The following is a 115,343-nucleotide window of genomic DNA, read 5'->3' on the forward strand; positions in this document are numbered from 1 at the left end:
GCGAGAGTAGGGAACTGCCAGGCATCAAATTTAGTGTGCTGATATGGCTCAGTTGGTAGAGCGCACCCTTGGTAAGGGTGAGGTCCCCAGTTCGACTCTGGGTATCAGCACCAGTTTTTCGGTTAAAGTTCGGCGCTTAGAAAAGAATTTGTCTGGCGGCTGTAGCGCGGTGGTCCCACCTGACCCCATGCCGAACTCAGAAGTGAAACGCCGTAGCGCCGATGGTAGTGTGGGGTCTCCCCATGCGAGAGTAGGGAACTGCCAGACATCAAACAAGTGAAAAGGCCATCCGAAAGGATGGCCTTTTTGCGTTATGCTTCTTGCTAACCTGTAAGCCCGGTATGCGCAACGCCACCGGGCAAAACAGAAGATTAATGAATCACCTGCGACAGGAATGCCCGCGTACGTTCTGACCTGGGATTGGCAAAAAACTCATCTGGCGGCGCCTGCTCCACAATCTCGCCAAGATCCATGAAGATCACGCGGTCGGCCACCGTGCGGGCAAATCCCATTTCATGGGTAACGCACAGCATAGTCATACCCGATTGCGCCAGACCGATCATGGTATCAAGCACCTCTTTCACCATTTCTGGATCCAGCGCTGATGTGGGTTCATCAAACAACATTATTTTGGGTTTCATGCACAGCGAGCGTGCAATGGCCACGCGCTGTTGTTGTCCACCAGAGATTTGCCCAGGATATTTATGCGCATGTTCAGCAATGCGAACTCGCTCAAGGTAGTGCATTGCCAACACTTCAGCCTCTTTTTTCGGCATCTTTTGCACCCAGACTGGTGCCAGCGTACAGTTTTGCAGGACCGTCAAATGAGGAAAGAGATTGAAGTGTTGAAAGACCATGCCAACTTCTTGCCTGACGCGCTCAATATTGCGAATGTCTTCATTGAGTTCAATCCCATCCACCACAATACGTCCTTGCTGATGCTCTTCCAGATGGTTAATACAACGGATAGTTGTCGATTTACCCGAGCCGGAAGGACCGCATAAGACGATACGCTCTCCTTGTTTTACCTGCAGATTGATGTTTTTCAAAACGTGGAACTGTCCGTACCATTTGTTGACGTTTTCCAGCGTAATCATCGCGTCAGTAGACGGCATTAATAATTGGTTCATAAATTCCTCAGTGCGGTGTACGCCCGGTATTAAAACGTTTTTCCAGATGTTGGCTGTAACGCGACATACTGAAACAAAAGATCCAGTAAATCAGTGCGGCAAAAACATATCCTTCAGTCGACATACCCAGCCATGCAGGATCCACGGTTGCTTGCTGCACGCTGCTGAAGAGATCAAACAGGCCGATGATGATGACCAAACTGGTATCCTTGAACAGGGCAATAATCGTATTAACCAAACCAGGAATAACCAGCTTGAGAGCTTGTGGAAGAATGACCAACCCTTGGGTTTTCCAGTACCCAAGGGCCAGTGATTCAGCCGCTTCATACTGACCTTTTGGCAAGGCCTGTAATCCCCCACGAACTACCTCTGCAACATAGGCTGACTGGAAAAGAATGACACCGACCAGGGCCCGGATAAGCTTGTCGATACTGGTCCCCTCCGACATAAACAGAGGGAGCATGACAGAGGACATAAACAGGACGGTGATCAACGGTACGCCGCGCCAGAACTCAATAAAAATGACGGATAAAATCCGAACGATTGGCATATGAGAACGACGTCCCAATGCCAGTAGAATCCCCCACGGGAGCGCACCCGCAATACCGACGGATGCGATGATAAGCGTCAGCGTTAACCCGCCCCACTGCCGGGTTTCTACCCGCTCAAGTCCGAGAAAACCACCGTACATCAACCACCAGACCACCAAAGGATAAAGAACTGCCCAAACGGCGATATAACGACCACGGTGGGGAATGATTTTCCAGAACATGGGAACGATTGAGACCAGGCCAATCAGCAGGGCCAGATTTATGCGCCAGCGCTGATCGTGTGGGTAAAGTCCATACATGAATTGTCCGAAGCGTTCATGAATGAACACCCAGCAGGCCCCCGCTTTGGTACAGTCAGCTCGGGTAGAGCCTATCCAGTTGGCCTGAAAAAATACCCAGTTCAACAGCGGTGGAAGGAAGGACCAAATTAACCACACACATAGCAGCGTGAGCAGGCTATTTGACCAAGTGGAGAACAGGTTTTTGCGAACCCAGAACAGACAGCGGCTTGCCGGGTTACTGCTCTGGCGCGAGGGGTGAGACAGTAGTGCTTTTGTCATCATGGCTCCTTAGCGCTCGATCAGTGCGATACGACGGTTATAAATATTCATCAGTAGAGAAATGCTCAGGCTGATGATCAGGTATACCGACATGGTGATGGCAATAGTTTCAATGGCTTGTCCCGTTTGATTGAGTACCGTGCCAGCAAACAGGGAAACCATATCCGGGTAGCCAATGGCGGCAGCGAGCGATGAATTTTTAACGATATTCAGGTACTGACTGGTTAGTGGAGGAATGATGACGCGCAGCGCCTGTGGGATGATGACCTGGCGGAGCGTCACCGGATTTGGCAAACCCAGAGAGCGTGCTGCCTCATGTTGGCCATAAGGAACAGCCTGAATTCCTGCCCGAATAATTTCTGCAATAAACGCTGAGGTATACACTGAAAGCGCCAGCGTCAGAGCCGCTAGTTCAGGTATAAGCACCATACCGCCACGGAAGTTAAAACCGCGTAGCTCGGGGATATCCCAGTGAAGGGCCGCGCCAAAAAACCATTGTGAAATCATCGGTAAAAATACGAATAATGCCAGAGCTGTGGGCCAGGTACGGCGTAACTGACCGGTTTTGATCTGGTGCATTCTGTTGAAGCGAAATAGCCCGAAGGTGACAGCGATGGCAATAAGGACCGCAGTACAAAAGGCAAAAAGACCTTCTCCCATTTGCGGCGCCGGAATATACAGCCCCCGGTTGCTCAGAAACATCAAATCCAGCGCGTTTACGGCCTGACGTGGGCCGGGTAGGTTACGTAATACGGCAAAATACCAAAAGAAGATCTGCAATAGCGGCGGGATATTGCGGAACGTTTCGATATAGACCGTGGAGAGCTTTCGCAATAACCAGTTATCTGACAGGCGTGCCAGCCCGAGAAAGAAACCGAGAAATGAAGCGAAGACGATACATAGTGCGGAAACTAACAGCGTATTAAGCAGGCCGACCAGGAACACGCGGCCATAGGTATCGCCTTGCTCGTAATCAATCAGATGCTGGACGATACCAAATCCGGCGCTGCGGTCGAGAAAAGAAAATCCCGAGGTAATACCGCGACTGCTCAGGTTATTAATCGTGTTATGAATGAGATAGACCGCAATGCTAATGACCGCAATGACGGCGAGTATTTGGAATAACCAGGCGCGGACCGCAGGGTTAGAAAAGGATAGCGATCCTTTTACGGTTGAGCGGCGATGAAGCATAAGAAAACCTCGGTAACAATGGCTCTGGGCTGAGCGCCGCAGCTGCGGCGCCCGTTACATCACTTTGCATTAGCGCACCGGTGGCGCATATTGAATGCCACCGTTGTTCCAGAGGTTGTTCTGTCCACGTTTGATCTTCAACGGACTTTCCGATCCAACGTTACGTTCAAAGATCTCCGAGTAGTTACCTACCTGCTTAATAATGTTATAAGCCCATTTGTTATCAAGCTTCAGATCCTTGCCATAATCCCCTTCTTTACCTAGCAGATGCGCCATATCCGGCGTTGCAGGATTAGCCGCTTTTTCATCAACGTTTTTCGAGTTAACCCCCATCTCTTCCGCGTTCAGCATGGCGAACAGCGTCCAGCGAACAATGGAGAACCATTCATCGTCGCCACGACGTACAACCGGACCTAACGGTTCTTTAGAAATAACTTCTGGCAGGACAATCCATTCTGCAGGATTGCTCAGCTTGATGCGCAGGGCATACAGCTGAGACTGGTCGGAGGCCAGCGTATCACAACGTCCTGATTCCAGAGCCTTGGCTGATTCATCCGAGCGGTCAAACGTGACAGGGGTGTACTTCATATTATTGGCTTTAAAGTAGTCAGCCACGTTCAGTTCGGTATCGGTTCCTGCCTGAATACATACCGTTGCGCCATCCAGTTCTTTCGCGCTCTTCAGGCCGGCTTTATTGTGGGTAAGAAAACCAATGCCATCGTAATAGGTTACGCCAGTGAAAGACATGCCCATACCTGCATCACGAGAGGAGGTCCATGTGGTATTACGCGAGAGCATGTCGACTTCGCCAGACTGTAACGCGGTAAAACGTTCCTTGGCGGTGAGTGGGGTATATTTTACTTTGGTATCATCACCAAATACGGCGGAGGCAACGCCTCGGCATACGTCGACATCAATACCTGAAAACTTACCGCTCGCATCGGCGTAAGAGAAGCCAGGCAACCCGTCACTGATCCCGCATTGCACAAACCCTTTTTTCTTTACGGCATCAAGTGTTGCGCCGGCATGCGCCTGATTTGCTATCGCAAGGAGCACGCCGGCCGCAGCCAGGCTGGCTATTATCATCTTTTTCATAGAGCATCCTGTGTGGAGGAATTATTGTTATGAAAACGTTCTGAAAACGTCTTTTACCGGTCTGTGGCTTTGGCCATACTCTTTTAAGCAAAGGTAGTGCCAGGTTTTTGCGCACGATTATTCGACGCAATATGCAGAGTGTAGACAGGAAAAAATAAATGCAGCGCCCTGAAGTGGTGCAAAATTGAAACGTAAGCCACATTTCAGCGCAAAAATTTTAAAATTAGACAGGACGCGTGATAACGATTTCGGACGTTAATATTGATCGCGTGAGAATAATGAAAAGAAAACGTGGTGTAACCAAGAACAGGAAAAATGCTAATTTCAAATCGTGGATATGTGAGGGATATCTATAACAATTTTATTATTTAGAAAGGGCGATAAACCAACGTTTTGTCTTATATGTGAATTTCATTTTTATTGCTAAAAGCGCGGTAGCTACCGCGCTTTTAAGAAGAGTTATTTGGTCAGGGCAACTATCCCAAGCGTCAATCCGGCAACGGCGGCTGCGCCACCGGCGATGGCACCGGCTGTTTCCCAGTTATCCTGCGTGGTGCCTTTCATACAGGTATTGGTATGGACCAGGCGTCCCTGATCGTCGTATACAGGTACGCAAGGAGAATCGTGTGCACAACCGGCAAGAAACGCGGTAAGCAATGCAACGGATATTAATCTTTTCATGGTGTTACCTCAAAAATAAGCGTTTCGCTAATTGAGCAAAGACAAGCGCTAAGCCATCTGCGAACTCGGTCATTATTTTACCACCTCTTAAAAAAAGACTGACAGAAGGAATAATCTCAATTCATGTGGATTGTAAAAATAATGGATAAAAAGAAAGGTTGCGGGCGGGTTTTAATGACCGACTTAAATGAAATAAATGGCTATCTTATTAATAAACAAAGAGAGAGTGTACCGATGAAAAAGGCGTCCGTAGACGCCTTTATTTTACAAATTAATCAGTGTGCCGACTAAAACGCCGTCTGACGACAACGAAGAAGACGGGAACGAAGAAGATCGCCAACAATGTTGCGGTTAGCATTCCCCCCATTACGCCTGTGCCGACCGCATTCTGTGCACCGCTACCCGCTCCGTGGCTGATAACCAGAGGCATAACCCCCAGAATAAATGCCAGGGATGTCATCAGGATAGGGCGAAGACGCATGCGGGATGCCTCCAACGTCGCTTCGATCAGCCCTTTGCCTTCTTTATCCATCAGGTCTTTGGCAAACTCGACGATCAGAATGGCGTTTTTAGCCGAGAGGCCGATAGTGGTTAGCAACCCAACCTGGAAGTACACGTCGTTATTCATCCCACGTAGCGATGCTGCTAGCAGTGCGCCAACCACGCCAAGCGGTACAACCAGCATCACCGAGAACGGGATCGACCAGCTCTCATACAATGCGGCAAGGCAAAGGAAGACAACGATGAGCGAGATGGCATACAGCGCAGGCGCTTGGTTCCCTGAGAGTCTTTCCTGATAGGACATACCAGTCCAGTCATGACCGATACCGTTAGGCAGTTTCTCTGCCAGGCTTTCCATCAGCGCCATCGCTTCACCGGTGCTTCGGCTTGGCGCCGCTTCTCCTAACAGTTCCATAGAAGGCATACCGTTGTAACGTTCCAGACGTGGTGAACCGTAGATCCAATGTGCGGAACTGAACGTGGAGAACGGTACCATTTCGCCATTGGCGCTACGAACATACAGATTATTGATGTCTTCCGGCAACATACGGAATTTGGCATCGGCCTGTACGTACACTTTTTTCACGCGGCCACGGTCAATGAAGTCATTGACGTAATAGCCACCCAGCGCAGCGGAGATGGTTTCATTAATATCGGACAGCGAGACACCAAGGGCCTGAGCTTTTTCCTGATCGACATCCAGCTTGAACTGGGCGGTATCCTCGAGACCGTTTGGACGCACGCGAACCAGCAGGTCAGGGTGTTTAGCAACCATACCCAGCAGTTGGTTACGCGCTTGTGTTAACGCGGTATGCCCCAGCCCGCCCTGGTCAATCAGCTCGAAGTCGAAGCCGGTTGCGGTACCCAGTTCAACAATGGCTGGCATGTTGAAAGGGAACACTAAGCCGTCACGAATCTGGCTAAACGCACGGGTTGCTCTGGCGATAATCGATTCAACGTTATTCTCGTCGCCACTGCGTTCTTCCCAGGGCTTGAGGCTGACAAACGCCATCCCTGAGTTTTGCCCTTGCCCGCTGAAGCTAAAGCCGTTAACCGTAAAGACGCTTTCGACGTTGGCTTTCTCGTTGTTCAGGTAGTAATGCGTAACCTGATCCAGCACTTTCTGGGTTCGCTCTTGCGTTGCACCGGCCGGAAGCTGAATCATTGTCAGGAATACGCCCTGATCTTCTTCTGGCAAGAAGGAGGTTGGAAGGCGCATAAACAACACCGCCATCCCAATCACGATAATCAGGTAGACGACCAGGTAACGCCCGGTTTTACGCACAATACCGCTGACGCTATTGGTGTAATGATTGACGCTGTGATCGAATTTGGCATTAAACCAGCCAAAGAAACCGCTTTTATTCTCGTGATGTTCAGCCGATACCGGCTTCAACAGCGTTGCACAAAGCGCGGGAGTCAGGATCAGCGCTACCAGCACTGAAAGCGCCATTGCAGAAACGATGGTGATAGAGAACTGCCGATAGATAGCCCCGGTTGAGCCGCCGAAGAAGGCCATCGGGATAAATACCGCAGACAGCACCATGGCGATACCGACCAGCGCGCCCTGAATTTGTGACATGGATTTTTCTGTCGCCTCTTTGGGCGGCAGATTATCTTCCATCATCACACGTTCCACGTTTTCCACCACCACTATCGCATCATCAACCAATAGGCCGATGGCGAGTACCATGCCGAACATCGTCAGGGTGTTTATTGAGTAGCCAAACGCGGCAAGTACGGCAAATGTGCCCAACAATACAACAGGTACGGCAATGGTTGGAATGAGCGTAGCCCGGATGTTTTGCAGGAACAAATACATGACCAGGAACACCAGTACGATCGCTTCAAACAGCGTTTTTACCACTTCATGAATGGAGATGGTTACAAACGGGGTGGTGTCGTACGGATAGACCACCTTCATTCCCTGCGGGAAGAACGGTTGCAGTTCAACCAGCTTGGCTTTGATAGCGTTTGCGGTATCCAGCGCGTTTGCCCCGGTTGCCAGTTTGATCCCGAGACCGGATGCTGGTTTCCCGTTAATACGCGCGACTACGTTGTAGTTCTCACCACCCAACTCGATGCGTGCAACGTCTTTCAGGTGAACGACCGAACCATCGCTATTCACGCGTAAAGTTACTTTGCCGAACTCTTCAGGGTCTTTCAGTCGCGTTTGCGCAATGATAGAGGCATTAAGCTGCTGATTAGGCAACGCAGGCGTACCGCCTAACTGACCGGCAGCAATCTGATCGTTCTGCACCTTCAACTGATTGATCACATCAACCGGCGTGAGCTGGTACTTATTCAACAAGTTTGCATCCAGCCAGATACGCATAGCGTACTGCGCACCAAACAGCTGCACGTCACCCACGCCATTCAGACGGCTGATCGAGTCTTTAACGTTCGAGGCGACGTAGTCGGAAATGTCATCCTGAGTGGTTTGTGGGTTGTCAGAAACAAAACCCGCGACCATCAAAAAGCTGCTACTGGATTTCTCGACGCTGATCCCCTGCTGCTGAACTTCTTGCGGCAGTAAGGGAGTGGCGAGCTGCAGCTTGTTTTGTACCTGAACCTGCGCGATATCGGGGTCGGTACCGGACTGGAAGGTCAGCGTGATGGTCACACTCCCGGCTGAATCGCTGGTGGAGGACATATACATCAGGTTATCGATACCGTTCATATTCTGTTCGATAACCTGCGTGACGGTATCCTGTACCGTTTGCGCATCCGCACCTGGGTAGGTGGCGGAAACCGATACGGCAGGAGGCGCGATGGTCGGGTACTGCGCCACGGGCAGTTGCATAATTGCCAGAGCACCCGCCATCATCAGAATGATGGCCAGTACCCAGGCAAAGATAGGACGCCTGATAAAAAAGTTAGCCATGTCCGGTTACCTTATTGGGCTTTCGTCGCAGGGGGTTCGTTATCGGCGGTTGCTTTAACCTGAACGCCAGGGCGTGCTTTTTGTAAGCCGCTCACGATAACTTTGTCACCGGGTTGCAGACCTTCGCTGATGAGCCATTTGTCGCCAATCGCTTGAGCGGCGACAACTGCCCGCGCTTCAACCTGGCTCTTGTCGTTAACGACCATCACGGTGGCATCGCCACGAGGTGTACGTGTCACCCCCTGCTGCGGAACGAGAATGGCATTCGGCTGGACGCCTTCATCAATGCGAGCACGCACAAACATGCCTGGCAGCAGCGTGTGCTGTGGGTTAGGGAATACGGCTCTGAGAGTGATTGATCCGGTGCTTTCATCAACCGTCACATCAGAAAATTGCAATGAACCCTTGAGTGGGTATGCCTGACCATTTTCCATCACCAGCTCGACGGTACTGCTGGCGCTGTCTTTATGCAGACTGCCTTGTTCAATAGACTGCTTGAGGCGCATAAAGTCGTTACTGGACTGCGTCACGTCAACATAGATGGGATCGAGCTGTTGCACAGTAGCAAGCTCAGTTGCCTGACCATTCGTGACTAATGCGCCTTCGGTGACGTTAGATTTACCGATACGTCCGCTAATGGGCGATGTCACTTTGGTGTAGGCCAGGTTGATACGTGCGCTTTCGACTGCCGCTTTGGCCGCGATTACGGAGGCATCGGCCTGGCGGGCATCAGCAATTGCCTGATCGTACTCTTGCTGGCTGATGTACTTGGTGCCAACCAGCGGCACATAACGTTTTACCGTTAAATGCGCGATAGCGGCCGCCGCTTCACTCTTTGCCAGTTCGCCTTTGGCGCTGTCATAGTCAGCCTGGTAAGTCGCTGGATCGATCTGATAAAGCGATTGACCGGCTTCAACATCGCTACCCTCGGTGAAATTTCGTTTAAGTACAATTCCACTAACCTGAGGACGGACTTCTGCAATACGAAATGCTGTAGTGCGTCCGGGTAATTCGGTCGTCACGGCTAAAGGGGCCTTTTCGACGACATGGACAGTCACCTGCGGCTCTGCGGGATGTGCTTGTGTTTCTCCCTGATCGTTACAACCGGCGAGTAATGCAGCGGAGATGATGATGAATGAGGGCAGGAGTGAAAACCTGGCATTTTTCGTCATTTCTATTCCTTAAAAAACCGAACGCTCGTTATTAACCGAGTAACAATAGGGGTGATAACGCGCACAAGAAAAAATAATAGTTGGCTATCCTACAAATTATTAGCTTGCGATGTAAGCAATACTTATTTATGGGCGGGGTTCACGGCACATAAAAGCAAAAAAAGATTAATCAGCTACCGTTTCATTGTGATATTTATAGCAACACCATGATGCTGATAAATACATTTTGAAATGATCATCTGAATGGTGAATATATTTGTTTTTGTTATTTGTTTTATCTATTCGTGTGTAATGTCCGCAATTAAATACTTTAGACCTCGTCTAAATAAACGCTAAGTGATACATTTGTTCCAGATCGAAAATATTAGATAAGAAAGTTAATCATTCTCTACTCCAATCCAGATAGTCGGAATCATGGCCAGAAAAACGAAAGCGGATGCCCTCAAAACGCGACAGCACCTGATGGAAACGGCGATTGTACAGTTTGCCGCACGTGGCGTAGGTAATACGACGCTAAACGACATAGCGGATGCCGCCAATGTGACACGGGGTGCACTTTATTGGCATTTCGAAAATAAAACTCAATTGTTTAATGAGTTATGGTTACAACAACCTCCTTTACGCGATCTTATTCAGGACAAGCTTATTGGTCGTTGGGGTGATAACCCTTTACAGCGACTGCGTGAAAAATTTGTGGTGGGATTACAATATATTGCGGAGAACCCTCGTCAGCAGGCATTAATGCAGATTTTATATCATAAATGCGAATTCCATAAAGATATGATATCAGAGCAGGCCATTCGCGATAAAATAGGTCTCAGCCACCAAAGTATTCGCGATTCTCTCCAACGATGCATAGATGAAAATTTGATTGCCACCAGCTTGGATTTAGACGTTATCATCATTATTTTGCATGGTAGCTTTAGCGGAATAATAAAAAACTGGTTAATGAATCCAGAGAGTTATGATCTGTATGGGCAAGCGCCAGCATTAGTTGATAATGTATTAAAAATGTTAAGCCCGGACGGCTGCGTAATGCAATTAATGCAGAGTGAAAACCAGGTTGGGTAGTCTAGCCGCCAGGGCCTGACGGCTGTCGACGGTGCTAGTCGAGATCGGCGCAGTTGACCAGTTTTAGGGGATTCACTGAGTTCATATTCCGACATTTGTCGTGCTCTGTTGTCATCAGTTCTATCCACTGGATGAGCAGCGCATCAAAAAGAAAAACGAAGACCGCAAAAACAACCAGCCACCAATACTTGCGAATCATTGCTAAATCCTGTGTATTCATGCCCAAGCTTGCAGGGAATATACACGAAATCAGTAAGCTGAAAAGCAGACTTACAATGCCTTTACTTTGCCGAAAGAGCGCCACTGTTTGCCGTTAATCGGCTCTTTTTGGACAGGTTTTTTGTCTTACGTTTTTTCACTTTTGCAAGTTCAGTCTCTGAAAAATGAGAACCGATACTCAGTCTTCTGAGCCCCATTTTTACGTACTCAGCATTGATTTCAATACCGACAAATTTGCGACCTAATTCCACTGCGGTAGCGCCGGTTGTAAAGCTGCCGGCAAACGGATCCAGCACTTTGTCATCCGGGTTGGAGGAAGCCAGAATGATGCGTTCCAGGAGGGCTTTGGGTTTTTGAGTGGGGTGATTTTCGTATTCGTCCATCAGATAGCGAACGCGGGGAAAATCCCAGACATTGCCAGGTACTTTTTTCTGATTGTAAGGTTGGGGCGGATTCTTTCTGTAGTCTATTAGCGCACGTTTAGCGCCCGTTTTAGCTTCAACCAGAACATCATTACGATTAAACGTGTAGTTTTTCTGATCTTTGACCATCATCAGGATCGGTTCATACATCGAACCAAAGTAGTTTTTAGCCTGTACCCCTGAGCTATCATATGACCACACGATACGGCTTTTGATGGTAAAAAGCTGGCGACATTTGAGGTCGATGTACGGCATGTTCTCCGTACTGTTCATGATGTACATGCTACCGTGTGGTTTGAGAATGCGATGGCACTCGTCAATGCATTCAAACAGCCACGCCAGAAAGGTCTCTTCGTCCCAGGATTCCACCATCCCGTCAAAGTCTTTGCCGATGTTATAAGGTGGGTCGGCAAAAATGAGATCGATGCTTTCAGCGGGTAGCTTTTTTAGCTCGGTTAGCGCATCACCCAGGATTATCTTTTTAGATTCATCGCCAAAATAGACAGGTTCACATCTTGCGTTCATCGCCAAAGCCTCCCATGTGACGTTAATAAAAAAGGCGCTTCCCCATGCCGAGTAGCGCCTTTTAAAACAAACATTTAACTGATTAGTATCAGTTCATGCCGTATTTTTTCAGTTTTTTACGCAGCGTACCACGGTTGATGCCCATCATCAGGGCAGCACGGGTCTGGTTACCGCGGGTGTATTGCATCACCATGTCCAACAGGGGCTGTTCTACTTCAGCCAGTACCAGCTCATAGAGATCATTAACGTCTTGACCATTCAATTGAGCAAAATAGTTCTTCAGTGCCTGTTTAACCGAGTCACGCAGGGGCTTTTGAGTTACCTGGTCCTGAGAGTTAACGGTAGAAACGGTCAGTACGTCAGAATTTACGCGTTGTTCGAACATAGTTCTGTCAGCTCTTTATTTCTGTTTACGCAAAATTTTCGAAGTATGCCTCCAACGCCGCCAGCTGTTCGCTGGAATCTTCAATGGCGTTGAATGTGCGCCGAAACTGGTCATCCGGAGCGTGTTCCTGGAGATACCAGGATACGTGTTTACGCGCAATTCGGTACCCTTTTGCCTGACCATAAAAGTCATGCAGTTCCCGAACATGCGCACAAAGCAAGCGCTTCACCTCTGCCAGTGGCAGTGGGGGCAGCAGCTCCCCAGTGTCCAGATAATGCTGGATTTCCCGAAAGATCCAGGGTCTTCCCTGAGCTGCACGGCCTATCATCAGGGCATCCGCCCCCGTATAGTCGAGTACAGCTCTGGCTTTAAGCGGGTCAGTAATGTCGCCATTCGCGATAATCGGAATGGAAACTTTCTGCTTAACTGCCTGAATACTGTCGTACTCAGCATCTCCATTGAACAAACAGGCGCGGGTGCGTCCATGAATGGTCAGAGCCTGAATGCCACAGTCTTCAGCCAGTTGGGCAATCTCTACGCAGTTACGGTGTTCCGGAGCCCAGCCGGTGCGAATCTTGAGTGTGACAGGAACGTCCACTGCATTGACGACCTCGGTTAGTATTGATTTCACTAAATCCGGGTACTGCAAGAGGGCTGAACCTGCGAGCTTGCGATTCACTTTTTTAGCCGGACACCCCATATTGATATCAATAATCTGGGCGCCGCTTTCCACGTTAATACGTGCGGCATCGGCCATCTCAACAGGATCGCTACCGGCAATTTGCACCGTGCGAATTCCTGGCTCATCAACGTGCACCATCCGTAAACGAGACTTGTCGCTTTCCCAAACCTGCGGGTTAGAAGACATCATCTCGGATACCGTCAATCCGGCTCCCATCTCATAGCACAGCGTCCTGAATGGTCTGTCAGTGATGCCAGCCATAGGTGCTGCGATCAGGCGATTTCTGAGCTGGTATTGTCCGATGCGCATGAGTTAAGAAATGACCATACTGTGACTGCAAGGCGGCGTATATTACGCATTTTTCGCACGAGATGAAAGGCCAAACTTTGACCAATCCACTGAGGTGGATCAATGAATTGCTGGTTAAGTACACAGTTTCAAATTAAAATCTTTAATAATCATTTGGATACGTGGTTGTGTTAATTTGTCATCCGTTTATAAATTCCGAAAACTTCTCTTTTTTTATTATGGCCAGCCTTAGGTTATCAGGATAAAAAGCTGTTTTTGTGAGCAAATAGTGACTTTGTAATGCGATCTCGCTCTCATTTCCGCAAATCCTTTTGCGAAAAAAAGAGCGATTTTTGCGTTACCAACGGTAACGAGAAGGGATTATTTTTTCTGTCCGGTAATGCGACACCACTCTTCTTTCTCGATAACCGGATCGAGCGTAAAGAGATCGGCATAGGCTTCACAGACGCTTTCCGCCTGGCTGGCAAGAATACCAGAAAGCCCCAGTAAACCGCCCTCAACGGGCAGCACGCTGATTAACGGCGCCAGTTCACGTAATGGGCCTGCAAGGATGTTGGCGACCACCACATCGGCTTTCATCGCCTCTGGCTGGTCTTTAGGCAGATAAAGTTCCAGACGCTCAGAAACGCCATTACGCTGGGCGTTATCACGGCTGGCCTGAATCGCTTGCGGATCGATATCCACACCAATCGCTTTCGCCGCACCCAGCTTCAGTGCCGCAATGGCAAGAATGCCGGAGCCGCAGCCAAAGTCGATAACCGTTTTACCGTTAAGATCGAGACCATCCAGCCATTGCAGGCACAGAGAGGTGGTTGGGTGAGTGCCAGTACCAAACGCCAGTCCCGGGTCGAGCATCACGTTGACGGCGTTCTCATCCGGGACATCGCGCCAGCTTGGGCAAATCCACAGACGTTCACCAAAGCGCATTGGGTGGAAGTTATCCATCCATTCGCGTTCCCAGTCTTTGTCTTCAAGCTGTTCGATTTTATGCGCGAAGCCAGCACCCAGCAGCGGATGCTGCTCCAGAATAGCAACGACCTCTTTCATGTCGGTTTCTGCATCGAACAAGCCGATAACGTCGGTATCGCCCCACAGGCGAGTCTCGCCCGGCAGTGGTTCAAATACCGGCGTATCATGCGTATCCTGGAAGGTAATGGAAACGGAGCCCGCTTCCATCAGTGCGTCGCTCAACTCTTCAGCGTTTGCACCGGTCGTGTTCAGTTTCAGTTGAATCCATGGCATGGCAAAACTCTTTATTTATCAGTAGTCAATATGGCGGCTTGCGGAACGGCAGAACCGAAACGGTTGCCGATCAGGAAAGCCAGCAAACTTATCAGTAACGAGGGCACAATCGGATGAAAGCCCAGGTACTGAATGTTAAAGGTAGCGAGTACGGCATAAAGTACGCCGCCGACAATCATTGCGCTCAGTGCGCCAGCCGCGTTTGCCCGCTCCCAGTAAAGGCCCAGCACCAACGGCCACAGGAAGACGGCTTCCAACCCGCCAAACGCCAGCAGGTTAAGCCAGATAATCATTTCTGGCGGCTTCCACGCGGCCAGCAACAGTAACGCGCCCAGCAGCAGAGTGATCACTGCCGACATGCGTTTCAACCGTGTTTCATTTTGCAGTTGTTCCGGGCGAAGGTTCAGATAGAGATCTTTAATGATCGTAGCGGAACTTTGCAGCAATTGGGCATTGATCGTCGACATGATCGCGGCCATGGGCGCGGCGAGGAAGATCCCGGCAGCTACCGGTGGCAAGACTTTTACCATTAGCGTGGGAATAACCAGATCCGGTACCGTCAGGTTAGGGATCACCGCCCGGCCCAACGCGCCGGCCAGATGCATACCAAACATCAGGACAGCCACTACGATAGTGCCAATGATAATTCCACGGTGTACCGCTTTGCTGTCCTTATAGGAGATGCAGCGCACCGCCGTATGCGGCAGGCCAATCACGCCAAAGCATACCAGTACCCAGAACGAGGTCATAAACGTGGGGGACAGAATGTCATCAGCGCCCTGCGGCGAGACCAGTTTAGGATCGATGGTTTGCAGGGTGACCACCGCATTGTTGAGACCACCGGCGGCATGGACGACACCGACCAGCAGTACGATAGTCCCAATCAGCATCACCATGCCCTGCATCGTGTCGTTCAACACGCTGGCGCGAAATCCGCCAAACGCCGTGTATAACGCGATACTGACGCCAAAAATCAGCAGGCCGGTTTCGTAAGGTATACCCGCTGCCGTTTCCAGCAAACGCGCGCCGCCAATAAACTGTACGGTCATTGCACCGACAAACGCGACCAGCAGGCTGAGGCTCGCCAGCCATACCAGCAGGCGGCTTTGGTAGCGGGCAAACAGCATATCGTTGAGGGTAACCGCATTATAACGGCGTGCAAGAATGGCGAATTTTTTGCCGAGAATACCCAACGACAACCAGACGGCGGGCAGTTGGATCATCGCTAACAAAACCCATCCCAGTCCGTATTTGTAAGCGGCACCTGGGCCGCCGATAAACGAGCTGGCGCTAATGTAAGTTGCCGTTAGCGTCATGGCTAACACGACCCCACCCATAGAGCGGCTGCCGAGGAAATATTCATTCAGGAAGGTGCCAGTCGACCTTTTGCGCATGGCGTAAACAGAGAGGCCGAAAACCACCAGAAGATAGGCGACCAGCGGCAAAATAACTTCAAGCTGCATCATCATCCTCCAGAGGAATGTCGCGATAAATAAACTTCACCATCGCCCAGCACAGTACGATGAAAACCAATGGCGTCAGCAGACAGGCCATTTCAAACCAGTGCGGCAGGCCAGTAAAACCCAGAGTGGAGTCTGGTAAGTAAGCGGCCACTAACCATGCGGCAAGATATAAAAGGGTCAGCCACAGCGCCCAGCGCGCCTCTTTATGGGCCTGAACAAAACGAGCGTCCATTTTTTGTCCCTTGTGGATAAAGAAAGCGGGGATTGTACCTTATGGCACGTATGGGAGGGGAGAAAAACAAAAGGCCGGAATTTCCGGCCTTTTCGGTTAACGCTTGCTTACTTTTCCTGAAGTCCGAGTTTTTTCTCCAGGTAGTGGATATTGGTTCCACCATGCTGGAAGTGCTCGTCATTCATGATACGGATCTGCAGATCAACGTTGGTTTTGATGCCGTCGATGATCAGTTCCTGCAAGGCGTTTTTCATGCGTGCGATAGCGACGTCGCGGTTTTCGCCATAGCAAATCAGCTTACCGATCATTGAGTCATAGTACGGAGGTACTGTGTAACCTGCGTAAATATGAGACTCCCAGCGCACACCAAAGCCACCCGGCGCGTGGAAACGCGTGATTTTACCCGGGCTCGGCAGGAAGGTGTTCGGGTCTTCGGCGTTGATACGGCACTCTACCGCATGACCTTTAACCACAACTTCGTCCTGCTTGATGGACAGCGGTTGACCCGCAGCGATGCGTAGCTGTTCTTTGATCAGGTCAACACCGGTGATCATTTCGGTTACCGGGTGTTCAACCTGAATACGAGTGTTCATTTCAATGAAGTAGAACTCACCGTTTTCGAACAGGAACTCGAAAGTACCCGCGCCGCGATAGCCGATATCCACGCACGCTTTGGCGCAACGTTCGCCGATGTAGCGACGCAGTTCCGGAGTAATGCCCGGCGCTGGTGCTTCTTCGACAACTTTCTGGTGACGACGCTGCATGGAGCAGTCACGCTCTGCCAGATAAATCGCATTACCCTGACCGTCTGCCAGCACCTGAATTTCGATGTGGCGTGGGTTTTCCAGGTATTTCTCCATGTAGACCATGTCGTTATTGAAAGCCGCTTTTGCTTCCGCTTTGGTCATGGAGATGGATTGCGCCAGTTCGGCATCGCTGCGCACGACGCGCATACCGCGACCGCCGCCGCCGCCGGAGGCTTTGATGATAACCGGGTAGCCGATGCGTTTAGCATGAGCGCGGTTAGCGTCCATGTCATCGCCCAACGGACCGTCAGAGCCAGGAACAGTCGGTACGCCAGCTTTCTTCATCGCGGTAATCGCGGACACTTTGTCGCCCATCAGGCGGATGGTGTCGGCTTTCGGGCCGATGAAGATAAAGCCAGAACGTTCTACCTGCTCAGCAAAGTTGGCGTTCTCAGAGAGGAAGCCATAACCCGGGTGGATTGCCACCGCGCCGGTGATTTCAGCGGCGCTAATAATAGCCGGGATGTTCAGATAGCTTTTTACGGACGGAGCCGGGCCAATACAGACCGTCTCATCCGCCAGCAATACGTGTTTTAAATCGCGATCCGCGCTTGAATGCACAGCGACAGTCTTGATGCCCAGTTCTTTACAGGCACGAAGAATACGCAAGGCAATCTCGCCGCGGTTAGCGATGACAATTTTATCCAACATGTTCGCCTCGTTATTCGATGACGACCAGCGGCTCGTCAAATTCTACCGGTTGACCACTTTCTACCAGAATCGCTTTAACGACGCCGGATTTGTCGGCTTCGATCTGGTTCATCATTTTCATGGCTTCAACGATGCACAGGGTATCGCCCGCATTCACTTTCTGGCCGATTTCGATGAACGCTTTCGCATCCGGGCTCGGGGTGCGGTAGAACGTACCAACCATTGGGGAGCGTACGATGTGACCACTGATTTCCGCTGCTGCCGGAGCTTCCATACTTGGAGAGGCAGTTTGTGCGACAGCGTTAGACAGAGCTGGTTGCTGCATCACTGGTGCAGCATAAGCCTGTTGCATCATTGGAAAACTTGCAGCTGGCGCCGCACGGCTGATGCGTACAGACTCTTCGCCTTCAGAAATTTCCAGTTCGGAGATGCCTGATTCTTCAACCAGCTCGATCAGTTTTTTAATCTTACGAATATCCATGAGTGGGTTCCGTACTCTTTGTTTAGTGAGATTGTGACAGGCGTTTTACCGCCGTCTGTATAGCATTTTTATAACAATGAGTGACAAGATGCCACGCATCTCAGGCGTTGCACTGGGTGCTGATGCCATTACATGAGATTGCCAGACTTGTTAGTCATTGTGCGGCTATCTTCTGTCATTTTCGGGTAAAAGACAAAATATACCTTCAATATGCGATTGTCACCCTTTCCGCGCCGTAAAAACGCTACCGGGGATAGCAAAGGCGCACATTATAACTATTTCGTAGCAATTGGCAGCTAAATACTGGTCTTATCAGGGAAGATAATCAACCGTTAACATGTAAAGAAAATCGGATCGTCCGTGTTTTGCAACGCACTGCACATATCGTGAAACTACCGCCACCACTGGCGAAACTTCTTGTAACGGCAGGCTAACAGCAGCGCAGCGAGTGCGGCATAAATAATCGGTTGAGGGGAGATAATTTTAACCGACCACAGATAATGTATGGGTGCCAGGATCGCCACAAGATAGACGAAGTTGTGCAGAAATTGCCAATTCTTACCCAGCTTTCGCTGTGCAGATTGCGTGGACGTTAAGGTGAGAGCAAATAATATGACCCAACTGACAATGCCCAACATCAAATACGGTCGCGAGATTAATTCCCGCCCCAACAACGCCAGATTATGAATACCCAATTCCAGTAACGCGTAGCTGGTTAAATGCAGCGTCGCCCAGGCGAAACACCATAGCCCTAACAGGCGACGAATGCGTATCAATAATGGCTGTTTAGCGTAGCGCGCGAGGGGAGAGACCAGCAAGGTCGCCAGTAAGAATTTCAGAGCTGTCCTACCGGTAAAGTGCTGGATATCTTTGACCGGATCGGCGCTCAAACCGCCATGATTTACCGCCCAAAAGAGCCAGATGAACGGCAAAAAGCCGGCAAGATGCAGGCAAACTTTCAGCCCGGTAATGTGCTTTGCAGTCAGACGCACTTAAAAATTCTCCTGCAGATTAAGGCCACGATACAGGGAAGCTACCTCTTCGGCGTAACCGTTAAACAGCTGTGTGGGTTGACGCTGTACATCCAGAATACCGCCAGCGCCAATAAAGCGTTCGGTGGCCTGGGACCAGCGGGGGTGATCGACATGCGGATTCACGTTGGCATAAAACCCATATTCATTGGGCGCGGCCAGGTTCCAGGTTGTCGGCGGGCGTTCGCGGGTTAATTTGATACTCACGATCGACTTTATGCCCTTAAATCCGTATTTCCACGGCACAATTAAGCGGATGGGGGCGCCATTTTGCGGCGGAAGGGCCTTACCATAAACCCCTACGGTAAGCAGAGTGAGTGGATGCATCGCTTCATCCAGGCGTAACCCTTCAACATAGGGATACTTCAGCCCGCCGCCAATAAAACGATCTTTCTGTCCTGGCATTTCATCCGGCGCGTAGCGCGTTTCGAAAGCGACATATTTTGCGTTGCTGGTGGGTTCAACCTGCGCCAGCAGTTTATGTAATGGAAAGCCAATCCACGGCACCACCATTGACCAGGCTTCCACGCAGCGCATCCGATAAATCCGCTCCTCCAATGGGAAACGGGTGGTCAGCGCATCATGATCGAGAGTGAGTGGTTTTGCGACTTCGCCAGTGATTTTCAAGGTCCACGGATCGGTTTTCAGACTGCCGGCGTTGGCCGCTGGATCCGCTTTGTCGAGACCAAACTCATAGAAGTTGTTGTAGCCAGAAACCTTATCCGCTGGCGTTAAAGGAAGCGAATTTTGCCAGGCGGTGGGCTTGCTGAAATTAAGCGGCTTACCCGCAGGTGCCGGAGGGCGGTCATTACCCTTAAACCAGCTAAGAAGGTCGGCCTGCGCAGAGAGGGGCAAAGATAACGCGGCTGCGCTGATCCCTAATGCTTGCAGTACCTGACGGCGCTGCATAAAAAAAGCCGACTCGGCGGTGACGTCGGCTTCTGTAAATGGACGTAATTTCTTCATAACAGACTCCCGGCTTACGCATCATGACAGACAGGGGATGCGTAGTTAATATGGCAGGGAGTCTCTATATATGCCGCGAAATTTCGTTAGTTAAGTGTAAATTTCTGCGCTGGTGCCTGTTATTTCACCTTCACCAGGGTACGGCCTTGCACCTGGTTATTGATGATGGCATCGGCGAACTTCGGCGCATCCGCCAGCGTAATCTCCGTGGCGGCCTGAGCATAGAACGATTCCGGCAGATCTTTAACTAAACGCGCCCAGGCTTCCGCGCGGCGTGCCGGCGGGGTCATCACCGAGTCCACCCCTTGCAGACGAACGTTACGCAGAATGAATGGCATAACGGTGGTCGGCAGCGCGAAACCGCCTGCCAGGCCGCAGGCAGCTACGCAGCCACCGTAGTTCATCTGTGCCAGGACTTTCGCCAGCACTTTATCGCCAACGGTATCAATTGCACCGGCCCACAGTTGTTTTTCCAACGGGCGAGATTCAGCAAACTCATCGCGGCCAAGAATACGGTTAGCGCCCAGGCTCTTCAGGTAGTCGTGGGTGCTTTCGCGGCCTGATACTGCCGCAACCTGATAGCCCAGCTTATGCAGTAATGCAACGGCAGTGCTGCCCACGCCGCCGCTGGCGCCAGTGACGACAATCTCACCGTCTTGTGGGCGAATACCTGCATCTTCAAGCGCCATGACGCACAGCATAGCGGTAAAGCCGGCGGTGCCGATGACCATCGCTTTACGCCCGTCCAGCCCTTGCGGCAGCGCTACCAGCCAGTCGCCTTTGACGCGCGCACGTTCCGCCAGCCCGCCCCAATGGTTTTCACCTACACCCCAGCCGGTCAGTAAAACTTCCTGACCTGTATGAAAACGGGGATCTTCGCTGGCGCGAACGGTTCCGGCGAAATCAATGCCAGGAATCATCGGAAAGTTGCGAATGATTTTACCCTTGCCGGTGATAGCAAGGGCGTCTTTATAGTTCAGGCTCGACCAGTGGACATCCACCGTTACATCGCCTTCCGGGAGCTGGTTTTCGTCGAGGGGTTGAACGGATGCGAGGGTTTTTCCGTCCTGCTGTTCTAAGATCAAAGCCTGCATAACCTGTCCTCAATTCATATAGTGGATTGGAAAATTGTTAATGAAGACTATACTCGCTAATCAAAACATGATGCCGATTCTGCGCAATAAATTGCCAGATATACCTGATTTGGTAGTATGCCCCCACAGTTTGCATAAATTGGCGGATTTTGCGTTCAGTTTTGCATTTTCGAGTCGCTTTATCTCTTTTACACCTGTTTCATAACTGTCGGAGTTAACACAAGGATGCGATTAACGACGAAATTCTCAGCTTTTGTCACGCTGCTTACTGGGTTAACGATCTTTGTGACTCTGATTGGCTGCTCGCTGAGTTTCTACAACGCTATTCAATATAAGTTCACTACGCGAGTGCAGGCGGTGGCGACGGCGATTGATACACATCTTGTCTCCCACGATTTCGTTTCGCTGACACCGCAAATCGATGAACTGATGGTTTCTGTTGATATCGTGCGTATCGAGTTGCTGCAAGGGGAGCATACAGTGTATGACCACTCCCGAACCAGCAGCTACCGCCCGGCAGGAACGAACAACCTCTACCGCGACATCACCGTACCGTTGGTCAAGCATCCGGGAATGTCAGTGCGACTGGTTTATCAGGATCCGATGGGCAACTATTTCCACTCGCTCCTGACTACCGCGCCGCTCACGCTGGCCATTGCATTTATTATTCTGATGCTCTTTTTGTCGGTACGCTGGCTTCAGCGTCAGCTTTCAGGCCAGGAGCTACTGGAGATTCGTTCCACGCGTATTCTGAACGGTGAACGCGGGCCGAATGTTCGAGGAACGGTCTATGAATGGCCAGCGCGCACCAGCAGTGCGCTCGATATGTTGCTGACTGAAATTCAAAATGCCCGCGAGCAACGCAGTCGACTGGACACCCTGATTCGTTCCTATGTTGCGCAGGATACAAAAACCGGGCTGAGTAACCGTCTGTTTTTTGATAACCAATTGGCCACGCTGCTGGAAGATCAGGAAAAGGTAGGATCGCATGGCGTCGTGATGATGGTGCGTCTGCCGGACTTTACTCTGCTGCGAGATAGCTGGGGAATCACCCAGGCGGAAGAGCAAATTTCAACGCTAATCAATTTGTTGTCGACGTTTATGACGCGTTATCCGGGGGCATTGCTGGCGCGCTACCACCGTAGCGATTTTGCCATCCTGCTGCCACATCGCACGCTGAAAGAAGCCGAAAGTATCGCCGGGCAATTATTAAAAGCGGTCGATGCGCTTCCGACTAATAAAATGATCGATCGTGCCGATATGGTTCATATTGGCATTTGCGTTTGCCGCAGTGGGCAGTCGACGGAACAGGTGATGGATCATGCTGAGGCCGCCACCCGGAATTCGGTCCTGCAGGGTGGGAACAGCTGGTCGGTCTATGATGACTCCCTGCCGGAAAAAGGCCGGGGCAACGTGCGTTGGCGAACACTGATTGAACAGATGCTCAGCCGGGGCGGGCCGAGAATATATCAAAAACCTGCGGTAACGCGTGAAGGACGGGTACACCACCGAGAACTGATGTGTCGTATTTTTGATGGCAGCGAAGAGGTTATCTCAGCGGAATATATGCCGATGGTGCTGCAATTTGGCCTGGCTGAAGAGTATGACCGTTTGCAGTTAAGCCGTCTGATCCTGCTTTTGGGCTACTGGCCGCAGGAAAGCCTGGCGATGCAGATAACGGTTGAATCGCTAATTCGCCCACGTTTTCAGCGCTGGTTGCGTGATACGTTGATGCAGTGCGAAAAATCACTACGCAAACGCATAATTATTGAACTTGCTGAGGCAGATGTCTGTCAACATATCAGCCGATTACAGCCCGTCATCCGATTGATGGATGCGCTAGGGGTACGAATCGCCGTTACGCAGGCCGGTTTAACGCTGGTGAGCACCAGTTGGATTAAAGAGCTTAACGTTGAGTTATTGAAGCTGCATCCAAGCCTGGTGAGGAATATTGATAAGCGAACCGAAAACCAACTGTTGGTTCAAAGCCTGGCGGAGGCCTGTTCAGGCACGCCAACGCAGGTTTACGCCACGGGCGTTCGTTCGCGTAGCGAGTGGCATACGCTCACGGAACGCGGAGTTGCTGGTGGGCAAGGGGATTTTTTTGCCGCATCACAGCCACTTGACACTAACGTGAAAAAATATTCGCAAAGATATTCGGTTTAACCTGCCGTTTAATTCGTTTTCACGTAGAATAACGCGCGCTGTGCCTTCTGGGGGTGTGCTTGTCTGCTCGCCAGGTTGTAACAGCAAACATGCAGGTGAATGACCTTTGACAGGTTGCAAACAAAAGCGAGGAATGCTGCTGATTTTTTCAGCCCTGATGGACTCAGGCCGGTTTTGTAACAAAGGAAACGAACTGCACTAATTTTCACCGTAGCAGATGATTTTTGCGCCTTGTCGCTGCTGCGTGTGGTTGGTAAAGTAAGCGGATTTTGTTTTCCGCCCCAGCTTTCAGGATTATCCCTTAGTATGTTGAAAAAATTTCGTGGCATGTTTTCCAATGACCTGTCCATTGACCTGGGTACCGCGAATACCCTTATTTATGTAAAAGGACAAGGCATCGTATTGAATGAGCCTTCTGTTGTGGCCATTCGTCAGGATCGTGCCGGTTCGCCGAAAAGCGTGGCTGCAGTAGGTCATGATGCGAAGCAGATGCTGGGTCGTACACCGGGCAATATCGCTGCAATTCGCCCAATGAAAGACGGCGTTATCGCTGACTTCTTCGTGACTGAAAAAATGCTCCAGCACTTTATCAAACAAGTGCACAGCAATAGCTTCATGCGCCCAAGCCCGCGCGTACTGGTGTGTGTACCGGTTGGCGCAACCCAGGTTGAACGCCGTGCGATCCGTGAATCCGCCCAGGGTGCAGGTGCCCGTGAAGTCTTTTTGATCGAAGAGCCGATGGCGGCCGCGATCGGTGCGGGTTTGCCAGTTTCTGAAGCAACCGGTTCAATGGTTGTGGATATCGGTGGTGGTACCACTGAAGTTGCCGTTATCTCCCTGAACGGTGTGGTTTACTCTTCTTCCGTACGTATTGGTGGTGACCGTTTCGACGAAGCCATCATTAATTACGTTCGTCGTAACTACGGTTCTCTGATCGGTGAAGCCACCGCAGAACGTATTAAACACGAAATCGGTTCCGCTTATCCGGGCGACGAAGTCCGCGAGATCGAAGTTCGCGGCCGTAACCTGGCTGAGGGTGTTCCACGCGGCTTTACCCTGAACTCCAACGAGATTCTGGAAGCGCTGCAGGAACCGCTGACCGGTATCGTGAGCGCGGTAATGGTTGCACTGGAACAGTGCCCGCCAGAGCTGGCTTCAGACATCTCCGAGCGCGGTATGGTGCTGACCGGTGGCGGTGCGCTGCTGCGTAACCTTGACCGTCTGTTAATGGAAGAAACCGGTATTCCAGTTGTTGTTGCTGAAGATCCGCTGACCTGCGTGGCGCGCGGTGGTGGCAAAGCACTGGAAATGATCGATATGCACGGCGGCGACCTGTTCAGCGAAGAGTAATCGGACGCAGGTAGGGTGACCCGCGGGTTGCCCTTCCGCTCTGATACGAGAATACGCATAGACTATGAAGCCAATTTTTAGCCGTGGCCCGTCGCTACAGATTCGCCTTATTCTGGCGGTGCTGGTGGCGCTCGGCGTTATTATTGCCGACAGCCGCCTGGGTACGTTTAGTCAAATCCGAACGTACATGGATACCGCCGTCAGTCCTTTCTACTTTATCTCTAATGGTCCTCGTGAATTACTCGACGGCGTGTCGCAAACGCTGGCTTCGCGTGACCAACTCGAACTTGAAAACCGGGCGCTGCGTCAGGAACTGCTGCTGAAAAATAGCGAGCTGCTGATGCTGGGGCAATATAAACAGGAGAACGCGCGTTTGCGCGAGCTGCTGGGATCGCCATTGCGTCAGGACGAACAAAAGATGGTGACGCAGGTCATCTCAACGGTTAATGACCCTTACAGCGATCAGGTCGTGATCGACAAAGGGAGCGTTAACGGCGTCTACGAAGGTCAGCCAGTTATTAGCGACAAAGGTGTAGTGGGTCAGGTCGTTGCGGTAGCAAAACTGACCAGCCGCGTGCTGCTGATTTGCGATGCGACACATGCTCTGCCAATCCAGGTTCTGCGTAACGATATTCGCGTCATTGCTGCGGGCAACGGTTGTACGGACGATCTTCAGCTCGAACATCTGCCGGCGAACACCGATATTCGCGTTGGCGATGTGCTGGTGACTTCCGGTTTGGGTGGACGCTTCCCGGAAGGTTATCCGGTTGCTGTTGTTTCTTCCGTTAAGCTGGACACTCAGCGTGCTTATACCGTCATTCAGGCACGTCCGACCGCGGGTTTGCAGCGTTTGCGCTATCTGCTGCTGTTGTGGGGAGCCGATCGTAACGGCGCCAATCCGATGACGCCGGAAGAAGTACACCGTGTTGCCAATGAACGTTTGATGCAAATGATGCCGCAAGTTCTGCCTGCGCCAGATGCTATGGGGCCGCCAGCGCCAGTACCGGCACCTGCGACAGGCGTCACTACAGCGCCTACGGACACCACGCCGCCACAACCTGCTCCGCGTAAGCCGGGAGGACAGTAAGTGGCAAGCTATCGTAGCCAGGGGCGTTGGGTTATTTGGCTTTCGTTCCTTATTGCACTGTTGCTGCAAGTTATGCCCTGGCCGGATGACATTCTTGTTTTCCGGCCAAACTGGGTGCTGCTCATCTTGTTGTATTGGATTCTGGCGCTGCCGCATCGCGTCAATGTGGGCACAGGGTTCGTGGTGGGTGCCATACTGGATCTCATTAGCGGTTCCACGCTTGGCGTGCGGGCCTTGTCGATGAGTATCATTGCCTATCTGGTTGCACTGAAATTCCAGCTATTCCGCAACCTCGCGCTCTGGCAACAGGCGCTGGTGGTCGTGTTGTTATCACTGGTCGTGGATATTATTGTTTTCTGGGCCGAGTTTTTAGTGATCAATGTCTCTTTCAGACCCGAAGTGTTCTGGAGTAGTGTAGTGAATGGTGTGCTCTGGCCATGGCTATTCTTACTGATGCGTAAAATCCGTCAGCAGTTTGCGGTGCAATAAGGTTGATATGAATACTCTGTATCTTGCTTCAGGTTCTCCACGTCGTCAGGAACTGCTCGCTCAACTTGGTGTTACGTTTGAACGGCTGATTCCTGGGATTGAAGAACAGCGGCACCCGCAGGAAAGCGCGCAGCAGTACGTTTCTCGTCTGGCGCGCGAAAAAGCGCAGGCTGGCGTTGCGCTGGCGCAGCGCGATTTGCCGGTATTGGGTGCGGATACCATTGTTATTCTTAACGGCGAAGTGTTGGAAAAACCGCACGACGCCGCCCATGCCGCCGCAATGCTGCGTAAACTGTCGGGCAACACGCATCAGGTCATGACCGCCGTGGCATTAGCCGATCGCCAGCACAGTCTGGACTGTCTGGTAGTGACGGAAGTGACGTTCAGAGCACTCACCGATGAGGACATCGCGGGTTATGTTGCCAGCGGTGAACCAATGGATAAAGCAGGTGCATACGGTATTCAAGGGTTGGGTGGCTGTTTTGTCAGGAAGATAAATGGCAGCTATCACGCCGTAGTCGGCTTACCGCTGGTAGAAACGTATGAGTTGCTGACCAATTTTAACGCACTGCGTGAGCAAAGGGATAAACATGACGGCTGAATTGTTGGTAAACGTAACGCCATCGGAAACACGGGTGGCTTACATTGATGGCGGTATTCTGCAGGAAATTCATATTGAACGTGAGGCGCGACGTGGAATCGTAGGCAATATCTACAAAGGTCGTGTAAGTCGTGTGCTTCCGGGTATGCAGGCGGCTTTTGTAGATATTGGACTGGATAAAGCCGCATTTCTTCACGCTTCAGACATCATGCCGCATACCGAATGCGTGGCCGGTGAAGAACAAAAACAGTTCACCGTACGCGACATTTCTGAACTGGTTCGCCAGGGCCAGGATTTGATGGTGCAGGTGGTAAAAGATCCACTGGGAACTAAGGGCGCCCGCCTGACGACGGACATTACGCTGCCTTCCCGTTATCTTGTATTTATGCCGGGTGCATCGCACGTTGGCGTTTCCCAACGTATCGAAAGCGAAACCGAACGCGAACGCCTGAAAAAAGTGGTTGCCGATTACTGTGATGAGCAGGGCGGATTTATCATTCGTACGGCGGCGGAAGGCGTATGCGAAGAGGATCTGGCCTCGGATGCTGCCTACCTGAAGCGCGTCTGGACGAAAGTCATGGAGCGCAAAAAACGCCCGCAAACGCGCTATCAGATGTATGGCGAACTGGCGCTGGCGCAGCGCGTTTTGCGTGATTTTGCCGATGCCCAGCTTGATCGGATCCGCGTCGACTCTCGCCTGACCTATGAGGCGTTGCTGGAATTTACGGCGGAGTACATTCCCGAGATGACCAGCAAGCTGGAGCATTACAGCGGACGTCAGCCCATTTTCGATCTCTTTGATGTTGAGAATGAAATCCAGCGCGCGCTTGAACGCAAAGTTGAGCTGAAATCCGGCGGCTATTTGATCATCGATCAAACCGAAGCGATGACCACCGTGGATATCAATACCGGCGCGTTTGTTGGACATCGTAATCTCGACGACACTATTTTTAATACTAATATTGAAGCAACGCAGGCCATTGCGCGTCAGCTGCGTTTGCGTAATCTGGGCGGCATTATCATTATCGATTTTATCGACATGAATAATGAAGACCATCGGCGCCGGGTGTTGCACTCTCTGGAGCAGGCTCTGAGCAAGGACCGCGTAAAAACCAGTATTAACGGTTTTTCACAGCTGGGCCTGGTAGAGATGACGCGCAAGCGTACGCGTGAAAGCGTGGAGCATGTGCTGTGCAATGAGTGCCCTACCTGCCATGGACGCGGTACCGTGAAAACGGTGGAAACAGTATGCTATGAAATCATGCGCGAAATTGTCCGCGTACACCATGCATACGACTCCGATCGCTTCCTGGTTTATGCATCTCCGGCAGTGGCGGAAACCCTGAAAGGCGAAGAGTCGCATGCGCTGGCAGAAGTCGAAATCTTTGTGGGTAAACAGGTCAAAGTCCAGGTTGAACCGCTCTATAACCAGGAGCAGTTCGACGTCGTAATGATGTAATTGAGTAGTAGCACCAGCGCATGTAGGCCGGATAAGGCGCAAGCGCAGCCATCCGGCAATATACACTCAAGGGGTGTGAGTCACATTTTTTTGCAGACAAGGAGAGGCGCGTGAGGCGATTGCCGGGGATATTACTGCTCACTGGAGCCGCATTCGTTGTCATTGCAGCGCTGCTGGTCAGTGGACTACGCCTTGCGCTACCTCATCTTGATAGCTGGCGTCCGGCCATTCTCAGTAAGATTGAATCCGCGACCGGTCTGCCCGTTTCTGCCAGCCAACTTTCCGCCAACTGGCAAAATTTCGGCCCTACGCTTGAGGCGCGTGATATCCACGCGCAGCTCAAAGACGGCGGTGAGTTTTCGGTAAAACGCGTCACGTTAGCGCTGGATGTCTGGCAAAGTTTGTTGCACATGCGCTGGCAGTTTCGCGATCTCACCTTCTGGCAACTGCAGTTGCGCACCAATACCCCCATCCAGAGTAGTGAAAGCGGAGATGGAATTGAAGCGGGTCACCTCAGCGATCTCTTCCTGCGTCAGTTTGATCATTTCGATCTCCGCGACAGTCAAATTAGCTTTTTAACCCTCTCAGGCCAGCGCGCGGAACTGGCGATTCCTCAGCTTACCTGGCTGAACGGTAAAAACCGGCATCGTGCTGAGGGTCAGGTCAGTCTTTCCAGTCTGACTGGGCAGCATGGCGTTATGCAGGTGCGCATGGATCTGCGCGACGATAATGGGCTATTGAATAATGGTCGGGTCTGGTTGCAGGCCGACGACATTGACGTCAAACCGTGGCTGGGCAAATGGATGCAGGATAATGTCGCGCTGCAAACCGCGCGTTTTAGCCTGGAAGCATGGATGACGATCAATAAAGGCGTCGTCTCCGGGGGGGATGTCTGGCTGAAAAAAGGCGGTGCCAGCTGGCTGGGTGAAAACCGCACGCATACGCTCTCTGTTGATAACCTGACGGCGCACATCAGCCGGGAACAACCGGGCTGGCAATTCTCTATTCCCGATACCCGTATCACCATGGATGATAAACCCTGGCCGAGCGGGGCGTTAACGCTGGCCTGGATCCCGGAGCAGGAAGTCGGTGGTGAGAATAACAAGCGCAGCGACGAGCTTCGTATTCGTGCCAGTAATCTGGAACTGGCTGGATTAGAAGGGTTGCGCCCGATGGCCTCAAGGTTATCGCCTGCGCTGGGTGATATTTGGCGCGCCACGCAGCCGAGCGGCAAAATAGATGTGTTGGCGCTGGATATCCCGTTACAGGCGACAGAAAAAACCCGCTTTCAGTCTGCATGGACCAATTTGGCCTGGAAACAGTGGAAGCTGTTACCGGGAGCTGAGCATTTCTCTGGTACGCTGGCGGGCAGCGTGGAAAATGGTGCGCTTACTGCCTCCATCAAGCAAGCCCGCATGCCGTATGAGACTGTCTTCCGCGCACCATTGGAAATAGAAAACGGCGTGGCGACGCTAAGCTGGCTGAAAAATGATAAAGGTTTTCAGTTAGATGGGCGCAACATTGATGTCAAAGCGAAAGCGGTACATGCGCGCGGAGGTTTTCGCTATCTGCAACCGACCGGTGACGAGCCATGGTTAGGCATTCTGGCGGGGATCAGTACTGATGACGGCTCTCAGGCCTGGCGCTACTTCCCGGAAAATCTGATGGGCAAAGAGCTGGTTGACTACCTCAGCGGCGCGATTCAGGGTGGCGAAGCGGATAATGCCACGCTGGTGTATGGCGGCAACCCGCATTTGTTCCCGTATCTGCACAATGAAGGGCAATTTCAGGTCCTGGTGCCGCTACGCAATGCTAAATTCGCCTTCCAGCCCGACTGGCCTGCGTTGACTGACCTCAATATTGAACTGAACTTCATTAACGACGGTCTGTGGATGAAAACGGATGGCGTTAATTTAGGCGGCGTAAAAGCCAGTAACCTGACGGCCAATATTCCCGACTATGCAAAAGAAAAGCTGCTGATTGATGCCGACATCAACGGGCCGGGCAAAGCGGTTGGACCTTATTTTGATGATACGCCGCTAAAAGATTCTCTTGGCGCCACGCTTGAACAGTTGCAGATTGATGGCGATGTGAATGCTCGCTTACATCTCGATATCCCGTTGGATGGCTCGCTGGTTACGGCCAAAGGTGACGTCAATCTGCGTAATAACAGTCTGTTTATTAAACCGCTCGACAGCACGTTGAAGAATTTGACCGGTAAATTCAGCTTTGTGAACGGCGATCTGCAGAGCGAGCCGATGACGGCAAACTGGTTTAATCAGCCGCTGAACGTCGACTTTTCCACTACCGAAGGGGCTAAAGCCTATCAGGTGGCGGTGAATCTGCAAGGCGACTGGCAGCCAAACCGTATGGGGATTTTGCCGCCGCAGGTGAACGATGCGTTAAGCGGCAGTATGGCGTGGAATGGCAAGGTGGGCATCAATCTTCCGTACCATGCCGGGGCGACCTACGACATTGCGTTAAAGAGTGACCTGAAGAATGTAAGTAGTCACTTACCCGCTCCACTGAATAAGGCGGCCGGCGAGGCTCTGCCGGTAAACGTGAAGGCCAACGGCAATCTGCGTAGCTTTGATCTCACCGGCAATGCAGGGAGCAAGAATCACTTTAACAGTCACTGGCTGCTGAATCAGAAGCTGACCCTTGACCGCGCTATCTGGACGTCGGAAAGCCGCACCGTGCCCGCATTACCCGATCAGCAAGGCATTGAACTCAATCTTCCCCCTATGGATGGCGCGCAATGGCTGGCATTGTTCCAGAAAGGCGCTGCGGATAACGTTGGCTCGAACGCCAACTTCCCACAGCGTATCACGGTACGTACGCCATCGTTGTCTCTGGGGGGGCAGCAGTGGAATAATTTGAGTATTGTGTCTGAGCCTTCGGGCAGCGGTTCCAGCGTGCAGGCGCAGGGGCGTGAGATTAACGCCACGCTGGCTATGCGCAATAACGCCCCGTGGCTGGCGAACATTAAATATCTTTATTACAACCCGAGCGCTGCAAAGACGTCTCCCGGTACAGCGCCAGCGTCGCCTTTCTCTACCATCAATAACGTCAGCTTCCGTGGCTGGCCGGATGTTCAGCTCCGCTGTGCAGAGTGTTGGCTGTGGGGACAGAAATATGGACGTATTGATGCCGATGTGGCGATCAAAGGCGATACGCTCACGTTGAGCAACGGTCTGTTGGATACCGGCTTTGCCAGACTGACAGCCGACGGCGAATGGGTGAATGTGCCGGGTAAAGAGCGTACGTCACTGAAGGGAAAACTGAACGGCAAAAAAATTGACTCTGCCGCCGGTTTCTTTGGCGTATCGACGCCGATTCGTAACTCTTCATTCAATGTGGAGTACGACCTGCACTGGCGTAATCCACCGTGGGATCCGGATGAAGCGTCGCTGAATGGGATTTTGCGCACCCGGTTGGGCAAAGGTGAACTTACCGAACTTAGTACCGGACATGCGGGGCAGCTGTTACGCTTGTTAAGCTTTGACGCGTTGCTACGTAAACTGCGCTTTGATTTTAGCGATACCTTCAGTGAAGGCTTCTATTTCGACTCTATTCGCAGCACGGCGTGGATTAAAGATGGCGTGATGCATACCGACGACACGCTGGTGGACGGTCTGGAAGCCGACATCGCGATGAAAGGCTCGGTGAATCTGGTACGCCGTGAACTGGATATGGAAGCGGTTGTCGCACCTGAAATTTCTGCCACCGTTGGGGTTGCCGCCGCGTTCGCCGTTAACCCGATTGTCGGCGCGGCGGTGTTTGCCGCCAGTAAGGTTCTGGGACCGCTGTGGAGTAAAGTTTCGATTCTGCGTTACCGTATCACCGGTCCGGTTGATAAGCCGCAGATTAACGAAGTTCTGCGTCAGCCGCGCAAAGAAAGCCAGCAATGATTTGACGGGGGCAAGTAATTGCCCCAATCTCAGTACATAGTATTGCCGGATGGAGCAGCGCTTATCCGGCCTACAGTAGCCTAACAACGTAGGCCGGATAAGGCGTTTTTGCCGCCATCCGGCAGAATTAAATGAGTAACCAAAACGATGAGTCTGAACCTGGTAAGTGAACAATTGCTAGCGGCGAATGGCCTGAAACATCAGGATCTGTTTGCCATCCTGGGCCAACTGGCCGAACGCCGTCTTGATTACGGCGATCTCTATTTTCAGTCGAGCTATCACGAATCCTGGGTTTTAGAAGACCGCATCATTAAAGATGGTTCTTACAATATCGATCAGGGTGTTGGCGTGCGTGCCATCAGCGGCGAAAAAACGGGGTTTGCCTATGCAGACCAGATTAGCCTGCTGGCGCTGGAGCAAAGTGCGCATGCTGCCCGGACTATTGTGCGCGACAGCGGCGATGGCAAAGTAAAAACGCTGGGTGCGGTAGAGCATCAGGCGCTTTACACTTCGGTCGATCCGTTACAGAGCATGAGCCGCGAAGAGAAGCTGGATATTCTGCGTCGCGTTGACAGCGTTGCGCGTGCTGCCGACAAGCGCGTTCAGGAAGTAACCGCCAGCCTGACCGGTGTTTATGAGCTGATTCTGGTGGCGGCGACCGACGGTACGTTGGCCGCGGATGTCCGTCCACTGGTGCGTTTGTCGGTCAGCGTACAGGTCGAAGAAGACGGTAAACGTGAGCGCGGCGCGAGCGGTGGCGGCGGTCGCTTTGGCTATGACTATTTCCTTGGCGATCTTGATGGTGACGTTCGTGCCGACGCGTGGGCGAAAGAGGCTGTACGCATGGCGCTGGTCAATCTCTCGGCGGTAGCTGCGCCGGCCGGTACGTTACCGGTGGTACTCGGCGCTGGCTGGCCTGGCGTTCTGCTGCACGAAGCGGTCGGTCATGGTCTGGAAGGCGACTTTAACCGCCGTGGCACCTCGGTATTTAGCGGCCATATGGGTGAACTGGTCGCGTCAGAACTGTGTACCGTTGTGGATGATGGCACCATGGCGGACCGTCGTGGTTCCGTAGCTATTGATGACGAAGGTACGCCGGGCCAGTATAACGTGCTGATCGAAAACGGTATTCTGAAAGGCTACATGCAGGACAAACTGAATGCGCGCCTGATGGGCGTGGCACCTACGGGGAACGGACGCCGTGAATCTTACGCGCATCTGCCGATGCCGCGTATGACCAACACCTATATGTTGCCAGGGAAGTCTACGCCGCAGGAAATTATCGAATCTGTCGAATACGGTATTTATGCGCCTAACTTTGGCGGCGGCCAGGTGGATATCACCTCCGGGAAATTTGTGTTTTCGACGTCCGAAGCGTATCTGATTGAAAACGGTAAAGTGACCAAACCGGTGAAAGGCGCGACGCTGATTGGCTCCGGTATCGAAGCGATGCAGCAAATTTCGATGGTGGGTAACGATCTGAAACTGGATAACGGCGTAGGCGTTTGTGGGAAAGAAGGCCAGAGCCTGCCGGTTGGCGTGGGTCAGCCGACGCTGAAGGTCGATAATTTGACGGTCGGCGGCACCGCATAACATCATGATCCAGGCCCGATAAGCGTCAGTGCCATCGGGCATCTTGCCGGATGCGGCGTTAACGCCTTATCCGGCCTGGACTCTTCTTATTTCTCTTTCCCTCGACCATACATTCCCTGGAACAGCTGCGCCACATCGACAAAATAATCCGTCAGATAGTTAATTACTACCTGAACCTTAAGCGGCAGTTTGTCTTTTTCGGTATACAGCGCATAGACCGGACGCGGATCCGACTGGTAGCGGGGAAGCAGGATCTCCACTTCGCCGCGATTGATCTCATTGATCACCCACATCAATGGTACATAAGCAATGCCCGCGCCTGCGGCCAGCCAGCGCACCAGCGTCATCGGATCGTTAGTGACGAAGCGCCCCTCTGGAATCAGGCGGGTGGAGATCCCTTCCGGGGCGATAAGCTCGAATTCATTATCCGGGCGAACGCTGTATTCCAGCCATGAGTGATTGCTGAGATCGGCAGGTTTTTCCGGGACGCCAAACTGGGCGAGATAACTTTTAGCGGCGCAGACCACCATCGGCATGGCTCCCAGACGACGTGAAAACAGGCTGGAGTCTTGTAAAGCGCCGACGCGGATAACCACATCCAGGCCATCAGCAATTAAATCCGGTGCCGGGATGCCGGTGACCAGATTTACCGTCAGGCCGGGGTACTCTTTCAGCATTTTCGCCGTCAGCCCGGCGAGGACATTTTGTGCCATGGTTGAAGAACAGCCAATACGCAACGTGCCGATAGGAGTGTTATTAAAGGCATACAGCTGCTCATGCACATCCTGCGCTTCGTGCAGCATTCGACGGCAGCCCTGGTAATAAATTTTACCGGCTTCGGTTAGCCCAATGCTGCGCGTACTGCGGTTTAGCAGTTTGACCTGTAGCTCATCTTCCAGTTTAGAGACCGTCTGGCTTATCGATGAAACGCTCATTTGTAGCTGTCTTGCGGCGGCGGTGAAGGAACCCAGTTCGACAACTTTGGCGAACACCGACATACGTTTTAATCGTTCCATTATTCACTCTGGCTTAAAAGTGATTTAGATCACATAATATAGATAACAGCATAACAGTTACGTTAATATATTATTATTCAAATAACGGCTATGTCGCTCTCGCCTGGCTCATCCTTGCCCTTCTCTGCGGTGACATACGCTAGAAAATCTATCACCTGCACTCTCTTAAGCTACCAAGGTCAACATGAGTCTGTTTCCCGTTATCGTGGTGTTTGGTTTGTCCTTCCCACCGATTTTTTTCGAATTGCTTTTGTCACTGGCGATTTTCTGGCTGGTGCGCCGGGTGCTGGTTCCCACTGGCATTTATGATTTTGTCTGGCATCCGGCTCTGTTTAATACCGCGCTGTATTGCTGCCTGTTCTATTTAATAACACGCCTGTTCGTTTGAGGTTGAAGTGAAAACACTAACAAAAAAACTCTCCCGTACGGCCATGACTCTCGTACTGGTCATTCTGGCCTTCATCGCTATTTTCCGCGCATGGGTGTTCTACACCGAGTCGCCGTGGACGCGTGACGCGCGTTTCAGCGCAGATGTCGTTGCCATTGCGCCGGACGTTGCGGGTCTTATTTCCAACGTTAACGTCCATGATAACCAACTGGTGAAAAAGGATCAGGTCCTGTTTACCATCGACCAGCCGCGCTATCAAAAAGCCCTCGAACAGGCCGAAGCCGACGTCTCTTATTACCAGGTTCTGGCGCAGGAAAAACGTCAGGAAGCCGGTCGTCGTAACCGTCTGGGCGTGCAGGCCATGTCTCGTGAAGAGATTGATCAGTCTAACAACGTACTGCAAACCGTATTACACCAGTTGGCGAAGGCACAAGCGACCCGCGATCTGGCAAAATTGGATCTTGAACGTACCGTTATTCGTGCTCCAGCGGATGGTTGGGTGACTAACCTGAATGTCTACAGCGGCGAATTTATTACCCGTGGCTCCACGGCGGTGGCGTTGGTAAAACAGCATTCGTTCTATGTCCTGGCGTATATGGAAGAAACCAAGCTGGAAGGCGTACGCCCTGGATATCGCGCTGAAATTACCCCGCTTGGTAGCAATAATGTGTTGAAGGGTACCGTTGATAGCGTGGCGGCTGGCGTAACGAATGCCAGCAGCACGCGGGACGCAAAAGGTATGGCGACCATTGATTCCAATCTTGAATGGGTTCGTCTGGCACAGCGTGTGCCGGTGCGCATTCGTCTTGATGAGCAGCAGGGAACCCTGTGGCCAGCCGGGACGACGGCTACCGTTGTTATCACCGGTAAGCAGGATCGCGATGCCAGTCAGGAATCCTTCTTCCGTAAAATGGCGCACCGCCTGCGCGAGTTCGGTTAATTGCGATGGGTATTTTTTCCATTGCCAACCAGCATATCCGCTTCGCGGTAAAACTGGCGTGCGCGATTGTCCTGGCGCTGTTCGTTGGTTTTCACTTTCAGCTTGAGACCCCGCGCTGGGCGGTGTTGACCGCGGCAATTGTGGCCGCTGGCCCGGCTTTTGCCGCCGGTGGGGAACCCTATTCAGGCGCTATCCGCTATCGCGGGATGCTGCGTATCGTCGGGACATTTATTGGCTGTATTGCCGCACTGATCATTATTATCAGCATGATCCGCGCCCCGTTATTGATGATCCTGGTGTGTTGTATCTGGGCCGGTTTTTGTACCTGGATCTCGTCGCTAGTGAAGATCGAGAATTCCTATGCCTGGGGGCTTTCGGGCTATACGGCGCTGATCATCGTCATTACTATCCAGGCAGAACCGCTGTTGACGCCGCAATTTGCGCTCGAACGTTGCAGCGAGATTGTGATGGGGATTGTTTGCGCCATTGTTGCCGATCTGCTCTTTTCGCCCCGCTCGGTGAAACAGGAAATTGATGTCGAACTGGACAGCCTGCTGGTGGCGCAGTATCAGCTTATGCAGTTGTGTATAAAGCATGGCGACAGTGAAGAAGTGGACAAAGCCTGGGGCGATTTAGTCCGTCGCACGGCGGCGCTGGAGGGGATGCGCAGCAACCTCAATATGGAGTCTTCACGTTGGGTGCGTGCTAATCGCAGGCTCAAAGCATTAAACACGCTGTCGCTCACGCTTATTACTCAGTCCTGTGAAACTTACCTTATTCAAAATACCCGCCCGGAACTGATCACTGACACCTTCCGCGAGTTGTTCGACACACCGGTTGAAACGGTGCAGGATGTCCATAAACAGTTGAAGCGGATGCGTCGGGTAATTGTCTGGACCGGCGAACGTGAAACACCGGTAACGATTTATAGCTGGGCAGGTGCGGCGACGCGCTACCTGTTACTGAAGCGCGGTGTGGTGAGTAATACAAAAATTAGCGCGACGGAAGAAGAGATCCTGCAGGGCGAGCCGGTGGTTAAAGTTGAATCAGCCGAACGTCACCATGCGATGGTCAACTTCTGGCGCACCACCCTTTCCTGTGTGCTGGGAACCTTGTTCTGGCTGTGGACCGGCTGGACATCTGGCAGCGGCGCGATGGTTATGATTGCGGTCGTCACCTCGTTGGCAATGCGCTTACCCAACCCCCGGATGGTGGCGATAGACTTTATCTACGGTACGCTGGCGGCATTACCGCTCGGCGCGCTCTATTTTCTGGTAATTATCCCCAACACGCAGCAAAGTATGCTGTTGTTGTGTTTGAGCCTGGCGGTGCTGGGGTTCTTTCTTGGAATCGAGGTTCAGAAACGGCGATTGGGATCGATGGGGGCGCTGGCCAGTACCATTAATATCATCGTGCTGGATAATCCTATGACCTTCCACTTTAGCCAGTTTCTTGACAGTGCGTTGGGACAGATTGTTGGTTGTGTGCTGGCGTTTCTCGTCATTCTGCTGGTGCGTGATAACTCGCGTGACAGAACCGGTCGCGTGTTGCTCAACCAGTTTGTCTCCGCGGCGGTTTCGGCAATGACCACCAACGTGGTTCGTCGTAAAGAAAACCACCTTCCGGCGCTTTATCAGCAGCTGTTTTTACTGATGAACAAATTCCCCGGCGACCTGGCGAAGTTTCGTCTGGCGCTGACAATGATTATCGCGCATCAGCGTCTGCGCGATGCGCCGATACCGGTAAATGAGGATTTATCTGCGTTCCATCGCCAGCTGCGTCGCACCGCCGATCATGTGATTTCAGCAGGAAATGACGATAAACGCCGACGCTACTTTAGCCAGCTGCTGGAAGAGCTTGAGATCTATCAGGAGAAGTTAATCATCTGGCAAGCCCCTCCACAGGTGACGGAACCGGTAAAACGACTCAGCGGGATGCTACACAAATACCAGCACGCGCTGACCAGCAATTAAGCACAAGAAACCGATGCCAGAAGCGTCGGTTTTTTTATGACTATACTTACCTGAAATGCGGGAGGCCCTGCATATTGGTGGTCCGTAGAGTGACTGGCGTCGGGATGGTGGCTATAGATGAACATCTATACGTTTGATTTTGACGAGATTGAAGACCAGGGGGATTTCTACCGCGAGTTCACGCGCGCATTTGGTCTGGCCCGGGAAAAAGTGGTCGATTTAGATTCTCTGTGGGAGGTCGTTACCGGAGAAGTCTTGCCGCTGCCGGTGGAGATTGAATTTATCCATTTGCCGGACAAACTACGCAGGCGATACGGCGCATTAATATTACTGTTCGATGAAGCGGAAGAAGAGCTGGAAGGGCAGTTACGTTTTAATGTTCGTCACTCAATGTAATACATAAAAAAGCCCCCGGCAGGCGGGGGCAAGTCGTCGGTTTAGACGACGAGGGTTTATTTGTACAGTTCTGCAGTCGCGTGCCAGTGAGCACCTTCACGGAGTTCAGTGACGCGATAGCTGCTGGCACCCGCTTTTTCAGCTTTAGCGGCGATAGCCTGACGCATATCCATTGGTGAGCTACCGATTTGAGATACGGAGATGCTACCCATGGATTGCAGGTTCTGTGCTTCTTGTGAGTTCACCTGAGTAACCGCGGCGCTTGCACCGAAAGAGAGAACAGAAAGAAGGCTTAAAGCTGCAACAGTAGTTTTGATTTTCATGATATTTACCTCGTCGAATTCTTTTATTGTGGGTCTTGTTTCGTGACCCTCATCACAAAATCAAGTATACACTAATAACGCGATAAATTAATACCACGCTAATTGTTTCTGTGGTTATTAAGTTTTAAAGAGATTCTTTTTTATAACTAAAAGGAATTAAAATCAGCCTTTTTAACTACCATATAGAAATAAATTAAGTAAAATCAATGGGATATTGGATTTTGCAAAATGTGCGTTTTTCAGCCTTCATATTCACTGTGTGAATGAGTTTTAGCGGTTAAACGCACCATTTGTTAAATGAATGGCAGTGGAAAATAGAACAAAGAGGGGAAAGTAGAGGTTTTTCCCCGCCGGGAGACGACGGGGAGAAGGCATTACAGTTCTTGTTCGAACAGCTCCAGAATGGCTTCGTACAGATCTTTTACCGTAAAACCCTTAGCTGGTGTGGTGAAGATGGTATCGTCACCGGCAATCGTTCCCAAAATACCTTCCGCTTTACCCAACGAATCCAGCAGACGGGCAATCAACTGAGCAGCGCCGGGGCTGGTGTGAATAACCACGACCGCATCGTTATAGTCGATATCCAGTACCAAATTCTTCAGCGGGCTGGAGGTTGTAGGCACCCCCAACTCTGCCGGCAGGCAGTACACCATTTCCATTTTCGCATTGCGGGTACGCACCGCGCCAAACTTGGTCAGCATGCGTGAAACCTTGGACTGATTGATATTATCAAAGCCCTGATCCTGCAATGCGAGGACGATTTCGCCCTGAGAGCTGAACTTTTCTTCTTTAAGTAGCGCTTTAAACGCCTTCACTAATTCTTCTTGTTTTGCCGAGCTTCGCATAAGTCACCCGTAATATGGCGGTAGAAACAACATTATTGTGCATACAGATGAATTTTTATGCAAACGGTCTGCCCTGGTAAAGGCTGAAATAATGTTATGAAAGAGCGGAATTTTATCAAATTTCGTTATCAAGAAACATGCCTGTGTCACGGCGCGCAAATAAGGTTAAAAGTAAATTAATTGTTATCAAATTGATGTTGTTTTGAGAGGCGGGTAGGGTATATTGTCAGCACCTGTTGGAAAGTTGCTCTACTGTGCGGGTGCTTTTGAATTACGTAACTTAGGTTTTATTTTACGTAAGTTAAATGCATAAAAGCCAAATTTGCGTGACTACGCATTCTTGACGCGTGGTTGTTGTATTCGTTGGATTTGTGGATTAAGGTCGCCGCCGCGGAGCAATAGACACTTTGCTTATCAATATAATAAGGAGTTTAGGATGAAAGTTGCAGTCCTCGGCGCTGCTGGTGGTATCGGTCAGGCGCTAGCATTACTGTTAAAAACCCAACTGCCTTCAGGTTCAGAACTCTCCCTGTACGACATCGCTCCAGTAACACCTGGTGTGGCCGTTGATTTGAGCCATATCCCTACTGCTGTGAAAATCAAAGGCTTCAGCGGTGAAGACGCTACCCCTGCACTGGAAGGTGCTGATGTAGTACTGATCTCTGCGGGTGTCGCGCGTAAACCGGGTATGGATCGTTCCGACCTGTTCAACGTCAACGCCGGTATCGTGAAGAACCTGGTGCAGCAGGTTGCTAAAACCTGTCCGAAAGCATGTATCGGTATCATCACCAACCCGGTGAACACGACCGTTGCTATCGCTGCAGAAGTGCTGAAAAAAGCAGGCGTATACGATAAGAACAAACTATTTGGCGTGACCACGCTGGACATTATCCGCTCCAATACCTTTGTTGCGGAACTGAAAGGCAAACAGCCTGGCGACGTTGAAGTCCCGGTTATTGGCGGCCACTCTGGCGTGACCATTCTGCCATTGCTGTCACAAATTCCTGGCGTGAGCTTCACCGAGCAAGAAGCGGCTGACCTGACCAAACGTATCCAGAACGCGGGTACTGAAGTTGTGGAAGCTAAAGCCGGTGGCGGATCTGCTACCCTGTCTATGGGTCAGGCCGCAGCACGTTTCGGCCTGTCACTGGTTCGCGCACTGAGCGGCGAAAAAGGCGTGGTTGAATGTGCTTACGTTGAAGGCGACGGCCAGTATGCTCGTTTCTTCTCTCAGCCGCTGCTGCTTGGTAAAAACGGCGTAGAAGAACGTCAGTCTATCGGTAAGCTGAGTGCGTTTGAGCAAAGCGCGCTGGAAGGCATGCTGGACACGTTGAAGAAAGATATCACTCTGGGCGAAGAGTTCGTTAAGTAAGAACTGCCAGAAAATAAAAAACCGGAGCCTGGCTCCGGTTTTTTTATGCACCACACTTTTATAGCCGGATAAAGTACGTTATCCGGTGCTAACGTCAGTTTGTCGCAGGGTATTCCTGAATCGTCACCTGCAGCGTCAGCTGTTTGTCATCGCGCATCACGACGACGGAGATGACCGAACCTGGGCGAATTTCGGCAACCTGGTCCATGGTCTCAAGCGCGGATACCGCCGGTTTATTATTGACTGAAATGATCAAGTCGTTGACCTGAATGCCGGCCTGCGCTGCCGGACCGTCCGGAGCCACTTCGTTAACCACGATCCCCTGAATTTGATCCATTCCGCCGCCCTGCGCATGCAGTGGCGCAATTTCACGACCGCTGATGCCGATGTAGCCGCGTATCACGCGCCCGTCACGAATCAGCTTATCCATGATTTTGGTCGCCAACTGAAACGGAATGGCGAAGCCAATACCTTCGGGGGTTTCGCCGTCGTTGCTCTTATCAAATGACAGCGTATTAATGCCCATCAGTTCCCCCAATGAGTTGACCAGCGCACCGCCGGAGTTACCGTGGTTGATGGAGGCATCCGTTTGCAGGAAGTTTTGCCGCCCAGTTGGGTTCAGGCCAATACGGCCGGTGGCGCTGATAATCCCCTGAGTGATGGTTTGCCCAAGGTTGTACGGGTTACCAATGGCGAGAACCACATCGCCGATGTGCGGCACGCGTTTATTATTAATTGGGATGGTCGGCAGGCCGCCAGTCGCGTTGATTTTCAGCACTGCAAGGTCGGTTAACGTATCAGAGCCAACAAGCAGCGCTTCAAATACACGCCCATCCTGTAATGCGACGATGATTTGGTCAGCATCATTAATGACGTGCTTATTGGTAATGATATAGCCGCGCTGATCCATGATAACGCCTGAGCCGAGCGTACGGATCTCAAGCTGGTTATGTGCTGTGCTGTTCATACTGCGGTTATAAACGTTAACGACGGCAGGAGCAGCACGGCGAACCGCCGAGTTATAGCTGGCGGGCGTTTCATCTGCACTGTCGAACTGCGGTGTAGTAAGGGTATTAATTTTGCGCAGAGAGGGCATCGCCGCCAGCAGAATGGCGCCGACGATTAAACCAATCGCGACCGAACGTAAAAGCTTCACAAACATGATGGCGGCGTCATTAAAAAAGGGAACGGCAGCAGCATATCACGAGTTAACCGGACATCACACGGGGGGCTGATGTCCGGTTTAATGCATTACCGCAGGAGTAGGTAAATACTGTCGTTACCGCGAACCACCTGCAGAGCGATAATCGCCGGTTTCGCTTCCAGCACCTTACGCATTTCGGCAATCGAGTTTACGCGATCGCGGTTAACGCCAATGATAACGTCATCTTTATGCAGACCAGCCTGTGCGGCTGGACTACTTTTTTCAACGTTATCTATTTTGATGCCTTTAGTGCCATCTTTTAACTGACCATCACTGAGCGTAGCGCCTTGCAACGCAGGGGCGATCATTTCCGCACTGGCGGACGATGATGTGCTGGTATCCAGGGTGACTTCAACCTCCAGCGGTTTACCGTTACGCAGCAGCCCCAGTTTGACCTTGGTTCCTGGTTCAGTTGTCGCAATGCGTGAACGCAGTTCGGCAAAGCTGCTGAGTGGTTTACCGTTGAGACTGGTAATGACGTCACCGGATTTCACCCCCGCCTTGGCAGAACCTGAGTTGGGCAGAACCTCGCTGACAAACGCCCCGCGCTGCACATTCAGATTGAACGCTTTCGCGATGTCGGCGGTCATTTCGGTACCTTTAATCCCTAACAGACCGCGTTTGATTTCGCCAAACTGCATCAACTGTTGCGCCAGCGTGCGCGCCATGTTGCTTGGGATCGCAAAGCCAATCCCGATGCTGCCGCCGCCGGGCGCCAGAATCGCGGTGTTAATGCCAATCAACTCACCGTTGAGATTAAGTAACGCGCCGCCGGAGTTACCCCGGTTGATGGACGCATCGGTCTGAATAAAGTTTTCCAGCCCCTCCAGGTTCAGCCCGCTGCGGCCTAATGCCGATACGATGCCGGAGGTGGCGGTTTGCCCGAGACCGAACGGGTTACCTACGGCCACCGCGAAATCACCCACGCGGAGTTTGTCGGAGTCGGCAATGGCGATTTGCGTCAGGTTACTGGGGTGTTGAATTTGCAGCAGGGCGATATCGCTCTGATCGTCACTGCCGATCAGCTTCGCGTCGAACTCTCGGCCATCATTAAGCTGAACGCTGATTTTTTGCGCCTGATTAATGACGTGGTTATTGGTCAGGACGTAGCCTTTTGCGGCATCAATAATGACCCCTGAGCCCAGCCCTTCAAAAGGTTGTGAAGGTTGGTCGGGAAGCTCATCACCAAAAAATTTTTTAAACTCTTCCGGGACTTTTTGTCCTTGAACAGCGGTGCCTTCGACCCTAACGCTCACCACGGCAGGTAACACTTTCTCCAGCATCGGGGCAAGGCTGGGAAGCGCAGCCTGACCGGGAACCTGGCCGGGAATCGACGCAACGGCCGGGAATGGCGCCGAGAGAGTTAACCCGACACTTAACGCTAATGCACTCAACAGCTGGGTTTGTTTTTTCATGGATCCTGCTCTCGTACCTTGAGTAAACGGAAGATGATTCAAAACAGTTTGATGTTATTGAATTTTCGGTTTGGTCACAATGAGGCTAACGACTAAATAATAGCTGGGACGGGAAGAGAAGCGGAGGGCGCAATTACTGCGCCCAATAAATTTCTTAACGATGTGCGTTTAGTCGCGCTTTGCGCCACTACGCAGCAGGCCGGAGGCCCCTTCAGAATAGTCACGCGGCATCTGAACCGGTGCCTGATCGTTGCCAGCTTCGGACTCTGCCAGACGATTACGGAACGGGTTGTTTTCCGGCGACATACCCGGCAGCAGGTTGCTCGAGCTTTTCGCCATATGCTGGTAGATCTGACGATAATCGTCCGCCATGTTATCCAGCAATTCAGCGCTGCGGGCAAAGTGGCTTACCAGCTCTTCGCGGTACTCTTCCAGCTCAGCTTTATTTTTTTCCAGTTCGTACTGCAATGCCTGCTGTTGGCGTAATTTACGATTACCAAAACGCATGGCTACAGCACCAATAATGATACCGACGACTAACCCAATTAGCGCATATTCCCAGGTCATGAACATCTCCCGTTGTCTTGTGTTTCCGTAGGGTGTTGGCTTTAGGCTCCATGCCTGCGCCTGATTATGCCACTATAACCGCTAATCCCGTAGAAGTGGAATCCCGTGTTTATATCACGTAATGTAGAACGGCCTTTTTTTCGTCAACCGTGAGCGACGGCACATCGATTCTCAAGGAATAACAATAACATCATGCAAAGCCTTTCCCCGACATCGCGTTACCAACAAGCCCTTACAGACGGCACTCATCAGCCCGACAGCGTACAACAAGAAGCCGTGAATCGACTGGAAACCATTTTCCAGGCGTTAAAGACGCCAGCTCGTCCTGCCCCGCAGGAGAATGGTCTGATGGCGCGTTTTGGCAAATTGCTGGGCAAGCGTGAGTCGCCGACCAACCCGCCGGTGCGTGGTTTGTATATGTGGGGCGGGGTCGGACGCGGGAAGACCTGGCTGATGGATCTGTTCTACCATAGTCTGCCGGGCGGGCGTAAACAGCGTTTGCACTTTCACCGTTTTATGCTGCGTGTCCATGAAGAACTTACCGCCCTGCAGGGGCATAGCGATCCGCTGGAAATCATTGCCGACCGCTTTAAGGCCGAAACGGACGTGCTGTGCTTCGACGAATTTTTTGTTTCTGATATCACCGACGCCATGCTGCTTGGCGGCTTAATGAAGGCGCTATTTGCCCGGGGCATCACGCTGGTGGCGACCTCCAATATTCCGCCGGACGACCTGTATCGCAACGGTTTGCAACGCACGCGTTTTCTTCCTGCCATTGATGCCATCAAGCAGCATTGCGACATCATGAATGTTGATGCCGGCGTCGATTATCGTCTGCGCACCTTAACTCAGGCGCATTTGTGGTTGTCGCCTCTGAATGATGAAACCAGCCAGCAGATGGATAAGCTGTGGCTGGCACTAGCGGGAACCAAAAGTGAGCATGCGCCGACGCTGGAGATTAACCATCGTCCGTTGCCGACGCTGGCCGTCGAAAACCAAACGCTGGCGGTGTCGTTCACCACGCTCTGCGTCGATGCCCGTAGTCAGCATGACTATATTGCGCTGTCGCGTCTGTTCCACACGGTGCTGTTGTTTGATGTGCCGGTCATGACCCCGCTGATGGAAAGCGAGGCGCGACGCTTTATCGCGCTGGTGGATGAATTCTACGAACGCCACGTCAAGTTGGTGGTGAGTGCGGCCTCTCCCTTATATGAGATCTACCAGGGCGAGCGTCTGAAGTTTGAATTCCAGCGTTGTTTGTCGCGTCTGCAGGAGATGCAAAGCGAGGAGTATTTGAAGCGGGAACATTTAGCCGGTTAAACCTGCCGCAAATCACATAAAGGGGTCGATCTTTGACCCTGACTTCTCTATAATCTTGCGACCCCACGTTACGAGAGAGTTTTTTTCCCAAAACTTTCTATGCGCCGGCATAGGCTATTCGAAGGGGTAGGTTTGCTGGACAATGTCGTGTGAACCTCAACTGACAAAACGTTTGGGTGTTCACCAACGTGTAACTTATTTATTTGGGTAAGCTTTTAATGAAAACTTTTACAGCTAAACCAGAAACCGTAAAACGCGACTGGTATGTTGTTGACGCGACCGGTAAAACTCTGGGCCGTCTGGCTTCCGAACTGGCTCTGCGCCTGCGCGGTAAGCACAAAGCGGAATATACTCCGCACGTAGATACTGGTGATTACATCATCGTTCTGAACGCTGACAAAGTTGCTGTAACCGGCAACAAGCGTACTGACAAAGTGTACTATCACCACACCGGTCACATCGGTGGTATCAAACAAGCGACCTTTGAAGAGATGATTGCTCGCCGTCCTGAGCGTGTGCTTGAAATCGCGGTTAAAGGCATGCTGCCAAAAGGCCCGCTGGGTCGTGCTATGTTCCGTAAACTGAAAGTTTACGCTGGCAACGAGCACAACCACGCGGCACAGCAACCGCAAGTTCTTGACATCTAATCGGGATTATAGGCAATGGCTGAAAATCAATACTACGGCACTGGTCGCCGCAAAAGTTCCGCAGCTCGCGTTTTCATCAAACCGGGTAGTGGTAAAATCGTAATCAACCAACGTTCTCTGGAACAGTACTTCGGTCGTGAAACTGCCCGCATGGTAGTTCGTCAGCCGCTGGAACTGGTCGACATGGTTGAGAAACTGGATCTGTACATCACTGTTAAAGGTGGTGGTATCTCTGGTCAGGCTGGTGCGATCCGTCACGGTATCACCCGCGCTCTGATGGAGTATGACGAATCCCTGCGTGGCGAACTGCGTAAAGCTGGCTTCGTTACCCGTGATGCTCGTCAGGTTGAACGTAAGAAAGTCGGTCTGCGTAAAGCACGTCGTCGTCCGCAGTTCTCCAAACGTTAATTGCTTTCTGCTTCGGCAGACAACAATTTGCGAAAAAACCCGCTTCGGCGGGTTTTTTTATCACTATTGCTCCCCGTGGAAGCACGGTAATCCGCTGATTGCCACCTCTTTTTCCCCATTTCAAGAATCGACTCACCACAAAGGTCACAAAATCTGGTAAACTATCATCCAATTTTCTGCCCAAATGTCAGGTATCGCTCATTTTTTGTTTGTATTTTGAACAGTAATGGCTTTCCTGAGTCTGGGTGACATCACTTCTGGCTGGCCACTGAGTGGCTGGTAGCAGTAAAAATTCTGAATATACCTGGAGGTTTTCATGGCTGTCGCTGCCAACAAACGTTCGGTAATGACGCTGTTTTCTGGTCCTACTGACATCTATAGCCATCAGGTCCGCATCGTGCTGGCTGAAAAAGGTGTTAGTTTCGAGATTGAGCACGTGGAGAAGGACAATCCACCTCAGGATCTGATCGACCTCAACCCGAATCAGAGCGTACCGACACTGGTGGATCGTGAGCTGACCCTGTGGGAATCTCGCATCATTATGGAATACCTGGATGAGCGCTTCCCGCATCCGCCGCTGATGCCGGTTTACCCGGTTGCGCGTGGTGAAAGCCGCCTGTACATGCAGCGTATCGAAAAAGACTGGTACACGCTGATGAACGTCATCGTGAACGGTTCCGCTTCTGAAGCCGAGGTCGCGCGTAAGCGTCTGCGCGAAGAGCTGCTGGCAATCGCGCCAGTATTCGGTCAGAAACCTTACTTCCTGAGCGATGAGTTCAGCCTGGTAGACTGCTACCTGGCGCCGCTGCTGTGGCGTTTACCGCAGCTGGGTATTGAATTCAACGGTGCCGGTTCGAAAGAACTGAAAGGTTATATGACTCGCGTCTTTGAACGTGATTCTTTCCTGGCTTCTCTGACTGAGCCTGAACGTGAAATGCGTCTGGGCCGGGGTTAACCTGTATGGATTTGCCACAGCTAACACCACGCCGTCCGTATCTGCTGCGCGCATTCTATGAGTGGTTGTTAGACAACCAGCTCACGCCGCATCTGGTGGTGGATGTGACGCTCCAGGACGTGCAGGTTCCGATGGAATACGCACGTGACGGGCAAATAGTTCTGAATATTGCACCGCGCGCGGTGGGGAACCTGGAACTGACAAATGACGAAGTACGCTTTAACGCGCGCTTCGGTGGTGTGCCGCGTCAGGTTTCCGTCCCGCTGGCTGCAGTTCTGGCTATTTATGCTCGTGAAAACGGCGCCGGTACGATGTTTGAACCGGAAGCCGCCTACGACGAAGATGTCGCCAGCTTAAATGATGACGACAACGAAGCGTCTGGTTTTGAGAGTGAAACGGTCATGTCGGTCATTGATGGCGATAAGCCTGACAACAGCGACGACAACGATCCGGATGACACTCCTCCGCCGCCCCGCGGCGGGCGCCCGTGAAATAAGAAAACAGGCCCTTTCGGGCCTGTTCTGTTTTCTGGCTCTGCAATCAATAAAACAGCGCGATGGTGACTATCATATTCACCACAAACCCCACTGCCATCGGAATAGCGGTGCGCTTTACCACCTCAAAGGGTGACACGCCGGCAATACCTGAAGTCACGACGATCACTGCGGTAATCGGTGATACCGCGCGAGCCAGCGTAGTGGCAAAATGCATCGGCATAATCATCACTACTGCCGGAATATGCAGCCCGGCGGCAATATCCGGGATCAGGCTGGCAAAAGACATAAACGGTGCGTTGCCTGAGCCCATGACGATCGCACAGGCGGCAATGACCACGGCCATGATGATCATTACGCCGATGCCGCCAAGGCCGGAGTGTTCCGCGCCTTTAATCACTGCGTCCACTGTCCCGATAGTCGTCAACCCTTTGGCAAAGATCTCACCGGCGACCACCAGTGTGACAACGTTGGCAAACTGTGTCCCCATGCCGTCAAAAAAAGCCTGCACATCATCCATTGTTTCGCGCAGATTATGTTTATGCAGGAATTCGACAAACATGGTCAGCGTCATGCTCATGAGCATCACCACTACCAGATTCAGTTCTGCCTGCATTAATCCCATATGTGCCAGCAACAGCGAACCCAACATCAGGATCAGCGGCATCACCGGTAAAATGGCGTAATACAGCGGGGGTACATCTTCCAGCGTCTTTTGCTCAGCGAACCCGTTGTTTTCCGGTAACGTTTTTTTATCAAATCGGCGCTGTACGAAAAAATGCGCAATGGCGACAGCGATAATGACGCATGAAGCGACGGGGAGCTGGTAATGGAAGAAGTAGGTGGCGATTTTCATGCCCGCGACCTGCGCGGCAAAAATAGAGTTGGTTTCCAGAATGCCCCATTCAATCGACATCGAGGTGGCAATGACCGCAACCGCGGATAATCGACTCACGCCAAGACTGACCAGCGTTGGGAAAAGCGTCACCATCAGTAGCATGCCTAACCCGGAAGCGCTGGTAATGAACTGCGCCATGATCTGACCAATCACATAGGTGGCGGCCAGCACGACATAGGGGGAACGGATCAGCTTAAGCGGTCGGCTTAACAGGCTAACCATCGCTCTGCTGGCCCCCATCCTGTCCATATAACGGGCATAACCACCCACCGCCATGATAGATAAACCCAGCCCTGCCGCCCGATTTGAGAGCATACGCAGAATTTCGTTGTAAATATCGACCAGTAGATAGCCACTACTTTTATCGTCAGCGACCAGCGCGCCGTAACCCAGCCAGACGCCGCAGATCATCAGGAAGATCCCGGCTGCTGCCAGCACGACCTGGGGTTTGTAGTTTTTGAGGATCAAGTAACCCATCGTTAATAAAACGATGACAGAGATAATGATGCCGAACATTGTTTCACTCCATGCCAGGGAAGATGATAAATCCGGTAATAATGCTGTTGTCAAAACGGATGTTATATTTTTCTGGACACTTTTTATGGAGTGGATATCTTATTTTTAACGCAATGGTTAATTTATTTTATGTTATAAAATAGTGGGTTATGATAAATTCTCACATTCATATTCGGAAATTTCACGAAGCCGATATAGCCTTGTTTAATTAAAGGTAATCGGCATGTTCAAGCTAAATATAATATGAATAATAAATATATTATTCATAAGTCAGCCTGTCTGGATGACCATCATTTCACCCTGCTTTCGATCCTGTGTTAGGATAAACCCGCTGTTGTTTGTCACCACGACTTAGCTGAATAGGCCCTATGAACGCATTTGATTCGCAAGCTGAAGACTCTCCATCCACCATTGGCCGTAGCTTACGCAATCGCCCGCTGGCGCGTAAAAAACTGTCTGAGATGGTTGAAGAAGAACTGGAGCAGATGATCCGTCGTCGGGAATTTGGCGAGGGGGAACAACTGCCGTCTGAGCGGGAGCTGATGGCCTTCTTTAACGTGGGTCGTCCTTCTGTACGAGAAGCGCTGGCAGCGTTAAAACGCAAAGGCCTGGTACAAATCAACAACGGCGAGCGCGCCCGCGTTTCGCGTCCTTCGGCTGATACCATTATTAGCGAGCTGTCCGGTATGGCCAAAGATTTCCTCGCGCATCCCGGCGGCATTGCCCACTTCGAGCAGTTGCGACTGTTCTTTGAATCCAGCCTGGTACGATACGCCGCAGAACACGCCACTGACGAGCAAATCGCCAGACTGGCGAAAGCACTGGAGATCAACAGCCAGTCGCTGGATGACAATACGCTATTCATTCGCTCGGACGTTGATTTTCACCGTGTGCTGGCGGAGATCCCGGGCAATCCCATCTTTATGGCGATCCATGTTGCGCTATTAGACTGGCTTATTGCCGCCCGCCCGACCGTTGCCGATCAAGAGTTGTATGAGCACAACAACGTGAGTTATCAGCAGCATATCGCGATTGTAGAGGCTATTCGTCAGCGCGATCCTGAGGAAGCTGACCGCGCACTGCAAGAACACCTCAACAGCGTTTCCGCGACCTGGCACGCCTTCAGCAAAAGTAAAAAATTGCGTAAGTGATCGCGATCCTGACGATCGTTTAAACACAAAATCATTCAAGTTGCATCAAGGCGGCAAGAGAGCGAATCCCCTGGAGCATAGGTAACTATGTGACAGGGGTGAGCGAACGCAGCTAACGCAGAGGCGGCTTGAAGAATGAAGTGTTTAGTGAAGTAGATCGCACTATAAGCGTTCTGTATTGTATTGCTGCTTATTTGATCTGGTATAACAGGTATAAAGGTATGCAATCAGATAACACTAATCATCGACAGAGGTAGTTATGGCAAGAGATCTAAAAGGCGTAATGCCAGCGTTGTTAACCCCATTCGATAACCAACAGCGGCTGGATGTTGAGAGTCTGCGCCGGCTGGTGCGTTTCAACATTGGCCAGGGTATTGATGGGCTCTATGTCGGTGGCTCTACGGGCGAGGCCTTTGTCCAAAACCGCGTTGAAAGAGAGCAGGTGCTGGAAATTGTTGCCGAAGAAGCGAAAGGCAAGGTGACGCTTATCGCCCATGTTGGCACGGTGAGTACCGAAGAGAGCCAGCAACTGGCGAGCGCCGCGCATCGCTACGGCTTTGATGCGGTTTCAGCCGTCACGCCGTTTTACTATCCGTTCAGTTTTGAAGAACACTGCGATCACTACCGCGCAATCATTGATTCGGCGAATGGATTGCCGATGGTGGTCTATAACATCCCGGCGCTGAGCGGCGTAAAACTGACGCTGGATCAGATCAACACGCTGGTGACGCTACCAGGCGTTGGCGCGCTGAAGCAAACTTCCGGCGATCTCTATCAGATGGAGCAGATCCGCCGTGCTCATCCCGATCTGGTGCTTTATAACGGTTATGACGAGATCTTCGCTTCTGGTTTGCTGGCGGGTGCAGATGGCGGTATCGGTAGCACTTACAACATCATGGGATGGCGTTATCAGGGAATTGTGAAAGCACTCAAAGAAGGCGACATTCGGACGGCACAAAAGCTGCAAACTGAGTGCAATAAGGTTATCGATCTGCTCATTAAGGTTGGCGTGTTCCGCGGCCTGAAAACGGTACTGCACTATATGGACGTGGTTTCTGTTCCTCTGTGTCGTAAGCCGTTTGCCCCGGTAGATGAACGCTATCTGCCAGAACTGAAAGCGCTGGCTAACCAACTGCTGGCGGAAAAGGCGTAATCGCGGGTCGCCGGGGAGCTTTGCTCGCCCGGCCTGGATTTTCGACCGTAGGCCGGATAAGGCAAAGCCGCTATCCGGCACAACAACAAAAATCGTCGGGAGAGTAAAATGAGTACTTCTACCCAGAGCATCCCGTGGTATCGCCATCTCAATCGGGCGCAATGGCGGGCATTTTCCGCCGCCTGGCTGGGATATTTACTTGATGGTTTTGATTTTGTGTTAATCGCCCTTGTGCTGACGGAAGTACAAGGCGAATTCGGCCTGACGACGGTGCAGGCTGCCAGTTTGATTTCAGCCGCCTTTATCTCCCGCTGGTTTGGCGGGTTAATGTTGGGGGCCATGGGCGACCGTTACGGACGCCGTCTGGCGATGGTCACCAGCATCATTCTGTTCTCTGTCGGGACGCTGGCTTGCGGCTTCGCGCCAGGCTACACCACCATGTTTATCGCTCGCCTGGTTATCGGGATGGGGATGGCTGGCGAGTACGGCTCCAGCGCCACCTATGTCATTGAAAGCTGGCCTAAACACCTGCGTAACAAAGCCAGTGGTTTCCTGATCTCCGGCTTCTCCGTTGGCGCAGTGGTCGCCGCCCAGGTTTACAGCCTGGTGGTCCCGGTCTGGGGATGGCGCGCGCTGTTCTTCATCGGCATTCTGCCGATTATCTTCGCCCTCTGGCTGCGTAAAAATATTCCGGAAGCGGAAGACTGGAAAGAGAAACACGAAGGCAAAGCGCCGGTGCGTACGATGGTGGACATTCTCTATCGGGGCGAACATCGGGTTATCAATATTCTGATGACTCTCGCCGCCGCAACCGCGCTGTGGTTCTGCTTTGCGGGCAATCTGCAAAATGCGGCTATCGTGGCGATTCTCGGACTGATATGCGCATTTATCTTCATTAGCTTTATGGTGCAAAGCAGCGGTAAGCGTTGGCCCACGGGCGTCATGCTGATGGTCGTCGTGCTGTTCGCTTTCCTTTACTCGTGGCCGATTCAGGCGCTGCTGCCCACGTATCTGAAAACCGAACTCATGTATGACCCCTCAACGGTTGCCAGAGTGCTCTTCTTTAGCGGCTTTGGCGCGGCGGTCGGTTGTTGCGTCGGTGGGTTTCTTGGCGACTGGCTGGGCACCCGTAAAGCCTATGTCTGCAGTCTTTTGGCCTCGCAGTTGCTGATTATTCCGGTGTTTGCGATCGGTGGTTCAAACGTCTGGGTACTCGGTTTGCTGCTGTTTTTCCAGCAAATGCTCGGTCAAGGGATCTCCGGGATCTTACCGAAATTAATTGGTGGCTATTTCGATACCGACCAGCGAGCTGCGGGTCTGGGCTTCACCTACAACGTTGGGGCGCTTGGCGGGGCACTGGCACCGATCATCGGCGCACTGATTGCACAACGTCTGGATCTGGGCACCGCGTTGGGATCGCTCTCCTTCGGCCTGACATTTGTGGTGATCCTGCTGATTGGTCTCGATATGCCGTCCCGCGTACAGCGCTGGCTGCGCCCTGAAGCGTTACGCACGCATGATGCCATCGATGGTCGGCCATTTAGCGGGGCCGTGCCGTTCGGCGGTGACAAAAGCACCATGGTGAAATCCAAAAGTTAATCGGGTTGCCCGGCGCTAAACCGGGCAACTAGCGAAAGGGAAGAACGATGTCGTTATTTAAGCAACGGGATAAAAAGATTATCACCGCGAAGCAGAAGGCTGCGTCATGACTACGCTGGCGATTGATATCGGTGGCACCAAACTGGCTGCAGCGCTGGTGGACAGCAACCTGCGAATCCGCGAACGGCGCGAATTGCCAACACCTGCCAGCAAAACGCCGGATGCGCTGCGCGCCGCGTTACAGGCACTGATTGCGCCGCTACAAGAGCAGGTGAAGCGGGTGGCGATCGCCTCGACGGGGATTATCCGTGAGGGTTCTCTGCTGGCGCTGAATCCGCATAACCTCGGCGGGTTGCTGCATTTTCCGCTGCTGCAAACGCTAAAAGATCTCACTGGTTTGCCGACGCTGGCGGTCAATGACGCTCAGGCCGCGGCGTGGGCTGAGTATCATGCGCTTGGCGGCGAGTACCACGATATGGTGTTTATTACCGTTTCCACCGGCGTGGGCGGCGGAGTCGTGAGTGCAGGGAAACTGCTGACCGGAGTCGGCGGTCTGGCCGGGCATCTGGGACACACGCTGGCCGATCCGCATGGCCCCGTGTGCGGCTGCGGGCGGGTGGGCTGCGTTGAGGCGATCGCATCCGGTCGAGGGATCGCGGCGGCTGCCGAAGGCGCGCTTGCCGGATGCGACGCCAAAACTATTTTTAGCCGTGCCGGGCAGGGGGATGAGCAGGCAAGCCGGTTGATCCATCGCTCAGCGCGAACATTGGCAAGGCTTGTCGCCGATGTGAAGGCCATGACCGATTGCCAGTGCGCGGTCATTGGCGGCAGCGTTGGGTTGGCTGAAGGATACCTGGCGCTGGTGGAACATTATCTGGCACAAGAGCCTGCGGCCTATCACGTGGAATTACTGGCGGCGCATTACCGTCATGACGCTGGATTATTGGGGGCCGCGCTGTTGGCCCGGGGAGAATAATGATGATCACAGATGAATTGCGTTCACTGCCTTCTTCCGGATTACATCCGGTATTACAGGAAGCACTAACGCTGGCCGTTGCGGCAAGACCGCAGGAGAAACCACCAGGACGCTATGAGCTGCAGGGCGACAATATTTTTATGAACGTTATGCAGTTCGCCACGCAGAGCCCGGAGCAAAAGAAAGCGGAGCTGCATCAGCAGTACATTGACATTCAGGTGCTGTTGTCCGGTGAAGAATGCATTCTGTTCGGGATGACCGATTCTGCTCGCCAGTGCGAAGAAATGCATGCTGAGGACGATTATCAGCTGTGCAATCACATTACCGATGAGCAGGCGCTCACTTTAAAGCCGGGAAGATTCGCAATTTTTATGCCGGGTGAGCCGCATAAACCGGGTTGTGCGGTGGAGGAGCCAGGGGAAATCAAAAAAGTCGTGATTAAGGTGCGCGCCAGCTTATTACACGCCTGACGATGAGAGAGACGGTGTCGGATGACAAGGTTTGCGCCATCCGACACGGGATATAAATTTAGCGCTTAAACGTCACTGCTTCCGGCTGCGTCAAATGCAGCGTGGTTTGGCTGGGGAGCGTCTCGGCAATGACTCGCCCGTGACGAATAGAATATCGCGCAGGCGTCTGGCGACGAACCGCGTCAAATCCATTTTCAGCCGGTAAAATCACCAGATTCGCAGAGTTCCCCACGCTCAGGCCATAGTCCTGCAGGTGCAAAGTTTTCGCGCTGTGGGTAGTGATCAGATTCAGTCCATCATTTATCTGCCCGTATCCCATCAGCTGGCACACGTGTAAACCCATATGCAGCACCTGTAACATATTTGCTGTACCTAATGGATACCACGGATCGAAGACGTCATCATGACCGAAGCAGACGTTGATCTCCGCTTCCAGCATCTCTTTGACGCGCGTGACGCCGCGGCGTTTAGGATAAGTGTCAAAGCGTCCTTGCAGGTGAATATTGACCAGCGGATTCGCCACGAAGTTAATACCGGACATTTTTAACAGGCGGAAAAGACGGGAAGCATATGCGCCGTTATAGGAGTGCATTGCCGTGGTATGACTGGCGGTCACGCGCTCGCCCATATTGTAGCGATGCGCCAGCGCCGCGACGGTTTCAACAAAGCGTGATTGCTCATCGTCAATTTCGTCGCAGTGCACATCGATAAGTCGGTCGTATTTTTGCGCCAGGGCGAAGATTTTGTGCAGCGACTCCACGCCATATTCACGCGTAAATTCAAAGTGGGGAATCGCGCCGATGACATCGGCCCCCAAACGCACGGCTTCCTCTAACAGCGCTTCACCGTTGGGATAAGACAGAATACCTTCCTGTGGGAACGCGACAATTTGCAGCTCTACCCACGGCGCGACCTCTTGCTTCACTTCCAGCATGGCTTTCAAAGCCGTTAGCGTAGGATCGGAAACGTCAACGTGGGTACGGACATACTGGATACCGTTAGCCATCTGCCATTTCAGGGTCTGCATCGCGCGCGCTTTGACGTCTTCGTGAGTCAGCATTGCCTTACGCTCGGCCCAGCGTTCAATACCCTCAAACAACGTACCAGACTGGTTCCAGCTCGGCTCACCCGCGGTTTGCGTGGTATCCAGATGAATATGTGGCTCAACGAACGGTGGGATTGCCAGACCGCCCTCGGCATCAAGTACTTCACCTTGCGGCAATGCAGCTGCGTCCTGAGGCTCAATCCGGCTAAAGCGCCCGTTTTCAATCGTGAGCTGCCACAATCCTTCGCGTCCCTGTAAACGCGCCTGACGGATGGTGATGTTATTGTTCTGCATGGCTGACCTCTGGTGATTTAGCAAGGCTGCGATTGAAAAGTGGATTCAGCAGGATATAACTGAACACGCCGCCGAGTACGGCGTTGACTGGCACAATACCGGGAATATAGTGACCGGCGGCGATGCCCAGTGCAACGGACAAAATAGCTATCCAGTTGACGGTCATAAATCGTGCTTTGCTGAAATCGGCATATCGGCGATGGTTCAGCAGATAGTCGGCGATAATCACCCCGCCAATCGGCGGAATCGCTGCCGACAGAAATGTTAGCCAGCCAACAAAGTTATTGTAAAGCCACAGCGCGCAGAGTGTGCCAATAATGCCGTTAGCCACCGACAGCGTACGGCTGGAAAGGCCGGTAATATTGGCAAATCCCAGACCCGATGCGTACAGCGCATTGTCGTTAGTGGTCCAGATATTCAAGCCGAGTACCACAATTGCGGGCAGCAGCAGACCCTGGGCTATCATCACGTCAGAAATATCCGCTTGTCCGACTGCAGCGGCACCCGCCGCACCGAAGATAAACATCAGCGAGTTGCCGAGGAAAAACGCCACCATGGCAATCAGCACCGCGCCTTTGGCATTGCGGCCAAAGCGAACGAAGTCGGCGGTTAACGTCCCGGCGCTGACAAACGAGCCTACCACCAGCGCCAGAGCGGTGGAGAAATTAAGCGGCGTTTGCGGCACAATCGCTTTTAAATGGTCTAAACCGCCGACATCGCTTACCGCCAGCCAGACGGAGTAGCTGCCAAGAATGACGATGGCGGGCACGGCGATGATAGATAAAATGGTCAGTGCCGAGATGCCAAAAAAGATGGTCATCGTCATCAGCAGACCGGAAACCGCAATCAGGATATTGACGTCAATTCCCGTCGCTTTGCCAACCGGAATGGCAAACATGGCCACACCCACGCCAAACCAACCCACCTGGGTACCGCCTAATAGCAGTGAAGGAAGCCAGGAGCCTTTCACCCCAAATGAATAACGCGCCAGAAGGTGGGTCGAGAGCCCTGTTTTTGCGCCGATGAAACCGAGAAATGCAGTGTAAATACCGAGGAGAAGATTACCGAAGAGAACTGCCAGGAAGAAATCATTATAAGAAAGACCAGTACCGAGTGTGCCACCGGTCCACATACTGGCGGAAAAAAATGTGAGCCCCAACATAACAAACGTTAGTGGTATCACGCCTTTCCGCGCCGCCAGAGGGACGGGGCCCTGGCTATAATTGTTGTCCTGCGACACAACGCCTCCATGAATTTTGCCCAAAAAATCCGCCGCATAATATACAGTTCTCAGAATAAAGCAAACGTTTCCGCGTGATAATTTCTTGATAATTATTCATGGCGTTAATGGTTTGCTGGTTTTTCTCCGTCGTCAGTGAACCACCGCGTGTGAGTTGAGTTTCCAGCATGGTTTGCGAACGAATAAGTTCGTCTGTGAGTAATACCAGTAAGCTGACCATGTAAGCGGAAAAATATTAGCTCCCCATCCATCAGCGTCAGGCTGTGGCAGGGGAGCCCGAAGAGTTACACTTCCAGGTAATTCAGTATCCCGTCAGCCGCTTTACGACCTTCGGCAATCGCGGTGACCACCAGATCCGAACCGCGTACGATGTCGCCACCGGCGAAGATTTTCGGGTTGCTGGTCTGGAAGGCGATGTCACTGCGTTCCGGAGCGATAATCCGGCCCTGAGAATCCAGTTCGACGCTGTGTTTTGCCAACCATTCCATACTGTGCGGACGGAAACCAAACGCCAGTACCACCGCATCCGCCGGTACAACGTGCTCGGAACCGGCGACGATCTCCGCGCGGCGACGACCTTTCGCATCCGGTTCGCCCATTTCGGTACGCGCCATTTTCACGCCGCATACTTTACCGTTGGCATTCACTTCCACACCTAACGGCTGTACGTTGAACTGGAATTCCACGCCTTCTTCACGCGCGTTTTTCACCTCGCGTTTGGAGCCCGGCATGTTCTCTTCGTCGCGGCGATAGGCGCAGATTACGTGCGCTGCGTTCTGGCGAACCGAGGTGCGCACACAGTCCATCGCGGTATCGCCCCCGCCGAGAACGACGACGCGTTTGCCTTCCATGCTGATGTACGGCTCGTCGCTGCTTTCGCCAAAGCCCATCAACTGTTTGGTATTGGCGATTAGGAACGGCAGGGCGTCGAATACGCCGGAAGCGTCTTCGTTTTCCAGCCCACCGCGCATGGATTGGTAAGTACCCACGCCGAGGAACACCGCGTCGTAATCCTTCAGCAGGTCGTCGAGCTGTACGTCGCGGCCCACTTCGGTATTGAGTTTGAACTCAATACCCATGCCGGTGAAGATTTCACGGCGGCGGGTCATGACCTCTTTCTCCAGCTTGAAAGCCGGGATGCCGAAGGTCAGCAGACCACCGATCTCCGGATGACGATCAAACACCACCGCCTTCACGCCGTTGCGGGTTAGCACATCAGCGCAGGCCAGGCCCGCCGGACCCGCACCGATAATCGCCACGCGTTTGTCCGTCTGGCGCACACCGGTCATATCCGGACGCCAGCCCATTTCGAACGCTTTATCGTTGATATAGCGCTCGATGTTACCGATGGTCACCGCGCCGAACTCGTCGTTCAGGGTACAGGATCCTTCACACAGACGATCCTGCGGGCAGACGCGACCGCAAACTTCCGGCAGGGTGTTAGTCTGGTGTGACAGCTCGGCCGCTTCAAAAATACGCCCCTCGTTGGCCAGCTTCAGCCAGTTCGGGATGTAGTTATGCACCGGGCACTTCCACTCGCAGTACGGGTTGCCGCAGGACAGGCAGCGATCTGCCTGCGCTTTAGCCTGGCCTTCAGAAAACGGCTCGTAGATCTCGATAAACTCGATCTTACGGATCTTCAGCGGTTTCTTCGGCGGATCAACGCGCTGCAGGTCGATAAATTGGTATACGTTCTGACTCATTGCTGCTACCCCTTACTGCGCCTGCACACGCAGCTCTGCTGCGCTACGACTACGGTGACCCAACAGTGCTTTCACATCACTGGATTTTGGTTTTACCAGCGCGAATTTCGCTGAGAATGCTGGCCAGTTAGCCAGGATCTCTTCGCCGTGTGAAGAGCCGGTATGTTGCACGTGCTCGGTAATCAGACCGCGCAGGTGTTCCTCATGAATGGCCAGAGAATCAACGTCCAGCACTTCCACCAGTTCCGGGTTCACGCGCTTGCGGAACTCGCCGTCTTCATCCAGTACGTAGGCGAATCCGCCCGTCATACCCGCCCCGAAGTTGACGCCCGTTTTACCGAGAATACAGACGATGCCGCCGGTCATATACTCGCAGCCGTTGTCGCCGATACCTTCCACCACGGTGATAGCGCCGGAGTTACGCACCGCAAAGCGCTCGCCCGCACGGCCTGCTGCAAACAGACGACCGCCGGTGGCGCCGTACAGGCAGGTGTTACCGATGATGCTCGCCTCATGGCTACGGAAAGCCGAGCCAACCGGAGGACGCACTGCCAGCAGGCCGCCCGCCATGCCTTTACCGACATAGTCGTTGGCATCGCCGGTCAGATACAGCTCCACGCCGCCCGCGTTCCACACGCCAAAGCTCTGGCCCGCAGTACCGTTGAAGTGCGCTTTAATCGGGTCAGATGCCAGCCCCTGATCGCCGTGGGTCTGGGCAATATAGCCAGACAGCGATGCACCCACGGAACGGTCGGTGTTGCGGATATCGAACCAGAAGGTTTTGCTCTGGCGCTCGTCGACATACGGTTTTGCTTGTTGCAGGAGCTGTGCGTTCAATACGCCGTTATCAAACGGCGGGTTGTTCTCGGTGCAGAACAACGCCTTACCAGGATGCGGCTCGGCGGTTTCCAGCAGACGCGACAGCTCCAGCTTCTGCTGTTTGGCGGTAAACCCTTCCAGCTCTTTGAGCAGGTCGGTACGACCAATCAGATCCACCAGACGTTTCACGCCCAGCTCGGCCATCAGCTCGCGCACTTCGCGGGCGATAAATTCAAAGTAGTTGGTCACTTTGAACGGCAGACCGTGATAGTGGTTCTTACGCAGTTTGTCGTCCTGAGTTGCCACGCCGGTTGCGCAGTTGTTCAGATGGCAAATACGCAGATATTTACAGCCCAGCGCGACCATTGGACCGGTGCCGAAACCGAAGCTTTCCGCGCCGAGAATCGCCGCTTTAATGATATCCACGCCAGTTTTCAGACCGCCATCGACCTGCAGACGAATCTTGTGACGCAGACCGTTGGCGACCAGCGCCTGCTGGGTCTCCACCAGACCCAGCTCCCATGGGCAGCCCGCATATTTCACCGAGGAGAGCGGGCTTGCGCCGGTGCCGCCGTCGTAGCCAGCGATGGTGATGAGGTCTGCATAGGCTTTTGCCACGCCGGTGGCGATGGTGCCGACGCCTGGTTCAGAAACCAGCTTCACCGAGATCATCGCTTTCGGGTTGACCTGTTTGAGGTCGAAAATCAGCTGCGCTAAGTCCTCGATAGAGTAGATATCGTGGTGCGGCGGCGGGGAGATCAGCGTCACGCCCGGCACTGAATAGCGCAGTTTAGCGATGTACGGGGTAACTTTATCACCCGGCAACTGACCGCCTTCGCCCGGTTTCGCGCCCTGAGCGACTTTAATCTGAATGACGTCGGCGTTGACCAGGTACGCCGGGGTTACGCCAAAGCGACCGGAAGCCACCTGCTTAATACGCGATACCTTGTTGGTGCCATAACGCGCAGGATCTTCGCCGCCTTCGCCAGAGTTAGAGTTACCACCGATGCTGTTCATCGCTTCCGCCAACGCCTCGTGTGCTTCCGGGCTCAATGCGCCGATAGACATGGCTGCGGTATCAAAGCGTTTAAATAATTCGCTCGCGGGTTCTACCTCGTCAATGCTCACGGCTTCATCGCCGGGCGTAATCGCCAGCAGATCGCGCAGCGTGGCCGCCGGACGCTCATTGACCAGCCTGGCATATTCCTGATAGTCGCTGTATTCGCCGCTTTGTACTGCCTGTTGCAGTGTGCGCACCACGTCCGGGTTGTAAGCGTGGTATTCGCCGCCGTGGACGTACTTCAGCAAACCGCCCTGGCTAATAGGTTTCCGCGCCAGCCAGGCATGTTTCGAGAGGTTTAGCAGATCCTGCTGGAAGTCGACAAACCCTGCGCCGCTGATGCGGCTGACTACGCCCTGGAAGCACAGCGCCACGACATCATCATGCAGACCAACGGCTTCAAACAGCTTCGAGCAGCGGTAAGAGGCGATGGTTGAGATGCCCATTTTGGACATGATTTTGTACAGACCTTTGTTGATGCCGTTACGGTAGTTCAGCATCACGGTCCGGTAATCTTTGGCAATCGCCTGAGTGTCGATCAGACGCCCCAGCGTTTCATACGCCAGATACGGATAAATGGCTGTCGCGCCAAAGCCGAGCAGTACCGCGAAGTGGTGCGGGTCACGGGCGCTCGCCGTTTCAACGATGATGTTGGCGTCGCAACGCAGGCTTTGTTCTACCAGACGCGTTTGCACTGCGCCCACGGCCATTGGTGCCGGAACCGGCAGACGGTTTTTTGCGATATTACGGTCAGAGAGCACCAGCAGTACCGTGCCGTTACGTACCATCTGTTCCGCCTTATCGCACAAGGCTTTGACGGTCTCTTCGAGCGTGGTTTCGGTCACGTCGAAGGTGATATCCAGACGGTCAGCGCGATAATGCTCCTCTTTCATGGTGGTGAGCTGGGTGAAATCGGAGTACAGCAGGATCGGCGATTTAAAGCTCAGACGGTGTGCCTGACCTTCCGCTTCGCAGAAGACATTCATCTCGCGACCGATGCTGGTGGCCAGCGACATAACGTGCGCTTCACGCAGCGGGTCGATAGGCGGGTTAGTCACCTGCGCGAACTGCTGGCGGAAGTAGTCATAAATGATGCGCGGCTGGCTGGACAGCACGGCAAACGGGGTATCGTCACCCATTGAGCCAACCGCTTCCTGACCATTTTCACCGAGTACGCGAATGACGGAATCCAGCTCTTCGGCGCTGTAGTTAAACTGTTTCTGGTAGCTGGCGAGGGTATCATCGTCCAGCTCGCGGCTGCCGACCTGATCGTCAGCCAGCTCTTCGAACGGCACCAGACGACGAACGTTTTTCTCCATCCACTCTTTGTAGGGGTGGCGGCTTTTCAGGTCATTGTCGGTTTCGGCAGAGTGCAGAATGCGCCCGCTGCGGGTGTCGATAACCATCAGCTCGCCAGGGCCGACGCGGCCTTTTTCCACCACTTCATCCGGCTGGTAATCCCAGATCCCGACCTCAGAGGCGCAGGTAATCAGCTTGTCTTTGGTGATGACGTAGCGCGCCGGGCGCAGGCCGTTACGATCGAGGTTACAGGCGGCAAAGCGACCGTCGGACATGACGATGCCCGCCGGGCCGTCCCACGGTTCCATGTGCATAGAGTTGAAGTCAAAGAACGCGCGCAGCTCCGGATCCATATCCGGGTTGTTCTGCCAGGCTGGCGGCACTAGTAAACGCATGGCGCGGATGATGTCCATCCCGCCCGCCAGCAGCAGCTCAAGCATGTTATCCATGGAGCTGGAGTCGGATCCGGTTTCGTTCACGAACGGCGCGGCGTCGTGCAGGTCAGGGATCAGCGGCGTCTGGAATTTATAGGTACGGGCGCGCGCCCACTGGCGGTTGCCGGTGATGGTGTTGATCTCGCCGTTGTGCGCCAGATAGCGGAACGGCTGCGCCAGCGGCCAGCGCGGCACGGTGTTGGTGGAAAAGCGTTGGTGGAACAGGCAGATGGCCGACTCCAGACGCAGGTCCGCGAGGTCCAGGTAAAAGCGCGGCAGATCCGCCGGCATACACAGACCTTTATAAATATTCACCAGATTCGACAGGCTACAGACGTAGAAGTCTTTATCTTGCAGGAGGCGTTTTTCAATACGACGACGGGCGATAAACAGACGTCGTTCCATATCACGCGGACGCCAACCCGCAGGAGCGTTAACGAAAATTTGCTCAATACGAGGCAGGGAGGATAGAGCGATTTCACCGAGAACACCTTCGTTGGTCGGCACGTCGCGCCAGCCGACAATTGACAGGGTCTCCTGCTGTAATTCTTCTTCAACTATGCGGCGAGAGGCTGCTGCCAGTTCAGCGTCTTTATTTAAAAAGATCATGCCGACGGCGTAGTTTTTGGCTAAACGCCAGCCGCGCTCTTGCGCCACGATGCGGAAAAAGCGATCCGGTTTTTGTAACAGCAGGCCGCAACCATCGCCGGTTTTTCCATCGGCAAGAATTGCGCCACGGTGCTGCATGCGGGCCAGTGCGTGTATGGCGGTACGCACTACCTTGTGGCTAGGTTCGCCTTCTATGTGGGCGATCAGGCCGAAACCACAGTTATCCCTCTCAAGGGATTTATCGTACAACATATGAGTGAACCTCCCCAGGCTCTGCGGGATTCCCATCTGAACCGTTGCGCACGGGCACACCAAGAGCATGGCGACGGGGTTTGCGTGTCATACGCTTACCTCGCATTCGCCCTCTTTATCCTTTTCGCACAGGTCAAACAAGTTTGAGGACTTGCTTCAGAGGGAATCTCAATTACTGCATAAATATGATGAGCAGGCTGCTCATCCAGAAAGCTTCCAGCGGATTTCCACGTTATCGGGAATCCACACACAGGTCAAATGGCAATCTTATTTATGCAAAAATGTGCTATAGGGCGATTAACTTTATGAAATTGCTGAAATAAAAGGATTTTTTACATCGGTTTAACGTAGGGGGAACGGTCAGGGAAGTGTGATCTGTCTCACTGTCAGAACGGCTGTATATCCCTCGTCCTGCCTTTGTTTATCGAGATGCCTGGCATTTTATGCTGGTTTTTAAAGTTTTGGCGTCTTAAAGATACTGTTTTTATGCAAAGAGTATAAGAAGATAAAAAAAACAGTCGAATATAAGGAAAAGTAATTACATTTTTAGTGAATGAAATTTCGATTATTTTGATTTGTTATGCAATGAATAAAGGCTCGCCAGGGCGATTGATCCAGGTCATCGCCGACTGGGGAAAAAAATGGCAGGCTTTGGCCTCTTTTCAAGGCGCGGTCTACCAGATTATGCAGTTACAGAAATTAGTCAATATGTTTGGTGGGGATCTTTCTCGCCGTTATGGACAAAAGGTTCATAAACTCACGCTGCACGGCGGTTTTAGCTGTCCAAATCGCGATGGCACCATCGGGCGCGGCGGATGTACTTTCTGTAATGTCGCCTCGTTTGCCGATGAAGCGCAGCAGCACCATTCCATTGCCGAGCAGCTTGAGCATCAGGCGCACCTGGTCAATCGCGCAAAACGCTATCTGGCCTATTTCCAGGCCTACACCAGCACCTTTGCTGAAGTACAGGTGCTGCGTTCGATGTATCAACAGGCGGTCAGCCAGGCCAGTATCGTTGGGTTATGCGTTGGGACGCGCCCCGACTGTGTGCCGGAAGCGGTGCTTGATCTGCTTTGTGAGTATAAAGACCTGGGCTATGAAGTGTGGCTGGAGCTCGGCCTGCAAACCGCGCATGACAAAACCCTACACCGAATTAACCGCGGCCATGATTTCGCCTGCTACCAAAACACCACACGGCTGGCGCGCACGCGCGGGCTGAAAGTGTGCTCGCATCTGATCGTCGGTCTGCCGGGAGAAGGGCAGGCAGAATGTCTGCAAACCATGGAACGTGTGGTGGAGACGGGCGTTGACGGTATTAAGCTGCATCCGCTGCATATTGTGAAAGGCAGTACGATGGCGAAAGCCTGGGAAGCCGGGCGGCTGAACGGGATTGAACTGGACGACTACACGATTACCGCAGGGGAGATGATCCGCCATACGCCGCCGGAAGTGATTTATCATCGTATTTCCGCCAGCGCGCGTCGCCCAACGCTGTTGGCGCCGCTATGGTGTGAAAATCGCTGGACGGGGATGGTCGAACTGGATAAGTACCTTAACGAGCACGGCGTGCAAGGCTCGGCGCTGGGTACGCCGTGGATTCAGCCGGGGAGCTAACCATCCGTAGTCATGTAGGCCTGAAAGCTGCGCGCCATCAGGCGGCCCGGCGCACATTGCCGGATGGCGGCTATGCCTTATCCGGCGTACCGCCTACCCAGTCATTTCACCGATAACCTCCGCATTTCTTGCACAATCTTCAGCGTCACGCTGAGAATTGAGTATTATTGTGCCAAGTTGTCGTGAAGGAACCCTCTATGAAGCAAATTCGTATGCTGGCGCAATATTATGTCGACCTGATGATGAAGTTGGGTCTGGTGCGCTTTTCGCTGCTATTAGCGCTGGCTTTGGTGGTGTTGGCAATTGTGGTGCAAATGGCTGTCACCATGGTGCTGCATGGCCAGGTAGAAAGCATTGATGTCATCCGCTCTATCTTTTTTGGTCTGTTAATTACCCCCTGGGCCGTCTATTTTTTGTCAGTGGTGGTGGAGCAACTGGAAGAGTCCCGGCAGCGTCTGTCACGACTGGTGCAAAAGCTGGAAGAGATGCGCGAGCGCGATCTCAAGCTCAATGTGCAGTTGAAAGACAATATTGCCCAGCTCAATCAGGAAATTGTTGAGCGTGAAAAAGCCGAAGCGGAGCGCCAGGAAACGTTTGAACAGCTGAAGGTCGAAATCAAAGAGCGCGAAGAGGCGCAGATTCAGCTTGAGCAACAGTCTTCATTTTTACGCTCTTTCCTTGATGCCTCGCCGGATCTGGTCTTTTATCGTAATGAAGATAAAGAATTTTCCGGCTGTAACCGCGCCATGGAGCTGCTGACCGGCAAGAGTGAAAAGCAACTGGTGAATTTAAAACCGGCTGACGTTTACTCCCCTGAGGCGGCGGAAAAAGTTATTGAGACCGACGAGAAGGTGTTTCGTCATAACGTCTCGCTCACTTATGAACAGTGGCTGGACTACCCGGATGGACGCAAAGCCTGCTTTGAAATTCGTAAAGTGCCTTACTACGACCGCGTCGGTAAACGACATGGTCTGATGGGCTTTGGTCGCGATATTACTGAACGTAAGCGTTATCAGGACGCGCTTGAACGCGCCAGCCGCGATAAGACCACGTTTATTTCCACCATCAGTCATGAGCTGCGTACCCCGCTGAACGGCATTGTTGGCTTAAGCCGGATCCTGCTGGATACGGATTTGACCGCCGAGCAGGAAAAATACCTGAAAACTATCCATGTCTCTGCCGTGACGTTGGGCAATATTTTCAACGATATTATCGATATGGATAAGATGGAGCGGCGTAAAGTCCAGCTTGATAACCAGCCAATCGATTTCACCAGCTTTATGGCGGATCTGGAAAACCTCTCTGGCCTGCAGGCACAGCAAAAAGGGCTGCGGTTTGTGCTTGAGCCAACGCTACCGTTGCCGCATAAAGTGATTACCGACGGCACGCGTTTGCGCCAGATTCTGTGGAATCTGATCAGCAACGCCGTGAAGTTCACCCAGCAGGGGCAGGTGACCGTGCGGGCGCGCTATGACCAGGGGAATATGCTGCATTTCGAGGTAGAAGATTCCGGGATCGGTATTCCGCAGGATGAGCAGGATAAAATCTTCGCCATGTATTATCAGGTGAAGGACAGTAACGGCGGCAAACCGGCAACGGGAACCGGGATTGGCCTGGCCGTATCAAAGCGTCTGGCGAAAAATATGGGTGGCGATATTACGGTCTCCAGCCAGGCTGGTAAAGGCTCTGTCTTTACGCTGACCGTGCATGCGCCGGCGGTAGCGGAAGAGATTGAAGATGCTTTTGAAGATGATGACATGCCGCTGCCCGCCCTGAATGTACTGCTGGTGGAAGACATTGAACTGAACGTCATTGTCGCGCGTTCAGTGCTGGAAAAACTGGGTAATAGCGTGGATGTCGCCATGACCGGGAAAGCCGCGCTGGAAATGTTCACGCCGGGTGAATATGACCTGGTATTACTGGATATTCAGCTACCGGATATGACCGGGCTGGATATCTCCCGCGAGTTGACGCAAAAATACGCGCGTGAAGACTTGCCGCCGCTGGTGGCCCTTACCGCCAACGTTCTGAAAGATAAAAAAGAGTATCTGGAGGCGGGAATGGACGACGTGCTGAGTAAGCCGCTGTCAGTCCCGGCTTTAACCGCCATGATCAAAAAATACTGGGATACCCGAAACAAAGAGGAGAGCACTGTGACATCTGAAGAGAGCAGTAAATCGCAAGCGCTGTTAGATATTCCTATGTTGGAACAATACCTCGAGCTGGTGGGTCCGAAGTTAATTACCGACGGGCTGGCGGTGTTTGAGAAAATGATGCCGGGATATTTGAGCGTGCTGGAATCCAATCTGACTGCACGTGATAAAAAAGGCGTGGTTGAGGAAGGTCATAAAATTAAAGGTGCGGCAGGTTCGGTGGGGCTGCGTCATCTGCAACAGTTAGGTCAGCAAATCCAGTCGCCAGATCTTCCTGCCTGGGAAGATAACGTTGCTGAATGGATTGAAGAGATGAAGCAGGAGTGGCAGCACGACGTGGCGGTACTAAAAGCCTGGGTGGCGAGCGTGGAAAAAAAATGACCCCGGCTTGACCGGGGTGCGCGAATACTGCGCCAACACCAGGGAAATCGTGGCTGCGCCGTAAATTATTGTCATTGTGTACAAAGGCGCAGCCCTATTTTTCAGGCCGCACGCAGTTAAGATAGCAAATCTTAAATAATTTGTTACATGAATCAGTTAAATGTGTGAAGCGTAGCATTTAAATCATAATAACTAATATGTTTCAGCCAGTTGAGAAAGGAGTATCACGATGAAAAAAGTGGGAGTCGTGCTCAGCGGATGCGGTGTGTATGACGGTGCAGAGATCCATGAAACCGTACTCACGCTGCTGGCCATTGCCCGCAACGGCGCGCAGGCCGTCTGCTTCGCACCGGATAAACAACAAGCTGATGTGATTAATCATCTGACCGGCGAACCGATGCCGGAAACACGTAATGTCCTGATTGAAGCCGCTCGCATCACTCGCGGCGAGATTCGCCCGCTTGCTCAGGCGGTCTCAACGGAACTGGATGCGTTGATCGTGCCGGGTGGTTTTGGCGCCGCCAAAAACCTGAGTAATTTTGCCAGCCAGGGCAGCGAATGCCGGATTGACAGCGATTTAGCCGCGCTGGCAGTTGCCATGCATCAGATGGGTAAGCCGCTGGGATTTATGTGCATTGCGCCCGCCATGTTACCCAAAATTTTTGATTTTCCGCTGCGTCTGACCATTGGCACTGATATCGATACGGCAGAGGTACTGGAAGAGATGGGCGCAGAACATGTGCCTTGTCCGGTTGACGACATTGTCGTTGATGAAGACAACAAAATCGTCACCACGCCCGCCTATATGCTGGCGCAGGATATCGCTCAGGCCGCGAGTGGCATCGATAAACTGGTCTCGCGTGTGCTGGTGCTGGCGGAATGAGAAAAGGCGTTACCGCTTTTCTGCGGCGCATCTTTCTACGGGCGGTGATCGTCCTCGCCGTATTCTGGGGCGGGGGCATCGCCCTTTTCAGCGTGATGCCGGTACCGTTCTCGGCGGTGATGGTCGAACGGCAACTGGGTGCATGGTTGTCTGGTGATTTCGGGTATGTGGCGCATTCGGACTGGGTGAGTATGGATGAGATCTCACCGTGGATGGGACTGGCGGTGATTGCCGCCGAGGACCAGAAGTTCCCTGACCATTGGGGATTCGATGTCTCTGCCATCGAGAAAGCGCTGGCGCATAATGAACGTAATGAAAACCGTATTCGTGGGGCGTCAACGTTATCGCAACAGACGGCAAAAAACCTCTTTCTGTGGGATGGGCGTAGCTGGGTGCGTAAGGGCCTTGAAGCCGGGTTAACGCTGGGGATGGAAACGGTCTGGAGTAAGAAACGTATTCTGACCGTCTATCTGAACGTTGCGGAGTTTGGCGATGGCGTCTTCGGTGTGGAGGCGGCAGCACAACGGTATTTTCATAAACCTGCCAGTCGCCTGAGTCTGTCTGAAGCGGCCTTGCTGGCGGCCGTGCTGCCTAACCCGATTCGCTTTAAGGCGAGTGCGCCGTCAGGTTATGTGCGCAGCCGTCAGGCGTGGATTATGCGGCAAATGCGCCAGTTAGGCGGTGAGTCGTTTATGCGGGAAAATAAGCTGTATTAGCGGAGTTATTGCCGGATGCGGCGTAAACGCCTTATCCGGCCTACTGGCTACGTTCTGTGCTCTCGATCAATCTTCATCGAACCCTGAATTAAACAGGGCAATCACCGCGGCCAGGGCTTCAACTTCCTGCGGGCCTGTAGCTTCAACTTCTATCTGACGCCCCTTCGCAGAATCCAGCATCAGCAGCGCGATAACGCTGTTCGCCTCGGCTTCCGTTCCTTCATCATTACGCAGCAAAACTTCTGCTTCGAAACCCTGCATCAATTCAAAAAGTTTCATTGCTGGCCGGGCATGCATGCCCAGCTTATTGGTGATTTCAACGGTTTGCTTCACGGTCATGATTTACGTTTTTCCAGCGTACGATGGCGTGACTGCACGTTTTTACCGCGTGAGCGGAAGTAGTCTGCCAGCTGCTCTGCAATATACACCGAACGGTGTTTCCCGCCGGTACAGCCGATGGCTACGGTGAGGTAGCTGCGGTTGTTGGTCTCCAGCATGGGTAACCATAGCTCAAGATAGCTGCGGGTCTGGTAGATAAAATTGTGTACTTCTGTGTGCCTGTCGAGGAAGGCGGCGACGGGACGGTCAAGACCAGTCATCGGGCGCAGCTTCGGATCCCAGTGTGGGTTGGGCAGGAAGCGCACGTCAAAGACGTAGTCCGCGTCAATCGGGATACCGTGTTTGAAACCAAAGGATTCGAATACCATCGTCAATTCGCGTTCGCGTTTGCCCAGCAGTCGGGTACGCAACATTTCCGCCAGTTCGTGTACGGACATTTCGGAGGTATCAACAATCAGGTCTGCGCGGGAACGCAGCGGCTCCAGCAAATCGCTTTCTTTATCGATAGCGCTTTCCAGCGATAAGTTTTTGCTGTAGAGGGGGTGCAAACGACGTGTGTCGCTGTAGCGGCGAATCAGTGTGTTACGGTCAGCATCAAGGAATAGCAGCTGCGGTGAGAAGCCTTCGGGCAGATTGTTCATTGCCTGCTCAAAAATCTCCGGGGATTCCGGCATGTTACGCACGTCAATGCTGACAGCCGCAGAAATCTGGCGATCGGCCAGTGTACGAGCCAGATCGGGCAACAGCACTACGGGAAGGTTATCCACGCAGTAAAAACCCATATCTTCCAGCGCACGCAGGGCGACGGATTTGCCTGACCCTGAACGACCGCTGACGATCATCAGTACCATGTACTGTTTCTCCTCACAACGACAAAAAAGGATGCCATTGGGTTGTTATGCTTCATCCTGTCCACCTTCGGTGTCCGTGATGATTTGATACAACTCCTGGTCACTCTGTGCGGCGCGCAGGCGACGGCAGATGGTTTTATCTGCCAGACGTTTGGCGACCAGCGACAATGTATGCAAATGTGTCTTGGTTTGGTCTGCCGGGACCAGCAGGGCGAAAAGCAGATCGACGGGTTGATTATCAATGGCGTCGAAGGCGATGGGCGTTTCGAGTTGCACAAACACACCAACCGCGCGCATCGTGTCTTCTTCCAGCTTGCCATGCGGGATGGCAATACCGTTACCGATGCCGGTACTGCCCATTTTTTCACGCGTCAGAATGGCTTCAAATACCACCTGAGAGGGCAGGCTGAGCTGTTTTGCCGCCAGTTCACTGATGATTTCCAGTGCGCGTTTCTTGCTTTGGCAGTGAACGGCCGCACGCGTACATTCCTGGTTAAGAACATTGCTCAGTTGTAGAGTCGTATCGTTATTTATCATAATTTCACCTAAGCGCTAACCGTACAAATGGCCCGTTGTGCTGCACAACAGGCCGTCCTGCACCCGCTAACTGCCCGGACAAGTTAGTGCTGTTTCAGTTTATCTTTATGTTTTGTTAACTGCCGAGCCAGTTTATCAATTAAACCGTCAATGGCGGCGTACATATCCTGACCTTCCGCGCTGGCATGAATTTCGCCACCGTTTACATGCAGTGTTGCATCCGAGATATGTGTAACCTTCTCCACTTTCAACACAATATAGACCTGATTAATCCGGTCGAAATATTGTTCAAGCTTGGCGAACTTGGTATTAACAAACTCGCGCAGAGCTTCCGTGATTTCGACGTTGTTTCCAGTGATGTTGAGCTGCATAGTGTCTTCCTTATCGGTTGGGTCATACCAGCTGTTTGCGCTGGTTAGACGGCGGAATGGATAAAGACTCTCGGTACTTCGCAACGGTGCGGCGTGCCACCATGATACCCTGATCCGACAGCATAGAGGTTAACTTGCTGTCACTCAGCGGTTTCGCGGGGTTCTCCGCAGCAATTAATTTCTTCACCAGTGCGCGGATAGCTGTGGATGAGGCTTCGCCCCCGCCTTCAGTGTTAACGTGACTGGAAAAGAAATACTTCAGTTCAAATATGCCGCGCGGACTGTGCAGATACTTTTGCGTGGTCACTCGGGAAATGGTCGATTCGTGCATCTCGACGGCCTGGGCGATATCCGCCAGCACCATCGGTTTCATAAATTCTTCGCCTTGCTCAAAGAAGGCTTGCTGCTGTTCAACGATACAGCGACTGACGCGCAGCAGCGTATCATTGCGGCTTTCCAGACTCTTAATCAGCCACTTTGCGTCCTGCAAATTACTACGAATAAACTGGCTGTCAGCATCGTTGCGCGCGCTATTGCACATCGCGGCGTAATGCTGGTTAATCTGCAAGCGTGGAATGCTGTCGCCGTTGAGTTCGACCACCCAGCGATCGTTATGCTTACGCACCAGCACATCCGGGATGACGTATTCCGGCTCGCCGGTCTGGATCGACTGTCCTGGGCGGGGATCGAGCGACTGGATGAGGTTGACGGCTTCTTTCAGCACGTCTTCTTTCAGTCGGGTTACGCGCATCAGCGAGCGAAAGTCATGGTTGGCTAACAAATCGAGGTGATCGCTGATGATCAGACGCGCTTCTTCCAGCCATGGCGTGGACTTATCAAATTGCGAAAGTTGGATCAGTAAGCAGTCACGCAGATCTTTGGCTGCCACGCCAACGGGATCAAAGCGCTGAACGCGTTTAAGCACGGCTTCGATTTCATCCATACCGACGTCGTCATCGCCCATGCTTTCGAGAATATCGTCCAGTGTCACGGTGAGATAACCGGTTTCGTCAACTGCATCAACAATCGATGTCGCAATGGCGCGATCGGTATCCGAGAACGGGGTCAGCTCCACTTGCCACATCAGGTAATCCTGCAGCGATTGCGTAGTCTCACCCTGGTACACAGGCAGTTCGTCGTCGATGTAATCTCCGCTGGTGCCTGAAGGCGTACCGGCGGTGTAGATTTCATCCCAACTGGCGTCAAGCGGTAGTTCCTCTGGCATCTCTTTTTGTTCGAGCGCATCTGCGGTATCGAGGGATTCGCTGTCCTGTTTTTCCTGGGTATCAATTTCGTCGTGAAGATCGGTTTGCTCGAGCAGTGGGTTACTTTCCAGCGCTTGCTGAAGTTCTTGCTGAAGTTCCAGCGTGGACAGCTGCAACAGACGGATCGCCTGTTGTAGCTGAGGCGTCATCGCCAGTTGTTGGCTAAGCCTGAGTTGCAAACCTTGCTTCATGTTCAGAGTTGTTCTCTCCTGCGGTGACGTGAAGTCTTCTACCCTATCAGAGTCTGAAGTCTTCCCCAAGGTATACGCGCTTAACGTGCTCATCCTGCAGTATTTCTGTCGGCGTGCCGTGGGCGATCAGGTGTCCCTGGCTCACGATATAGGCGCGCTCACACACTGCCAGCGTTTCGCGGACGTTATGGTCGGTAATCAACACCCCAAGCCCGCTGTCGCGCAGGTGTTCGATGATCCGTTTGATATCGATAACGGAAATCGGGTCAACACCGGCAAACGGTTCATCAAGCAGGATAAATTTCGGATTCGCGGCCAGCGCGCGGGCGATTTCCACACGGCGTCGTTCACCACCGGAGAGCGATTGGCCCATGCTGTCACGCAGATGTTCGATATGGAATTCTTCCATCAGCTCATTGGCGCGATCTTCCCGCTGCTCGCTGGTGAGATCGTCACGAATTTGCAGTACCGCCATCAGGTTATCAAACACGCTCAGGCGACGGAAAATCGACGCTTCCTGCGGCAGGTAGCCGATGCCGCGACGCGCGCGCGCATGCAGTGGCAGCAGACTGATATCTTCGTCATCAATGATAATGTTGCCCGCATCGCGCGGGACAATGCCGACCACCATGTAAAAGGTCGTTGTCTTACCCGCACCGTTAGGACCGAGCAGACCGACGATCTCCCCGGAGTTGACGGTCAGACTGACATCTTCCACCACACGGCGGCCCTTATAGGCCTTTGCAAGGTTCTTTGCAGTTAATGTTGCCATAACGAATCAGTTACCTTTTTTCTCTGCCGGAGCCTTGTTTTTGTCCTGCAACTGCGACGGAACCAGAACGGTGGTGACGCGTTTGCCTTTATCGCTGAAGGCTTGCATTTTCTGCTCTTTTACCAGATAGGTGATCTTATCGCCTGTGATGTTGCTATCAAGCTGTTCCAGGTAAGCCTTACCGGTGAGAACGACGAAGTCTTTCGCCAGTTCATAGTGCATGTGTGAGGCGCGGCCTTTCACTGGCTTACCGTTGTCCTGCATCTGGTAAAACGTGGCTGGATCACCGTAACCATCAATCACTTCTTTACCGTCTTCACCGCCCGGGCGGGTCACAACGACTTTATCGGCGTTAATTTTGATGGTGCCCTGGGTCACAATCACGTTGCCAGTAAACGTCACCACGTTGCCCTGCATATCCAGGGACTGCTGGTCCGACTCAATGTGAATCGGCTGCTCGGTATCGCCGGTGACGGCAAATGCCGGAATGCTGGCGGCCAGAAGTGAGCTGGCAAGTACAAGATTAAGGCTGAGTTTGTTTGTTTTGGATTTCATATGAGGTTCTAACCTTTTCAATCAGCTCGGCGTTCTTGTTGCGTAAGTTGCCGCGCATCTTCAGTCCGCTGGAGTTAAATGTTGTGCCATATAACGTGACAAGATCATCAGAAGTGACGTCTTGAGTCACCAGGTTAACCTGTGCGTTATCGGTCGTAATTCTGCGTAGTTGAGAGTCAGGCACCAGGGCGTTAACTTCAACATGGCCGTACAGATACAGCATCCGATCGTTGGTCAATTTGGCTTTATCGGCCTTGATTGACCAGGTCGGTACTTTATCCTTATCAAACGTGGTTAATACCGGTTGAGTAAACCACGAAACCGCTTGTTCTGAATAATATTCAACGTGTTGGGCGATCAAGTGATAGCTCAGCGCGCCTTCCGGACTATACACGACGGTATCGGTATGTTCGCTTTTATAGGTTGGCTCGTTGTTATTGACGGCGACCTGAGTGGCCTCGTCTTTGTCTGCCAGGTTAATACCAATCATCACAAGGACAGCCAGCGACAGTAGAATGATAACCCAACGTCTGGTTTTGCTCATATCGATTGCCCTTTGGCCTCGTCCAGTTTGCCCTGCGCCAGGAGTAATAAATCGCAGACTTCACGTACAGCGCCGCGTCCACCGTCGATACGGGTGACGTAGTCGGCACGTGGAATCAGCAATGGATGGGCATCCGCCACCGCTACGCTTAATCCCACTTTTGCCATCACTGGCCAATCAATCAGGTCATCGCCAACATAGGCCACATTTTCCGGCGCGATCGCCAGTTTTCCAAGCAGATCGTCAAAGGCAATCAGTTTGTCTGACTGCCCCTGATACAGATGCGTGATCCCCAATGTGGCACAGCGATCTTCTACAAGTTTAGCCTTTCGTCCGGTAATAATAGCAACCTCAATACCGGAAGTGAGCGCACAGCGGATTCCGTAGCCATCGCGGACATTAAAAGCCTTCAGCTCTTCACCGTTGTTGCCCATATAAATCAGACCATCAGACAGTACGCCATCCACATCCAGGATCAGCAAACGGATGTTCTCTGCCCGGGTGATAACGTCAGCGCTGATGGGTCCATAACAGGTCGCAAGCGACGCACCTGCTTTACTCATTTTCTTTATCCTTGAGTTTCTTACACTACACCTGCACGCAGCAGATCATGCATATGTAACACACCGAGTAACTGGTCGCCATCAGCAACCATTACCGAAGTGATATGGCGGGACTGCATTAAGTTCAGAGCATCAACGGCAAGAATGCCCGGACGCACGCGAATGCCTCCAGGGGTCATCACATCGGCAATGCCTAACTGGCGTACATCTACACCCATATCAAAGACGCGACGTAAATCGCCATCGGTGAAAATACCGTCAATCTTCATTGCATCATCGCAAATGACGGTCATGCCGAGATTTTTACGTGTGATCTCAAGTAAGGCGTCACGCAGGCTGGCGCTTTTATTCACATGCGGGATTTCATCGCCCGTATGCATAATATCGTTAACTCGCAGCAAAAGCTTACGGCCCAGTGCGCCACCTGGATGCGATAACGCAAAATCTTCCGCGGTGAAGCCACGCGCTTTTAATAACGCCACGGCAAGAGCATCACCCATCACCAGCGTTGCAGTGGTGCTACTGGTCGGCGCCAGGCCTAATGGGCAAGCTTCCTTGGGCACTTTAACACACAGATGCACATCTGCCGCACGCGCCATGCTGCTTTCCGGACGGCCAGTCATGCAAATAAGCGGGACATGAAGACGTTTTAATACCGGGATTAACGCCGCTATCTCATTGGATTCACCGGAGTTTGAGATGGCAATAACCACATCCTGCGGCGAGACCATACCCAGATCGCCATGCGCGGCTTCGCCAGGATGTACGAAAAATGAGGGGGTGCCGGTGCTGGCAAATGTGGCCGCCATCTTCCGTCCGATATGTCCGGATTTCCCCATCCCCATCACCACCACTTTTCCCGGGCAACTGAATATTTTTTCACAAGCGAGGGTAAAGTTTTGATTAATGTACTGATCAAGCTCCGCCAGGCCTTCACGTTCAATTGCCAGGACTTCCTTGCCTGCTTGCTGAAAGTCAAAACCCGGTTGCAACTCTAAGTGCGACATAATGCGTTTCCAGTTATCCAACGAGAAGTGGCGATAACCAATACAGCATCGCCAGCCATATGATAAAACCGCCGGTCAGCAGCGCACCCGCGCCGCGACCAATCTGGCGCGGACGTCGCCAGCAGAGTAGTGCAAAAATTACGCTCACCAGCAGCATGACGCTATAGTCACGGATGAAGGCCATCGGGTTGACTTCACCCGGCGTAATCAGCGCCGGCAGTCCGAGGACGATAACAATATTAAAAATGTTCGCGCCGATGATGTTGCCAACGGCGATGTCGTTTTCGCCTTTACGCAGACCCGCAATGGCCGTTGCCAGCTCTGGCAGGCTGGTACCAATAGCGACTACCGTCAGCCCGATGGTGAGTTCGCTCATGGCGAAATAGTTCGCCAGTACAGTGGCATTGTCCACCACCATCCGTGTTGCCATTGGCATAATAATCAGCGCAATGCCCAGCCACAAAAACGCGACCGGTAATCCGCCTTCGCGCGGAAGCTCCGCTATCTGCTCCCGGGTCAGCGTGTCATTGCCTTGTCGCTCAGCCAGACGAGCGATTTTAACAATGAATAGCAGCCATAGCACGGCCAGAAGCAGGAGAAAGAAACCGTCACTACGACTCAACTGGCCGTCATACAGGACGGATGCGGCTAAAAGACTTACCAGCAACATTAGCGGTAATTCACGACGCAGAACATCAGAATGCACGGTAAAAGGATGAATCAGCGCCGACAGACCTAAAATAAGCAGAATGTTGGTAATGTTAGAGCCGATAGCGGTACCGACGGCCAGATCGAGTTGCCCATTTATTGATGCAGCCACAGAGACAATGATCTCGGGTAACGACGTCCCTACGCTGACGACGGTCATCCCAATAATAATGGGGGGGATACCGAAATTTCGACATAAAATGGATGCGGCAAATACCAGACGGTCGGCACCGTAGACCACCAGAAGTAAACCAATTATTAACAGCGCCGTCGCTAAAAGCATCTAAAGTCCTTTCTTCAGGTATACTCGCCGGTCCACTTGAAGGATCTTCTGGAAGCCGTAACGAAGTCTTAATTTTGACTTTATGCGGCTAAAAAGTAAAACAAATGCCAGCTTTCGCTAACCAGGACAGGCAATAATCTGTAAATATGTTGGGTTCAGGGCTAAATTGAGCGCCAAACTCTTCGATCAACGAGGCAATAGTAAAGGATGAATCAATGGGGCAGTCTGTGGCGAATCTAGTCGATATGCGCGATGTCAGCTTTTCCCGAGGCGACCGCTGCATCTTTGATAATATTTCCCTGACGGTACCGCGCGGTAAGGTGACGGCGATCATGGGGCCATCAGGCATCGGCAAAACGACGCTGTTGCGTCTGATTGGCGGACAGATCCCTCCGGATAAGGGCGAGATCCTGTTTGACGGCGAAAACGTTCCGGCTATGTCCCGTTCGCGTTTATTTACCGTACGTAAGCGCATGAGCATGCTGTTTCAGTCTGGTGCGCTGTTTACCGACATGAACGTGTTTGACAACGTCGCGTATCCGCTACGCGAGCATACAACGTTGCCGGCGCCATTGCTGAAGAGCACGGTGATGATGAAGCTTGAGGCCGTTGGTCTGCGGGGCGCGGCAAAATTAATGCCTTCTGAATTATCCGGTGGGATGGCACGCCGCGCCGCGTTAGCACGCGCCATCGCGCTGGAACCTGACCTCATTATGTTTGACGAACCGTTCGTCGGCCAGGACCCCATTACTATGGGCGTGCTGGTGAAACTGATTTCGGAACTGAACAGTGCGCTGGGCGTCACCTGTGTGGTGGTGTCCCATGATGTGCCTGAGGTGCTGAGTATTGCAGATTACGCCTATATTATGGCGGACAAAAAAATAGTGGCCTACGGTAGTGCTCAGGCTCTGCAAGAAAATGCCGACCCGCGCGTACGTCAGTTCCTTGACGGTATTGCTGATGGGCCGGTTCCGTTCCGTTACCCGGCGGGCGACTACCACATCGATTTACTCAAAACAGGGAGTTAAGCCACCCATGTTGTTAAATGCGCTGGCATCACTCGGACATCGAGGGATTAAAACCCTCAGGACGTTCGGGCGAGCCGGATTAATGTTGTTCAATGCGCTTGTCGGCAAGCCGGAGTTTCGCAAACATGCGCCGTTGCTGATACGCCAGCTCTATAATGTCGGTGTCTTATCGATGCTGATCATTATTGTTTCTGGTGTGTTTATCGGTATGGTGCTGGGGTTGCAGGGATACCTGGTTCTGACAACCTACAGCGCGGAAACCAGCCTTGGCATGCTGGTGGCGCTGTCATTGTTACGTGAGCTGGGGCCGGTTGTTGCGGCGCTACTGTTTGCCGGGCGCGCCGGATCGGCCTTAACCGCAGAGATTGGCCTGATGCGGGCAACCGAACAGCTCTCCAGTCTGGAAATGATGGCCGTCGATCCACTGCGTCGGGTGATCTCTCCGCGTTTTTGGGCTGGTGTCATTTCATTACCGCTGTTGACAGTTATTTTTGTCGCGGTAGGGATCTGGGGCGGTTCGCTGGTTGGCGTAAGCTGGAAAGGTATTGATGCAGGCTTTTTCTGGTCGGCGATGCAAAATGCCGTCGACTGGCGTCTGGATCTGGTCAACTGTCTGATTAAAAGCGTGGTGTTCGCCATTACGGTCACCTGGATTGCATTGTTCAATGGTTATGATGCGATCCCGACCTCAGCCGGCATTAGCCGGGCAACGACACGCACCGTTGTGCACGCCTCTCTCGCCGTTCTGGGGCTGGATTTTGTGCTCACCGCACTGATGTTTGGGAATTGAGTTCATGCAAACGAAAAAAAATGAAATTTGGGTCGGGTTATTCTTACTGGTTGCGCTGCTGGCTGCGCTGTTTGTCTGCCTGAAAGCAGCGAATGTTACCTCAATGCGTACTGAGCCGACTTACACGATTTATGCGACCTTTGATAATATCGGCGGCCTGAAAGAACGCTCTCCTGTGCGGATTGGCGGGGTGGTGGTTGGACGTGTATCGGATATCTCGTTAGATCCGAAAACGTATCTGCCGCGCGTGACGTTGGAAATCGAATCGCGTTTTAACCATATTCCAGACACCAGTTCACTGAGCATCCGTACTTCCGGCCTGCTGGGCGAGCAGTATCTGGCATTGAACGTCGGTTTTGAAGATCCTGAGCTGGGAACGTCTATCCTCAAAGATGGCGGTACGATTCAGGACACGAAATCCGCGATGGTGCTGGAAGACATGATTGGTCAGTTCCTTTACAACAGCAACAGTAAAGGTGATGACAATAAGAATTCTGGCGATGCGCCAGCCGCAACTGAAGGCAATAATGAAGCCACTACGCCTGCGGGCGCAACGAAATAATCTCAGGAGAATCGACGTATGTTTAAACGATTGATGATGGTGGCAATGCTGATCATTGCCCCCCTTAGCGCGGCAACCGCAGCGGATCAGACTAACCCGTACAAATTGATGAATGAGGCGGCGCAGAAGACCTTTGACCGCCTGAAAAACGAGCAACCTAAAATCCGCGCAAACCCGGATTACCTGCGCGATGTTGTCGATCAGGAATTGTTGCCATACGTACAGGTTAAATACGCCGGTGCGCTGGTCCTGGGCCGCTACTACAAAGAAGCGACCCCGGCACAGCGTGACGCCTATTTCGCCGCCTTTCGTGAATACCTGAAGCAGGCTTACGGTCAGGCGCTGGCAATGTACCACGGTCAGACCTACCAGATTGCTCCTGAGCAGCCGCTGGGTGATGCGACCATCGTGCCTATCCGCGTGACCATTATCGATCCGAATGGCCGTCCTCCGGTTCGTCTGGATTTCCAGTGGCGTAAAAACTCGCAAACCGGTAACTGGCAGGCGTATGACATGATCGCCGAAGGCGTAAGTATGATCACCACCAAACAGAATGAGTGGAGCGATCTGCTGCGTACCAAAGGTATCGATGGCCTGACGGCACAGCTGAAATCTATTTCTCAGCAGAAAATTACCCTGGAAGAGAAAAAATAATGACGCAGTCACTCACCTGGATGCGTGAAGCTGACAAGCTGGTGCTGGTGGGAGAGCTGGATCAGGACGTGTTAAATCCATTATGGGATGCACGAGTTGAGGCGATGCAAGGGGTAACTTGCATCGACCTGAACCAGGTTTCCCGGGTGGATACCGGTGGTCTGGCGTTACTGCTGCACTTGATCGATCAGGGCAAGCAGCAGGGGAACAGCGTTTCGCTCGCTGGCGTTAACGATAAAGTTTACACGCTGGCGCAGCTTTACAATCTGCCCGACGACGTCCTTCCGCGTTAATTTTTTCAGGCTGGATAAGGCCTTGTGCCTACATTCAGCACCCCCATCACAGGGGATCTGCCACCAAAGCCTTGTCTGATTTATCAGCGAGGCTTTTTGCTTATTTATGACAGCGCCACTTTGCTCTAAGATGTTGGGCTGTTTTCACTATCTGACGAATGAAGAGCCCATGGAAAATAATGAAATTCAGAGCGTGCTGATGAATGCACTCTCCCTCCAGGAAGTCCACGTTTCTGGCGACGGCAGTCACTTTCAGGTTATTGCCGTGGGTGAGATGTTTGAAGGCATGAGCCGGGTCAAGAAACAGCAATCGGTCTATGGCCCGTTGATGGAATACATTGCGGACAACCGCATTCATGCTTTGTCGATTAAAGCGTTTACCCCAGCGGAATGGGCGCGTGATCGCAAACTTAACGGTTTTTGAGCTACGGGTGATGTGCCGGTAGCGAAGATAAATTCTTAACAGAGAACAGAATAATGGATAAATTTCGTGTTCAGGGGCCAACGAAGCTCCAGGGCGAAGTCACAATTTCAGGCGCTAAAAACGCTGCACTGCCGATCCTTTTTGCGGCGCTGCTGGCGGAAGAACCTGTAGAGATCCAAAACGTCCCGAAACTGAAGGACGTTGACACCTCCATGAAGCTACTGAGCCAGTTGGGGGCGAAAGTTGAGCGTAATGGTTCCGTGCACATTGATGCGCGTGACGTTAACGTCTTCTGTGCACCGTATGATCTGGTAAAAACCATGCGTGCGTCTATCTGGGCGCTCGGACCGTTGGTTGCTCGTTTTGGCCAGGGTCAGGTTTCACTGCCGGGTGGTTGCACCATCGGCGCGCGTCCGGTTGACCTGCACATTACCGGTCTGGAGCAGTTAGGCGCGACGATCAAGCTGGAAGAAGGCTATGTGAAGGCGTCCGTTGATGGTCGTCTGAAAGGCGCGCACATCGTCATGGATAAAGTGAGCGTCGGTGCGACGGTCACTATTATGTGTGCGGCAACACTTGCTGAAGGCACCACTATCATCGAAAACGCCGCGCGCGAGCCAGAGATCGTCGATACCGCGAACTTCCTGATTACGCTGGGCGCGAAGATCACTGGCCAGGGCACCGATCGTATTACCATCGAAGGCGTTGAACGTCTCGGCGGTGGTGTTTATCGCGTTCTGCCAGACCGTATTGAAACCGGTACTTTCCTGGTGGCGGCGGCGATTTCTCGCGGCAAAATTATCTGCCGCAATGCACAGCCGGACACGCTGGATGCCGTCCTGGCGAAGCTGCGTGATGCGGGTGCGGATATCGAAGTCGGCGACGACTGGATTAGCCTCGACATGCACGGCAAGCGTCCGAAGGCGGTCAATGTGCGCACTGCGCCGCACCCGGCGTTCCCGACCGATATGCAGGCCCAGTTCACGCTGCTGAACCTGGTGGCAGAAGGGACGGGCTTCATCACGGAAACCGTGTTTGAGAACCGCTTCATGCACGTGCCTGAGCTGAGCCGTATGGGCGCTCACGCGGAAATTGAAAGCAACACCGTGATTTGCCACGGCGTGGAAACGCTCTCTGGCGCACAGGTGATGGCGACCGATCTGCGTGCATCTGCAAGTTTAGTGCTGGCAGGTTGTATTGCTGAAGGTACGACGGTGGTCGATCGTATTTATCACATCGATCGCGGCTATGAGCGCATCGAAGATAAACTGCGCGCGCTGGGCGCAAACATTGAGCGTGTGAAAGGCGAGTAATCATCAACGCCTATTGTAACCCCCAGGTCTTTGGCCCGGGGGTTACTGCTTAATGTTCATTCAGGATTCTTTTTCCCTCTCGGTCCCCTCATCATCCGTGTTCTGTCGATGAATTCATGCGTTTTCGCATCGTGATAGCGTGACGGCCAAATCACCCAAGGGTCAGTTCCCAGTGCCTGGGCGATAATCAACTCACCTTTTGGCCATGGTCGTGTTAACGCATTGGCCAGCGTTGATGAACTCAATCCATTTTTACGTGACTCAGCGGCCATTGAGGTCCCTTTTTTGCGCAGCCCGGCGATGATGTCGGCCGGATGCCAGTCAATCAGCTTGCTTTCCATAAATTCATCTCTCCTTGGGTTAATGACTTACGGTTCCACGATCGGTTGTGGCGACACTATAACTCCCAAAGAGCAAATGTTCTAAAATGTTCATGTAAAGTGTGTATATATTCGGAATATACCAAGATTGTGCGTAACGGTCTGGGAAGTGGAAAAGATTTATCGGACTTTATAAGAACATCCCGTGCGGGGCACGGGATGATGGGGGATTGAGGGCAGGGGAATTAGCGGTCGCGCTGTACGGCGATATGCGCCAGACCAATCAGCGCTTCTCTCCATGGCGTATCAGGCAACACCTGCAACGCGGCGATGGCTTTATCGGCCTCTTCTTCCGCCCGCTGTCGGGTCCACTCCAGTGAGCCACAGGCGTTCATCGCTTCCAGAACCGGCTCCAGAAGGTGACGACCGTTACCTTGCTCAATGGCCTGGCGGATCATCTGCGCTTGTTCTGGAGTGCCGTGGCGCATGGCATGCAGCAGCGGTAGCGTCGGTTTACCTTCGTTAAGGTCATCGCCGACGTTTTTACCCAGTTGCTCGCCATCTGCGCTGTAATCCAGTAAATCGTCAATTAACTGAAACGCAGTCCCGAGATAACGGCCATAATCCTGCAACCCTTTCTCTTGTTCTTCGCTGCAGCCAGCCAGAATACCTGAGCATTGGGCTGCGGCTTCAAACAAACGCGCCGTCTTGCTGTAGATGACGCGCATATAGTTTTCTTCGGTGATGTCCGGGTCGTTGACGTTCATCAACTGCAGAACTTCACCTTCTGCGATGACGTTGACCGCTTTCGACATAACTTCCAGTACTTTCAGCGAGCCGAGGCTGGTCATCATCTGAAATGCGCGGGTATAGATAAAATCGCCGACCAGCACGCTGGCCGCATTACCAAACGCCGCATTTGCTGTGGCTTTTCCGCGTCGCATATCAGACTCATCCACAACATCGTCATGCAGCAGGGTCGCGGTGTGGATAAACTCGATGAGAGCCGCAATCGTAACATGCGCATTTTCCTGGTAACCAACGGCACGTGCTGCAAGTACTGCGATCATTGGGCGAATGCGTTTTCCGCCGCCGCTCACGATGTAGTACCCTAACTGATTGATCAACTGGACGTCGGAATTGAGCTGTTCAAGGATTGTCGCATTGACCCCCGCCATATCTTGCGCGGTTAACTCATTGATTTTTTCTAAATTCATCGCAAAAGCCGGGCTTCTCGCCCCGATTACCTCACTGTATGGCGAGGTAACGTCGGGTTCAGGGTTATAAATATATGCTGATTGTACTGAAAAAACGCCGTAGATAAACGTTACCGTACGTGTTGTGTTTTTTTTCTTCATGTATTGACGGTAGCACTTGTCAAAGGCTCGCGTTTTGCGTAATATTCGCGCCCTATTGTGAATATTTATAGCGCACTCTGAATCATCAAAAAGGTGTGCGCGGAAGCGGAGTTTTTTATGTACGCGGTTTTCCAAAGTGGTGGTAAACAACACCGAGTAAGCGAAGGTCAGACCGTTCGCCTGGAAAAGCTGGACATCGCAACTGGCGAATCTGTTGAATTCGCTGAAGTTCTGATGATCGCAAACGGTGAAGAAGTCAAAATCGGCGTTCCTTTCGTTGATGGCGGCGTTATCAAAGCTGAAGTTGTTGCTCACGGTCGTGGCGAGAAAGTTAAAATCGTTAAGTTTCGTCGTCGTAAACACTACCGTAAGCAGCAGGGCCATCGTCAGTGGTTCACTGATGTGAAAATCACTGGCATCAGCGCTTAAGTTAAGGGGAGCAGATTAAATGGCACATAAAAAGGCTGGCGGCTCGACTCGTAACGGTCGCGATTCAGAAGCTAAACGTCTGGGCGTAAAACGCTTCGGCGGTGAAACAGTTCTGGCTGGTAGCATCATCGTTCGTCAACGTGGTACTAAATTCCACGCTGGCTCCAACGTTGGTTGCGGCAAAGACCACACTTTGTTTGCTAAAGCAGACGGTAAAGTGAAATTTGAAGTGAAAGGCCCGAAAAACCGTAAATTCATCAGCATCGTTGCTGAATAAGTTTTTCGCGTCCCGGTAACGGATAAAAGCCCCGCAACACGTTGCGGGGCTTTTTACATTCGACGGCCGGTAAATATGCTCGTCGCGCCGTGATAAACCGGAAACGAGCCCTTGCAGGGAATACGGCATGAAGCAGCAGGCAGGCATTGGTATTCTGTTAGCACTCACGACTGCAATATGTTGGGGCGCTTTGCCAATAGCAATGAAGCAAGTGCTGGAGGTGATGGAGCCTCCTACCGTGGTGTTCTACCGTTTTTTAATGGCAAGTATTGGCCTTGGCGCTATCCTTGCGGTTAAAAAAAAGCTCCCCCCGTTGCGCATTTTTCGCAAAGCGCGTTGGTTGGTGCTGTTGGCAATAGCCACCGGTGGGCTGTTCGGTAACTTCATTCTGTTTAGTTCATCTTTGCAATACTTGAGCCCAACGGCTTCGCAGGTTATTGGCCAACTGTCACCGGTTGGTATGATGATCGCAAGCGTCTTTATCCTGAAAGAAAAGATGCGCGGCACGCAGGTGATTGGCGCCATTATGCTTCTGAGCGGCCTGGTTCTGTTTTTTAATACCAGTCTAATCGAAATTTTTACCCGACTCACCGATTACACCTGGGGCGTTATCTTTGGTGTCGGTGCGGCGATGGTTTGGGTGAGCTATGGGGTCGCGCAAAAGGTGTTATTGCGCCGTCTGGCGTCACCGCAGATCCTGTTTTTACTGTACACTTTATGTACGATAGCGTTGTTGCCGCTGGCTAAGCCCGGCGTCATCACGCAGCTCAGCGACTGGCAGCTGGCCTGCCTGGTATTCTGTGGCCTGAATACGCTGGTGGGATACGGCGCTCTCGCGGAAGCGATGGCGCGTTGGCAGGCTGCACAGGTAAGCGCCATTATTACGCTTACCCCGCTGTTTACGTTGTTATTTTCAGATTTATTATCACTGGCCTGGCCCGATTTCTTCGCCAGACCGATGCTAAACCTTTTAGGTTATCTCGGTGCGTTTATCGTGGTTGCGGGCGCGATGTATTCCGCCATTGGTCATCGAATTTGGGGCGGTTTACGTAAGCATGAAACGGTGGTTTCGCAACCCCGCTCAGGCGAATGATTTACGGAGAGTAAAATGAAGTTTGTTGATGAAGCATCGATTCTGGTCGTTGCAGGTGATGGCGGTAATGGTTGCGTGAGCTTCCGCCGTGAAAAATATATTCCAAAAGGCGGCCCGGACGGCGGTGATGGCGGTGATGGCGGCGACGTATGGATGGAAGCCGACGAAAACCTGAACACGCTGATCGATTACCGTTTTGAAAAATCTTTCCGTGCTGAACGTGGTCAGAATGGCGCGAGCCGCGATTGCACAGGTAAACGCGGTAAAGACGTTACGATTAAAGTGCCTGTCGGTACGCGCGTTATCGATCAGGGCACCGGCGAAACCATGGGCGACATGACCAAGCATGGTCAGCGTCTGATGGTCGCTAAAGGCGGCTGGCACGGCCTGGGTAACACCCGTTTCAAATCCTCGGTCAACCGTACTCCGCGTCAGAAAACGATGGGGACACCGGGCGATAAGCGCGATCTGTTGCTGGAACTGATGCTGCTGGCGGATGTCGGTATGCTGGGTATGCCAAATGCCGGTAAATCGACGTTTATCCGTGCGGTATCCGCGGCGAAGCCGAAAGTTGCCGATTATCCGTTCACCACCCTGGTACCAAGCCTGGGTGTGGTACGTATGGATAACGAAAAGAGCTTCGTCGTGGCTGACATTCCGGGGCTGATTGAAGGCGCGGCTGAAGGCGCGGGCCTCGGTATTCGCTTCCTGAAACACCTGGAACGTTGCCGCGTGCTGCTGCACCTCATCGATATCGATCCAATTGATGGCTCCGATCCGGTAGAAAACGCCCGTATCATTATTGGCGAACTGGAAAAATACAGTCAGGATCTGGCGTCTAAACCGCGCTGGTTAGTGTTCAACAAAATTGATTTGCTGGACAAGGCCGAAGCGGAAGAGAAAGCGAAAGCGATCGCTGAAGCGCTGGGCTGGGAAGGTAAATATTACCTGATCTCCGCCGCCAGCCAGTTGGGCGTGAAGGATCTGTGCTGGGATGTGATGACCTTTATCATTGAGAACCCGATTGTTCAGGCTGAAGAAGCAAAACAGCCAGAGAAAGTTGAGTTCATGTGGGATGATTATCACCGCCAGCAGCTCGCTGAAGTCGAAGACGAAGCGGAAGATGACTGGGATGACGATTGGGACGAAGACGACGAAGAAGGCGTTGAGTTCATCTACAAACGTTAATCTCGTAACCGGATGGCGCTTACGCTTATCCGGCCTACAAAAGCCAACGGGCCGCATTTGCGGCCCGTTTTCTATCAGTTATTCTGATAAATATCCTTGTACAACCGGCTCTCAAAGCGAACCAGCGGAATACGACGATTACGCTGATCAGCCGGCTCTACCGCATAACCCGACAGATACTGCACAAATGCCATGCGCTGACCGCTTGCCGTGGTGATGAAGCCTGCGAGGTTGTAGACGCCCTGTAGCGAGCCTGTCTTCGCCGATACTTTGCCATCCACGCCAGCCTGATGCAGGCCCGCACGGTATTGCAGGGAGCCGTCATGGCCCGCCAGCGGCAGCATAGTAATAAAGTTCAGCTCGTTATCGTGCTGTGCGATGTATTGCAGCACCTGCATCATGGTCGCTGGGGCAATCAGGTTATGGCGGGAGAGGCCAGAACCGTCGGCGATAATGGTGTTGCCGATATCAACGCCCGCTTGCTGACGCAAAATCTGGCGTACGGCATCGGAACCTGCCCGCCAGGTGCCCGGGACGTTAAATCGTGCATGGCCAATCATGCGGAAAACGGTATCGGCGATCATGTTGTCTGATTTTTTCAGCATAATCTTAAGCAGGTCATGCAGCGGCGCTGACTGTTTGCTGGCAACCACGGTTCCCGGCTCGTTGACCTGCGTCTGGCGCAGCAGCGTGCCGCTGTAAGTGATACCCGCTTGTTTTAGCTCATCTTTAATAATCGCTCCGGCATAGCTGGCACCGTCCTGAATGGCGAACGCCAGCGGCAGCGGGTCGGCGCGTTGAGGTAGGCATCCGGTCAGCGTGAAGCGGTTGAGATCGCCTGGAACCACGTCCAGTTCACAATATTGCGCTTCGGCAGAGCCACGCGCGAGGGTTCGCACCTGGCTGAACATGGTGACCGGGTAGTAGGATGCCACGCGAATAAATGCTAGATCGTTCGGTTTTTGCGCGCTGTAGAGCGAAATCGAGAAACAGTTGCGATCGACAATGGCTGCGGCTGGCGGGGCGCTAAAACATTGCGTCATGTCGTTCCAGGGCCAACCGGGGGCTTTATCATGACTGGCGAAAATAGAGGTGTCGATCAGAACATTTCCGGCAATTTGCGTTACACCCGATTTTTTCAGGGTCGTCACCATATTGCGAATATCCTGGCGTTTTAGCGTCGGATCGGCACCAAATCGCGCCACTAAGTCGCCTTTCAAGATGCCGCCTTCCACGTTGCCTTTCGTCTCAAGCGTGGTGGTAAAACGGAAGTCAGGCCCGAGCTGAATCAACGCCGCCAGCGCGGTGATCACTTTCTGGGTACTGGCAGGGAGCGCCATCTGTTGGCTATGAAAATCAATAGCGGGTGCAGGTGCGCCAACCTTCTGTACCATAAGGGCGAGGTTGGCCCCGGCAGGAAGCTGGTTGATGTATTCGTCGACATTCGCAGCCTGAACGCTGAACGCTATACTGGCAGTCAATCCAATGGTAAATCTGGGAAATCGCATAATCTCGCGCTAACAACCTGGAAACAGGCCGTCATACTACGGCGCAACGCCCCAAAAAGTAAACGATGACCCATAGGGAACTCCAGGGTAAAATGATCATCAATATAGAGAATTGTAGCTGACCTGGGACCTTGAGCCCCGGGTCGGTATTTTTTTGCTTCTGACTCTGGCATGGCGTATGCCAGGGTGGGCTTAGCAGCCGGGGTGAGAACCATCGCCCCCTACAGGAATGTTCAAGAGGTATAACAAATGCAAGCTATCCCGATGACCTTACGTGGTGCTGAAAAACTGCGCGAAGAGCTGGATTTTCTGAAATCTGTGCGCCGTCCTGAAATTATCGCCGCTATCGCGGAAGCGCGTGAACACGGTGACCTGAAAGAGAACGCGGAGTATCACGCGGCTCGCGAACAGCAGGGATTCTGCGAAGGACGCATTAAAGATATCGAAGCTAAACTGTCCAATGCGCAGGTGATTGACGTCACAAAAATGCCGAACAATGGTCGTGTTGTTTTCGGCGCGACGGTTACCGTTCTGAATCTCGATAATGACGAAGAGCAGACCTGGCGTATTGTCGGCGATGATGAAGCTGATTTTAAACAGAACCTGATTTCAGTGAACTCGCCTATTGCTCGTGGCCTGATTGGCAAAGAGCAGGATGACGTCGTCGTTATCAAAACGCCGGGCGGTGAAGTTGAATATGAAGTAACGAAGGTCGAATACCTGTAATTCGCATCTTGGTTAAGATGTTGATACATTGTAAAGAAAGGAAAAAGGCCGCATAGCGGCCTTTTATCAACGAAGAGAGCGTGGCATTTTGCTCTCCTGCTAGCGGAAAACCCCGCGTTTTACACAAACTTCGTGTGCGACTTTGGGATATTCTTAGCGTGGCAGCGAGATTTTACGTTCTTTAGTCGGGCGATACAGTACCAGCGTTTTGCCGATGACCTGTACATTGCAGGCGCCGGTTTCGCGTACGATAGCTTCCACGATCAAGGTTTTGGTATCGCGATCTTCCGAGGCGATTTTCACCTTGATAAGTTCATGGTGCTCTAGCGCTTGTTCAATCTCGGCCAGTACCCCTTCGGTCAAACCATTATTGCCAAGCATAACTACCGGCTTGAGCGGATGTGCCAGACCTTTCAGGTGCTGTTTTTGTTTAGTACTCAGATTCATCGTATATTTTTGCTTACGTTGGGATTGAAAACGGGTCATTCTACCGCCATCTCCCATATATCACCAAATAGCTGTGTAGAAATTTACACCATTGGTTACGATGAACTGCCCTTTGGGAATGTGAAATGACAGGTAAAAAGCGTTCTGCCAGCTCGAGTCGCTGGCTTCAGGAACACTTTAGCGATAAATATGTTCAACAGGCGCAGAAAAAGGGGTTACGTTCCCGTGCCTGGTTTAAACTTGATGAAATACAGCAAAGTGACAAAATTTTTAAACCGGGGATGACGATTGTTGATCTCGGCGCTGCACCGGGTGGCTGGTCGCAATATGCGGTTACGCAGATCGGCAACAGCGGCCGCATTATCGCTTGCGATCTTTTACCTATGGATCCAATCGTTGGTGTGGACTTCCTTCAGGGCGACTTTCGTGATGAATTAGTCCTGCAAGCGTTACTTGAACGCGTAGGTGACAGTAAAGTACAAGTTGTCATGTCTGATATGGCGCCAAATATGTGTGGAACACCGGCGGTGGATATTCCCCGGGCCATGTATCTGGTAGAGCTGGCGCTTGGAATGGCTCGAGATGTTTTAGCGCCAGGTGGTAGTTTTGTAGTGAAGGTGTTCCAGGGCGAAGGCTTCGATGAGTATCTAAGAGAGATTCGCTCCCTGTTTACGAAGGTCAAAGTTCGTAAGCCGGACTCTTCTCGCGCCCGTTCGCGTGAAGTGTATATTGTAGCGACCGGGCGTAAACCATAACCGGTAGATTTCAAACGAAAGTTTGAAAGAAACTGGATATAGAGTATCCTGACGCTGTTTTTAACACAGTTGTAATATGAGGTTAATCCCTTGAGTGACATGGCGAAAAACCTAATTCTCTGGCTGGTCATTGCCGTTGTGCTGATGTCAGTATTCCAGAGCTTTGGGCCCAGCGAGTCTAATGGCCGTAAGGTTGATTACTCTACCTTCCTGCAAGAGGTCAATCAGGACCAGGTTCGTGAAGCGAAGATCAACGGACGTGAGATTAACGTTACCAAGAAAGATAGTAACCGTTACACGACCTACATTCCGGTTAACGATCCGAAGCTGCTTGATAACCTGCTGACCAAAAACGTCAAGGTTGTCGGTGAACCACCTGAAGAGCCGAGCCTGCTGGCTTCTATCTTCATTTCCTGGTTCCCAATGCTGCTGCTGATTGGTGTCTGGATCTTCTTCATGCGTCAAATGCAGGGCGGTGGTGGCAAAGGCGCCATGTCGTTCGGTAAGAGCAAAGCGCGCATGCTGACGGAAGATCAGATCAAAACCACGTTTGCTGACGTTGCGGGTTGTGACGAAGCGAAGGAAGAGGTTGCTGAGCTGGTTGAATACCTGCGCGAACCGAGCCGTTTCCAGAAGTTGGGCGGTAAAATCCCGAAAGGCGTCCTGATGGTCGGTCCTCCGGGTACCGGTAAAACCTTGTTGGCGAAAGCTATCGCCGGTGAAGCGAAGGTTCCATTCTTTACAATTTCCGGTTCTGATTTCGTGGAAATGTTCGTGGGTGTTGGTGCATCTCGTGTGCGTGACATGTTCGAACAGGCCAAGAAAGCGGCACCGTGCATCATCTTCATCGATGAAATCGACGCCGTAGGCCGCCAGCGTGGCGCTGGTCTGGGCGGTGGTCACGATGAACGTGAGCAGACGCTGAACCAGATGCTGGTTGAGATGGACGGCTTCGAAGGTAACGAAGGTATCATCGTTATCGCGGCAACTAACCGTCCGGACGTTCTTGACCCTGCGCTGCTGCGTCCAGGCCGTTTCGACCGTCAGGTTGTGGTTGGTCTGCCGGACGTTCGCGGTCGTGAACAGATCCTGAAAGTGCATATGCGTCGCGTACCACTGTCTCCGGATATCGATGCGGCAATCATTGCCCGTGGTACCCCTGGCTTCTCCGGTGCGGACCTCGCGAACCTGGTGAACGAAGCGGCGCTGTTTGCTGCTCGCGGCAACAAGCGCGTGGTGTCGATGGTTGAGTTCGAGAAAGCGAAAGACAAAATCATGATGGGTGCGGAACGTCGCTCCATGGTGATGACGGAAGCGCAGAAAGAATCTACCGCGTATCACGAAGCTGGCCACGCGATTATCGGTCGCCTGGTACCGGAACACGATCCGGTGCACAAAGTAACGATTATCCCGCGCGGTCGTGCGCTGGGTGTGACCTTCTTCCTGCCTGAAGGCGACGCAATCAGCGCCAGCCGTCAGAAACTGGAAAGTCAGATCTCCACGCTGTATGGCGGTCGTCTGGCGGAAGAGATCATCTACGGTGCTGAACATGTTTCTACCGGTGCGTCGAACGACATCAAAGTCGCGACTAACCTGGCACGTAACATGGTTACTCAGTGGGGCTTCTCCGATAAACTCGGTCCGCTGCTGTACGCTGAAGAAGAAGGCGAAGTGTTCCTGGGACGTTCTGTTGCGAAAGCTAAACATATGTCCGATGAAACGGCTCGTATTATCGATCAGGAAGTTAAGCTGCTGATTGAGCGTAACTATGACCGTGCGCGTCGTCTGCTGAACGAAAACATGGACATTCTGCACTCGATGAAAGATGCGCTCATGAAATATGAGACCATCGATGCACCGCAGATTGATGATCTGATGGCTCGCCGCGACGTGCGTCCGCCAGCGGGTTGGGAAGAACCGGGTTCTTCTAACAACAACTCTGGCAGCACCGGCAAGCCGAGCGCGCCGCGTCCGGTTGATGAACCGCGTGCGCCGGACTCTGGCACCATGTCAGAGCAACTGGGCGACAAATAAGTTATCGTTGATGATGACCGTGTTTTAATTGAAAACCCTGGGGCTTGCTCCGGGGTTTTTCTTATCTGCATACTCAAGATTTTTACCAGGGATAAAACTATGAAACTCTTTGCTCAGGGTTCTTCACTGGATCTCAACCATCCTCACGTCATGGGGATTTTAAACGTTACGCCAGATTCTTTTTCCGATGGCGGGGCGCACAACTCTCTGGTTGAGGCGGTAAAACACGCAAATCTGATGATTAACGCTGGGGCGACTATCATTGATGTGGGGGGGGAGTCCACGCGTCCGGGCGCTGCTGATGTGAGCGTGGAAGAAGAGCTGCAACGAGTTATCCCCGTGGTGGAGGCGATTGCTCAACGTTTTGAAGTATGGATTTCCGTCGATACCTCAAAACCCGAAGTGATTCGCGAATGCGCGCGGGTCGGCGCACATATCATTAATGACATTCGTTCACTCTCGGAACCCGGGGCGCTGGAAGCCGCCGCGGAAACCGGACTGCCGGTTTGTTTGATGCATATGCAGGGGCAGCCGAAAACCATGCAGGAAGCGCCAAAGTACGAGGATGTGTTCGCTGAGGTAAATCGTTACTTTGTTGAGCAAATAGCACGTTGTGAACGAGCCGGAATCACAAAAGATAAATTGTTGCTCGACCCGGGATTCGGATTCGGTAAAAATCTCACCCACAACTACACATTACTGGCGCGCCTGGCTGAGTTTCATCATTTTGATCTGCCGCTGCTGGTTGGAATGTCACGAAAATCAATGGTTGGTCAACTACTGAATGTGGGGCCATCCGAACGCCTGAGCGGTAGTCTTGCGTGCGCAGTGATTGCCGCAATGCAGGGGGCGCAGATCGTTCGTGTCCATGACGTCAAAGAAACCGTAGAAGCGATGCGTGTGGTGGAAGCCACATTGTCTGCAAAGGAAAACAAACGCTATGAGTAATCGTAAATATTTTGGCACTGATGGGATCCGTGGTCGCGTAGGCGACTCCCCAATTACCCCTGACTTTGTGCTCAAACTGGGGTGGGCGGCAGGAAAAGTGCTGGCACGTCATGGTTCACGAAAAATTATCATCGGTAAAGATACGCGTATTTCCGGCTATATGCTGGAATCTGCGCTGGAAGCGGGCCTGGCTGCCGCAGGTCTTTCTGCCTCTTTCACTGGCCCAATGCCAACACCTGCCGTTGCTTATCTGACGCGTGCTTTCCGTGCGGAAGCCGGGATCGTTATCTCCGCTTCGCACAACCCGTACTATGACAACGGGATCAAATTTTTCTCTATCGACGGCACCAAACTGCCGGATGCGGTTGAAGAAGCCATAGAAGCCGAGATGGAAAAAGCGATCACCTGCGTGGATTCGGCTGAGCTGGGTAAAGCCACCCGTATCGTCGATGCCGCCGGTCGCTATATCGAGTTTTGCAAAGGCACCTTCCCGAATGAACTGAGCCTGAGCGAGCTTAAAATTGTGGTGGATTGCGCTAACGGTGCGACGTATCACATTGCGCCAAATGTACTGCGTGAGTTGGGCGCCAATGTTATTGCCATTGGTTGTGAGCCAAATGGCGTTAACATCAATGAAGAGGTCGGCGCTACCGACGTCCGTGCCCTGCAAGCGCGCGTGATCGCAGAAAAAGCCGATCTGGGTATCGCGCTGGACGGCGACGGAGACCGCGTGATCATGGTCGACCACGAAGGCAATAAGGTCGACGGTGACCAAATCATGTATATCATCGCCCGTGAAGCGCTGCGTCAGGGACAACTCCGCGGTGGCGCGGTAGGCACGCTGATGAGCAACATGGGCCTTGAGCTGGCGTTGAAACAGTTGGGTATTCCGTTTGCCCGTGCGAAAGTCGGTGACCGCTATGTCCTGGAAAAAATGCAGGAAAAAGGCTGGAGTATCGGTGCGGAAAACTCAGGCCATGTGATCCTGCTGGATAAAACCACCACCGGTGACGGTATCGTGGCAGGTCTGCAGGTGCTGACCGCGATGGTGCGCAATCATATGAGTTTGCACGACCTGTGCAGCGGCATGAAAATGTTCCCGCAACTGCTGGTTAACGTTCGTTATACCGCAGGTAGCGGCGATCCGCTGGAAAATGACAATGTGAAAGCGGTGATGGCAGACGTGGAAGCGGCGCTGGGTAATCGTGGACGCGTCCTGTTGCGTAAGTCTGGTACTGAACCATTAATTCGTGTGATGGTTGAAGGTGAAGACGAGGCGCAGGTAACTGAATTCGCCCACCGTATTGCTGATGCAGTGAAAGCGGCGTAAACACTGAAGACAGTGAGAGCCGGAGTCTGAGACTCCGGCTTTTTTTACTATACCGCCAGCGGCTGTTTACGTCGGCGTTGCCAGAAATACCCCCCGAGCATCAGCAGTACAAGGACTGCCAGCCACGGCAGAACCGCCAGTAAATGCCCTGACCGGGCAAAAGTCAGCGCAATCATTAGTAGCCAACCCCCGAGCATCGGGATCGCAGTGCGCTTGACAATATCTACTGGCGATACGCCGGCAATGCCCGCGATGGCAATGATGACGCCAGCAATGGGAGATAACGTACGACCAATACCCGCCGATATCTGGATAGGTAGCATCATCACTGCGATATCGCTGCCGATATGGCGGCTGATGTCCGGCACCATTGGGGCGAAGGAGAAAAATGCCGCATTTCCGGAACCCATCAATGCTGAAATCGCAAAGGTGATAAGGGTCATCAACAGGATAATTGAGGCGGCGCTGAGACCAAATTCACCGGAAAGCGACAGCAGTGCGTCGACGGCGCCAATGGCTTTCAGTCCGGCAGAAAAAACTTCACCGGCGATAATCAGCGTCACCACGGTGGCAAAAACGCTGCCCATGCTGTCGAATACCTTTTGTACGCCAGCCATGACTTCCCGGGCTTTACGATGGCGTCCGTACTCACAAACCAGCGTAATGGCCAGACTTATCAGTACGGCGGTATCCAGCGTAATTTTGAGCGAGCTGAACACTAAATCGCTGCACACCAGCATCAACACCAGCGGCAGCATGGGCAAAAACAGCCAGCCGATCGGGGCGTCGGCTTCTTCGGTCGACGTTAATGTCTGCATCTGCTGAGCCGCATTGTCACCGCTTTCCCGACGATCGAAAAAGCGTTGCACAACAATATGCAGCAGCGCGATGAAAAGGATAACGGGGACAACGATCGGCAACTGATCCTGCACGAAATAGTTCACGACCTCGATACCTGCGGTTTTGGCGGCGAGAACTGAGTTGCCGGAACCGGGGCCAAACTCAACCGCACAGGTACTGGCGATAACGGCGGCAACGGCGGCGCGACTGCAGCCCAGTCGGGTCAGCAGTGGGTAAAGCGTCGCCATTAACAACAGGCCCAGTCCGGTAGCGCTGCTGATAAACAGCGACAGGAATTGGCCCAGCAGCAGCGCCAGTCCCAACAGCAGATAAGGCGAGTTCAGACGCTGCAACGGACGAGACGTCACCCGAACCAGCACCTGGCTTGCGCCAATGGCCGACATATAGGTAGCGAAGCCACCAATCAACATAATTTGCAGCCCAAGACCGCCGAGGCGTACGCTCAGGGTATCGCGAATAAATTCAAAGGCGTCGAAGGGGCCAAAGCCGGTGCTTTTTTTCACCAGGCTACTGAGCGTAGTCATGCCACTAAAATGTGCGATCAGCAGGAGAACAATCCCGGTCAACAGCAGCACTGACTGGGGATGATACTTTTTGAGAATCAGACGTCCGGCAAAGATAATGGCGATTAGCGCCAGTAATAATGACATTCTCGCCTCCTCACTCAAAGTTGCCGGTGACCAGGCACTCGCCATCGTGCAGCAACGGTTTACCCGCAGCAAACAGATGGGCCAGCGAGAGGTCATCATTAAGTACGCAGATATCGGCACGTTCCCCGGCGCTGAGCACACCGCCGGAAATACCCAGCGAGCGTGCGACGTTTGCCGTCAACATGGCGATCGCCTGAGACACTGGAATTCCCACATCAATCAGGCGGGGAAGCAGATTAAGGTTCCCTGCGACCGGCGCCGCGCTTAAACCCTCCACGATACCCTGAGCGTTAAAGCGCGGCACGCTGCCATTGCCGTCAGAACTGATCGTGATGCGATCCGCCGGAACCTGCGCTTCCAGGGCGTGGAGGATCGCCTGCTCCTGAGGTGTAAAGCGGCTGCCGCCAGACGTAACGTCGATATGGCCGCCGCGATGGGCGAAAGCAATCGCCTGTTCGAACAAGGATTCTGTTCTCGCTACATGCGTCGGTGAAATGTGGTGAATCGGAATGCCTGCATCACACAGCTCAAGCAGTTGCGACATCCCTTCCGGTAGATTCCCCAGGTGGACATGCAGCAGCCCTTTTTTCCCGGCCAGTAAGGAAGATACGCGGATATCGCTGACTATTCTCAGCAATTCCTGGAAAGAGGGATACGAACCGCGGTGATCGGCGAGCGCGATTTTTACGCCAAGAATCGCCGGAATAAATGCCATGTCATCGCGGATGGATCGCGTAATGGTCGGGCTGGGTACCGCGTAGGCTCCCGTGTGCATAAACGCACGCAGTCCTTCGAGATTAAGGGACTGCATTTTGGCGTAGAGATCTTTCGGTGAGCGAGAAATAGCGTCGGTACCCAACACGCCGACGACCGTGGTAATGCCCGCCTGAATCAGATCGCGCAGCTTGACGGCTGGCGTCCGACTGGCAAACCCGGCTTCCCCGCCGCCACCGGTAAGATGGACATGCTGATCGATGATACCAGGGATAACCCATTTACCCCGACAATCGATGACCTCTTTGACGCCATCAAAGAGCGAAATATCTTTTTCTACCGCCACAATTCGGTCGGCATGAATGAGCAGGGAGCAGAGGCCTAAATCCTCAGGGGAAAAAACACGGGCATTGGTCAGTAAAGTAAACATATCGGTCCTGTCAAACGTCGAGGGTGAGAGTCGGCAGGTGAAACGGAATATTGTTGTTATGACGCTCACCATAAAGCCATTACTATATCTATGACTATTACCGATTTGTTATTGGAGGATGCGGTTATGGCATGGTGGAGAGTTAAACGTGGATTGTAAGTGGCTGGAAGACTTTCTGGCGTTGAGTCAGCATGGAAATTACTCTCAAGCCGCTGCGCAGCGGCATATTACTCAACCTGCACTCAGTCGGCGTATTAAAGCTCTGGAAGAGGTGCTTGGCGTGCCATTGTTTGATCGGACCACGACTCCCGTCACGCTGACGCGCTATGGTGAACGTTTTGAGCCCTATGCCCGACACGTCCTCAGTACGTTAACAGAGGCGCGCCACGAGCTATCGGCGATGTCGCCCGCAACGGATAACACGCTGGTCATGGTCAGTCTGCATACGCTGTCGGTCAATATCCTGCCGGATATGATCAACTATTTACGCCAGAGTGAACCACAGCTCAATTTCACGGTAAATGCCAGTATTCAGGGGATAGACAATCACTTTAATGCGCTGATTGACCGGCAGATTGATTTGCTGGTGACATACGACTTACCGTTAGCGCAGCCGGGGCTGGAGATCGCCGGCGGATTAAAACGTTCGCTATGGCGATATGAACGATTTATTCCGGTTATTTCTGCACAACTGGCGGATACGCTTGACGATCCGCAGGTGTCTATTCCGTGGCTCTGCTACAGCGACTATACCTTTGTCAGACGCATTATTGAGCCGGCAGAACAACGCGTCCGTCCGCGCCTGAAAAAAGTCTTTGAGAGCGGTTTAAGTGAAACGATACGCGAAATGGTGCTGCGCCATATGGGAATGGCATGGTTACCCGAATCAATGGTGGCGGAAGAGTTGGTGAATCAGCAAGTTATTCACTGTTGGCCAGAAAATGGCGATCTGATTTGTGAAATCCCCGTTGTGGTATGGGCTAACCTTGACGATCAACGCGCAGTCATGCAGAGATGCTGGGAGAAATTGCTGCGTTTTTGATTGATATGGCGATTTTTTCCGCAGTTGATACAATGCTAACAAATTGCCCTTGCGAAGGTTATTCGCTTTGGTTAGTATTCACACCCGCTTCAGTGGGAAACAGTAAACATTCCCGCTTTAATGGTCGAAGCATTGTACGCGGCAACTCCGCAAGGAACAGGTTGATTATGCACGAAGCTCTTTTAGTAGTTTTCCTTATTGTGGCAATTGGCCTGGTAGGCTTGATCATGCTGCAGCAAGGTAAAGGCGCTGATATGGGAGCCTCTTTTGGCGCAGGCGCTTCTGGTACTCTGTTTGGTTCAAGTGGTTCTGGTAACTTCATGACCCGTATGACAGCTGTATTGGGAACCTTGTTCTTCATCATCAGTCTGGTGCTGGGTAACATGAACAGCAATAAGACCAATAAAGGAAGTGAGTGGGAAAATCTGAGCGCACCGGCGAAAACCGAGCAAACTCAGCCAGCTGCTCCGGCTCAGCCGACCAGCGATATCCCACGCTAAGTATTCTGTACCGAGGTGGTGGAATTGGTAGACACGCTACCTTGAGGTGGTAGTGCCCTAACGGGCTTGTGGGTTCGAGTCCCATCCTCGGTACCAAATTCCAAAAAAAAGACGCTGCAAAGCGTCTTTTTTTTCGTCTGTTATTTGTGGCTATCCTGTAGGTCGGATAAGGCGTTAACGCCGCCATCCAACATTATTACAACGCCTGATGGAGCTACGTTTATCAGGCCTACAGACACCTTATATTCCGCGCATAAAAAAGGCCGCTTTCGCGGCCCTAGAATGCTAAATGTTTACTTCGCTTTGTTTTCCAGATTCTCAACCTGCGGCAGGCCGGTCGTTGAAGAGGCGGTCAACAGACCGGCTTTCGCGTAGCCGAACAGCTTCTCGCGGGTATCGGTGATGTCCAGATTACGCATGGTCAGCTGGCCGATACGATCGTCAGGTGAGAATACTGACTCGCCTTTCTCCATGGTCAGACGCTCAGCCTTATAGGTCAGGTTGTCGGACACGGTATTGAGGATCGAGTAGTCGTTGCCGCGGCGCAGCTCCAGCGTCACTTCGCCGGTGATCTGGCTGGCGACCCAACGCTGCAGACCGTCACGCAGCATCAGCGCCTGCGAGTCGAACCAACGGCCCTGATACAGCAGTTTGCCCAACTGACGACCATGAGAGTGATATTGCTCAATGGTGTCTTCGTTATGGATACCGGTCAGCAGACGCTCGTAAGCGATGTGCAGCAGCGCCATCCCCGGGGCTTCATAGATGCCACGGCTTTTCGCTTCAATAATACGGTTTTCAATCTGATCGCTCATGCCCAGACCGTGACGGCCGCCGATGCGGTTGGCTTCCAGCATCATTTCTACATCATCGCTGAAGGTTTTACCGTTTAGCGCTACCGGATGACCCTGTTCAAAGCGTACGGTCACTTCTTCTGCCGGGATCTTCACGCTCTCATCCCAGAACTTCACGCCCATAATCGGGTTGACGATTTTGACGCTGGAGTTCAGGAATTCCAGGTCTTTCGCTTCGTGGGTCGCGCCGAGCATATTGGAGTCAGTGGAGTACGCTTTCTCAACAGACATTTTGTAGTCGAAGCCGCAGGCGATCATAAATTCGGACATCTCATGGCGACCACCCAGTTCATCGATAAAATCGGTATCCAGCCATGGTTTGTAAATCTGCAGTTCCGCGTTGGTCAGCAGGCCGTAACGATAGAAACGTTCAATATCGTTGCCTTTATAGGTGCTGCCGTCACCCCAGATGTTCACGCCATCTTCTTTCATGGCGGCAACCAGCATGGTGCCGGTAACGGCGCGGCCCAGCGGAGTGGTGTTGAAATAGGTCAGGCCACCGGTGGTGTTGTGGAAGGCGCCGCACTGAATGGCAGCGATCCCTTCGGCAACCAGCTGCTTGCGGCAATCTACCAGGCGAGCATTCTCAGCACCATATTCCATTGCACGGCGAGGAATGCTGTCATAGTCATCCTCATCCGGCTGGCCCAAATTCGCAGTATATGCATATGGGACAGCCCCTTTTTGTCGCATCCACAGCAGTGCTGCACTGGTGTCCAGGCCGCCGGAAAAAGCGATACCAATACGTTGACCTACCGGGAGATGCTTGAGAATCGTCGTCATAAAATAAAACCCTGCTTGATAGACTGGTGAAGAGGTCGGCTTATTATACTAAATGCATTTTTATGCAAAATAAATGAGTTTTCATTTAATCATCTTTTCTGGATGACAGGAAGAGTTTAGTGACAATTTCGTTAAATAGCGGCGCGGATGGCATATTTATCTTGCTGGAGATGCGCTGGTAGGAATTCATTGATTTGCATAGTCGTAACAAGGTTGACATAACGCATAGTGAATCAATATACTGTGCGCAGATTTTACGTCCCGTCCTCGGTACCAAATCCCAGCAGTATTTGCATTTTTTACCCAAAACGAGTAAAATTTGCCACGTTTCAGGCGCGGGGTGGAGCAGCCTGGTAGCTCGTCGGGCTCATAACCCGAAGGTCGTCGGTTCAAATCCGGCCCCCGCAACCACTTTCCCTTAGAGTTCTTTTTCAAATATACTGTGAAGACTTAGGCCTTCGTAGCTGGATTTGAAAAAAATTCTTTCGGAAGGTTCTCCGAACCGCAGGTGCGGTTATAGGGTTCAGTTATCTAAAGCCCCGATTTATCGGGGTTTTTTGTTATCTGACTACAGAATAACTGGGCTTTAGGCCCTTTTTTTATGTCTTGGGGGTGGGCTTGTCCACATTAGAGCAAAAATTAACAGAGATGATTACAGCACCGGTTGAAGCCCTGGGCTACGAACTGGTCGGCATCGAATTTATTCGCGGTCGCACATCCACACTGCGCATCTATATTGATAGTGAAGATGGCATCAATGTTGATGATTGTGCTGATGTGAGCCATCAGGTAAGCGCCGTGATGGATGTCGAAGACCCAATCACCGTTGCCTATAACCTGGAAGTTTCCTCGCCGGGTCTCGACCGTCCTCTGTTCACTGCTGAACACTACGTGCGTTTCCTGGGGGAAGAAGTCACGCTGGTTCTTCGTATGGCGGTACAAAACCGTCGTAAATGGCTGGGCGTTATCAAAGCGGTGGACGGTGAGATGATCACGGTCACAGTCGAAGGTAAAGATGAAGTGTTCGCGCTGAGTAATATCCAGAAGGCGAACCTGGTTCCCCACTTTTAACAGTCTGGATTGAGGTGAAAAGCCCGCGATGAACAAAGAAATTTTGGCTGTTGTTGAAGCCGTATCCAACGAAAAAGCGCTGCCACGCGAGAAAATTTTTGAAGCGCTGGAAAGTGCGCTGGCTACAGCAACAAAGAAAAAATATGAGCAAGAGATCGACGTCCGTGTAGAAATCGATCGTAAAAGCGGTGATTTCGATACCTTCCGTCGTTGGGTAATCGTAGAAGAAGTTACCCAGCCAACCAAAGAAATTACGCTGGAAGCGGCACGCTTCGAAGACGAAAGCCTGAACGTGGGCGACTATGTTGAAGATCAGATTGAATCTGTCACCTTTGACCGTATCACCACCCAGACTGCGAAACAGGTTATCGTACAGAAAGTACGTGAAGCTGAACGCGCAATGGTTGTTGATCAGTTCCGCGAACACGAAGGCGAAATCGTTACGGGTGTGGTGAAAAAAGTTAACCGTGACAACATTTCCCTGGATCTGGGCAGCAATGCTGAAGCCGTGATCCTGCGTGAAGACATGCTGCCGCGTGAAAACTTCCGCCCTGGCGACCGTATTCGTGGCGTTCTGTACTCTGTGCGCCCGGAAGCGCGCGGTGCGCAACTGTTCGTAACCCGTTCCAAACCGGAAATGCTGGTTGAGCTGTTCCGCATTGAAGTGCCAGAAATTGGCGAAGAAGTGATTGAAATTAAAGCGGCTGCTCGCGATCCTGGCTCTCGTGCGAAAATCGCCGTTAAGACCAACGACAAGCGTATTGATCCGGTCGGCGCGTGTGTGGGTATGCGCGGTGCGCGCGTTCAGGCGGTCTCTACCGAACTGGGCGGCGAGCGTATCGATATCGTCCTGTGGGATGATAACCCGGCGCAGTTCGTGATTAATGCAATGGCGCCAGCAGATGTCGCTTCTATCGTGGTGGATGAAGACAAACACACCATGGATATCGCGGTTGAAGCCGGTAACCTGGCTCAGGCGATTGGACGTAACGGTCAGAACGTCCGCCTGGCTTCACAACTGAGCGGTTGGGAACTCAACGTAATGACCGTTGATGACCTGCAAGCGAAGCATCAGGCTGAAGCACATGCAGCCATCGATACCTTCACCAAATATCTCGATATCGATGAAGATTTCGCGACAGTTCTGGTGGAAGAAGGTTTTGCGACGCTGGAAGAACTGGCCTACGTGCCAATGAAAGAACTGCTGGAAATTGACGGCCTCGATGAACAGACCGTTGAAGCGCTGCGCGAGCGTGCTAAAAACGCACTGACCACTCTGGCACTGGCCCAGGAAGAAAGCCTCGGTGATAACAAACCGGCTGACGATCTGCTGAATCTGGAAGGATTGGATCGCGATATGGCCTTTAAACTGGCTGCCCGTGGTGTTTGTACGCTGGAAGATCTCGCCGAACAGGGCATTGATGATCTGGCTGATATCGAAGGGTTGACCGACGAAAAAGCCGGTGAGCTGATTATGGCTGCCCGTAATATTTGCTGGTTCGGTGATGAAGCGTAATAAACTGTAGCAGGAAGGAACAGTATGACAGATGTAACCGTAAAAACGCTGGCTGCAGAGATACAGACCTCCGTGGATCGCCTGGTACAGCAATTTGCTGATGCAGGTATCCGTAAGTCTGCTGATGACTCTGTGTCCGCACAAGAGAAACAAACCTTACTGGCGCATCTGAACCGTGAGAACGGCTCAGCGCCGGATAAGTTGACATTGCAGCGTAAAACGCGCAGTACTCTCAATATTCCAGGTACCGGTGGGAAAAGCAAATCGGTACAAATCGAAGTCCGCAAGACACGCACCTTTGTGAAACGCGATCCGCAAGAGGCTGAACGCCTGGCCGCGGAAGAGCAGGCGCAGCGTGAAGCGGAAGAGCAAGCCCGTCGTGAGGCAGAAGAAGCTGCCAAACGCGAGGCGCAACAAAAAGCCGAACGTGAGGCCGCAGAACAAGCTAAGCGTGAAGCCGCTGATAAAGCGAAACGTGAAGCTGCGGAAAAAGACAAAGTGAGCAATCAACAGACCGACGATATGACTAAAACCGCCCAGGCCGAAAAAGCCCGCCGTGAAAATGAAGCCGCAGAACTGAAACGTAAAGCGGAAGAAGAAGCACGTCGCAAGCTTGAAGAAGAAGCTCGCCGCGTAGCGGAAGAAGCTCGCCGTATGGCGGAAGAAAACGAGAAAAATGGTGTGAATAACGCTGAACCTGTTGAAGATACCAGCGATTATCACGTCACGACTTCTCAGCACGCTCGCCAGGCGGAAGACGAAAACGATCGTGAAGTAGAAGGCGGCCGTGGCCGTACTCGCAGCGCGAAAGCCGCGCGTCCGGCGAAGAAAGGCAACAAACACGCTGAATCGAAAGCCGACCGTGAAGAAGCGCGCGCCGCAGTTCGTGGTGGTAAAGGCGGTAAACAGCGTAAAGGTTCCGCTCTGCAGCAGGGCTTCCAGAAACCAGCTCAGGCTGTTAACCGTGACGTTGTGATCGGCGAAACCATCACCGTTGGCGAACTGGCTAACAAGATGGCGGTGAAAGGCTCTCAGGTCATCAAAGCGATGATGAAACTGGGCGCTATGGCGACCATCAACCAGGTCATCGACCAGGAAACCGCACAGCTGGTTGCCGAAGAGATGGGCCACAAAGTTATCCTGCGTCGTGAAAACGAGCTGGAAGAAGCAGTAATGAGCGACCGTGACACCGGCGCTGCGGCTGAACCGCGCGCACCGGTTGTAACCATCATGGGTCACGTTGACCACGGTAAAACCTCCCTGCTGGACTACATTCGTTCCACGAAAGTGGCTTCTGGCGAAGCGGGCGGCATTACCCAGCACATCGGTGCGTACCACGTTGAAACTGACAACGGTATGATCACCTTCCTGGATACCCCGGGTCACGCCGCGTTTACCTCCATGCGTGCTCGTGGTGCTCAGGCAACGGATATCGTGGTTCTGGTTGTTGCAGCAGACGACGGCGTGATGCCGCAGACCATCGAAGCTATCCAGCACGCGAAAGCGGCAGGTGTGCCGGTGGTGGTTGCAGTCAACAAAATCGATAAACCAGAAGCGGATCCGGATCGCGTTAAAAACGAACTGTCCCAGTACGGCATCATGCCGGAAGAGTGGGGCGGCGAGAGCCAGTTTGTTCACGTTTCTGCGAAAGCCGGTACCGGTATCGACGAACTGCTGGATGCGATCCTGCTGCAGGCCGAAGTTCTGGAGCTGAAAGCTGTTCGTAAAGGTATGGCGAGCGGCGCGGTAATCGAATCCTTCCTGGATAAAGGTCGTGGTCCGGTTGCTACCGTCCTGGTACGCGAAGGTACGCTGCATAAAGGCGACATCGTACTGTGTGGCTTCGAATACGGCCGCGTGCGTGCGATGCGTAACGAACTGGGTCAGGAAGTTCTGGAAGCAGGTCCGTCCATTCCAGTGGAAATCCTCGGTCTGTCCGGTGTTCCGGCTGCCGGTGACGAAGTGACCGTGGTGCGTGACGAGAAGAAAGCCCGTGAAGTTGCACTGTATCGTCAGGGCAAATTCCGTGAAGTTAAACTGGCTCGTCAGCAGAAATCCAAACTTGAGAACATGTTCGCCAACATGACCGATGGCGAAGTTCACGAAGTGAACGTCGTACTGAAAGCTGACGTACAGGGTTCTGTAGAAGCGATCTCCGACTCCTTACTGAAACTGTCTACCGACGAAGTGAAAGTGAAGATCATCGGTTCTGGCGTAGGTGGTATCACCGAAACCGACGCAACCCTGGCTGCGGCGTCCAACGCGATTCTGGTTGGCTTCAACGTACGTGCTGATGCCTCTGCACGTAAAGTTATCGAATCAGAAAGCCTGGATCTGCGTTACTACTCCGTCATCTATCATCTGATCGACGAAGTGAAAGCGGCGATGAGCGGCATGCTGTCTCCGGAACTGAAACAGCAGATCATTGGTCTGGCTGAAGTTCGTGATGTGTTCAAATCACCGAAATTCGGCGCTATCGCAGGCTGTATGGTTACCGAAGGCACGATTAAACGTCACAACCCAATCCGCGTCCTGCGCGACAACGTGGTTATCTATGAAGGCGAGCTGGAATCCCTGCGCCGCTTCAAAGATGACGTTAACGAAGTCCGTAACGGTATGGAATGTGGTATCGGCGTTAAGAACTACAACGACGTTCGCGTTGGCGATATGATCGAAGTGTTCGAGATTATCGAGATCAAACGTACCATCGCATAATCTTCGTCGTCTTTTGGACCGCAATTTGCAGCCCAAAATTCTTAGAAGATGATTAGGTGTTGGCCGGGTAAGCGAAGCGCCACCCGGCAAGAAATTTAAAAAGGGGCTTATGGCCCCTTTTTTGTCTTTATTCTGGAGAATTTATTATGGCGAAAGAATTTGGTCGCCCGCAGCGTGTGGCGCAGGAAATGCAGAAAGAAATCGCACTCATCCTGCAACGCGAAATCAAAGACCCGCGTGTTGGCATGATGACCACCGTATCGGGTGTTGAGATGTCCCGTGACCTGGCGTATGCCAAAGTATTCGTGACTTTCCTTAACGACCAGGACGAAGCGGCTGTGAAAAACGGCATTAAGGCCCTGCAGGAAGCATCTGGTTTTATCCGCTCCCTGCTGGGGAAAGCGATGCGTTTGCGTATCGTGCCTGAACTGACCTTCTTCTACGACAACTCGTTGGTTGAAGGGATGCGTATGTCTAACCTGGTGACCAGCGTGGTGAAACATGACGATGAACGTCGTGTGAACCCAGCGGACGACAGCAAGGAGGACTGATGAGTCGTCCTCGTCGTCGTGGTCGCGACATTCACGGTGTCCTGCTGCTGGATAAGCCGCAGGGCATGTCCAGCAATGACGTACTGCAAAAAGTAAAGCGCATCTACAATGCCAACCGTGCGGGTCATACCGGCGCGCTGGATCCGCTGGCGACGGGCATGCTGCCCATCTGCCTCGGTGAAGCGACGAAGTTTTCGCAGTATTTGCTAGATTCTGACAAACGCTATCGCGTAGTAGCCCGCCTGGGGCAACGTACTGACACCTCTGATGCCGATGGGCAAATCGTGCAGGAACGTCCCGTAACCTTCAGCGCAGAGCAACTTGCGAGCGCGCTGGAGACTTTCCGCGGCGATATCGAGCAGATTCCGTCAATGTATTCGGCGCTGAAGTATCAGGGTAAAAAGCTGTACGAATATGCGCGTCAGGGTATTGAAGTGCCGCGTGAAGCGCGCCCGATTACCGTCTATGAGCTGCTGTTTATTCGCCATGAAGGTAACGAGCTGGAGCTGGAAGTTCACTGCTCCAAAGGTACCTATATTCGCACTATTATCGACGATCTGGGCGAGAAGCTCGGCTGTGGTGCGCACGTAACGTACCTGCGTCGTTTGACGGTCAGCAAGTATCCGGTGGATCGTATGGTGACGCTGGAACACTTGCGCGAGCTGGTTGAACAGGCTGAGCAGCAGAACATTCCGGCCGCTCAGTTGCTTGATCCCTTGCTGATGCCAATGGACAGTCCAGCATCGGACTATCCTGTTGTTAATTTGCCTTTAACATCGTCGGTTTACTTTAAAAATGGTAACCCGGTACGTACGACAGGTGTCCCGCTGGAAGGCCTGGTGCGTGTGACGGAAGGCGATGACGGCAAATTTATCGGCATGGGGGAGATCGACGATGAAGGTCGTGTCGCCCCCCGTCGCTTGGTGGTTGAATATCCGGCATAACGCTCTCTGTCTTGCGATAAAAGGGCGCTGCGAGTAGAATACTGCCGCTTAACGTCGCGTGAATTGTTTAACAATCTGCGTGGCGTATACACAAAATCATTCGAGCTGCATCAAAGCGGCAAGTCTGAGAATCCTCATGAGCTTACTTAGGTAAGTGACTGAGGTGAGCGGACGCAGCCAACGCAGAGTCAGTTTGAAGGATAAAGTGTATACACTGGGATAGCTGAATTAGAGATCGGCATCCTTTCATTCTTAACACTTTGGAGTTTTAAAATGTCTCTAAGTACTGAAGCTACCGCTAAAATCGTTTCTGAGTTTGGTCGTGATGCAAACGACACCGGTTCTACCGATGTTCAGGTTGCTCTGTTGACTGCACAGATTAACCACCTGCAGGGCCACTTTGCAGAGCACAAAAAAGATCACCACAGCCGTCGTGGTCTGCTGCGCATGGTTTCTCAGCGTCGTAAACTGCTCGACTACCTGAAACGTAAAGATGTTGCACGCTACACCGCGCTGATCGAGCGTCTGGGTCTGCGTCGCTAATTCTTTCGAGTTTCAGAAAGAGGGGGCCTTCATGGCCCCTTTTTTCCAGCAGATGGCAGCAATTCGCTGGAAACTAATGTATTGTTGCTATGAATGATCTTCCGTTGCAGAGGTTCGCGCGGCTAATGAGAGGCTTTACTCATGCGTATGGGTTAGGGTTGTCATTAGTCGCGAGGATGCGCAGAAGATCGGGTATTAACGATGGCGCAAAAATGTGCCGTCAAAAAATAGAGAAAGGATATTATTTTGCTTAATCCGATCGTTCGTAAATTCCAGTACGGTCAGCATACCGTTACGCTGGAAACCGGCATGATGGCGCGTCAGGCGACTGCCGCTGTTATGGTTAGCATGGATGACACTGCGGTATTCGTTACCGTTGTTGGCCAGAAAAAAGCGAAACCAGGCCAGGACTTTTTCCCGCTGACCGTTAACTACCAGGAGCGTACCTACGCTGCTGGCCGTATCCCGGGTAGCTTCTTCCGTCGTGAAGGCCGTCCGAGCGAAGGCGAAACCCTGATCGCGCGTCTGATTGACCGCCCGGTTCGCCCGCTGTTCCCGGAAGGGTTCGTTAACGAAGTTCAGGTTATCGCGACCGTTGTTTCTGTTAACCCACAGGTTAACCCGGATATCGTGGCAATGATCGGCGCATCCGCTGCGCTGACGCTGTCTGGCATCCCATTCAACGGCCCGATCGGTGCTGCACGTGTTGGTTATATCAATGACCAGTACGTACTGAACCCGACTCAGGATGAACTGAAAGAAAGCAAGCTGGACCTGGTTGTTGCCGGTACCGAAGCTGCCGTACTGATGGTTGAATCCGAAGCTGAACTGCTGAGCGAAGACCAGATGCTGGGCGCTGTAGTATTCGGTCATGAACAGCAGCAGGTTGTTATTCAGGCTATCAACGAGCTGGCGAAAGAAGCTGGCAAACCGCGTTGGGACTGGCAGCCAGAAGCCGTCAACGAAGCGCTGAACGCGCGCGTTGCCGCACTGGCAGAAGCTCGTCTGAGCGATGCTTACCGTATCACTGACAAACAAGAGCGTTATGCTCAGGTTGACGTGATCAAATCTGAAACCATCGCGACTCTGGTGGCTGAAGATGAAACCCTGGACGCTAACGAACTGGGCGAAATCCTGCACGCTATCGAGAAAAACGTTGTTCGTAGCCGCGTACTGGCAGGCGAGCCGCGTATCGATGGCCGTGAAAAAGACATGATCCGTGGTCTGGACGTGCGCACCGGCGTGCTGCCGCGCACCCACGGCTCCGCGTTGTTCACCCGTGGCGAAACTCAGGCGCTGGTTACTGCGACCCTGGGCACCACCCGTGATGCGCAGAACCTCGACGAACTGATGGGCGAGCGTACTGACAACTTCCTGTTCCACTACAACTTCCCTCCGTACTGCGTAGGCGAAACCGGTATGGTCGGTTCTCCGAAGCGTCGTGAGATTGGTCATGGTCGCCTGGCGAAACGTGGCGTGCTGGCAGTGATGCCGGAACTGGATAAATTCCCGTACACCGTGCGTGTGGTTTCTGAAATCACCGAATCTAACGGTTCTTCTTCCATGGCTTCCGTATGCGGCGCTTCCCTTGCGCTGATGGACGCAGGCGTGCCGATCAAAGCCGCCGTTGCGGGTATCGCGATGGGTCTGGTGAAAGAAGGCGACAACTATGTTGTTCTGTCTGACATCCTGGGCGACGAAGACCACCTGGGCGATATGGACTTCAAAGTGGCGGGTTCCCGCGACGGTATCTCTGCGCTGCAGATGGATATCAAAATTGAAGGTATCACCAAAGAGATCATGCAGGTTGCTCTGAACCAGGCTAAAGGTGCGCGTCTGCACATCCTGGGTGTGATGGAGCAGGCGATTAACGCGCCGCGTGGCGATATCTCTGAATTCGCGCCACGTATCCACACCATCAAGATCAGCCCGGACAAGATTAAAGACGTTATCGGTAAAGGCGGTTCTGTTATCCGTGCCCTGACCGAAGAGACTGGCACTACTATCGAAATCGAAGATGACGGTACTGTGAAGATCGCAGCGACCGACGGCGAGAAAGCGAAATATGCTATCCGTCGTATCGAAGAGATCACTGCAGAGATCGAAGTAGGTCGTATCTACAATGGTAAAGTGACCCGTATCGTTGACTTCGGTGCCTTCGTGGCCATCGGTGGCGGTAAAGAAGGTCTGGTACACATTTCTCAGATCGCTGACAAGCGCGTTGAGAAAGTGACCGATTACCTGCAGATGGGCCAGGAAGTACCGGTTAAAGTTCTGGAAGTTGATCGCCAGGGCCGTGTACGTCTGAGCATTAAAGAAGCAACTGAGCAGTCTCAGCCTGCAGGCGAACCGGAAGCTCCGGTAAGCCAACAGGGCGAGTAAGGTTGCCATTGCCCTCCGTGAGAGCGGAGGGCCTTTAACCCGGCAGGACGCCTTGTTAGCAACCGGGGAACCTGGACGTTCATTCAATCGTTGTCTTCGGGAGTGGGAAATGAAGCCTTTTTTGCGCTGGTGTTTCGTTGCGACAGCACTCACGCTGGCTGGATGCAGTAATTCCGCCTGGCGTAAGAGTGAAGTCCTCGCAGTACCATTGCAACCGACTTTGCAGCAGGAAGTGATTCTGGCACGTATGGAACAAATTCTTGCCAGTCGGGCTTTAACCGATGACGAACGCGCACAGCTTTTATATGAGCGCGGAGTGTTGTATGATAGTCTCGGTCTGAGGGCACTTGCGCGAAATGATTTTTCACAAGCGCTGGCAATCCGACCAGATATGCCTGAAGTATTCAATTACTTAGGTATATATTTAACGCAGGCAGGCAATTTTGATGCTGCCTATGAAGCGTTTGATTCTGTACTTGAGCTTGATCCAACTTACAACTACGCGCACTTAAATCGCGGTATCGCATTGTATTACGGCGGTCGCGACAAGTTAGCGCAAGATGATCTGCTGGCGTTTTATCAAGACGATCCCAATGATCCTTTCCGCAGTCTGTGGCTTTATCTTGCCGAGCAGAAGCTCGATGAGAAGCAGGCTAAAGAAGCGTTAAAACAACGCTTCGAAAAATCGGATAAAGAGCAATGGGGATGGAACATTGTCGAGTTCTACCTGGGCAACATTAGCGAAGCAACGCTGATGGAACGCCTGAAGGCGGACGCAACGGATAACACCTCGCTCGCTGAGCATCTCAGTGAAACCAACTTCTATTTAGGTAAGTACTACCTAAGTCTGGGGGATTTGGACAACGCTACGGCATTGTTCAAACTGGCGGTGGCTAACAACGTTCATAACTTTGTTGAGCACCGATACGCATTGTTGGAATTATCGCTCCTGGGCCAGGACCAAGATGACCTGGCAGAATCGGACCAGCAATAGCTGACGTACACATCAGCCCGTAATCTTTTTTGATTGCCATCACCTTCACGGGTGAGGGCGTTGTTGTTCGTTAATACACCTACTTTGAGCCGGTTCACACTTTTCAATGAAAATTGCAGATCAATTTCATGATGAGTTATGTAGACTGGCCGCCATTAATTTTGAGGCACACGTACTACATGGCTGAATTCGAAACCACTTTTGCAGATCTGGGCCTGAAGGCTCCTATCCTTGAAGCCCTTAACGATCTGGGTTACGAAAAACCATCTCCAATCCAGGCAGAGTGCATTCCGCATCTGCTGGGCGGTCGCGATGTTCTGGGTATGGCCCAGACCGGTAGCGGCAAAACGGCAGCGTTCTCTTTACCGCTGCTCAACAATCTTGATCCTGAGCTGAAGGCACCTCAGATTCTGGTGCTGGCACCGACCCGCGAACTGGCGGTTCAGGTTGCAGAAGCCATGACGGATTTCTCTAAACACATGCGCGGCGTGAACGTGGTAGCCCTGTACGGCGGCCAGCGTTATGACGTGCAATTACGTGCCCTGCGTCAGGGACCACAGATCGTCGTCGGTACGCCGGGCCGCCTGCTGGATCACCTGAAGCGCGGTACTCTGGACCTCTCCAAACTGAGCGGTCTGGTACTGGACGAAGCTGATGAAATGCTGCGTATGGGCTTCATCGAAGACGTTGAAACCATCATGGCGCAGATCCCGGAAGGTCATCAGACCGCTCTGTTCTCTGCCACCATGCCGGAAGCGATTCGTCGTATTACCCGCCGCTTTATGAAAGAGCCGCAGGAAGTACGTATTCAGTCCAGCGTCACTACCCGTCCTGACATCAGCCAGAGCTACTGGACTGTATGGGGCATGCGTAAAAATGAAGCGCTGGTGCGTTTCCTGGAAGCAGAAGATTTTGATGCGGCGATTATCTTCGTCCGTACCAAAAATGCGACCCTGGAAGTTGCAGAAGCGCTGGAGCGTAGCGGTTATAGCAGCGCTGCACTGAACGGCGACATGAACCAGTCTCTGCGTGAGCAGACTCTGGAGCGTCTGAAAGATGGCCGTCTGGATATTCTGATTGCAACCGACGTTGCGGCCCGTGGCCTGGACGTTGAGCGTATCAGCCTGGTCGTTAACTACGATATCCCGATGGACTCCGAATCTTACGTTCACCGTATCGGTCGTACCGGTCGTGCGGGTCGTGCTGGCCGCGCGCTGCTGTTCGTTGAAAACCGCGAGCGTCGTCTGCTGCGTAACATCGAACGCACCATGAAGCTGACCATTCCAGAAGTAGAACTGCCGAACGCAGATCTGCTGGGCAAACGCCGTCTGGAAAAATTCGCCGCGAAAGTACAGCAGCAGCTGGAAAGCAGCGATCTGGATCAGTACCGTGCTCTGCTGGCGAAAATGCAGCCGGAAGAAGAGCTGGATATCGAAACGCTGGCAGCCGCACTGCTGAAAATGGCTCAGGGCGAACGTCCGCTGATCCTGCCGCCAGATGCGCCGATGCGTCCGAAACGCGAATTCCGCGACCGTGACGATCGTGGTCCGCGTGACCGCAACGATCGTGGCCCGCGTGGCGACCGTGAAGACCGTCCGCGTCGTGAACGTCGTGACGTTGGTGATATGCAGCTGTACCGCATTGAAGTGGGTCGTGATGACGGCGTTGAAGTCCGCCATATCGTTGGCGCGATTGCTAACGAAGGTGATATCAGCAGCCGTTACATCGGTAACATCAAGCTGTTTGCTTCCCACTCCACTATCGAACTGCCGAAAGGTATGCCGGGCGACGTGCTGCAGCACTTTACCCGTACCCGCATCCTGAACAAGCCGATGAACATGCAGCTGGTTGGCGATGCCGTACCGCACACCGGTGGTGAGCGTCGTGGCGGTGGTCGCTTCAGCGGCGAGCGTCGTGAAGGCGGTCGCGGTGAAGGCCGTGGTTTTGGCGGTGAGCGTCGTGAAGGCGGTCGTGGTGATGGTCGTCGTTTCAGCGGCGAACGTCGTGAAGGTGGTCGTGGCCCGCGCCGTGACGATTCTTCAGCTCCGCGTCGTGATGACTCAGCCGGTCGTCGTCGTTTCGGCGGTGACGCATAAGCCAAACGGCTTAAAAGCGTAAAGTAAAATATACAGCCCCGATCTCAACAATCGGGGCTTTTTTTATTTCAATTGTACTCGTGTACTGGTACAGTGCAGCACATTGATATGTAGTCGCAATATAAATGACTGGAGAGACGGCTAAATGGCAACACTAACCACCACCCAAACGTCACCTTCGCTGCTTGGCGGCGTGGTGATCATCGGCGGCACCATTATTGGCGCGGGGATGTTCTCTCTGCCGGTGGTCATGTCCGGGGCGTGGTTTTTCTGGTCCATGGCGGCGCTGATCTTCACCTGGTTCTGCATGCTGCACTCCGGGCTGATGATCCTTGAAGCCAACCTCAATTACCGGATTGGTTCCAGCTTCGACACCATTACCAAAGATCTGCTGGGCAAAGGCTGGAACGTTGTTAACGGCATCTCGATTGCTTTTGTGCTCTACATTCTGACCTACGCGTATATCTCGGCGAGCGGTTCGATTCTGCACCACACCTTTGCCGAGATGTCGCTGAACGTTCCGGCGCGCGCGGCAGGTCTTGGCTTTGCGCTGCTGGTCGCGTTTGTGGTGTGGTTAAGCACCAAAGCGGTTAGCCGTATGACGGCCATTGTGCTGGGGGCAAAGGTCATTACCTTTTTCCTAACCTTCGGCAGCCTGCTGGGACACGTTCAGCCTGCCACGCTGTTTAACGTGGCGCAGAGCAATGCTTCATATACACCGTACCTGCTGATGACGCTGCCGTTCTGTCTGGCGTCGTTTGGTTATCACGGCAACGTCCCGAGCCTGATGAAGTATTACGGCAAGGATCCCAAGACCATCGTTAAGTGCCTGGTATACGGCACGCTGCTGGCGCTGGTGCTGTATACCGTATGGCTGCTGGGTACGATGGGGAATATTCCGCGTCCGGAATTTATTGGTATTGCGCAGCAGGGCGGGAATATTGACGTGCTGGTCCAGGCGCTGAGCGGTGTGCTGAACAGCCGTAGTCTGGATCTGCTGCTGGTGGTGTTCTCCAATTTTGCGGTCGCCAGTTCCTTCCTCGGGGTGACGCTGGGCCTGTTTGACTATCTGGCTGATTTATTTGGTTTTGATGACTCCGCAATGGGACGTTTTAAAACCGCATTGCTGACGTTTGTGCCGCCAATTGTCGGTGGCCTGCTGTGGCCGAACGGTTTTCTGTACGCCATTGGCTATGCAGGTTTAGCTGCAACTATCTGGGCTGCCATTGTGCCAGCGCTGTTGGCACGCAAATCCCGCGAACGTTTCGGCAGCCCGAAATTCCGTGTCTGGGGCGGTAAACCGATGATTGCCCTGATTCTGGTCTTCGGTGTCGGCAACGCGGTTATCCATATCCTGTCGAGCGTTAACCTGCTGCCAGTGTACCAGTAGAAAAATTGCCCGGTGGCGCTACGCTTACCGGGCCTACAGAGATTGAGTAGGCCGGATAAGGCGCAGCCACCATCCGGCACAAATTGTACTACCCCAACAATTCCTGCTTCACATCCATCGCCAAATCAAATGAGTGTAGCCGCGCCTGGTGATCAAAAATCTGGCCGTTAACCATAATTTCATCAGCCTGGGTTTCACGCAAGATAGCCTCCAGCCCGTGTCGCACTTTCGCCTTATCACCGACCAGCGACATGCTTAGCGCCTGCTGCACGCCATACTGTTCAGAAGCGGACCACAGTTGATGCATATTCTCTAC

At 52.6% G+C, this 115,343-nt stretch carries 107 protein-coding genes, 3 tRNA genes, 1 rRNA gene and 1 pseudogene (1 of these 112 running past the window's edge); 61 read left to right on the forward strand and 51 right to left on the reverse strand.

All coding sequences use genetic code 11. From position 1 onward, the window contains the following. Positions 1–37 precede the first annotated feature (37 nt). Positions 38–113: transfer RNA gene (locus FDX14_RS13570), tRNA-Thr, on the forward strand. A 38-nt stretch (positions 114–151) separates the two neighbouring features. Then, positions 152–267, forward strand: a 5S ribosomal RNA gene (rrf, locus tag FDX14_RS13575). 104 nt (positions 268–371) lie between these two features. Here the strand turns inward: rrf and FDX14_RS13580 are convergent. From FDX14_RS13580 to FDX14_RS13610, 7 genes are all read right to left on the reverse strand, one after another. Then, positions 372–1,130: an amino acid ABC transporter ATP-binding protein gene (locus FDX14_RS13580; RefSeq protein ID WP_061382546.1), complete on the reverse strand. Its 759-nt coding sequence runs from the start codon at positions 1,128–1,130 to the stop codon at positions 372–374. 7 nt (positions 1,131–1,137) lie between these two features. Then, positions 1,138–2,241, reverse strand: coding sequence for an amino acid ABC transporter permease (locus FDX14_RS13585; RefSeq protein ID WP_137349685.1), 1,104 nt, complete (start codon positions 2,239–2,241; stop codon positions 1,138–1,140). A gap of 9 nt (positions 2,242–2,250) precedes the next feature. Next, the gene (locus tag FDX14_RS13590) at positions 2,251–3,432 is read right to left on the reverse strand and encodes an amino acid ABC transporter permease (RefSeq protein WP_061382544.1); all 1,182 of its coding nucleotides are present in this window, start codon (positions 3,430–3,432) and stop codon (positions 2,251–2,253) included. Between the two features lie 69 nt (positions 3,433–3,501). Further along, the gene (locus tag FDX14_RS13595) at positions 3,502–4,527 is read right to left on the reverse strand and encodes an amino acid ABC transporter substrate-binding protein (RefSeq protein ID WP_038634415.1); all 1,026 of its coding nucleotides are present in this window, start codon (positions 4,525–4,527) and stop codon (positions 3,502–3,504) included. 459 nt (positions 4,528–4,986) lie between these two features. Beyond that, complete coding sequence (locus tag FDX14_RS13600) at positions 4,987–5,208, reverse strand: lipoprotein (RefSeq protein WP_003025292.1); 222 nt, start codon at positions 5,206–5,208, stop codon at positions 4,987–4,989. 271 nt (positions 5,209–5,479) lie between these two features. After that, on the reverse strand, positions 5,480–8,593 hold the full coding sequence (locus FDX14_RS13605; RefSeq protein ID WP_137349686.1) for an efflux RND transporter permease subunit: 3,114 nt from the start codon (positions 8,591–8,593) through the stop codon (positions 5,480–5,482). 11 nt (positions 8,594–8,604) lie between these two features. Beyond that, positions 8,605–9,765, reverse strand: a complete 1,161-nt coding sequence (locus FDX14_RS13610; protein ID WP_061382543.1) for an efflux RND transporter periplasmic adaptor subunit — start codon at positions 9,763–9,765, stop codon at positions 8,605–8,607. Positions 9,766–10,179: 414 nt separating this feature from the next. Here FDX14_RS13610 and envR point away from each other — a divergent pair, with 414 nt between their 5' ends. Continuing rightward, positions 10,180–10,836 carry an acrEF/envCD operon transcriptional regulator gene (gene envR, locus FDX14_RS13615; protein WP_047026429.1) on the forward strand — a complete coding sequence of 219 codons (657 nt, stop codon included), beginning with the start codon at positions 10,180–10,182 and terminating at the stop codon, positions 10,834–10,836. A gap of 34 nt (positions 10,837–10,870) precedes the next feature. Here envR and FDX14_RS13620 read toward each other — a convergent pair whose 3' ends face one another. From FDX14_RS13620 to acuI, 12 genes are all read right to left on the reverse strand, one after another. Next, on the reverse strand, positions 10,871–11,035 hold the full coding sequence (locus FDX14_RS13620; RefSeq protein ID WP_032940702.1) for a DUF2556 family protein: 165 nt from the start codon (positions 11,033–11,035) through the stop codon (positions 10,871–10,873). A gap of 82 nt (positions 11,036–11,117) precedes the next feature. Next, positions 11,118–12,002, reverse strand: a complete 885-nt coding sequence (yhdJ, locus tag FDX14_RS13625) for an adenine-specific DNA-methyltransferase (RefSeq protein ID WP_042311358.1) — start codon at positions 12,000–12,002, stop codon at positions 11,118–11,120. 88 nt (positions 12,003–12,090) lie between these two features. Then, positions 12,091–12,387, reverse strand: a complete 297-nt coding sequence (fis, locus tag FDX14_RS13630) for a DNA-binding transcriptional regulator Fis (protein ID WP_000462905.1) — start codon at positions 12,385–12,387, stop codon at positions 12,091–12,093. A 25-nt stretch (positions 12,388–12,412) separates the two neighbouring features. After that, entirely contained in the window at positions 12,413–13,378 is a 966-nt protein-coding gene (dusB, locus tag FDX14_RS13635) for a tRNA dihydrouridine synthase DusB (protein WP_137349687.1), read from the reverse strand. Positions 13,379–13,738: 360 nt separating this feature from the next. Continuing rightward, positions 13,739–14,620 (reverse strand): 50S ribosomal protein L11 methyltransferase, encoded by an 882-nt coding sequence (prmA, locus tag FDX14_RS13640; protein WP_061382540.1) that lies wholly within the window; start codon positions 14,618–14,620, stop codon positions 13,739–13,741. 11 nt (positions 14,621–14,631) lie between these two features. Then, positions 14,632–16,083 (reverse strand): sodium/pantothenate symporter, encoded by a 1,452-nt coding sequence (gene panF, locus FDX14_RS13645; protein ID WP_137349688.1) that lies wholly within the window; start codon positions 16,081–16,083, stop codon positions 14,632–14,634. Then, a complete protein-coding gene (locus FDX14_RS13650; RefSeq protein ID WP_006687800.1) occupies positions 16,073–16,315 on the reverse strand; it encodes a YhdT family protein in 243 nt (80 codons plus the stop codon). The genes panF and FDX14_RS13650 overlap by 11 nt, the downstream gene beginning before the upstream one ends. Before the next feature lie 107 nt (positions 16,316–16,422). Next, positions 16,423–17,772: an acetyl-CoA carboxylase biotin carboxylase subunit gene (gene accC / locus FDX14_RS13655; protein WP_003828838.1), complete on the reverse strand. Its 1,350-nt coding sequence runs from the start codon at positions 17,770–17,772 to the stop codon at positions 16,423–16,425. 10 nt (positions 17,773–17,782) lie between these two features. Continuing rightward, complete coding sequence (accB, locus tag FDX14_RS13660) at positions 17,783–18,253, reverse strand: acetyl-CoA carboxylase biotin carboxyl carrier protein (RefSeq protein ID WP_003025210.1); 471 nt, start codon at positions 18,251–18,253, stop codon at positions 17,783–17,785. A gap of 392 nt (positions 18,254–18,645) precedes the next feature. Further along, positions 18,646–19,245, reverse strand: a complete 600-nt coding sequence (msrQ, locus tag FDX14_RS13665; RefSeq protein WP_137349689.1) for a protein-methionine-sulfoxide reductase heme-binding subunit MsrQ — start codon at positions 19,243–19,245, stop codon at positions 18,646–18,648. Continuing rightward, the gene (gene msrP / locus FDX14_RS13670) at positions 19,246–20,250 is read right to left on the reverse strand and encodes a protein-methionine-sulfoxide reductase catalytic subunit MsrP (RefSeq protein WP_042311348.1); all 1,005 of its coding nucleotides are present in this window, start codon (positions 20,248–20,250) and stop codon (positions 19,246–19,248) included. Positions 20,251–20,369: 119 nt separating this feature from the next. Further along, positions 20,370–21,344 carry an acrylyl-CoA reductase (NADPH) gene (gene acuI / locus FDX14_RS13675; RefSeq protein ID WP_042311346.1) on the reverse strand — a complete coding sequence of 325 codons (975 nt, stop codon included), beginning with the start codon at positions 21,342–21,344 and terminating at the stop codon, positions 20,370–20,372. Between the two features lie 225 nt (positions 21,345–21,569). Between acuI and csrD the strand changes: the two genes are divergently transcribed. After that, complete coding sequence (gene csrD, locus FDX14_RS13680) at positions 21,570–23,510, forward strand: RNase E specificity factor CsrD (protein WP_137349690.1); 1,941 nt, start codon at positions 21,570–21,572, stop codon at positions 23,508–23,510. A gap of 8 nt (positions 23,511–23,518) precedes the next feature. On the opposite strand, the gene FDX14_RS25190 is transcribed toward csrD, so the two are convergent. After that, positions 23,519–23,839: a hypothetical protein gene (locus FDX14_RS25190; RefSeq protein ID WP_154050627.1), complete on the reverse strand. Its 321-nt coding sequence runs from the start codon at positions 23,837–23,839 to the stop codon at positions 23,519–23,521. On the opposite strand from FDX14_RS25190, the gene mreB reads away from it, so the two are divergent. The 7 genes from mreB (at position 23,817) to tldD (ending at position 34,000) form a co-directional block, all read left to right on the forward strand. After that, a complete protein-coding gene (gene mreB / locus FDX14_RS13685) occupies positions 23,817–24,860 on the forward strand; it encodes a rod shape-determining protein MreB (protein ID WP_000913396.1) in 1,044 nt (347 codons plus the stop codon). The genes FDX14_RS25190 and mreB overlap by 23 nt on opposite strands. Positions 24,861–24,924: 64 nt before the next feature. Beyond that, complete coding sequence (gene mreC, locus FDX14_RS13690; RefSeq protein ID WP_042311343.1) at positions 24,925–25,947, forward strand: rod shape-determining protein MreC; 1,023 nt, start codon at positions 24,925–24,927, stop codon at positions 25,945–25,947. Next, a complete protein-coding gene (mreD, locus tag FDX14_RS13695) occupies positions 25,948–26,436 on the forward strand; it encodes a rod shape-determining protein MreD (RefSeq protein WP_038634362.1) in 489 nt (162 codons plus the stop codon). A gap of 7 nt (positions 26,437–26,443) precedes the next feature. Then, positions 26,444–27,037: a Maf family protein gene (locus FDX14_RS13700; RefSeq protein WP_042311341.1), complete on the forward strand. Its 594-nt coding sequence runs from the start codon at positions 26,444–26,446 to the stop codon at positions 27,035–27,037. Beyond that, positions 27,027–28,496: a ribonuclease G gene (gene rng / locus FDX14_RS13705; RefSeq protein WP_003828822.1), complete on the forward strand. Its 1,470-nt coding sequence runs from the start codon at positions 27,027–27,029 to the stop codon at positions 28,494–28,496. The genes FDX14_RS13700 and rng overlap by 11 nt, the downstream gene beginning before the upstream one ends. Positions 28,497–28,606: 110 nt before the next feature. Next, positions 28,607–32,407, forward strand: a complete 3,801-nt coding sequence (gene yhdP / locus FDX14_RS13710) for an AsmA2 domain-containing protein YhdP (RefSeq protein ID WP_137349691.1) — start codon at positions 28,607–28,609, stop codon at positions 32,405–32,407. Between the two features lie 147 nt (positions 32,408–32,554). Further along, complete coding sequence (gene tldD, locus FDX14_RS13715) at positions 32,555–34,000, forward strand: metalloprotease TldD (RefSeq protein WP_032940819.1); 1,446 nt, start codon at positions 32,555–32,557, stop codon at positions 33,998–34,000. A gap of 86 nt (positions 34,001–34,086) precedes the next feature. Here tldD and aaeR read toward each other — a convergent pair whose 3' ends face one another. Then, positions 34,087–35,016: an HTH-type transcriptional activator AaeR gene (gene aaeR / locus FDX14_RS13720; protein ID WP_038634351.1), complete on the reverse strand. Its 930-nt coding sequence runs from the start codon at positions 35,014–35,016 to the stop codon at positions 34,087–34,089. A 184-nt stretch (positions 35,017–35,200) separates the two neighbouring features. On the opposite strand from aaeR, the gene aaeX reads away from it, so the two are divergent. The 4 genes from aaeX (at position 35,201) to FDX14_RS13740 (ending at position 38,713) form a co-directional block, all read left to right on the forward strand. Beyond that, complete coding sequence (gene aaeX, locus FDX14_RS13725; RefSeq protein WP_003025177.1) at positions 35,201–35,404, forward strand: p-hydroxybenzoic acid efflux pump operon protein AaeX; 204 nt, start codon at positions 35,201–35,203, stop codon at positions 35,402–35,404. A gap of 7 nt (positions 35,405–35,411) precedes the next feature. Beyond that, the gene (gene aaeA / locus FDX14_RS13730; RefSeq protein WP_042311334.1) at positions 35,412–36,344 is read left to right on the forward strand and encodes a p-hydroxybenzoic acid efflux pump subunit AaeA; all 933 of its coding nucleotides are present in this window, start codon (positions 35,412–35,414) and stop codon (positions 36,342–36,344) included. Positions 36,345–36,349: 5 nt separating this feature from the next. Further along, positions 36,350–38,317 carry a p-hydroxybenzoic acid efflux pump subunit AaeB gene (gene aaeB, locus FDX14_RS13735; protein WP_061382533.1) on the forward strand — a complete coding sequence of 656 codons (1,968 nt, stop codon included), beginning with the start codon at positions 36,350–36,352 and terminating at the stop codon, positions 38,315–38,317. Between the two features lie 117 nt (positions 38,318–38,434). Continuing rightward, positions 38,435–38,713 carry a barstar family protein gene (locus tag FDX14_RS13740; protein WP_061382532.1) on the forward strand — a complete coding sequence of 93 codons (279 nt, stop codon included), beginning with the start codon at positions 38,435–38,437 and terminating at the stop codon, positions 38,711–38,713. Positions 38,714–38,769: 56 nt separating this feature from the next. On the opposite strand, the gene yhcN is transcribed toward FDX14_RS13740, so the two are convergent. Beyond that, positions 38,770–39,036, reverse strand: a complete 267-nt coding sequence (gene yhcN, locus FDX14_RS13745) for a peroxide/acid stress response protein YhcN (RefSeq protein ID WP_042311328.1) — start codon at positions 39,034–39,036, stop codon at positions 38,770–38,772. Positions 39,037–39,410: 374 nt separating this feature from the next. Then, positions 39,411–39,881, reverse strand: a complete 471-nt coding sequence (argR, locus tag FDX14_RS13750) for a transcriptional regulator ArgR (RefSeq protein WP_003025162.1) — start codon at positions 39,879–39,881, stop codon at positions 39,411–39,413. Between the two features lie 436 nt (positions 39,882–40,317). On the opposite strand from argR, the gene mdh reads away from it, so the two are divergent. Further along, positions 40,318–41,253 (forward strand): malate dehydrogenase, encoded by a 936-nt coding sequence (gene mdh, locus FDX14_RS13760; protein WP_038634337.1) that lies wholly within the window; start codon positions 40,318–40,320, stop codon positions 41,251–41,253. A 94-nt stretch (positions 41,254–41,347) separates the two neighbouring features. On the opposite strand, the gene degS is transcribed toward mdh, so the two are convergent. The 3 genes from degS to zapG form a co-directional block, all read right to left on the reverse strand. Then, on the reverse strand, positions 41,348–42,415 hold the full coding sequence (degS, locus tag FDX14_RS13765) for an outer membrane-stress sensor serine endopeptidase DegS (protein ID WP_042311325.1): 1,068 nt from the start codon (positions 42,413–42,415) through the stop codon (positions 41,348–41,350). 89 nt (positions 42,416–42,504) lie between these two features. After that, positions 42,505–43,872 (reverse strand): serine endoprotease DegQ, encoded by a 1,368-nt coding sequence (gene degQ / locus FDX14_RS13770; protein WP_042311323.1) that lies wholly within the window; start codon positions 43,870–43,872, stop codon positions 42,505–42,507. Between the two features lie 168 nt (positions 43,873–44,040). Continuing rightward, entirely contained in the window at positions 44,041–44,439 is a 399-nt protein-coding gene (gene zapG, locus FDX14_RS13775; protein WP_003025147.1) for a Z-ring associated protein ZapG, read from the reverse strand. A gap of 192 nt (positions 44,440–44,631) precedes the next feature. Here zapG and zapE point away from each other — a divergent pair, with 192 nt between their 5' ends. The 5 genes from zapE (at position 44,632) to sspB (ending at position 48,260) form a co-directional block, all read left to right on the forward strand. Further along, the gene (gene zapE / locus FDX14_RS13780; protein ID WP_137349692.1) at positions 44,632–45,759 is read left to right on the forward strand and encodes a cell division protein ZapE; all 1,128 of its coding nucleotides are present in this window, start codon (positions 44,632–44,634) and stop codon (positions 45,757–45,759) included. A gap of 218 nt (positions 45,760–45,977) precedes the next feature. After that, complete coding sequence (gene rplM / locus FDX14_RS13785) at positions 45,978–46,406, forward strand: 50S ribosomal protein L13 (protein WP_003025141.1); 429 nt, start codon at positions 45,978–45,980, stop codon at positions 46,404–46,406. Positions 46,407–46,421: 15 nt separating this feature from the next. Beyond that, on the forward strand, positions 46,422–46,814 hold the full coding sequence (gene rpsI, locus FDX14_RS13790; RefSeq protein ID WP_003025138.1) for a 30S ribosomal protein S9: 393 nt from the start codon (positions 46,422–46,424) through the stop codon (positions 46,812–46,814). Positions 46,815–47,130: 316 nt separating this feature from the next. Further along, positions 47,131–47,769 carry a stringent starvation protein SspA gene (gene sspA, locus FDX14_RS13795; protein WP_003025132.1) on the forward strand — a complete coding sequence of 213 codons (639 nt, stop codon included), beginning with the start codon at positions 47,131–47,133 and terminating at the stop codon, positions 47,767–47,769. A 5-nt stretch (positions 47,770–47,774) separates the two neighbouring features. Further along, positions 47,775–48,260, forward strand: coding sequence for a ClpXP protease specificity-enhancing factor (gene sspB, locus FDX14_RS13800; RefSeq protein ID WP_137349693.1), 486 nt, complete (start codon positions 47,775–47,777; stop codon positions 48,258–48,260). 49 nt (positions 48,261–48,309) lie between these two features. Here sspB and dcuC (FDX14_RS13805) read toward each other — a convergent pair whose 3' ends face one another. Beyond that, complete coding sequence (gene dcuC, locus FDX14_RS13805; RefSeq protein ID WP_042311319.1) at positions 48,310–49,677, reverse strand: anaerobic C4-dicarboxylate transporter DcuC; 1,368 nt, start codon at positions 49,675–49,677, stop codon at positions 48,310–48,312. A 359-nt stretch (positions 49,678–50,036) separates the two neighbouring features. Here dcuC (FDX14_RS13805) and nanR point away from each other — a divergent pair, with 359 nt between their 5' ends. The 5 genes from nanR (at position 50,037) to nanQ (ending at position 55,026) form a co-directional block, all read left to right on the forward strand. Continuing rightward, positions 50,037–50,828 (forward strand): transcriptional regulator NanR, encoded by a 792-nt coding sequence (gene nanR / locus FDX14_RS13810; protein WP_094301045.1) that lies wholly within the window; start codon positions 50,037–50,039, stop codon positions 50,826–50,828. 259 nt (positions 50,829–51,087) lie between these two features. Continuing rightward, complete coding sequence (nanA, locus tag FDX14_RS13815; RefSeq protein WP_137349694.1) at positions 51,088–51,981, forward strand: N-acetylneuraminate lyase; 894 nt, start codon at positions 51,088–51,090, stop codon at positions 51,979–51,981. A 108-nt stretch (positions 51,982–52,089) separates the two neighbouring features. Continuing rightward, positions 52,090–53,580, forward strand: coding sequence for a sialic acid transporter NanT (gene nanT, locus FDX14_RS13820; protein ID WP_038634306.1), 1,491 nt, complete (start codon positions 52,090–52,092; stop codon positions 53,578–53,580). Between the two features lie 106 nt (positions 53,581–53,686). Then, positions 53,687–54,556: an N-acetylmannosamine kinase gene (gene nanK, locus FDX14_RS13825; protein ID WP_137349695.1), complete on the forward strand. Its 870-nt coding sequence runs from the start codon at positions 53,687–53,689 to the stop codon at positions 54,554–54,556. A gap of 2 nt (positions 54,557–54,558) precedes the next feature. Further along, positions 54,559–55,026 (forward strand): N-acetylneuraminate anomerase, encoded by a 468-nt coding sequence (nanQ, locus tag FDX14_RS13830; protein WP_137349727.1) that lies wholly within the window; start codon positions 54,559–54,561, stop codon positions 55,024–55,026. A 58-nt stretch (positions 55,027–55,084) separates the two neighbouring features. Here the strand turns inward: nanQ and FDX14_RS13835 are convergent, their stop codons facing one another. From FDX14_RS13835 to gltB, 5 genes and pseudogenes are all read right to left on the reverse strand, one after another. Beyond that, a complete protein-coding gene (locus FDX14_RS13835; RefSeq protein WP_137349696.1) occupies positions 55,085–56,365 on the reverse strand; it encodes a cytosine deaminase in 1,281 nt (426 codons plus the stop codon). Then, complete coding sequence (gene codB, locus FDX14_RS13840) at positions 56,352–57,605, reverse strand: cytosine permease (RefSeq protein WP_042311311.1); 1,254 nt, start codon at positions 57,603–57,605, stop codon at positions 56,352–56,354. Before codB ends, FDX14_RS13835 begins: the two co-directional genes overlap by 14 nt. Before the next feature lie 118 nt (positions 57,606–57,723). Further along, a pseudogene (locus tag FDX14_RS25440) lies at positions 57,724–57,807 on the reverse strand (hypothetical protein); the annotation flags it as partial. A gap of 82 nt (positions 57,808–57,889) precedes the next feature. Continuing rightward, positions 57,890–59,308: a glutamate synthase small subunit gene (locus FDX14_RS13850; RefSeq protein ID WP_042311309.1), complete on the reverse strand. Its 1,419-nt coding sequence runs from the start codon at positions 59,306–59,308 to the stop codon at positions 57,890–57,892. A gap of 12 nt (positions 59,309–59,320) precedes the next feature. Beyond that, complete coding sequence (gene gltB / locus FDX14_RS13855; protein WP_137349698.1) at positions 59,321–63,781, reverse strand: glutamate synthase large subunit; 4,461 nt, start codon at positions 63,779–63,781, stop codon at positions 59,321–59,323. Positions 63,782–64,465: 684 nt separating this feature from the next. Here gltB and mnmL point away from each other — a divergent pair. The 4 genes from mnmL (at position 64,466) to mtgA (ending at position 69,528) form a co-directional block, all read left to right on the forward strand. Next, a complete protein-coding gene (gene mnmL, locus FDX14_RS13860) occupies positions 64,466–65,395 on the forward strand; it encodes a tRNA modification radical SAM protein MnmL/YtqA (RefSeq protein WP_137349728.1) in 930 nt (309 codons plus the stop codon). 197 nt (positions 65,396–65,592) lie between these two features. Next, entirely contained in the window at positions 65,593–67,929 is a 2,337-nt protein-coding gene (arcB, locus tag FDX14_RS13865) for an aerobic respiration two-component sensor histidine kinase ArcB (protein WP_061382525.1), read from the forward strand. Positions 67,930–68,158: 229 nt separating this feature from the next. Next, positions 68,159–68,812 carry an isoprenoid biosynthesis glyoxalase ElbB gene (elbB, locus tag FDX14_RS13870; protein WP_061382524.1) on the forward strand — a complete coding sequence of 218 codons (654 nt, stop codon included), beginning with the start codon at positions 68,159–68,161 and terminating at the stop codon, positions 68,810–68,812. Next, complete coding sequence (gene mtgA, locus FDX14_RS13875) at positions 68,809–69,528, forward strand: monofunctional biosynthetic peptidoglycan transglycosylase (protein ID WP_042311299.1); 720 nt, start codon at positions 68,809–68,811, stop codon at positions 69,526–69,528. The genes elbB and mtgA overlap by 4 nt, the downstream gene beginning before the upstream one ends. 66 nt (positions 69,529–69,594) lie before the next feature. On the opposite strand, the gene npr is transcribed toward mtgA, so the two are convergent. The 11 genes from npr to FDX14_RS13930 all read right to left on the reverse strand — a co-directional run bounded on the left by npr (position 69,595) and on the right by FDX14_RS13930 (position 77,514). Beyond that, on the reverse strand, positions 69,595–69,867 hold the full coding sequence (gene npr, locus FDX14_RS13880) for a PTS phosphocarrier protein NPr (RefSeq protein ID WP_003828770.1): 273 nt from the start codon (positions 69,865–69,867) through the stop codon (positions 69,595–69,597). Beyond that, positions 69,864–70,718, reverse strand: coding sequence for an RNase adapter RapZ (gene rapZ / locus FDX14_RS13885; protein WP_137349699.1), 855 nt, complete (start codon positions 70,716–70,718; stop codon positions 69,864–69,866). The genes npr and rapZ overlap by 4 nt, the downstream gene beginning before the upstream one ends. 45 nt (positions 70,719–70,763) lie before the next feature. Next, on the reverse strand, positions 70,764–71,255 hold the full coding sequence (ptsN, locus tag FDX14_RS13890) for a PTS IIA-like nitrogen regulatory protein PtsN (RefSeq protein ID WP_042311297.1): 492 nt from the start codon (positions 71,253–71,255) through the stop codon (positions 70,764–70,766). 83 nt (positions 71,256–71,338) lie between these two features. Beyond that, on the reverse strand, positions 71,339–71,626 hold the full coding sequence (gene hpf / locus FDX14_RS13895) for a ribosome hibernation promoting factor (RefSeq protein ID WP_038634275.1): 288 nt from the start codon (positions 71,624–71,626) through the stop codon (positions 71,339–71,341). 22 nt (positions 71,627–71,648) lie between these two features. Further along, a complete protein-coding gene (rpoN, locus tag FDX14_RS13900) occupies positions 71,649–73,082 on the reverse strand; it encodes an RNA polymerase factor sigma-54 (protein WP_038634272.1) in 1,434 nt (477 codons plus the stop codon). A 46-nt stretch (positions 73,083–73,128) separates the two neighbouring features. Further along, entirely contained in the window at positions 73,129–73,854 is a 726-nt protein-coding gene (lptB, locus tag FDX14_RS13905; RefSeq protein WP_003025073.1) for an LPS export ABC transporter ATP-binding protein, read from the reverse strand. 6 nt (positions 73,855–73,860) lie between these two features. Beyond that, positions 73,861–74,409: a lipopolysaccharide ABC transporter substrate-binding protein LptA gene (gene lptA / locus FDX14_RS13910; RefSeq protein WP_042311295.1), complete on the reverse strand. Its 549-nt coding sequence runs from the start codon at positions 74,407–74,409 to the stop codon at positions 73,861–73,863. Continuing rightward, positions 74,378–74,953 (reverse strand): LPS export ABC transporter periplasmic protein LptC, encoded by a 576-nt coding sequence (lptC, locus tag FDX14_RS13915; RefSeq protein WP_061382523.1) that lies wholly within the window; start codon positions 74,951–74,953, stop codon positions 74,378–74,380. The genes lptA and lptC overlap by 32 nt, the downstream gene beginning before the upstream one ends. Beyond that, a complete protein-coding gene (kdsC, locus tag FDX14_RS13920; RefSeq protein ID WP_137349700.1) occupies positions 74,950–75,516 on the reverse strand; it encodes a 3-deoxy-manno-octulosonate-8-phosphatase KdsC in 567 nt (188 codons plus the stop codon). The genes lptC and kdsC overlap by 4 nt, the downstream gene beginning before the upstream one ends. Positions 75,517–75,536: 20 nt before the next feature. Then, positions 75,537–76,523 (reverse strand): arabinose-5-phosphate isomerase KdsD, encoded by a 987-nt coding sequence (gene kdsD, locus FDX14_RS13925; protein WP_038634261.1) that lies wholly within the window; start codon positions 76,521–76,523, stop codon positions 75,537–75,539. Between the two features lie 13 nt (positions 76,524–76,536). Beyond that, positions 76,537–77,514 (reverse strand): calcium/sodium antiporter, encoded by a 978-nt coding sequence (locus FDX14_RS13930; protein ID WP_042311289.1) that lies wholly within the window; start codon positions 77,512–77,514, stop codon positions 76,537–76,539. A 215-nt stretch (positions 77,515–77,729) separates the two neighbouring features. Here FDX14_RS13930 and mlaF point away from each other — a divergent pair, with 215 nt between their 5' ends. From mlaF to murA, 7 genes are all read left to right on the forward strand, one after another. Further along, entirely contained in the window at positions 77,730–78,542 is an 813-nt protein-coding gene (gene mlaF / locus FDX14_RS13935; RefSeq protein ID WP_003828749.1) for a phospholipid ABC transporter ATP-binding protein MlaF, read from the forward strand. 7 nt (positions 78,543–78,549) lie between these two features. After that, positions 78,550–79,332 carry a lipid asymmetry maintenance ABC transporter permease subunit MlaE gene (gene mlaE / locus FDX14_RS13940; RefSeq protein ID WP_042311287.1) on the forward strand — a complete coding sequence of 261 codons (783 nt, stop codon included), beginning with the start codon at positions 78,550–78,552 and terminating at the stop codon, positions 79,330–79,332. A gap of 4 nt (positions 79,333–79,336) precedes the next feature. Beyond that, positions 79,337–79,894 carry an outer membrane lipid asymmetry maintenance protein MlaD gene (gene mlaD, locus FDX14_RS13945; RefSeq protein WP_047026392.1) on the forward strand — a complete coding sequence of 186 codons (558 nt, stop codon included), beginning with the start codon at positions 79,337–79,339 and terminating at the stop codon, positions 79,892–79,894. An 18-nt stretch (positions 79,895–79,912) separates the two neighbouring features. Next, positions 79,913–80,548 carry a phospholipid-binding protein MlaC gene (gene mlaC, locus FDX14_RS13950; protein ID WP_038634253.1) on the forward strand — a complete coding sequence of 212 codons (636 nt, stop codon included), beginning with the start codon at positions 79,913–79,915 and terminating at the stop codon, positions 80,546–80,548. Continuing rightward, positions 80,548–80,841, forward strand: a complete 294-nt coding sequence (gene mlaB / locus FDX14_RS13955) for a lipid asymmetry maintenance protein MlaB (RefSeq protein WP_042311286.1) — start codon at positions 80,548–80,550, stop codon at positions 80,839–80,841. Before mlaC ends, mlaB begins: the two co-directional genes overlap by 1 nt. Positions 80,842–81,010: 169 nt before the next feature. Further along, on the forward strand, positions 81,011–81,265 hold the full coding sequence (ibaG, locus tag FDX14_RS13960; protein ID WP_032940719.1) for a BolA family iron metabolism protein IbaG: 255 nt from the start codon (positions 81,011–81,013) through the stop codon (positions 81,263–81,265). A gap of 53 nt (positions 81,266–81,318) precedes the next feature. After that, positions 81,319–82,578 (forward strand): UDP-N-acetylglucosamine 1-carboxyvinyltransferase, encoded by a 1,260-nt coding sequence (gene murA, locus FDX14_RS13965; protein WP_006687871.1) that lies wholly within the window; start codon positions 81,319–81,321, stop codon positions 82,576–82,578. 56 nt (positions 82,579–82,634) lie between these two features. On the opposite strand, the gene sfsB is transcribed toward murA, so the two are convergent. Next, positions 82,635–82,919 (reverse strand): DNA-binding transcriptional regulator SfsB, encoded by a 285-nt coding sequence (gene sfsB / locus FDX14_RS13970; protein ID WP_042311284.1) that lies wholly within the window; start codon positions 82,917–82,919, stop codon positions 82,635–82,637. Positions 82,920–83,143: 224 nt separating this feature from the next. Further along, a complete protein-coding gene (gene ispB, locus FDX14_RS13975) occupies positions 83,144–84,115 on the reverse strand; it encodes an octaprenyl diphosphate synthase (RefSeq protein ID WP_003025033.1) in 972 nt (323 codons plus the stop codon). A 258-nt stretch (positions 84,116–84,373) separates the two neighbouring features. On the opposite strand from ispB, the gene rplU reads away from it, so the two are divergent. The 4 genes from rplU to cgtA all read left to right on the forward strand — a co-directional run bounded on the left by rplU (position 84,374) and on the right by cgtA (position 87,243). Continuing rightward, positions 84,374–84,685 carry a 50S ribosomal protein L21 gene (gene rplU, locus FDX14_RS13980; protein WP_003025032.1) on the forward strand — a complete coding sequence of 104 codons (312 nt, stop codon included), beginning with the start codon at positions 84,374–84,376 and terminating at the stop codon, positions 84,683–84,685. A 19-nt stretch (positions 84,686–84,704) separates the two neighbouring features. After that, the gene (gene rpmA / locus FDX14_RS13985) at positions 84,705–84,962 is read left to right on the forward strand and encodes a 50S ribosomal protein L27 (RefSeq protein ID WP_003025030.1); all 258 of its coding nucleotides are present in this window, start codon (positions 84,705–84,707) and stop codon (positions 84,960–84,962) included. Positions 84,963–85,089: 127 nt separating this feature from the next. Beyond that, positions 85,090–86,055, forward strand: a complete 966-nt coding sequence (locus FDX14_RS13990; protein WP_006687874.1) for a DMT family transporter — start codon at positions 85,090–85,092, stop codon at positions 86,053–86,055. A 15-nt stretch (positions 86,056–86,070) separates the two neighbouring features. Next, positions 86,071–87,243: an Obg family GTPase CgtA gene (gene cgtA / locus FDX14_RS13995; RefSeq protein WP_038634240.1), complete on the forward strand. Its 1,173-nt coding sequence runs from the start codon at positions 86,071–86,073 to the stop codon at positions 87,241–87,243. 74 nt (positions 87,244–87,317) lie between these two features. Here the strand turns inward: cgtA and dacB are convergent, their stop codons facing one another. Beyond that, positions 87,318–88,751 carry a serine-type D-Ala-D-Ala carboxypeptidase gene (gene dacB / locus FDX14_RS14000; RefSeq protein WP_042311282.1) on the reverse strand — a complete coding sequence of 478 codons (1,434 nt, stop codon included), beginning with the start codon at positions 88,749–88,751 and terminating at the stop codon, positions 87,318–87,320. Between the two features lie 249 nt (positions 88,752–89,000). Between dacB and greA the strand changes: the two genes are divergently transcribed. Further along, on the forward strand, positions 89,001–89,477 hold the full coding sequence (gene greA, locus FDX14_RS14005) for a transcription elongation factor GreA (RefSeq protein WP_003025019.1): 477 nt from the start codon (positions 89,001–89,003) through the stop codon (positions 89,475–89,477). A 153-nt stretch (positions 89,478–89,630) separates the two neighbouring features. Here greA and yhbY read toward each other — a convergent pair whose 3' ends face one another. Further along, positions 89,631–89,924 (reverse strand): ribosome assembly RNA-binding protein YhbY, encoded by a 294-nt coding sequence (gene yhbY, locus FDX14_RS14015; RefSeq protein ID WP_003025016.1) that lies wholly within the window; start codon positions 89,922–89,924, stop codon positions 89,631–89,633. A gap of 125 nt (positions 89,925–90,049) precedes the next feature. Between yhbY and rlmE the strand changes: the two genes are divergently transcribed. The 4 genes from rlmE to glmM all read left to right on the forward strand — a co-directional run bounded on the left by rlmE (position 90,050) and on the right by glmM (position 94,991). Then, positions 90,050–90,679: a 23S rRNA (uridine(2552)-2'-O)-methyltransferase RlmE gene (gene rlmE / locus FDX14_RS14020; protein ID WP_006687879.1), complete on the forward strand. Its 630-nt coding sequence runs from the start codon at positions 90,050–90,052 to the stop codon at positions 90,677–90,679. Positions 90,680–90,778: 99 nt separating this feature from the next. Then, a complete protein-coding gene (ftsH, locus tag FDX14_RS14025; RefSeq protein ID WP_003025013.1) occupies positions 90,779–92,713 on the forward strand; it encodes an ATP-dependent zinc metalloprotease FtsH in 1,935 nt (644 codons plus the stop codon). A 99-nt stretch (positions 92,714–92,812) separates the two neighbouring features. Further along, complete coding sequence (gene folP, locus FDX14_RS14030) at positions 92,813–93,661, forward strand: dihydropteroate synthase (RefSeq protein WP_061382519.1); 849 nt, start codon at positions 92,813–92,815, stop codon at positions 93,659–93,661. Continuing rightward, positions 93,654–94,991: a phosphoglucosamine mutase gene (glmM, locus tag FDX14_RS14035; protein WP_042311278.1), complete on the forward strand. Its 1,338-nt coding sequence runs from the start codon at positions 93,654–93,656 to the stop codon at positions 94,989–94,991. The genes folP and glmM overlap by 8 nt, the downstream gene beginning before the upstream one ends. Positions 94,992–95,038: 47 nt before the next feature. On the opposite strand, the gene dcuC (FDX14_RS14040) is transcribed toward glmM, so the two are convergent. Together dcuC (FDX14_RS14040) and iadA are read right to left on the reverse strand one after the other, a co-directional pair. Beyond that, entirely contained in the window at positions 95,039–96,502 is a 1,464-nt protein-coding gene (gene dcuC, locus FDX14_RS14040; RefSeq protein WP_042311277.1) for a C4-dicarboxylate transporter DcuC, read from the reverse strand. A 10-nt stretch (positions 96,503–96,512) separates the two neighbouring features. Continuing rightward, a complete protein-coding gene (gene iadA / locus FDX14_RS14045) occupies positions 96,513–97,646 on the reverse strand; it encodes a beta-aspartyl-peptidase (protein ID WP_137349701.1) in 1,134 nt (377 codons plus the stop codon). A 148-nt stretch (positions 97,647–97,794) separates the two neighbouring features. Here iadA and FDX14_RS14050 point away from each other — a divergent pair, with 148 nt between their 5' ends. From FDX14_RS14050 to FDX14_RS14060, 3 genes are all read left to right on the forward strand, one after another. Further along, positions 97,795–98,688: a LysR family transcriptional regulator gene (locus tag FDX14_RS14050; RefSeq protein WP_061382517.1), complete on the forward strand. Its 894-nt coding sequence runs from the start codon at positions 97,795–97,797 to the stop codon at positions 98,686–98,688. A 167-nt stretch (positions 98,689–98,855) separates the two neighbouring features. After that, the gene (secG, locus tag FDX14_RS14055) at positions 98,856–99,188 is read left to right on the forward strand and encodes a preprotein translocase subunit SecG (RefSeq protein ID WP_003025000.1); all 333 of its coding nucleotides are present in this window, start codon (positions 98,856–98,858) and stop codon (positions 99,186–99,188) included. Positions 99,189–99,197: 9 nt separating this feature from the next. Next, positions 99,198–99,284, forward strand: a tRNA-Leu gene (locus FDX14_RS14060). A 197-nt stretch (positions 99,285–99,481) separates the two neighbouring features. On the opposite strand, the gene argG is transcribed toward FDX14_RS14060, so the two are convergent. Further along, positions 99,482–100,825, reverse strand: coding sequence for an argininosuccinate synthase (argG, locus tag FDX14_RS14065; RefSeq protein ID WP_079225934.1), 1,344 nt, complete (start codon positions 100,823–100,825; stop codon positions 99,482–99,484). A gap of 334 nt (positions 100,826–101,159) precedes the next feature. On the opposite strand from argG, the gene FDX14_RS14070 reads away from it, so the two are divergent. The 12 genes from FDX14_RS14070 to mtr all read left to right on the forward strand — a co-directional run bounded on the left by FDX14_RS14070 (position 101,160) and on the right by mtr (position 115,027). Next, positions 101,160–101,236, forward strand: a tRNA-Met gene (locus FDX14_RS14070). 207 nt (positions 101,237–101,443) lie between these two features. Continuing rightward, positions 101,444–101,896, forward strand: coding sequence for a ribosome maturation factor RimP (rimP, locus tag FDX14_RS14075; protein ID WP_042311367.1), 453 nt, complete (start codon positions 101,444–101,446; stop codon positions 101,894–101,896). 28 nt (positions 101,897–101,924) lie between these two features. After that, the gene (gene nusA / locus FDX14_RS14080) at positions 101,925–103,412 is read left to right on the forward strand and encodes a transcription termination factor NusA (RefSeq protein WP_042311270.1); all 1,488 of its coding nucleotides are present in this window, start codon (positions 101,925–101,927) and stop codon (positions 103,410–103,412) included. A 24-nt stretch (positions 103,413–103,436) separates the two neighbouring features. Continuing rightward, the gene (infB, locus tag FDX14_RS14085) at positions 103,437–106,127 is read left to right on the forward strand and encodes a translation initiation factor IF-2 (RefSeq protein ID WP_042311268.1); all 2,691 of its coding nucleotides are present in this window, start codon (positions 103,437–103,439) and stop codon (positions 106,125–106,127) included. A 146-nt stretch (positions 106,128–106,273) separates the two neighbouring features. After that, positions 106,274–106,678 (forward strand): 30S ribosome-binding factor RbfA, encoded by a 405-nt coding sequence (rbfA, locus tag FDX14_RS14090; protein WP_003024988.1) that lies wholly within the window; start codon positions 106,274–106,276, stop codon positions 106,676–106,678. Further along, positions 106,678–107,622: a tRNA pseudouridine(55) synthase TruB gene (gene truB, locus FDX14_RS14095; protein ID WP_042311264.1), complete on the forward strand. Its 945-nt coding sequence runs from the start codon at positions 106,678–106,680 to the stop codon at positions 107,620–107,622. Before rbfA ends, truB begins: the two co-directional genes overlap by 1 nt. A gap of 273 nt (positions 107,623–107,895) precedes the next feature. Next, positions 107,896–108,165 carry a 30S ribosomal protein S15 gene (rpsO, locus tag FDX14_RS14100; protein ID WP_000059465.1) on the forward strand — a complete coding sequence of 90 codons (270 nt, stop codon included), beginning with the start codon at positions 107,896–107,898 and terminating at the stop codon, positions 108,163–108,165. Between the two features lie 246 nt (positions 108,166–108,411). After that, a complete protein-coding gene (gene pnp, locus FDX14_RS14105) occupies positions 108,412–110,547 on the forward strand; it encodes a polyribonucleotide nucleotidyltransferase (protein ID WP_005131812.1) in 2,136 nt (711 codons plus the stop codon). A gap of 109 nt (positions 110,548–110,656) precedes the next feature. Next, positions 110,657–111,541, forward strand: a complete 885-nt coding sequence (gene nlpI, locus FDX14_RS14110; RefSeq protein ID WP_003024982.1) for a lipoprotein NlpI — start codon at positions 110,657–110,659, stop codon at positions 111,539–111,541. 106 nt (positions 111,542–111,647) lie between these two features. Then, positions 111,648–111,728 carry a protein YrbN gene (gene yrbN, locus FDX14_RS14115; RefSeq protein ID WP_010723222.1) on the forward strand — a complete coding sequence of 27 codons (81 nt, stop codon included), beginning with the start codon at positions 111,648–111,650 and terminating at the stop codon, positions 111,726–111,728. Then, positions 111,721–113,637, forward strand: coding sequence for an ATP-dependent RNA helicase DeaD (gene deaD / locus FDX14_RS14120; RefSeq protein WP_137349702.1), 1,917 nt, complete (start codon positions 111,721–111,723; stop codon positions 113,635–113,637). The genes yrbN and deaD overlap by 8 nt, the downstream gene beginning before the upstream one ends. A gap of 145 nt (positions 113,638–113,782) precedes the next feature. Then, entirely contained in the window at positions 113,783–115,027 is a 1,245-nt protein-coding gene (gene mtr / locus FDX14_RS14125) for a tryptophan permease (protein WP_061382515.1), read from the forward strand. 88 nt (positions 115,028–115,115) lie between these two features. Here the strand turns inward: mtr and FDX14_RS14130 are convergent, their stop codons facing one another. Further along, a protein-coding gene (locus FDX14_RS14130; protein WP_061382514.1) for a luciferase-like monooxygenase crosses the window boundary here: on the reverse strand, positions 115,116–115,343 show its end. It continues 780 nt past the right edge of the window; 228 of the gene's 1,008 nt are visible here — the last part of the coding sequence; the start codon falls outside the window, past its right edge — the gene reads right to left on this strand; its stop codon occupies positions 115,116–115,118.

The sequence above is a fragment of the Citrobacter sp. wls710 genome (genome assembly GCF_005281115.1).
GTDB classification, from domain to species: Bacteria; Pseudomonadota; Gammaproteobacteria; order Enterobacterales; family Enterobacteriaceae; genus Citrobacter; species Citrobacter werkmanii.

What these genes read in the sequence shown, in the direction of transcription:
- FDX14_RS13580 (WP_061382546.1), bottom strand. Translation starts at nt 1,130, where the DNA reads ATGAACCAATTATTAATGCCGTCTACTGACGCGATGATTACGCTGGAA.
- FDX14_RS13585 (WP_137349685.1), bottom strand. Translation starts at nt 2,241, where the DNA reads ATGACAAAAGCACTACTGTCTCACCCCTCGCGCCAGAGCAGTAACCCG.
- FDX14_RS13590 (WP_061382544.1), bottom strand. Translation starts at nt 3,432, where the DNA reads ATGCTTCATCGCCGCTCAACCGTAAAAGGATCGCTATCCTTTTCTAAC.
- FDX14_RS13595 (WP_038634415.1), bottom strand. Translation starts at nt 4,527, where the DNA reads ATGAAAAAGATGATAATAGCCAGCCTGGCTGCGGCCGGCGTGCTCCTT.
- FDX14_RS13600 (WP_003025292.1), bottom strand. Translation starts at nt 5,208, where the DNA reads ATGAAAAGATTAATATCCGTTGCATTGCTTACCGCGTTTCTTGCCGGT.
- FDX14_RS13605 (WP_137349686.1), bottom strand. Translation starts at nt 8,593, where the DNA reads ATGGCTAACTTTTTTATCAGGCGTCCTATCTTTGCCTGGGTACTGGCC.
- FDX14_RS13610 (WP_061382543.1), bottom strand. Translation starts at nt 9,765, where the DNA reads ATGACGAAAAATGCCAGGTTTTCACTCCTGCCCTCATTCATCATCATC.
- envR (WP_047026429.1), top strand. Translation starts at nt 10,180, where the DNA reads ATGGCCAGAAAAACGAAAGCGGATGCCCTCAAAACGCGACAGCACCTG.
- FDX14_RS13620 (WP_032940702.1), bottom strand. Translation starts at nt 11,035, where the DNA reads ATGATTCGCAAGTATTGGTGGCTGGTTGTTTTTGCGGTCTTCGTTTTT.
- yhdJ (WP_042311358.1), bottom strand. Translation starts at nt 12,002, where the DNA reads ATGAACGCAAGATGTGAACCTGTCTATTTTGGCGATGAATCTAAAAAG.
- fis (WP_000462905.1), bottom strand. Translation starts at nt 12,387, where the DNA reads ATGTTCGAACAACGCGTAAATTCTGACGTACTGACCGTTTCTACCGTT.
- dusB (WP_137349687.1), bottom strand. Translation starts at nt 13,378, where the DNA reads ATGCGCATCGGACAATACCAGCTCAGAAATCGCCTGATCGCAGCACCT.
- prmA (WP_061382540.1), bottom strand. Translation starts at nt 14,620, where the DNA reads ATGCCATGGATTCAACTGAAACTGAACACGACCGGTGCAAACGCTGAA.
- panF (WP_137349688.1), bottom strand. Translation starts at nt 16,083, where the DNA reads ATGCAGCTTGAAGTTATTTTGCCGCTGGTCGCCTATCTTCTGGTGGTT.
- FDX14_RS13650 (WP_006687800.1), bottom strand. Translation starts at nt 16,315, where the DNA reads ATGGACGCTCGTTTTGTTCAGGCCCATAAAGAGGCGCGCTGGGCGCTG.
- accC (WP_003828838.1), bottom strand. Translation starts at nt 17,772, where the DNA reads ATGTTGGATAAAATTGTCATCGCTAACCGCGGCGAGATTGCCTTGCGT.
- accB (WP_003025210.1), bottom strand. Translation starts at nt 18,253, where the DNA reads ATGGATATTCGTAAGATTAAAAAACTGATCGAGCTGGTTGAAGAATCA.
- msrP (WP_042311348.1), bottom strand. Translation starts at nt 20,250, where the DNA reads ATGAAGAAATTACGTCCATTTACAGAAGCCGACGTCACCGCCGAGTCG.
- acuI (WP_042311346.1), bottom strand. Translation starts at nt 21,344, where the DNA reads ATGCAGGCTTTGATCTTAGAACAGCAGGACGGAAAAACCCTCGCATCC.
- csrD (WP_137349690.1), top strand. Translation starts at nt 21,570, where the DNA reads ATGCGATTAACGACGAAATTCTCAGCTTTTGTCACGCTGCTTACTGGG.
- mreB (WP_000913396.1), top strand. Translation starts at nt 23,817, where the DNA reads ATGTTGAAAAAATTTCGTGGCATGTTTTCCAATGACCTGTCCATTGAC.
- FDX14_RS25190 (WP_154050627.1), bottom strand. Translation starts at nt 23,839, where the DNA reads ATGCCACGAAATTTTTTCAACATACTAAGGGATAATCCTGAAAGCTGG.
- mreC (WP_042311343.1), top strand. Translation starts at nt 24,925, where the DNA reads ATGAAGCCAATTTTTAGCCGTGGCCCGTCGCTACAGATTCGCCTTATT.
- FDX14_RS13700 (WP_042311341.1), top strand. Translation starts at nt 26,444, where the DNA reads ATGAATACTCTGTATCTTGCTTCAGGTTCTCCACGTCGTCAGGAACTG.
- rng (WP_003828822.1), top strand. Translation starts at nt 27,027, where the DNA reads ATGACGGCTGAATTGTTGGTAAACGTAACGCCATCGGAAACACGGGTG.
- tldD (WP_032940819.1), top strand. Translation starts at nt 32,555, where the DNA reads ATGAGTCTGAACCTGGTAAGTGAACAATTGCTAGCGGCGAATGGCCTG.
- aaeR (WP_038634351.1), bottom strand. Translation starts at nt 35,016, where the DNA reads ATGGAACGATTAAAACGTATGTCGGTGTTCGCCAAAGTTGTCGAACTG.
- aaeX (WP_003025177.1), top strand. Translation starts at nt 35,201, where the DNA reads ATGAGTCTGTTTCCCGTTATCGTGGTGTTTGGTTTGTCCTTCCCACCG.
- aaeB (WP_061382533.1), top strand. Translation starts at nt 36,350, where the DNA reads ATGGGTATTTTTTCCATTGCCAACCAGCATATCCGCTTCGCGGTAAAA.
- FDX14_RS13740 (WP_061382532.1), top strand. Translation starts at nt 38,435, where the DNA reads ATGAACATCTATACGTTTGATTTTGACGAGATTGAAGACCAGGGGGAT.
- yhcN (WP_042311328.1), bottom strand. Translation starts at nt 39,036, where the DNA reads ATGAAAATCAAAACTACTGTTGCAGCTTTAAGCCTTCTTTCTGTTCTC.
- argR (WP_003025162.1), bottom strand. Translation starts at nt 39,881, where the DNA reads ATGCGAAGCTCGGCAAAACAAGAAGAATTAGTGAAGGCGTTTAAAGCG.
- mdh (WP_038634337.1), top strand. Translation starts at nt 40,318, where the DNA reads ATGAAAGTTGCAGTCCTCGGCGCTGCTGGTGGTATCGGTCAGGCGCTA.
- degS (WP_042311325.1), bottom strand. Translation starts at nt 42,415, where the DNA reads ATGTTTGTGAAGCTTTTACGTTCGGTCGCGATTGGTTTAATCGTCGGC.
- degQ (WP_042311323.1), bottom strand. Translation starts at nt 43,872, where the DNA reads ATGAAAAAACAAACCCAGCTGTTGAGTGCATTAGCGTTAAGTGTCGGG.
- zapG (WP_003025147.1), bottom strand. Translation starts at nt 44,439, where the DNA reads ATGACCTGGGAATATGCGCTAATTGGGTTAGTCGTCGGTATCATTATT.
- zapE (WP_137349692.1), top strand. Translation starts at nt 44,632, where the DNA reads ATGCAAAGCCTTTCCCCGACATCGCGTTACCAACAAGCCCTTACAGAC.
- rplM (WP_003025141.1), top strand. Translation starts at nt 45,978, where the DNA reads ATGAAAACTTTTACAGCTAAACCAGAAACCGTAAAACGCGACTGGTAT.
- rpsI (WP_003025138.1), top strand. Translation starts at nt 46,422, where the DNA reads ATGGCTGAAAATCAATACTACGGCACTGGTCGCCGCAAAAGTTCCGCA.
- sspA (WP_003025132.1), top strand. Translation starts at nt 47,131, where the DNA reads ATGGCTGTCGCTGCCAACAAACGTTCGGTAATGACGCTGTTTTCTGGT.
- sspB (WP_137349693.1), top strand. Translation starts at nt 47,775, where the DNA reads ATGGATTTGCCACAGCTAACACCACGCCGTCCGTATCTGCTGCGCGCA.
- dcuC (WP_042311319.1), bottom strand. Translation starts at nt 49,677, where the DNA reads ATGTTCGGCATCATTATCTCTGTCATCGTTTTATTAACGATGGGTTAC.
- nanA (WP_137349694.1), top strand. Translation starts at nt 51,088, where the DNA reads ATGGCAAGAGATCTAAAAGGCGTAATGCCAGCGTTGTTAACCCCATTC.
- nanT (WP_038634306.1), top strand. Translation starts at nt 52,090, where the DNA reads ATGAGTACTTCTACCCAGAGCATCCCGTGGTATCGCCATCTCAATCGG.
- nanK (WP_137349695.1), top strand. Translation starts at nt 53,687, where the DNA reads ATGACTACGCTGGCGATTGATATCGGTGGCACCAAACTGGCTGCAGCG.
- nanQ (WP_137349727.1), top strand. Translation starts at nt 54,559, where the DNA reads ATGATCACAGATGAATTGCGTTCACTGCCTTCTTCCGGATTACATCCG.
- FDX14_RS13835 (WP_137349696.1), bottom strand. Translation starts at nt 56,365, where the DNA reads ATGCAGAACAATAACATCACCATCCGTCAGGCGCGTTTACAGGGACGC.
- FDX14_RS13850 (WP_042311309.1), bottom strand. Translation starts at nt 59,308, where the DNA reads ATGAGTCAGAACGTATACCAATTTATCGACCTGCAGCGCGTTGATCCG.
- gltB (WP_137349698.1), bottom strand. Translation starts at nt 63,781, where the DNA reads ATGTTGTACGATAAATCCCTTGAGAGGGATAACTGTGGTTTCGGCCTG.
- mnmL (WP_137349728.1), top strand. Translation starts at nt 64,466, where the DNA reads ATGCAGTTACAGAAATTAGTCAATATGTTTGGTGGGGATCTTTCTCGC.
- arcB (WP_061382525.1), top strand. Translation starts at nt 65,593, where the DNA reads ATGAAGCAAATTCGTATGCTGGCGCAATATTATGTCGACCTGATGATG.
- elbB (WP_061382524.1), top strand. Translation starts at nt 68,159, where the DNA reads ATGAAAAAAGTGGGAGTCGTGCTCAGCGGATGCGGTGTGTATGACGGT.
- mtgA (WP_042311299.1), top strand. Translation starts at nt 68,809, where the DNA reads ATGAGAAAAGGCGTTACCGCTTTTCTGCGGCGCATCTTTCTACGGGCG.
- npr (WP_003828770.1), bottom strand. Translation starts at nt 69,867, where the DNA reads ATGACCGTGAAGCAAACCGTTGAAATCACCAATAAGCTGGGCATGCAT.
- rapZ (WP_137349699.1), bottom strand. Translation starts at nt 70,718, where the DNA reads ATGGTACTGATGATCGTCAGCGGTCGTTCAGGGTCAGGCAAATCCGTC.
- ptsN (WP_042311297.1), bottom strand. Translation starts at nt 71,255, where the DNA reads ATGATAAATAACGATACGACTCTACAACTGAGCAATGTTCTTAACCAG.
- hpf (WP_038634275.1), bottom strand. Translation starts at nt 71,626, where the DNA reads ATGCAGCTCAACATCACTGGAAACAACGTCGAAATCACGGAAGCTCTG.
- rpoN (WP_038634272.1), bottom strand. Translation starts at nt 73,082, where the DNA reads ATGAAGCAAGGTTTGCAACTCAGGCTTAGCCAACAACTGGCGATGACG.
- lptB (WP_003025073.1), bottom strand. Translation starts at nt 73,854, where the DNA reads ATGGCAACATTAACTGCAAAGAACCTTGCAAAGGCCTATAAGGGCCGC.
- lptA (WP_042311295.1), bottom strand. Translation starts at nt 74,409, where the DNA reads ATGAAATCCAAAACAAACAAACTCAGCCTTAATCTTGTACTTGCCAGC.
- lptC (WP_061382523.1), bottom strand. Translation starts at nt 74,953, where the DNA reads ATGAGCAAAACCAGACGTTGGGTTATCATTCTACTGTCGCTGGCTGTC.
- kdsC (WP_137349700.1), bottom strand. Translation starts at nt 75,516, where the DNA reads ATGAGTAAAGCAGGTGCGTCGCTTGCGACCTGTTATGGACCCATCAGC.
- kdsD (WP_038634261.1), bottom strand. Translation starts at nt 76,523, where the DNA reads ATGTCGCACTTAGAGTTGCAACCGGGTTTTGACTTTCAGCAAGCAGGC.
- FDX14_RS13930 (WP_042311289.1), bottom strand. Translation starts at nt 77,514, where the DNA reads ATGCTTTTAGCGACGGCGCTGTTAATAATTGGTTTACTTCTGGTGGTC.
- mlaF (WP_003828749.1), top strand. Translation starts at nt 77,730, where the DNA reads ATGGGGCAGTCTGTGGCGAATCTAGTCGATATGCGCGATGTCAGCTTT.
- mlaE (WP_042311287.1), top strand. Translation starts at nt 78,550, where the DNA reads ATGTTGTTAAATGCGCTGGCATCACTCGGACATCGAGGGATTAAAACC.
- mlaD (WP_047026392.1), top strand. Translation starts at nt 79,337, where the DNA reads ATGCAAACGAAAAAAAATGAAATTTGGGTCGGGTTATTCTTACTGGTT.
- mlaC (WP_038634253.1), top strand. Translation starts at nt 79,913, where the DNA reads ATGTTTAAACGATTGATGATGGTGGCAATGCTGATCATTGCCCCCCTT.
- mlaB (WP_042311286.1), top strand. Translation starts at nt 80,548, where the DNA reads ATGACGCAGTCACTCACCTGGATGCGTGAAGCTGACAAGCTGGTGCTG.
- ibaG (WP_032940719.1), top strand. Translation starts at nt 81,011, where the DNA reads ATGGAAAATAATGAAATTCAGAGCGTGCTGATGAATGCACTCTCCCTC.
- murA (WP_006687871.1), top strand. Translation starts at nt 81,319, where the DNA reads ATGGATAAATTTCGTGTTCAGGGGCCAACGAAGCTCCAGGGCGAAGTC.
- sfsB (WP_042311284.1), bottom strand. Translation starts at nt 82,919, where the DNA reads ATGGAAAGCAAGCTGATTGACTGGCATCCGGCCGACATCATCGCCGGG.
- ispB (WP_003025033.1), bottom strand. Translation starts at nt 84,115, where the DNA reads ATGAATTTAGAAAAAATCAATGAGTTAACCGCGCAAGATATGGCGGGG.
- rplU (WP_003025032.1), top strand. Translation starts at nt 84,374, where the DNA reads ATGTACGCGGTTTTCCAAAGTGGTGGTAAACAACACCGAGTAAGCGAA.
- rpmA (WP_003025030.1), top strand. Translation starts at nt 84,705, where the DNA reads ATGGCACATAAAAAGGCTGGCGGCTCGACTCGTAACGGTCGCGATTCA.
- FDX14_RS13990 (WP_006687874.1), top strand. Translation starts at nt 85,090, where the DNA reads ATGAAGCAGCAGGCAGGCATTGGTATTCTGTTAGCACTCACGACTGCA.
- cgtA (WP_038634240.1), top strand. Translation starts at nt 86,071, where the DNA reads ATGAAGTTTGTTGATGAAGCATCGATTCTGGTCGTTGCAGGTGATGGC.
- dacB (WP_042311282.1), bottom strand. Translation starts at nt 88,751, where the DNA reads ATGCGATTTCCCAGATTTACCATTGGATTGACTGCCAGTATAGCGTTC.
- greA (WP_003025019.1), top strand. Translation starts at nt 89,001, where the DNA reads ATGCAAGCTATCCCGATGACCTTACGTGGTGCTGAAAAACTGCGCGAA.
- yhbY (WP_003025016.1), bottom strand. Translation starts at nt 89,924, where the DNA reads ATGAATCTGAGTACTAAACAAAAACAGCACCTGAAAGGTCTGGCACAT.
- rlmE (WP_006687879.1), top strand. Translation starts at nt 90,050, where the DNA reads ATGACAGGTAAAAAGCGTTCTGCCAGCTCGAGTCGCTGGCTTCAGGAA.
- ftsH (WP_003025013.1), top strand. Translation starts at nt 90,779, where the DNA reads ATGGCGAAAAACCTAATTCTCTGGCTGGTCATTGCCGTTGTGCTGATG.
- folP (WP_061382519.1), top strand. Translation starts at nt 92,813, where the DNA reads ATGAAACTCTTTGCTCAGGGTTCTTCACTGGATCTCAACCATCCTCAC.
- glmM (WP_042311278.1), top strand. Translation starts at nt 93,654, where the DNA reads ATGAGTAATCGTAAATATTTTGGCACTGATGGGATCCGTGGTCGCGTA.
- dcuC (WP_042311277.1), bottom strand. Translation starts at nt 96,502, where the DNA reads ATGTCATTATTACTGGCGCTAATCGCCATTATCTTTGCCGGACGTCTG.
- iadA (WP_137349701.1), bottom strand. Translation starts at nt 97,646, where the DNA reads ATGTTTACTTTACTGACCAATGCCCGTGTTTTTTCCCCTGAGGATTTA.
- secG (WP_003025000.1), top strand. Translation starts at nt 98,856, where the DNA reads ATGCACGAAGCTCTTTTAGTAGTTTTCCTTATTGTGGCAATTGGCCTG.
- argG (WP_079225934.1), bottom strand. Translation starts at nt 100,825, where the DNA reads ATGACGACGATTCTCAAGCATCTCCCGGTAGGTCAACGTATTGGTATC.
- nusA (WP_042311270.1), top strand. Translation starts at nt 101,925, where the DNA reads ATGAACAAAGAAATTTTGGCTGTTGTTGAAGCCGTATCCAACGAAAAA.
- infB (WP_042311268.1), top strand. Translation starts at nt 103,437, where the DNA reads ATGACAGATGTAACCGTAAAAACGCTGGCTGCAGAGATACAGACCTCC.
- rbfA (WP_003024988.1), top strand. Translation starts at nt 106,274, where the DNA reads ATGGCGAAAGAATTTGGTCGCCCGCAGCGTGTGGCGCAGGAAATGCAG.
- truB (WP_042311264.1), top strand. Translation starts at nt 106,678, where the DNA reads ATGAGTCGTCCTCGTCGTCGTGGTCGCGACATTCACGGTGTCCTGCTG.
- rpsO (WP_000059465.1), top strand. Translation starts at nt 107,896, where the DNA reads ATGTCTCTAAGTACTGAAGCTACCGCTAAAATCGTTTCTGAGTTTGGT.
- nlpI (WP_003024982.1), top strand. Translation starts at nt 110,657, where the DNA reads ATGAAGCCTTTTTTGCGCTGGTGTTTCGTTGCGACAGCACTCACGCTG.
- yrbN (WP_010723222.1), top strand. Translation starts at nt 111,648, where the DNA reads ATGAAAATTGCAGATCAATTTCATGATGAGTTATGTAGACTGGCCGCC.
- deaD (WP_137349702.1), top strand. Translation starts at nt 111,721, where the DNA reads ATGGCTGAATTCGAAACCACTTTTGCAGATCTGGGCCTGAAGGCTCCT.
- mtr (WP_061382515.1), top strand. Translation starts at nt 113,783, where the DNA reads ATGGCAACACTAACCACCACCCAAACGTCACCTTCGCTGCTTGGCGGC.